Below are 114,397 nucleotides of genomic sequence, written 5' to 3' on the forward strand. Positions count from 1 at the left end.
ATCCCGATCACGCACAGCCGGGTGCACGGCTCCTCGCCCTGCTGGTGCGCCACCCGCTCGGTCGCCGCGCGCAGCGCCGCGTCGATGGTGACCGCCGCGATCGCGGTCAGCGCGTCGCCCACCCCGTCGATCCCGGTCACCCCCAGCAGGTCCGCGGCGGCCGTGCGCAGCAGTTCGCGGCGGCGCAGCGCCCGCACCCCGGCCACCTGGTTCTCCGCCGTGTCGTGCCGGCGCAACGCCGAGTCGGCCTCGGCGGCCAACTCGGCGTTGCGGCGCTGGACCAGGTCCGCGTCGTCGGAGAGGACGGCCACCGCCTCGGGCGCGCGCAGCAGCAGGTCGGTGGTGTACCTGCTGGTACCCAGCAGCCACGCCATCCGCTCGGCCACGCGCACGTCGTCGCGCAGCAGCCGCAGGTACCACGGCGTGGTGCCCAGGGCCTCGCTGACCTGGCGGAATCCGAGAAGCCCGGAGTCGGGGTCGGGCGCGTCGGCGAACCACCCCAGCATCACCGGCATCAGGGTGCGCTGGATGGCCGCGCGCCGGGTCACCCCCGAGGTGAGCGACTCCAGGTGGCGCAGCGCGCCCGCGGGGTCGACGAACCCCAGCGCCTCCAGCCGGGCGCGCGCCTGCTCGGCCGAGAGCCGCGCCTCGTCCCCCGGCAGCCGGGCCACCGCCTTGAGCAGCGGCCGGTAGAACAGCTTCTCGTGCAGGCGCCGGACCTCTCCGGCGCGCCGCCGCCAGGTGGAGACCAGGTCGGTGACGGGGTTCGCGCTGAAGCCCAGAGCGCGGCCCAGGCGGCGCAGCTCCTCCTGCCCGCTGCCGCTCTTCGAGTCGGGAAGCAGGTGGGTCCGGCGCAGCTTGTACAGCTGGAGCAGGTGCTCCACGCGGCGCAGGAAGCGGTAGGAGTCGGCCATCCCGGCGGCGTCGTCGCGACCCACGTAGCCGCCCCGGGACAGCGCCTCCAACGCGGCCAGCGTGCTGCCCGACCGCAGGGACGCGTCGCCGCGCCCGTGCACCAGCTGGAGCAGCTGCACCGCGAACTCGATGTCGCGCAGGCCGCCCCGGCCCAGTTTGAGCTGCCGGTCGGCCTCGGTGTGCGGGATGTGCGCCTCGACCCGGCGGCGCATCGCCTGCACGTCCTCGACGAAGTTCCTGCGCCCGGCCGCCTGCCACACCAGCGGGCTGATGGCCTTGAGGTAGGCCTCGCCGAGCTCGGGGTCCCCGGCGATCGGGCGGGCCTTGAGCAGGGCCTGGAACTCCCACGTCTTGGCCCAGCGCTCGTAGTAGGCCAGGTGCCCCGAGATCGGGCGCACCAGCGGCCCGTTCTTCCCCTCGGGGCGAAGGGCCGCGTCGACCTCCCACAGGGTGCCCTCGGCGTCGGTCTCGCCGGGGACGCGCATCATCGCGGCGGCCAGGCGGGCGCCGGAGCGCAGCGCCGCCTGCTCGTCCTCGCAGCCGTCGGCGGGCTCGGCGACGAAGACCACGTCCACGTCGCTGACGTAGTTCAGCTCCCGGCCCCCGCACTTGCCCATCCCGATCACCGCGATCCGGCACAGCGCGGCGTCGTCGGGGAACCGGGCGCGGGCCACGGCCAGCGACCCCTCCAGGACGGCCGAGGCCAGGTCGGCGAGCTCCGCGGCGACCTCGGTCAGGTCCTGGAGCCCGGTGAGGTCGCGCCCGGCCAGGCGCAGCACGCGGCGCCGGTAGGCCAGGCGCAGGGCGTGCGACACCTCGGAGGCGTCCGCGCCCGAGAGGTCGGCGGCGGGCGCGGGGGAGTGCGGGTCGGCGCCGACCACGTGCAGCAGCCCGGTGCGCAGCTCCTCGGGGCCGGGCGCGCGGGCGGCGTCCGCGCCGCGCAGCTCGCGCCAGTCGCCGGGGTGCCGGACGAGGTGGTCGGCGAGCGCCACGCTCGCGCCCAGGACCCGGACCAGCCGCTCGCGCAGGTCCGGGTCCTGGACCAGGGCGGAGCGGATCTCCTCGGCCTCGGTGGAGCGCTCGACGATCCTGGTGAGTCCCAGGAGGGCGAGATCGGGGTCGGCGGACCTGCCGATGGAGTCGAGCACCGCCCCGTGCTCGGCGGGGTCGAGCCCGGCCTCCGACATCAGCCGCGCCGCGCGCTCCGCGTCGCCGAACCCCCGCCGCGCCAGCGCGCCCGCGGTCATCCCCGCACCGTCCCGAGTCACCACGCCACAACCGTAGCCCGCGGGGGAACGGCCGGGTGGGACCGAGGGGGTGATACGCGGCGCCGGACAGGGGCACAAAGGGAAAAGCCGGGGAAACCGGCAGGATATACAGGTCTCTCCGGGCCCTTCCAGACTTCAGGAGACCGAAATGCCGTGGTTGCTGCTCATCGGAGCCGTCGTCGCTGAGGTCACCGGGACCATCGCGCTGCGCTTCTCCGACGGGTTCACCAAGCTCCTTCCCTCCGCGATCACCATCGTGGGCTACGGGACCGCCTTCTACCTGCTCTCCCAGGTGCTCCGGCAGGGAATGGGCATCGGCGTCGCCTACGGCGTCTGGGCGGCCCTGGGCGTCACCCTGGTGGCCGTCATCGGCGCGCTCTTCCTGGGCGACACCCTCACGTGGGTGCAGGTCGCGGGGATCGTCCTGGTGATCGCCGGAGTCGCCGCCCTGGAACTGGGCGGGGCGCACTGACACCGACGCCCGCGCCGACCTGATCAAACGCCGCACCGCCGCGATCAACCAGCCCAAGGCCCACACCCACACCTGGCTGGAACACACCCCCGGCGACCTGACCACCCGCACCGGCCCCGCCGCGCTGGCCACACTGATCGGATCCGCCCCGCTCAGCGCCACCGTGCGCCACATCCTGACCGACCTGACCGACGAGATCGCCGCGCTCAACGAGCGGGTGCGCGACTAGGGAACCTCCGGCGGGGGGAATCGGGTACCGGTGGTTTTGTTGACGGTCGTGGGCTTTCTGCCCGTTTCGGGGCCGGGAAGGGCGGAAAGCCCACGACCGTCAACGGCCCCCTCACACGACGGACACCGTGGGCGCGGCCCCGGCCCGCACCCGCCGTCGCCGCCCGCCGTCACCTCGCGATCCGCGTGGCGTGAGGCCGAAAGACCCACCCGAAGCACCGGTACAAGAATCATCCCCGCGCCGGCAACTCCCTACGACACGCTGATCGCCCAACAGGTCACCCCCGCTGGCCCCCGCCCTGCTGGCCGTGCCCGGCATCGGCCCCATCGGCGCGGCGACCCTGATCGGCCAGATCGGCGCCCCCACCCGGTTCGCGACCTCGGCCCGACTCGCCCGCCACACCGGCTGCGCGCCCATCCCGGTTTTCTCCAGCGACCAGCAACGCCACCGCCCGCGCCGGGGCGGCAACCGCCGCCTCAACAGCGTGATCCACCAGGCCGCCATCACCCAGGCCCGCTGCCATCCCCCCGCCCGCGCGTTCCTGGCCGCCAAAGAACCCGGCAAAGGCAAACGCGGCGCCTACCGCGCCCTCAAACGCCACCTCGTCGACGTCATCCACCGCGCCATGCTCACCGACCACACCGCCTGGACCCACAACGAAACCACCCACCAACACGCCGCTTGACATAGAAGCGTCATCGACAGCGGTTGTGCGCGCGCCAGGCCGACGGCGGCCGGACCCGGCGCGCCGCTCAGGCGGTACTCGCCGAGATAGAGGTCACTCCAGGCGCTCCTCACCCCTTTAGAGGAAGTCTGAGCACGCGAAAAAGCCCCCCGCTCCACCGTGAAGGTGGCGGGGCGCCTGTAATCTGAAACGCGGGCGCATGGCCGCTTGCGGACAGTCTCAGCATCCACCTGTTGTGTGAGCTAGGTAAAGGCTAGGGTTCCACTCTCGACAGTGGGTACATAATGAGGGAACCTTGGGCGGCACGGTTGGGGTACTGGAAGAGGCATCAGAAGCCGGATGGCCAAAGAGCCCTCGAAACGTTCGAGGCCATGGGGTGGCGAATCGAGGATCCTCCTACTTACTACGCGGTCAAATGTCCGTGTGGTGACCACATGACCCACATCCATCTCACCCCGGCCAACCCCCACCACTTCAAAGAGCGCGTCCGATGGGGCAAGCGCCAAAGCTGCATGAAGGAGGAAGACCAGTGAAGACCCAACCCGCAGTGATGGTTGTCGTCGACATCCACGTCAGCTTCCCGCAGCCGGTCACTAAGGAAGAGTTCCACCAGCGCGCCACACGCCTGATGGATGAGCTGATAGCTCTGAACGAGTGTAACGACGACATCGCAGACCCAGTGGTAAGTAGCGACGCTGGGGAAAGCCTGCTGACGGTGGAGGTCGTTGTAGTAAGTGACGATCCCTTCGAGGCGACGAGCACTGCGCTGACGGTCCTGCGCACGGCCCTGCACGCAGCTGGAGCGGGGACATCCGGGTGGCCCACTGTGAGTCGCATGGAAAACCGGGCTGAGTCGCTTCCCGACCCCCTCTTCACTTGACCCGCATAAACTCAGGCACGACAAGGCGTCCCCGTTACCGTGATGGTGGCGGGGACGGTCCTATGTGGGGCTACACCTCGTCCATGCCGAGGTAGGAGCGTCCCCCTGAGTAGTGGACTCCTTCTTGAGAACCTCCGGCGGGGGGAATCGGGTACCGGTGGTTTTGTTGACGGTCGTGGGCTTTCTGCCCGTTTCGGGGCCGGGAAGGGCGGAAAGCCCACGACCGTCAACGGCCCCCTCACACGACGGACACCGTGGGCGCGGCCCCGGCCCGCACCCGCCGTCGCCGCCCGCCGTCACCTCGCGATCCGCGTGGCGTGAGGCCGAACGACCCAGCCGAAGCACCGGCACGCCGAAACACCCCCGCGCCGGAGCGTCCCTTGTGTTTCCGGTGTCAGAGATGTCCCCTACTCAGGGGGAACGCCCGCGTGCCCTGGTGGCCGGGGGAGTGATCCCCGAGCGGGAGACGGGGAAGCCCTTCAGCTCCTCGCGTGAGTGCGGGTTTCACGCGCCGCGTCACCACTTCGCATCCGTGACCCTGGACTCCGGAGTGTCGATCAAGGCGTTTGCCGAGTACCTGGGCCACACCGACCCGGGATTCACGCTCCGGACGTACGCGCACATGATGCCCGCGAGTGATGAGCGCATGCGTGAGGCCATCGACCGCGCGTGGGCGTCAGTCGATGGCCTCGGGCAGGAGAGTGCACCAGATGTGCACCAGCACCCCGGATAGGGGACTCAAGCGCAGATCAGCGCTTTCCCTGTCTAGATGTCGTAGTAGAGCTCGAACTCGCGCGGGTGCGGGCGCAGACGCAGGGAGTCGATCTCCTCGGTGCGCTTGTAGTCGATGTAGGTCTCGATGAGGTCCTCGGTGAAGACACCGCCCTCGACCAGGTAGTCGTGGTCGGACTCCAGGTTGTCCAGGACCGCGTCCAGGGACGCCGGGACCTTGGCGATCTCCGCGGCCTCCTCCGGGGGAAGCTCGTAGAGGTCCTTGTCCAGCGGCTCCGGCGGCTCGATCTTGTTCTTGATGCCGTCGATGCCCGCCATCAGCATGGCCGAGAAGGCCAGGTACGGGTTGGCCGAGGGGTCCGGGACCCGGAACTCCAGGCGCTTGGCCTTCGGGTTGGAGCCGGTCAGCGGGATGCGCACGCAGGCGGAGCGGTTGCGCTGCGAGTACACCAGGTTGATCGGGGCCTCGTAGCCCGGGACCAGGCGGTGGTAGGAGTTCACCGTCGGGTTGGTGAACGCCAGCAGCGACGAGGCGTGCTTGAGCAGGCCGCCGATGTAGTAGCGCGCGGTGTCGGACAGCTGCGCGTAGCCGCCCTCGTCGAAGAACAGCGGGGAGCCGTCCTTCCACAGGCTCTGGTGGCAGTGCATGCCCGAGCCGTTGTCGCCGAACAGGGGCTTGGGCATGAACGTGACCGTCTTGCCCGCCTCGTTGGCGACGTTCTTCACGATGTACTTGAACAGCTGCACGCGGTCGGCCTGCTGGAGCAGCGTGCCGAACTTGAAGCCGATCTCGGACTGGCCGGCGGTGCCCACCTCGTGGTGCTGGAGCTCCACCGGGATCCCGGCCTCGATCAGGGCGCGGGACATGCGCGAGCGCAGGTCGCTGTAGTGGTCACCGGGCTCGACCGGGAAGTAGCCGCCCTTGTAGCGGGGGCGGTAGCCGAGGTTGCCGCCCTCCCGCTTGGTCCCGGTGTTCCAGGCGCCCTCGACGGAGTCGATCGAGTAGAAGCCGCCGTTGGGCTTGGTCTCGAAGGTGACGTCGTCGAAGATGTAGAACTCGGCCTCGGGGCCGAAGAACGCGGTGTCGGCGATCCCGGTGCTCTTGAGGTACGCCTCCGCCTTGCGGGCGACGTTGCGCGGGTCGCGGCTGTAGGACTCCAGCGTGAACGGGTCGTGCACGAAGAAGGTGATGTTCAGCGTCTTGTACTCGCGGAACGGGTCGATGACCGCGGTGCTCAGGTCCGGCAGCAGCACCATGTCGGACTCGTGGATCGCCTGGAAGCCGCGGATCGACGAACCGTCGAACATCTGGCCATTGGTGAAGAAGTCCGCGTCGATGTTCTCGACCGGGAGCGTCACGTGGTTGACGCCGCCGAACAGGTCGGTGAACCTGACGTCGACGAACTGGACGCCCTCTTCGCGGATATAAGCGAGAACCTCATCGGCACTGCTGAACAAGATTACCTCCGTGCAGGTGTCAGAGGCCGTGCGGGCAGGTCACTCGCTTCGTCGCGAGTATCCAACCCACCACCACCTCCCGGCTACGAATGCGACGCTAGGAGCGGCCGATTTCCGACCCGTGTCCCATATGTTTCACGCATGTTACGGCGGCGGTGGTTTTCCCGCGTGACCTCCGGGATCACCCCTCCGCCGGGTCAAGGGTCGGCAAAGGGTCCCGCGGGCTCCGAGTACGGTGGGGCCATGGGCGAATCGAGAGGTCACGACGGTCGTATCGGGGCCGCGGACGGTGACGGCGGGTCGGAGTTCCACCACCGGGGCAGCCGGCTGGGCCTACCGGTGTCGGGTCCCGGGTCGGTCCCCGGGTTCGGCCGCCGCCTGGCCGCGCTCGTCGTCGACTGGTTCGTCGCCGCCTTCCTGGCGACCCTGCTCTTCGGCGCGCCCTCGGTCTGGAACCCCCGGCCCGAGGAGGCAACCGGCGGAGCCTGGTGGCTGCCCATCGTGGTCTTCGCGCTGCTCACCATAGTGCTGCTGAGCCTGTTCGGCACCACCTTCGGCAAGCGCCTGGTCGGCGTCCGGATCGCCGCGACGGGGGAGCGCCCGCTGCCGTGGCCCGTCGCGATGATGGTGCGCACCGCGCTGCTGTGCCTGGTGATCCCCGCCGTCGTCTACGACCGCGACCAGCGCGGCCTGCACGACCGCGCCGCCGGCACCGTCAGCCGCCGGTTCTAGGGAACCTTCGGCGCGGGGGTGTTTCGGCGTGCCGGTGCTTCGGGTGGGTCTTTCGGCCTCCTGTCACGCGGATCGCGGGGTCACGGCGGGCGGCGACGGCGGGGGCGGGTCGGGGCCGCGCCCACGGTGTCCGTTTCGCGTGGTTTCCGTTGGTGATCTTGCTGTTTCCCCCCGAGAACCTTGACTTCGGGGGGAAACGGCAAGATCGCCGGACATTCGAGGGCCGGTTCCGCCCCCACCCGGAATGATCTTGGGCTTTCCGCCCTTCCAGGCCCCGAAACGGGCAGAAAGCCCACGACCGTCAACAAAACCACCGATGCCCGAATTCATCCCCGCGCCGGAGGTTCCCTAGCGCCCCGCGTCCGGTAGGGGTGCGGTGAAGGCGAGGAGGGGCCCGGTCCACCACCACGGACCGGGCCCCTCCGGGGTTCGTTGTCAGCGTTTCTGCCGGGGGGGCTTGGGCATCTTGACGCCCTTGGGCATCGGGCCGCGCGGGGTCTGCACCGCGGCGGGCAGCGCCTTGAGCCGGTAGCGCAGCTCCGCGACCCGGGGCTTGTCCAGGTTGCGCGGAAGCTTGAGCATGCGCTTCTGCAGCTCCGAGACCTTGACCTGGCCTTCCTCGTTGCCGACCTGCACGTCGTAGATGGGGGTGTCGTAGGCCACCCGCATCACTCGCTTGCGCTCGGCCGCGAGCAGGGACTTCAGGCGGGACGGGTCGCCCTCGCCGACCAGGACCACCCCGGGGCGGCCCACCGCCCGGTGCACGATGTCCATGTTGCGGTTGGCGTTCACGCCCGGTTCGACCGTCCAGTCGCCGCGCATGTTCTGCAGGATCGCCATCCCCGCGCCGAGCTGCCCGTCCAGCATCTTGTACTGGACCTGCTGCGCGCTGCGGGTGAAGACGATGAAGCCCGCCAGGAACGCCACGGGGACGCCCAGGAGCAGCGGGTACAGCCAGGAGCTGGTGAGGAAGGCGATCAGGACGGCCAGCGCCAGTACGCCCACCGCGACTCCGACCGCGATCGGAATGCTCTTGGGGCTCTGCTGGTGCACGACCTTGGCGACCATGCGGATCTGCTTGAGCCTGCCGGGCTGCTTCTCAGCGCCCCCGCCCTTGGCGGCGTCCGCCGGGCCGGTCTTGGTGTCCTTGGGCTTTTTCGCCATGTTCCCAGGATAGGCCGACCGGAAGAGCGAACGTGAAACGGCAGCCCTCGGACTGCCGTTTCAGGTTGGTCACGTTGTGGCGCGCGACGGGTCAGGAGTCGCTCGGGAGTGCCGCCCCGCGCTTCTCGAGGGCCTGCTTGTACAGCCGGCCCGCCCGGTACGACGAGCGCACCAGCGGCCCCGACATCACACCCGCGAAGCCGATCTCCTCGGCCTCCTGCCCCAGCTCCACGAACTCCTGGGGCTTGACCCAGCGGTCGATCGGGTGGTGCAGCTTGGACGGGCGCAGGTACTGCGTGATCGTGAGCAGGTCGCAGCCGGCCTCGTGCAGGTCGCGCATGGCCTGGCTGATCTCCTCGCGCTCCTCGCCCATGCCCAGGATCAGGTTGGACTTGGTGACCAGCCCCTCCTCCCGGGCCCGGGTGATGACCTCAAGGGAACGCTCGTACCGGAAGCCGGGCCGGATCCGCTTGAAGATGCGGGGCACGGTCTCGATGTTGTGGGCCAGCACCTCGGGGCGGGTCCCGAAGACCTCGGCCAGCTGCGCGGGATCGGCGTTGAAGTCCGGGATCAGCAGCTCCACCCCGGTGCCGGGGTTGAGCTCGTGGATCTTGCGGACCGTCTCGGCGTACAGCCACGCGCCGCCGTCGTCCAGGTCGTCGCGGGCCACACCCGTGACGGTCGCGTACTTCAGGCCCATGGTGCGGACCGACTCGGCGACCTTCAGCGGCTCGCGGCGGTCCAGCGCGCTGGGCTTGCCCGTGGCGATCTGGCAGAAGTCGCAGCGCCGGGTGCACTGGTCGCCGCCGATGAGGAAGGTGGCCTCGCGGTCCTCCCAGCACTCGTAGATGTTGGGGCACCCGGCCTCCTGGCACACCGTGTGCAGGCCTTCGCTCTTGACCAGCGAGTGCAGCTCGGTGTACTCCGGGCCCATCTTCGCCTTGATCTTGATCCACGGCGGCTTCTTCTCGATGGGGGTCGCGCTGTTTCGCGCCTCCACCCGAAGCAGCTTGCGTCCCTCAGGAGCGATGCTCAAAGCCGGCCTTCCTTTCCTTTGCACCCTTGCGGGGGTCAGCTCGACGGGGGTTCAGGCGTCCGCGGGCTCGGGGAGCACGGGCACGCCCTCGGCCCGCCGGTAGGCGCTCGCGCCGAGCGCCGCGGCCAGGTGGCGTTCGGTCGACGCCAGGATGTCGGACACCCGGACCCCGCGGCCCAGTTCGGCCGAGAGGGAGGTGACACCGGCGTCCGAGATGCCGCAGGGCACGATCCGGTCGAACCAGGACAGGTCATTGTCGCAGTTCACCGCGAACCCGTGCATCGTCACGCCCTTGGCGACGCGGCAGCCGATCGCGGCGATCTTGCGCTCGACCAGCCCCCGTACGGGGTCCGCGTCGAGCCACACGCCGGTGCGGCCCTCCACCCGTTTGCCGACGAGGCCGAACTCGTCGAGCAGACCGATGACGGCCTCCTCCAGCGTGCGCACGTAGGCGACGACGTCCATCGGGTCGGGCAGCCTGACGATGGGGTAGGCGGTGAGCTGGCCGGGGCCGTGCCAGGTGATCTTTCCGCCGCGGTCGATGTCGAAGACGGGAGCGCCTGGGTCGGTCTGCGGGCGGTCCCAGGGCCCCGTCCGCTTTCCGGCGGTGTAGACGGGCTCGTGCTCGAGGAGCAGTACGGTGTCCGGCAGCCGGTCGGCGACGCGGTGCCGGTGGAGCCGCCGCTGGAGCTCCCAGCCCTCCTCGTAGGGGACCGGTGCCTCGCCCAACCACTGATAAAGGAGCTCACTCACACATCCCACCTTATGCTCTTTCCCCGGCTTCGGGACGGGCGGACGGAGCCGCGCGGACGCCCTGGGGCGCCCGGAACAAACCGGGAGGGAGGGGTGTTCGCCCGCCCGGGCAGTGGCGTGGATCACTTAACGTCCGGCCCGTGGCCACCCAACCACGTTCGGTGATAGCGTGGTCACGTTCGCGTTAAGCGGATGTGTCATCTCCTGATGAGTCCCGTACCCATCCCTGCGATCCGTGTCGGGGGGCCGGAGCGCACGAGGACCTTTGGTGGTGGGGATCACCAGGGGATGATGGTGGGGTAACAACGGTGGGGCGGCACCCGTTCGGGTGCCGCCCCACCGGTCTTCCTAGGCCAGGCCGAGCTCGGCCTCGAAGGCGCCCTCCTCCAGGCGCTCCCTGATGTCCTTCAGGAACCGCGCGGCGTCCGCGCCGTCGACGAGCCGGTGGTCGTAGCTCAGCGACAGGTACGCCATCGAGCGGACCGTGATGACCTCGCCCAGCTGCGGGTCGTCCACCACGACCGGGCGCTTCACCACGGCGCCGGTGCCCAGGATGCCCACCTGCGGCTGGTTGATGATCGGCGTCTCGAACAGCGCGCCGTCGCTGCCGGTGTCGGTCAGCGTGAACGTGCCGCCGCTGAGCTCGTCGGGGTTGAGCCCGCCGGTGTGCGCGCGCTCGCTCAGGTCGGCGACCTTGCGGGCCAGCCCGCCCAGGTTGAGGTCGCCGGCGTCCTTGAGCACCGGGGCCAGCATGCCGCGCTCGGTGTCCACCGTGACGGCGAGGTTCTCGATGCTGTGGTAGGTGACCTCGTTGCCCTCGACGACCGCGTTGAGCTTGGGGTGCGCCTTGAGCGCCTCGACCGTGGCCAGCGCGAAGAACGGGAAGAATCCCAGCTCGACGCCCTCGACGGCGGCGAACTGCTCTCCCGCCAGCGAACGCAGCCGGGCGATCTTGGTGACGTCCACCTCGACCACCTGGGTGAGCTGCGCGGACGTGCTCAGCGACGCCACCATCTGCTCGGCGATGGTCTGGCGCAGCCGGGACATCGTCTCGGTGCGGCCGCGAAGGGTGGTGTCCGTGGTGACGGTGCGGCGCTGGGCGGGAGCGGCCGGGGCGGCGGAGGCGGCGGCGCGCTGCCTGCGGGCGGCCTCCTGGACGTCCTGCTTGCGGATGCGGCCGCCCACACCGGTGCCCTTCACCGCGGCCAGGTCGACGCCCTCCTCGGCGGCGAGCCTGCGCACCAGCGGGGTCACGTAGGCCTCGCCGCCCGCGTCGGTGCCCGAGACCTGGCCGGTTCCGCTGAGGGTCTCCAGGTCCACCGGAGGGGTCTCGTCCTCGCGGCTGCGCCGGGCCTGCGGTGCGGCGGGAGCGGGCTCCGGCTCCGGGGCGGGGGCCGGAACAGGCGCGGGGGCCTCCTGCGCGGCGGGCGCGGGAGCGGGTTCCGGCTCGGGCTCCGGCTCCGGGGCGGGCTCGGGCTCCGGCTCGGCCGCGGGGGCGCTCTCGGCCGCGGGCGCCTCGTCGGCGCCGCCGATGATCGCGATCTGCGCGCCCACCTCGACCGTCTCGTCCTCGGCGACCAGGATCTTGGTCAGCACGCCCGAGACAGGGGAGGGGATCTCGGTGTCGACCTTGTCGGTCGAGACCTCGAGAAGCGGCTCGTCCGCCTCGACGGTGTCGCCTTCCTTCTTGAGCCACTGGGTGACAGTGCCCTCGGAGATGCTTTCGCCCAGCGCGGGCATGGAAACTGGAGTCGACATCGGGTCCTCTTGTGTGAACTGTCGTGGAACGAGAAGAAGGGCAGCGGGCGGGAGCCCGTAGGACCCGCCCGCTGCCCACGGCGGGAGAGGTCAATCAGTCGTGCACGTGCAGCGGCTTGCCCGCCAGCGCCATGTGCGCCTCGCCCAGGGCCTCGGACTGGGTCGGGTGCGGGTGGATCAGCTGCGCGACCTCGGAGGGCAGGGCCTCCCAGTTGTAGATCAGCTGGCTCTCGGTGATCAGTTCGCCGACGCGACTGCCGACCATGTGCACGCCCAGGACGGGGCCGTCCTTGGCCGCGATGACCTTGACCGCGCCCTGCGTCTGCAGGATCTGGCTCTTGCCGTTGCCGCCGAGGTTGTAGACGAACTCGGTGGTCTCGATCCCGCGCTCGGCGGCGATCTTGGAGGTGATGCCGACGGAGGCGACCTCGGGCTCGCTGTAGGTGACGCGGGGGACGCCGTCGTAGTCGATGTTGACCGGGTTGAGCCCGGCGATGTGCTCGGCCACGAAGATGCCCTCGGCGAAGCCGACGTGCGCCAGCTGGAGGGTCGGGATGAGGTCGCCGACGGCGTAGATGTTGCCGACACCGGTGTGCAGGTTCTCGTCCACCTGGACGAAGCCGCGCTCCATCCGGATCCCGGCCTCCTCGAAGCCCAGGCCCTCGGACACCGGGCCGCGGCCCACGGCCACCAGCAGCAGCTCGGCCTCGACGGTCTTGCCGCCCTTGAGGGTCAGGCTGACACCGGAGTCGGTGGTCTTGACGCTCTCGTACGGGGTGCCCAGCTCGTACTTGATGCCGCGCTTGCGGAACGCGCGCTCGAGCAGCTTGGAGCTGGACTCCTCCTCGACCGGGACCAGGTGGGGCAGGGCCTCGACGATGGTGACCTCGGCGCCGAAGGAGCGCCACACGCTCGCGAACTCCACGCCGATGACGCCGCCGCCGAGCACGATCACGGACTCGGGGACGCGGTCGAGACGCAGGGCCTCGTAGCTGGAGATGATCTTCTCGCCGTCCAGCTCCAGGCCGGGGAGGGTCCGCGACTTGGAGCCGGTGGCCAGCAGGATGTTGGCGCCCTTGTAGACGGCGCCGTTCACGGTCACCTCGTCGGTGCCCGTCAGCCTGCCCTCGCCCTCGACGATGGTGATGCCGTGCGACTTGAGCAGACCGGTCAGGCCGCGGTGCAGACCACCGACGACCTTGTCCTTGTACTTGTGCACGCCCTGCATGTCGATGCCCTGGAGGCTGGCCTGGACACCGAACGTCTCGCTCTCGCGGGCGTTGTCGGCGACCTCGCCGGCGTGCAGCAGGGCCTTGGTCGGGATGCATCCGTAGTGCAGGCAGGTGCCGCCGAGCTTGTCTTTCTCGATCAGGGCGACACTCTTGCCCAGCTCGGAGGCGCGGATGGCGGCCGCGTAGCCACCGCTGCCCGCGCCGAGGATGACGAGGTCGAATGTGCCGCCGCTCTCACTCACGGGAAGGACACTCCTTGGTTTGTTTTCTCGGTGTGCGGGTTCACCCACACCGCTGCTGAGGCCGGGCGCGGCTCATGCGCCCGGCCCTGGGGCTATTCAGTTGCCGGCGAAGGACTCGGCCAGACGTACGAGGGTACGTGTCGCGGCGCCGGTCCCTCCCTTGGGGGTGTACCCGTACGGGCCGGCCTGGTTGAAGGCCGGACCGGCGATGTCCAGGTGGGCCCACCTGACGCCTTCGGAGACGAACTCCTTCAGGAAGATCCCGGCGCTGAGCATGCCGCCCCAGCGCTCCCCGGCGACGTTGGCGATGTCGGCCACCGCCGAGTCCAGGCCCTTCCGCAGGTCTTCGGGCAGCGGCATGGGCCAGGCGTTCTCGCCCGCGGCCTCCGCGGCGGCGACGACCTGCTCGCGCACCGCGTCGTCGTTGGCCATCACCGCGAAGACGCGGGTGCCCAGCGCGACCAGCTGCGCGCCGGTCAGCGTCGCCACGTCCACGATCAGGTCCGGCGCGTCCTCGTGCGCCCGCACGAGAGCGTCGGCCATGACCAGGCGGCCCTCGGCGTCGGTGTTGAGCACCTCGACGGTCTTGCCGCCGTAGACGGTCAGCACGTCCGAGGGGCGCTGCGCGGTGCCGCTGGGCATGTTCTCGGCGATCGCGAGGTACCCGACCACGTTCACGACCGGTCCGATCGCGGCGATGGCGCGCATCGCGGCCAGGACCGCGGCGGCGCCGCCCATGTCGGACTTCATCCACTCCATCGACCCGGCGGGCTTCAGGGACAGGCCGCCCGAGTCGAAGGTGATGCCCTTGCCGACGAAGGCGATCGTCCTGGCCGCCTCGGGGTGGCGGTAGGCCAGGCGCACCAGGCGCGGCGGGTTCGCGGACCCCTGGCCGACGCCGACGATGCCGCCGTAGCCGCCTTCGGCGAGGGCCTGCTCGTCCAGGGTCTCCACGTCCAGGCCGCTCTCCCGGGCGACCTGCTCGGCGACTCCGGCGAGGTCCTCGGGGTGCAGGTCGGCGGGCGCGGTGTTCACGAGGTCCCGGGCCAGGTTCACCGAGGACGCCAGGACCTCGGCGCGCTCGACGGCCGCGGCCGCGTCGTCGGCGGCGCTGACCACGAGCAGGGATTCGGCGGGGGCGTCGGTCTCACCGGTGCGGTAGCGGTCGAAGGCGTACCCGCCCAGCAGCGCGCCCAGCGCCGCGGCGGCCGCCTGCTCGCCGGTCCGCGCGGGCAGCGCGAGCGCGATCCGGGACTTGCCGCCCAGGGCGCGCAGCGCGGCGCCGGCGGCGCGGGACACGGTGTCCGGGGCGGTGTCGGCGCCGTCCTCGGGGGCCGGGCCGAGCCCGACCGCGACCACCACCGGTGCCGTGACGGCGCCCAGGGCGGGGACGGTGCGCACCTCCTCGGCGGCCCCGGTCGCACCCAGCAGGGCCAGCGCCCGGCCGAGTCCGCCTGTGAAGGCGGAATCGATGTCGTGAGCGCCCGACGCGGGCTCCGGGCCATCGGCTCCGGAGTGGTAGCCGACGACTACCGCGTCGACGTCGAGCGAACTTGGGGACTCCGTAATGACTGCCAGCGACGTGCTCACGACCTCGATGCTAGCCCTTGCGACGTGCGGCCGGGCACGCGGCTCCCGGGGGCGCGCGCAGATCCGCTCGGGAACGGGCGGGAGCGTCCGGCCGCGCGCGGCCGCGGCCCCGTCCGTCCCGTCGCCTCTCCCATGGGCTTTGGCGCCCGCCCGGCCTGGGAGCGCGAGTGAGTCGGTGTGAAGAAATGTGACGCTGGCTACAGAGCCGCCGCGGCGACCAGGGCCGCGGCCGCGGCGGTCTCGGCCAGCGCGCCCAGCACGTCGCCGGTGACGCCGCCCAGGCGGCGGCGGACGTGCAGCAGCAGGACGGCCGCCGCGGCCAGGCCCACCGCGACCGCGACCGCCCACGCCGCGCCCAGCAGCCCGATCGACAGCGCGGCGCAGGTGGCCGCGGCGGCGGCCCCGTAGGGCACGCTCCGCGCCACGAACGCGCCCAGTCCTTCGGGCCGCGCCGCGCGGACCCAGGGGGTGCACGCCCAGGTGATGGCCAGCCGCCCCGACAGCAGCGCCGCGGCCAGGCCCAGCGCGCCCGCCACCGGACCGCGCTCGGCCAGCGCGCCCAGGGCCAGGACCTGGACCAGGACCGCGAACACCAGGGCGACGACGCCGAACGGGCCGATGTCCGAGCGCTTCATGACCTCCAGAGCCCCTTCGGCGGGGCGCCCGCTGCCCAGGCCGTCGGCGACGTCGGCCAGCCCGTCCAGGTGCAGCCCCCGGGTGAGCAGGGCCAGCGCCCCGACCGCGAGGGCCGCCGCCAGCAGCGGCTCCAGCCCGGCCAGGAGCGCCCCGGCCAGCACCAGCGAACCGAGCCCCGCCAAGAGCACCGCGACGACCGGGGCCAGCGCCATCGCCCAGGCGGCGGTGGTCCTGTCCACCCGGTCCACCCGCACCGGGACGGCCGTCAGCGTCCCCAGCGCCATGCGGAGCCCGGCGGCGCAGTCGCGCAGAACCCCTGCCGCCCCCGCTCCCGCCCCCGAGGAGCCGTCCGAGGAGGTCACGGAAGCCGCACGACGCGTCCGGCGGTGGCCAGCAGGACCTCCTCGGACTCGGCCGACAGCAGCTGGTTGACCCGCCCCAGCCAGTCGCGGAACAGGCCGCCGCTCACCGTCGCGGGAACCACGCCCGAGCCCACCTCGTTGGTCACGGCCACCACGTGGGCCCCGCACTCCCGCCACACCGCGACCAGCTCGTCCACGCGCGCGGCCAGCGCGTCCGCCGCGGAGGCGGGCGCGTCCTCGTCCCACATCCCGCACTCGGCCATGGTCCCGGCCAGCCAGGTGCCCAGGCAGTCGAACAGCACCGCGCCGCGGGCCTCCTTCAGGACCCCGACGGCGTCGAGGGTCTCGGCGGTGCGCCACCACGGCGGGCGGCGCTCCCGGTGCGCGGCGACCCGACGGGCCCAGGCCGGGTCGGCGGCCTCGTCGGGGGCCGGCCCCGCGGCCAGGTAGAGCACGTCGGGCTCGCCCAGCAGCCGCCGCTCGGCCTCGGCGGACTTGCCCGAACGGGCGCCACCGGTGATCAGCACCCGGTACGGGCCGCGCACGCGTGGCGGCGGCCAGGTCGAGGGAGGGCAGGTCAGGTCCTGGCCGTCCGACGGCGCGAGGGCCCCCCACATCCGGGCGCGGCGGGCGAACTCGGCGGGGGAGTGCACCCGGTGGTCGCCGCCCACGGCCACCACGGCGGTGGTGAACCCCACGACCCCGGCCCGCCGCAGCGCGCCGATCGTCTCGGGCGACTCCACCGCGTCCACCACCACCAGGTCGACCTGGTGGGCGGGGGAGGGGTCGTCGGGGCCGGCGTCCTCGGGCGGCGCGCAGGGGGCGCCGGGGCGCGCGTACAGCAGACGCCCCCCGTCGGGGCCGTCCACCCGGACGCCGTACGCGGTGCGGGCCACCGAGTACCCCGCGGGGAGGCGGCGGGGGAGGGGGGAGTCGGAGGAGGAGAGGCTGAAGGCGCCGTCCACGGTCACCCGCACGGGGAGGCGGCGGTGGTGCGACGCCCGGTTGCAGGAGGCGCAGCGGCAGTTGGGGGCGGGCCACCCGGCGGGCCCCGCCGTTCCCGCGAGACGGATACGCACATCGACAGTTAACCGCATCGGTGGAGTCGCGGCCGTTTTCGGGAGGGCGCCGGCGGATAGGCTCCCTCGTGATCCGGGCGGTCCGGTGCGGAGGAGAGGTTGCCGTGGCGTGGAACTGGCGGTACGAGACGGCCGATGGCACGGTGCTGGAGGGCGGGGCCCCCGAGGAGCCGTTCTCCTCGCGGGGCGACGCCGAGAGCTGGCTGGGCGAGAGCTGGCGGGAACTGCGCGCCGCCGGAACCGAGCGGGTGACGCTGCTGGAGGAGGACGCCCCGGTCTACACGATGGCCCTGAACGAAGAGGTCTGACCTCCCGCTGATCGTGGCCTTCTCGGGGTCGCGAAAGCGGTTGAGACCCCGAGAAGGCCGCGATCAGCGGGAGAGTGCCGTCAAGCGGACGTCAGGGGCGCTCCTCGGGGCTCCGGGTCAGGGACGGGTCGCGTCGGACGGAGGCGCCCAGCAGGTCGTCGACGCGGCGCAGCAGTCCGGCGTCCAGCTTCACACCGGAGGCCTTCACGTTGTCGCGCACCTGCTCGGGGCGCGTGGCGCCGATGATCGCCGAGGACACGTTCGGGTTCTGCAGCACCCACGCCACCGCGAGCTGGGCCGGGGTCAGCCCGGCCTCGGCGGCCAGCGGGAGCAGGCCCTGCACGCGCTCCAGCAGCTCCTGGTCGTCCAGGAAGCGCTTCATGAAGTTCGCGCCGGACTTCTCGTCGGTGGCCCGCGAACCCGCCGGGGGCTCCTGTCCCGGCTTGTACTTGCCGGTCAGCAGGCCCTGGGCGATCGGCGACCAGACGACCTGCCCGACGCCCTCGCGCTCGCACACCGGGACGACCTCGGACTCGATCACCCGCCACAGCATGTTGTACTGCGGCTGGTTCGACACGATCCGGTCCAGGCCCATCTCGTCGGCGATCCGCAGGGCGCGCTCGATCTCCTCGGCGCGCCACTCCGAGACGCCGATGTACAGGACCTTGCCCTGGCGGACCAGGTCGTCGAAGGCCCGCAGCGTCTCCTCGAGCGGGGTCGCGTAGTCGAACCGGTGCGCCTGGTAGAGGTCCAGGTAGTCGGTGCCGAGACGGCGCAGGGAGGCCTCGACGCCGCGCACGATGTGCTTGCGGGACAGGCCGCGGTCGTTCCGGCCCGTCCCCATGGGCCAGAAGAGCTTGGAGAAGATCTCCAGGCCGTCCCGTCGCTCGCCCTTGAGGGCGCGCCCCAGGACCTCTTCGGCGCGGCCCTGGGCGTACACGTCCGCGGTGTCGAACGTGGTGACGCCCTCGTCCAGCGCGGCGCGCACGCACGAGACGGCCGCGTCCTCCTCGACCTGGGAGCCGTGCGTGATCCAGTTCCCGTAGGAGATCTCGCTGACGACGAGGCCGCTGTTGCCAAGATGACGGAATTCCATACCGGGCAGACTAGTCAGTACGGAGGGTTCGCGCCCGTAACCGGTCTCAGCGGCGGTGCTTGGAGAGGAACTCCTCGCCCACGTTCACCCGGGGCTTGGGCAGGCGCAGCTTGCGGATCTGCAGCTGGCGCATCACGCCGTACATGCCCGCGCCGCGCACGTTCTCGGTCTCCTTGGGGTAGCGCTCGGCGATCAGCTTCTTGATCCGGCGCGAGGTGAAGAAGCCCTCGACGACCATGGTCGCGATCATCGCGGGCCACACCACGTAGGTGGCGCCCAGCTGAAGCTCGGGGACCGGCAGGAACAGGAGCAGGATGATGACCAGGGAGAAGTACAGGAAGAACTCGCTGATGGAGCGGCGCGAGTCGACGTAGTCCCGGGCGAGAGCCCGCGCGGCGCCGAGGTCCTGGGGACGGACGTAGCGGTCCTCGGGGTTCTTGGACAGCCCGGCGCGCTGGCGCTGCACTCGGCGGCGCTCCCGCTCCCGGTACTGCTTATAGGCTTCTTTGCGGGTCTGGGGCGCGGCCAGCGGCCTGCGGAGATTGTTGGCGGACTCGCTGCGCTTGGGCGTGGGAGCCTGCTTCTTCTCTGAGACGTTCTTGGCGCGGGGCGCCTGGTCGGCCTCGGAACTGGCGGAGCTGCTCATAACCTGCTCTTGGGATGCTGGGGCGGAGCGACGACGGAACACCTCATCAGGGTAACCGCTCCGAGCTTCATGGCGGCCTCTTGCAAGAGCGCGTAGGGTTGGGAGAAGCGCCCGCTGGGAACAGCCGATACGGACCGAGAAGAGGACGGCCACGCCGATGAGCGTGTTTCAGCGACTTTCCATGATCTTCAAGTCCAAGGCCAACAGAGCCTTGGACTCCGTCGAGGACCCGCGTGAGACTCTCGACTACTCGTACCAGAAGCAGTTGGAGCTGCTCCAGAAGGTCCGGCGCGGAGTGGCCGACGTGGCCACCTCCCGCAAGCGTGTGGAGCTGCAGATCCAGCAGCTGGACCAGCAGGCCAACAAGCTGACCAACCAGGGCAAGGCCGCGCTCTCGCAGGGCCGCGAGGACCTCGCCCGCGAAGCCCTCCAGCGCAAGTCGGGACTGCAGACCCAGATCGACGGGCTGCGCCAGCAGCACGAGCAGCTGCAGGGCGAGGAGCAGAAGCTCACCCTCGCCGCGCAGCGCCTGCAGGCCAAGGTCGACTCCTTCCGCACCCGCAAGGAGACGATCAAGGCCACCTACACCGCCGCCCAGGCCCAGACCCAGATCAGCGAGGCGTTCTCCGGCATCTCCGAGGAGATGGGCGACGTCGGCCTGGCGATCCAGCGGGCCGAGGACAAGACCGCCGAGATGCAGGCCCGCGCGGGCGCCGTCGACGAGCTGCTGGCCTCCGGCGCCCTCGACGACGTCTCGGGCGCGCCCCGGGACGACATCCAGGCCGAGCTCGACCGCATGGCCAGCACCGACAACGTCGAACTCGAGCTCGAGCGGATGAGGCGCGAGCTCGGCGGCGGTGACGGCGGCGGCTCGTCGACCCGGCAGATCGAGGGGGGCGGGGCATGATCGTCCGCATCATGGGGGAGGGCCAGCTCGACCTGAGCGAGGCCGACCTGGACGTGCTGAACTCCTTCGACCGCAAGTTGGAGGAGGCCATCGAGTCGGGCGAGGAGGAGGTCTTCCGCGCGGCGCTGCACGACCTGCTGGCCCGCGTCCGCGAGGACGGCAAGCCGCTGCCCGACGACTCCCTGGAGCCTTCGCAGTACATCCTCCCCCCGGCGGACGCCAGCATGGAGGAGGTCCGCGCCATGCTCGGCGACGAGGGGCTGATCCCCGAGGCGATCTAGGGCGCGCTCCTCGGCTGCCCCCGGGCGCCTGTCCGGAGGAGTCCGGAAGGCGTCCCAGGGCATCCCGGTCCGGGTGCGGCCGCCGCGACACCGCGTCGCGGCGGCCGTGCGCTTTCCGGGGAACGGACCGCTCCCCGCGTTCGTTTAACCGGTCGCGGACCCGGTAGCGGTCCCGCCCGCCCCGACCGCGTCGGCGGGTGGTCGCAGCGCAACCGGCGGGAGGCGGTACGCCGTGGCAGGCAGCAGGTTCGTCCCCGATCGGGGGCTCACCACCCGGATGATCCTGACGATGGCCCTGCTGGGTGCCGTGTACGCGGCCTTCGTCGTCGCGCTGGTCCTGGTAGGCATGCCGTGGTGGCTGGTCGCCCTCGTCGTGGGGGGATTCGCGCTCCTCCAGTACTTCACCTCGGGCCGGGCCGCCATGTTCTCGATGGGCGCGCACGAGGTCACCCCGCAGCAGGAGCCGCGGCTGCACGCGGTCGTGGACCGGCTGTGCGCCATGGCCGACATGCCCAAGCCGAGGGTCGCCGTCGCCCGGACCGACGTCCCTAACGCCTTCGCCACCGGGCGCAGCGAGAAGGACGCGGTCGTGTGCGCCACCACCGGCCTGATGCGCCGCCTGGACCCGGTCGAGCTGGAGGCGGTCCTGGCGCACGAGCTCTCGCACGTGGCGCACCGCGACGTGGTGGTGATGACCATCGCCGGGTTCCTCGGCGTCGTCGCGGGCTTCCTCACCCAGGCGGGGCTGCGCTTCGCCGTGTTCGCCCCGGGGCGGCGCGGCGGCAACGACAGCGGCCCGGCCCCCGCGGCGGTCGCGCTGCTGGTGGTCCTGGTGAGCGCGGTCGTGTGGGCGGCCGGTTTCGTGCTGACCCGCATGCTCTCCCGCTACCGGGAGCTGTCGGCGGACCGCGCCGCGGCGTACCTGACCGGGCGCCCGTCGGCGCTGGGCGGAGCGCTCACCAAGATCACGGGGGACATGGCGAGGATCCCCACTGACGACCTGCGCCGGGTCGAGCCCTTCAACGCGTTCTTCTTCACCCCGGCGCTCTCCGGGAAGGGTTTCGGAATCGGCTCGCTCCTCGCCACCCACCCCCCGATCGAGCAGCGCCTCGCCCAGCTCGCCGACATCTCGCGTCGGCTCGGCGGAGGAGGCTGAGGACGCTCCGCGCGGAGTCGGGGCGGGAACCGGGGAAAGGGGACCGGAACATGGGTTTTCTACGCGCGCTGCTGGGCCGCTCCAAGCCCGTCGAACCCGATCTGGACCGGCTGTTCGGGCTGCCGTCCGCGGCCGTGGCGCTGGAGTCGGTGGCGGGGTTCACCCCCACCGGGACCGGCTCGGTGGCGTTCCGCGCCGCCGAGGGGCAGGCGTTCGCCACCCTCCAGCGCGAGGTCACCGACCTGCTCGGCGCCGGGGAGGGGCCCGAGGCCGAGCCGGTGCGGGACGAGTACGGCTACACCTGGCTGGTGCTGCGCGCCGCCCCGGAGACCCCTGGCGACGTCACGGGCCTGGTCGCCGACCTGCACGCGGTCAACTCCACTCTGGAGGGCGCCGGGTTCGGGCCGTCGCTGCTGTGCTCGCTGGTGGCCTTCGCCGACACCGCGGGGCGCCGGGTCGCGCTGGTCTACCTGTACAAGCGGGGGACCTTCTACCCGTTCGCCCCCCGGGGGGCGAACGGGCGCGACAGCGCCCTGGAGCTCCAGATCGAGGCCGCGATCAGCGGGGAACTCGCGATGGAGAAGGACCGCGGCCGCTGGTTCCCGGTCTACGGCGCTCCGGGGCTCCACTGAGCTTCGGGGGAGCGGGAGGGAACGGGGGCCCTGACGAGGCGCGCCGCCCCGTTGCCGCGGTCCCCGGGGCGGGCCGCCGGACGCCCTTCGGGCCCGGGGCTCTCCGGCGGCCGGGGACGACACGGTTGGATAGCGCTTTCCGAAATTTCGCCGGAGACCTGGCCCATCCGCCGTGTACTGGGCAGACTGGGGGGCGTGCGTATCGTTATTGCTCCTGACAAGTTCGCAGGCACCCTCACCGCCGTCGAGGCCGCCAGGGCCGTGGCCGACGGCTGGCGCGCGGTCGACCCCGAGGCCGAGTGCGAGCTCGTGCCGCTCTCCGACGGGGGACCCGGCTTCGTCGAGGTCCTGCACGCCGCGCTCGGCGGCAGGCTCGTGGACGCCCGCGTGAGCGGCCCCCTCGGCGACCCCGTGCCGGCCCGGTACCTCGTGGTCGGGGACACCGCCTACGTGGAGAGCGCGCTGGCGTGCGGTCTGCACCTGGTCCCCGGGGATCGGCGCGACCCCGGCCGCTCCACCACCCACGGGGTCGGCGAACTGGTGGCGCACGCCGTCGACCGGGGCGCCCGCACCGTGGTGGTCGGCATGGGCGGCAGCGGGACCAACGACGGCGGCGCCGGGATGCTCGCGGCGCTGGGAGCCGAACCCGCCTCCCCGCTGCGGAGGGGCGGCGCGGCGCTGGCCGGGATCGGGGGCCCGGTCGACCTGGAGGCGGCCCGCGCCCGCACCGCCGGTGTGAGGCTGGTCGCGGCCACCGACGTGGACAACCCGCTGCTCGGAATCCACGGGGCCAGTGCCGTCTTCGGCCCCCAGAAGGGCGCCGACGCCGACCAGGTGCAGCGCCTGGACGCCGCGCTGACCGCGTTCGCCGAGGCCACCGACCCCTCGGGACGGCTGCGCGGCGAGCCGGGGGCGGGCGCCGCCGGAGGACTCGGGTACGGCCTGCTGCTGCTGGGCGGCACCGTGGAGTCAGGGGTCTCCCGGGTCCTGGACGCGGTCGGCCTCGCCGGGCTCACCGCCTCGGCCGACGTCGTCGTCACGGGGGAGGGGTCCTTCGACTTCCAGTCCCTGCGCGGCAAGCTCCCGCACGGTGTGGCCAGGACCGCGGCCGAGCACGGCGTCCCTTGCCTGGTCCTGGCCGGCCGGGTCGCGGTGGGCCGGGCCGAGGCCGCGGCGGCGGGGGTCACCGAGACCCACTCCCTGGTCGAGTCGGCGGGGTCGGTCGAGGCCGCGCTGGAACGCTCCGCCGAGGAGCTGCGCGTCCTCGCCGGGAAAGTCGCCCGCCGCTGGAAGCGCTGACCGCGCTGCGATCCGGCCCCGGATGGCGGCCGCCGCCGGAACGACCTAACCTGGGGGGTGAGCACCCTCGGGTTTTGAACGCCGGGTGGAATGCCCGAACGAGCCTCGGCGTTGGCACGTCAGAGGAGTAACGGGTCGCCGTGGCGGCGGCCGCCCCATTTTGGAGGAGTTCGCAGATGACGGTTCAGACTGAGGCCACCACGCAGGGGATCAACCTGACGGACGAGGCGGCCGGGAAGGTCAAGGCGCTCCTGGACCAGGAGGGCCGCACGGACCTGCGGCTTCGGGTCGCCGTCCAGCCCGGTGGTTGCTCGGGTCTGCGCTACCAGCTCTTCTTCGACGAGCGCGAGCTCGACGGAGACGTCGTGGCCGACTTCGGCGGTGTGGGGGTCGTCACCGACCGGATGAGCGCGCCGTACCTCATGGGCGCCACCATCGACTTCGTCGACACCATCGAGAAGCAGGGGTTCACGATCGACAACCCGAACGCGACCGGTTCCTGCGCCTGCGGCGACTCCTTCAACTAGGACCGCGTCCGGCAGACCGGGGAAGGCCCGCGCGGAGTCCGCGTGGGCCTTCCCGCGTGCGGGGGCTCCGCTCCTCGCGGCCCCTCCGCTACCGATGGGTAGAGTTGACCAGTCGTGTCCGACTCCCGTCCATGAGGAGCCCTCGCAGTGCGCATCGCGGTTACCGGATCAATCGCCACCGACCACCTGATGACCTTCGAGGGCAGGTTCGCGGACCAGCTCATCGCCGACCAGCTGGCGCAGGTCTCCCTGTCCTTCCTGGTCGACGAGCTGGAGGTGCGTCGTGGCGGTGTCGCGGCGAACATCAGCTTCGCCCTGGGCTGCCTGGGCCTGAACCCCGTCCTGGTCGGCGCGGCGGGCGGGGACTTCGTCGAGTACTCCTCCTGGCTGGAGCGGCACGGTGTGGACGTCTCCGGCGTGCACATCTCCGAGATCAAGCACACCGCGCGGTTCGTGTGCACCACCGACCAGGACCACAACCAGATCGCCTCCTTCTACGCCGGGGCGATGTCCGAGGCCCGCAACATCGAGCTGTGGCCGCTGTCGCAGCGGGTGGGCGGCCTGGACCTGGTGCTGGTCGGCGCCAACGACCCCGAGGCGATGGTCCGGCACAGCGAGGAGTGCCGGGTGCGCGGACTGGCGTTCGCCGCGGATCCCTCCCAGCAGCTGGCCCGGATGGAGGGCCCCGAGGTCCGCGCCCTCGTAGAGGGCGCGCGGTACCTGTTCACCAACGAGTACGAGAAGGCGCTGGCCGAGCAGAAGACCGGTTGGAGCGAGGACGAGGTCCTCGAAAGGGTGGGCACCCGGGTGACCACCCTGGGCGCCAAGGGCGTGCGCGTCGACCGGGCCGGTGAGCCCTCCCTGCACGTGGAGGCCGCGTACGCCGGGGAGCGGGTCGACCCCACCGGTGTGGGCGACGCCTTCCGCGCCGGCTTCCTGGCGGCCGTGGCCTGGGGCCTGGACCTGGAGCGCTGCGCCCAGGTGGGCAACGCCGTGGCCGTGCACAGCCTCGAGGTGGACGGTCCGCAGGAGTACCGGCTGACCATGGACAGCCTCGTCCGGCGGGTGGCGCGCTCCTACGGCGACGACGCCGCGGCCGAGGTCGAGGCGAAGGTCTCCTGAGGCCGCTCCGGCGCTCCGGGCCGGGCGGCGCGGCCGGGTCCTGGTCCGGGCAGGGCCGACGGACGCGTAGAGTAGATGTCCGACCCTCGTGCCCGGGCACTTCAACGCCGACCGTTCGGTTCGCGGCCCGCACGATCGACTGCTCCGCGCGCTGAAACGCGTGCCGGAATCGTCTGCCACCGCTGCCGCGGCGGGGTCGCCGCGGCGGCGAGGGAACGGAGCCGTCCGTCACCGGACGGTCCGGGCCGTCCTGTGACGCCTCCTAGACTTAGGCAAGCCTTACCTGGGATTCCCGTTTTGCAAGAGACCGAAAACGGAGGACTTGAATGCGCTACACCGGACCGAAGGTGCGGTTGTCCCGGCGCGCCGGTACCCCGCTGACCCGTAAGGCGGTCAGCTACTTCGAGAAGCGGCCTTACCCCCCGGGTGAGCACGGCCGCCGCGTCCGTCGCTCCACCAGCGACTACGCCGTCCGCCAGGCCGAGAAGCAGAAGCTTCGCTGGTACTACGACCTCTCGGAGAAGCAGCTCTCCCGCATCTACGAGAACGCGAAGAAGCGCTCCGGCCGTACCGGCGAGGAGATGATCGCCGAGCTGGAGCTCCGTCTCGTGACGGTGGTCCTGCGCGCCGGTTTCGCCGCGTCGATCTACGCCGCCCGCCAGTTCATCAACCACGGTCACGTCACCGTGGACGGCAAGAAGGTCGACATCCCGTCGTACCAGGTCAAGCCGGGCCAGATCATCGGTGTGCGCGAGAAGTCGCGTCAGATGGTCCCGTTCGTCGAGGCCGCCGAGGGCGTGCACGCCGACGACAAGATCGCCGGCTACCTCGCCGTCAGCCACAAGGACCTGCGCATCGCGGTGGTCGACCGCCCCAAGCGCGAGCAGGTGCCGGTCCCCTTCGACGAGCAGCTCGTCGTCGAGTACTACGCCCGCTAGCCCAGGGGTGGTGACGAGGGCCGCACGACCCTTCAGGGGGGCGTGCGGCCCTCGTCCGCGTTCGGGCAACCCCGCCGATCGTGGCTTTTCCGGGGTCTCGACCACGTCTGAGACCCCGGAAAAGCCACGATCGGCGGGGTTTAGTACATGCGCCGGATGTGGAAGGCGCTGCCTCGCCGGAGGGGGACCTCGGTGACGAAGGTGTGCCGCTTCATGCGGCACCACGCGGGGATGTCGGCCTGCGCGGCGGGATCGTCGGCGGTCACCGCGATCACCGAGCCGATCGGCACATCGCGCAGTCGCCCGGCGAGCAGGATGATCGGAATGGGACACTTGCGGCCGATCGCGTCGATGATCAGCAGCGGCTGCTCGGGCACCGCGGGACTCCTTGTTCGTGCTGGTCGTATCCCAATCTTTACCCAGGCCCGCGCCTAAAAGGCACCCGGTTAAGGATGTTGTGAACGCAGCGATACTCTCGCTTCTGGAAGCCGCCAGGCCTGGCCGGCCGCGGCCCCGCTCGGGGTTACGGTCCGGTCCGGACGCCCGCAACGGGCGTTGCACAACACGCTGACCAGTGATCCCCAGGGGCCGGGGAGCCGGGCCGTCCGCGATAATGTTTCCGTTTGACAAGCTTTGGACATACGACCGCCCGCGCCTGACGCGGGCACTCACCGCTGGGAAGGCAATCCGTGAGTCCGACCCGCCATAGGAATCGGCGCCACGCGCTGCGCCGATGGGCACCACGTGGCGCCGCGCTCGCCGCGCTGGCTGTAGCCGCGACCGGCTGCGCGTCAAACGAGTTCACTCGTTTGGGGCTGCCGGAGCCGATCACCGAGCAGGCCGAGCGTGTTCTCACGCTCTGGCAGGGCTCGTGGGTGGCGGCGTTCGCGGTCGGCATTCTCACCTGGGGACTGATCATCTGGGCGATCGTCGCCTACCGCAAGCGCTCCGACCAGCTGCCGCCCCAGGTCCGCTACAACATGCCGATCGAGGCGCTCTACACGGTCCTGCCGATCATCGTGATCTCGGTGTTGTTCTACTTCACCGCGCGCGACCAGGCGTACCTGATGGAGACCGACGAGCCCGCCGACGTCCACGTCGACGTGAACGGGTTCCAGTGGAGCTGGCAGTTCACCTACGAGGACGAGATCGACGTCAACGGCAACCCCGTCTCCGTCGCCGGCGTCCCCTCGACGAGCCGCGACGAGCTGCCCGTGCTCGTGCTGCCGAGCGACAGCGTCGTGCACTTCGACCTGGAGTCCCCCGACGTCATCCACTCGTTCTGGATCCCGGCGTTCGCGTTCAAGATGGACGTCATCCCGGGCCACCCCAACGAGTTCCAGGTCAAGATCAAGCCGGGCACCGAGGGCACCGAGCCCGGCGGCACCGACTACGCGGGCCGCTGCGCCGAGCTGTGCGGTGTCGACCACTCCCGGATGCTGTTCACCCTCCGGGTGGTCAGCCCCGAGGAGTACCAGCAGTGGATCGACGAGCAGAAGGCCAACCCGCCGGAGCTCCCCACCGTTCCGGACCTCGAGGAGGGGACCCCGGCCCCCGACCCCGGGCTGGACACCGCGCAGGACTCCGGGACCGGCTCCGAGCCCGAGGCCGGCGCGGAGGAGGGCTCCGAGCCGGAGTCCCGGCCCGAGGCCACTGAGGAGGAGGGCCAGTAATGAGCACGACGGCTACTTCGACGGCCTCCCCGGGCCCGACGACGAGGACCCCGGGCCGCAAGGGGTCGATCATCGTCAACTGGATGACGTCGACCGACCACAAGGTCATCGGGTACATGTACCTGATCACCTCGTTCGCGTTCTTCATCCTCGGCGGCATCCTGGCGATGCTGATCCGGGCCGAGCTGCTGTTCCCCGGCATGCAGCTGATGACCAACGAGACGTACAACCAGCTGTTCACGATGCACGGCACGATCATGCTGCTGATGTTCGCGACCCCGCTGTTCGTCGGGTTCGCCAACATCATCCTGCCGCTGCACATCGGCGCCCCCGACGTGGCGTTCCCGCGCATCAACCTGTTCGGGTACTACCTGTTCCTGTTCGGCAGCCTCATCGCCATCAGCGGGTTCATCACCCCCGGCGGCGCGGCGAGCTTCGGCTGGTTCGCCTACACCCCGCTGTCCGACGCGGTCCGCTCCCCCGGCATCGGCGGCGACCTGTGGATCATGGGCCTGGCCGTCAGCGGTCTGGGCACCATCCTGGGCGCGGTCAACTTCATCACCACCGCGCTGTGCATGCGCGCGCCCGGCATGACCATGTTCCGGATGTCGATCTTCTCCTGGAACACCGTGCTGACCAGCGTGCTCGTGCTGATCGCGTTCCCGGTGCTGACCGCGGCGCTGATCGCGCTGGGCGCCGACCGCATCGTCGGCACCCAGGTCTACAACCCCGAGCACGGTGGCGCCATCCTGTGGCAGCACCTGTTCTGGTTCTTCGGCCACCCGGAGGTCTACATCATCGCGCTGCCGTTCTTCGGCATCGCGACGGAGATCCTGCCGGTGTTCAGCCGCAAGCCGATCTTCGGCTACAAGAGCCTGGTGGGCGCGACCATCGCCATCACCGGCCTGTCCGTGACGGTGTGGGCGCACCACATGTTCCCCACCGGCGCGGTGCTGCTGCCGTTCTTCTCGTTCATGTCGTTCCTGATCGCGGTGCCCACCGGGGTGAAGTTCTTCAACTGGATCGGCACCATGTGGCGCGGGCAGATCAGCTTCGAGTCGCCGATGCTGTTCGTCATCGGGTTCCTGGTGACGTTCCTGTTCGGCGGCCTGACCGGCGTGCTGCTGGCGTCCCCGCCGATCGACTTCCACGTCACCGACACCTACTTCGTGGTCGCCCACTTCCACTACGTGGTGTTCGGCACGGTGGTGTTCGCGATGTTCGCGGGCTTCTACTTCTGGTGGCCCAAGTTCACCGGGAAGATGCTCGACGAGACGCTCGCCAAGTGGCACTTCTGGCTGCTGTTCTTCGGCTTCCACGGCACCTTCCTGGTCCAGCACTGGCTGGGCGCCGAGGGCATGCCGCGCCGCTACGCCGACTACCTGCCCAGCGACGGCTTCACCGCGCTGAACCAGATCTCGTCCTACGCCTCGTTCGTCCTGGGCGCCTCGACCCTGATCTTCCTCTGGAACATCTGGGTCACCGCGAAGAAGGGCAGGAAGGTCGAGGTGGACGACCCGTGGGGCTACGGCTGCTCGCTGGAGTGGGCGACGTCCTGCCCGCCGCCGCGGCACAACTTCGTCTCGCTGCCGCGCATCCGCTCCGAGCGCCCGGCGTTCGACCTGCACCACCCGTACGCCGCCGCCCCCGGCGCAGTCCCGGCAAGCACGAAGTAGGGCTGGATCACCATGAAGACGCAGGCATACCTGTTTATGGGAGTTTCGACCTTCTTCGGACTGGTCGCCGCTCTCTACGTCTACTGGGCGTGGCTGGTCGAGGGCCAGATCGAGTGGACCGGGACGGTCGCACTGACCGTCGCGATCGGCTTCGGCTGGATGGTCGGCTTCTGGCTCTGGCAGGCGGCCCGGCGCAGTGAGCGCCACCACGGCCTCCCCGCGGAGGAGCGGCTCGACGGCAACGTCGACGAGAACGCCGGCGAGTACGGCTTCTTCAGCCCGCACAGCTGGTGGCCGCTGTTCGTGGCCATGTCGGTGGCCTTCACCGCCGTGGGCGTCGCCATCGGCTGGTGGATGGTCTTCGTCGGCGCCTTCGCGATCATCCTGACCGCGATCGGCTGGGTGTTCGAGTACTACCGCGGCGAGTTCCAGCACTAGGACCCGGCCGCACACTCCGATGGGGTGGCGCCTCCCTTGGGAGGCGCCACCCCATCGGTATTCTTCTACGCAAGGGGCCCGGTACGCGCCGAACCGGCGGGGTACCCACTTTCCGGCCGTTTTTCACTTTTTTTCTGAACCTTTTCGCCCTGCTGCGCGTCCTATCAGGACGACACCCGTTTACTAGCCGAATTTGATGTTGGAGGTCGCACGCGTGAAGGGCAGTGCATTCCCGACGATTCGTCGTCTTGGGGTCGGATTGGCGGCAGCGGGCCTCCTCTTCACCGCGGCGTGCTCCGGCTCCGGTGGGGAAGGGGAAGCTGCCGGGGGCGGCGAGGAGCAGGCTGCGGCCGTGGACCTCGTGATCACCCCGGCCGACGGCGGGGCCGACATCAGTCCCGACAGCCCCGTCACGGTGAGCGCGACCGGCGGCACCATCGACGAGGTCACGGTCACCCAGACCGGCGGCGAGGAGCAGCAGGCCGAGGAGGCCGTCGCCCAGGAGTCGCCCGAGGCCGGAGAGGACGTCGAGGAGGAGTTCGGGACCGTCACCGGAACCCTCAACGAGGACAAGACCGAGTGGACCAGCGACTGGACCCTGACCCCGGGCAGCAAGGTCACCGTCGTGGCCACCGGGACGAACGAGGCCGGTGAGTCCACCGAGGTCACGAGTGAGTTCAGCACGCTGGCGGCGGTTCCCGGCCAGCGGCTGGAGATCCAGTCGAACTTCCCGGTCAGCGGGGACACGGTCGGCATCGGCATGCCGATCATCATCAACTTCGACCTGCCGGTGGAGAACAAGGCCGCGGTCGAGGCGGCGATGGAGGTCGTCTCCGAGGAGCCGACCCAGGGCGCGTGGAACTGGTTCGGCGACCAGATGGCGGTGTTCCGCACCGAGGAGTACTGGGAGCCCAACCAGAAGGTGACGGTCAACATGCACCTGGCGGGCGTCCAGGCGTCCGAGGGCGTCTACGGCGTCAAGAACCACCAGCTGAACTTCGAGGTCGGGCGCTCGCAGACCACCGAGATCGACAACGACACGCACCGCATGGTGGTCACCCGCGACGGCGAGCAGATCCAGGACTTCCCCATCAGCAACGGCGACGGCAGCACGCGGGCCTTCACCACCACCTCGGGCGTCCACCTGACGATGGAGAAGTACCAGCACCTGATCATGGACTCGGCCACGGTCGGCATCCCCAAGGGCAGCCCGGGCTACTACTACCTGGACGTGAACTACGCCGTCCGCGTCTCCAACAGCGGCGAGTTCACCCACGCGGCCCCCTGGAACGGCGACCTGGGCGTGGCCAACCGCAGCCACGGCTGCACCAACATGAGCACCGCGGACGCCCAGTGGTTCTACGAGAACTCCTACATGGGCGACCCGGTGACCATCACCGGCACCGACCGCGAGCTCGAGGTCGACAACGGCTGGGGCTTCTGGCAGCGCTCCTGGGACGAGTGGCTCGCCAACAGCACGGTCGGCGAGGCGGACAAGACCGACGAGGCGGGTTCCCCCGGCTCCCCGCTCGCGGGCGCTGAGGCGGCCGAGGAGTCCCCCGAGGAAGAGGCGGCCGCCAACTAGTCGCAGTACCCCCCCAAGGGCCCCGGAGCGCCGCTCCGGGGCCCTTCCGCATGCCCGCGGCAGGGGCGGGGCCGTCAGAGGGCGCCGGTGATCCCGAGTCGGTGGCGCGCCCACGCCCCGTGGGTCCGCAGGTCCTGTCGCCGGTCCTTCGCCAGCCGGTCAAGCGTCGAGGTGTTCGCCCTCCTCGGCCTCCCGGGAGATGGCATCCCGTGCGGCTTCGAGGGCCGGTCCCGCCTTCACCCGGAATGATCATGGGCTTTCCGCCCTTCCGGGCCCCGGAACGGGCAGAAAGCCCACGACTGTCAACGGAACCCTGACGAACGAGCATAGGGAGCCTCGGGCCCGGGAACCGGGTGCGGCGGCGGCCGCACCCGGCCGCGACAACGACGAGGGGGCGGCGGCCCCGCGGGGCCGCCGCCCCCTCGGGCGGCGCGGGTCCGGAGCGCTCCTCGCGCTCCGGGGCGCTAGTGCTGTCCGACCTTCTCCTTCTCGGCGTGGGTGCCGTGGTGGAGGTGGTGGCCGGTGTGCGGCTCGACGCCGTCGAAGGACACGTTGTCCTTGGTGTACCAGTGCGCGAGCCGGGAGCGGAGCCTGCCCATGGGCTTGCGCGAGGCGGGGGACTCCACGCCGTTGGCGTCCACGGTGGGCTCGGGGGTGTAGTCCTTGCCCTTGGCGCTCTCGAGCACGTGCACGGTCTCCCCCGAGGACTTCTTGTGGACCTCGACGAACTCGCCGCCCGGGAGCTGCGTGATGGTGCCGCTCTCGTAGCCGTGCTCCAGGGTCTCGCGGTCGCGCCGCTGCAGGCCCAGGCAGATCCGCTTGGCGATGATGAACGCCAGAATCGGCCCCAGGATCAGGAAGATCCGGAAGAACCACGTGGTCGCGTACAGGTTGATCTGGAAGACGTGCGACAGGATGTCGTTCGACCCCGCCAGCCAGCAGACCCCGTAGAAGGTGATGCCCGCGACGCCGAAGGCGGTGCGGACCGGGGCGTTGCGCGGCCGGTCGGCCACGTTGTGCACCCGGCGGTCCCCGGTGATCCACGCCTCGACGAACGGCCACGCGGCCAGCCCGCCGAACAGCAGGCCCATGAAGCCCAGGCCCGGCACCAGCACGCCGGTGATGATCGCGTACCCGCCGATGTCGAAGTCGAACCAGTTCGGGAACATCCGGAGCGACCCCTCGAGGAAGCCCATGTACCAGTCGGGCTGGAGGCCCGAGGTGATGGACGTCGGGGTGAAGGGGCCGAACAGGTGGATCGGGTTGATCTGCACGAACCCGGCCAGGCCGGTGATGACGGCGAAGGTGAAGAAGAAGAAGCCGCCCGCCTTGATGGCGAAGGCCGGGAACATCGGCGTGCCGACGACCTTCTTCTCGGTCCGGCCCTTCCCCGGGTACTGGGTGTGCTTCTGGTGCCACAGGATCATGAAGTGCGCCGCGATCAGCGCCAGCAGGATGCCCGGGATCAGCAGGATGTGCAGCATGTACAGCCGCGGGATGATCATCTCGCCCGGGAACTCGCCGCCGAACATGAAGAACGACAGGTACGTCCCGATGAGCGGGATGGACAGCAGCACGCCCTGGAAGATGCGCACGCCCATGCCGGACGGCAGGTCGTCGGGCAGGGAGTAGCCGAACAGGCCCTCGACGATCGCCAGGGTGAAGATGGCGACGCCGATCAGCCAGTTGATCTCGCGCGGCTTGCGGAACGCGCCGGTGAAGAACACCCGCAGCATGTGGATCACCAGCGACGCCACGAAGATCAGCGCGGCCCAGTGGTGGATCTGGCGGATCAGCAGACCGCCGCGCACGTCGAAGGTGATGTGCAGGGTCGAGGCGTACGCCTCGCTCATGCCCACGCCGCGCAGGCGCTCGTACGAGCCGTCGTAGACGGTGTGCGCCATGCTCGGGTTGAACCAGAGCGTGAGGAACACGCCGGTCAGCAGCAGGATGATGAACGAGTACAGCGCGATCTCGCCCAGCATGAACGACCAGTGGTTCGGGAAGACCTTGCGCAGGTTCTTCTCGCCCGTCTTGGCCAGGTGGAAGCGGTCGTCGATGAAGTTGCCGACGCCGCGCAGCGCCTTCGGCGCGGGTGGTGCCTGGTTGTCGCTCATCAGTCCTCCACTCCAGCGTCCCAGAAGGTCGGGCCGACCGGCGCGGAGAAGTCTCCGGCTGCGACGAGGTAGCCCTCGTCGTCGACCCTCACGGGCAGCTGCGGCAGGGGCCGGTGCGCCGGTCCGAAGACGACCTCGGCGCCGTTGGCGGCGTCGAAGGTCGACTGGTGGCACGGGCACAGGATCCTGTGCGTGGTGCGCTCGTACAGGGCGGCGGGGCAGCCTACGTGGGTGCAGATCTTGGAGTAGGCGACGATCCCGTCGTGCGTCCAGTCGAGCTGCTGCTGGGTCATGTCCGGTCCGAAGTCCTGCGGATCCATCTTGATCAACAGGATAACCGTCTTGGCCTGCTCGTTCATGCTGAGGCCGTGCTCGGGGTCGTGCGACTCGGGCAGCGCGGTGACCATGCTGCCGACCTCGTCGAGGTCCGCGGCCGTGATCCGCCGGTCGGTGCCCTCGACGACCATGTGCAGGCCGTCCTCCCACGTGGTGCTCTTGAGCGTGTCCTTGGGCAGCGGCCCGGTGTCACGCAGCAGCACGATGGGGGCCAGGCCCAGCGGGGCCATGGCCAGGAGGAGGGTGCGCCGCATCAGCGGGCGCTTGGTGAAGCCGCTCTCGTTCGCGCCGCGCATGAAGAACTCGCTGAACGAGCCCTTCTCCTCCTTGGAGGAGGGCAGCTCGTCGTACGGCGAGGAGACCTCGTAGTGCGGCAGGACCTGGCGCGCCCACACGGTCATGCCCGCGCCGATGGCGAAGAGCGACAGCGTGAGCGTGCCGCCGAGCAGCACGTTCGCGAGCTGGGCGATCCCCGGGTCCGCGACACTGGGGTCGCCGTCCGCGTTGGGCGGGAACGAGAAGTAGCTGACGAAGAAGCCGACTCCCGCGAGGAACGCGATCAGGAACCACAGCGCGGCGATCCGCTCGCCCTTGCGCTGCGTCTCCTCGGAGCGGGTGTGCGTCTCCTCGGCCGGGTACGGGCCCTCGTGCCTGCGGTGCGGGTCGCCCGTGGCGGTGGCGGCGCCGTCGGCGGCCGACGGGGTGCCGATGACCCGTTCCCGGGGCTCGTCGGCGCCGCTCGCGGCGTCGTGGTGGTTGGTGTTATCAGTCATGAGCTCGCTGCTTCGCGGTGATCCAGATCGCGCACGCCACGATCAGGCTGATGCCGACGGTCCAGCCGATGAAACCCTCGGCGACCTGACCGACACGGTCGAGGGCGAAGGGGCCTCCGGCGTTCGGCTCGGCGTCCAGCTCCTCGACGAACTTGATCAGCGACTGCTTGTTCCCCTCGGTGAGGACGTCGTCGTTGAACACGGGCATCGCGCCGGGGCCGGTGAGCATGGCCTCGTAGATGTCCCGGGGAGTCGCGTCGGTGAGGGCGGGGGCCCAGCGGCCGTCCGTCAGCGCGCCGCCCGCGCCGGACCAGCTGTGGCAGTGCGCGCAGTTGGTCATGTACAGCTTCATGCCGGCCTCGGTGTCGCCGCCGGCGATGTACGACTCGTAGGCCGCCTCGTAGGTCTCCAGGGCCTCCTCGTACTCGGCCTCGGACGCGTAGTCCGCGCGCTCGGGCGCGTCGCCGGGGGCCTGCTCCGGGATGCCCGGGCCGCCGCCGAACTCCGCGTCGACGTAGGCCGCGAGGTCGGCGATCTCCTGGTCGGAGTACACCGGGGTCCTGCGGGGCATCTGGGCGTTCGGGTTCATGGACGGCATGCGGCCGGTGCTCACCTGGAAGTCCACGGCCGCGGCGCCCACGCCGGTCAGGTCGGGGCCCCAGGCGGAGGCGTTGCCCGTCTCCTCCTGGGTGCGGCCGGTGCCGTCCTCGCCGTGGCAGCTCATGCAGCTCTGGGTGAAGATCTGCTTGCCGTTGGCGATGTCGACCTCGGTCGCCTCAGCGTCGGCGGCCAGGGTGTCGGCCCTGGCCTGGTCGGCGGTGGGAGCCACGAAGGCGTATCCCACGCCGAGGAGTGCCAGCGCGATGATGACGACGGCATACCCCGCGAGGGGATGCCGTCGCCGCGCGGTAATCCATTTCACGGTTTCCCCGTTCGGGTTACTGAAGTAGGTAGATGGTTGCGAACAAAGCGATCCAGACCACGTCGACGAAGTGCCAGTAGTAGGACACGACGATCGCACTGGTCGCCTGCTGGTGGGTGAAGCGCTTCGCGGCGTACGTGCGTCCCAGCATGAAGAGGAACGCGATCAGACCACCGATGACGTGGAGACCGTGGAAACCCGTGGTGAGGAAGAACATCGAGCCGTAGGCGCTGGACTGGAGAGTCAGCCCCTCGTGCACGACCAGCTCGTAGTACTCGTACGCCTGGCCCACGATGAAGACCGCGCCCATGGCGAACGAGATGTAGAACCACTTACGGAGCTTCTTGACATCACCGCGCTCCGCGGCCCAGACGCCGGCCTGCGCGGTGAAGCTGGAGGCCACCAGGATGATGGTGATGGTCGTGGACAGCGCGACGTTCAGGTGCGCGTCCGGCCACTGTCCCAGGTCGGGGTTTCCCTTGGTCACCGATCGGATGGTGAAGTACATCGCGAACAGCGCCGCAAAGAACATGAGTTCGTTGGCAAGCCACACGATGGTGCCAACACTCACCAGGTCAGGTCGCTTAGCCGCACCATGCGCTGGTGTCGGTCCTGTTTCTTGGTTCGCGGTTACTGTCGCCACGCCAGCATTATTGCGGTATCTCACGAGGGGCGCTGCACGACCCCCCGTAACGCGGCCGACCGCAAGGGCCGAAAGTGGGCAAGTGCGCTGATCTCGCCGTATTTACCGTGACGATTCCGTGATCACGGGGGTGGTTCGGGACCTTCGCGGTTTCGGCCCGACCCTAACGTCCGGACCACCCGTCCCCTCAGGTCGGAGCGGCTCCGACGCCCTGGTCGTGCGTGAGTCCCCTATAAGGAATAGGCTCCCCATGAGCACCCGGCCAGTGCGGGGGGCGTTTCCGGGAAACCGTTCCGGGCCCGCCCCTCCTCGAGGGCAGGGCCCCCGCCGTGCGAGGCTGCGGAGCTTGCGGAGCAGCGCGCGGCAGGGGCGCTCGCGGCGCCGATGTCGCTCGAACAGCCAGCAGGACGACCTCCGTCGGCCGGCGGCCTCCCACCCGGGGCCCGCCCGCCGGACCGGAGGCGTTGTCCAGACACGCTCTAAGGACGGTAACCATGGCGAACACCGGGACCGACAAGTCGGCTTTGATGCGCGTCCTCGTCTACAGCGACGACGCGTCGGTCCGCGAGCAGGTACGCCTCGCGGTCGGCCGCCGCCCCGCGGCCGACGTGCCCAAGGTCGAGTTCGTGGAGTGCGCGACGGCCCCCGCCGCGCTCCGGCGCATGGCGGACGCCGACATCGACGTGGCCGTCTTCGACGGGGAGGCCAGGCCCGCCGGGGGAATGGGCCTGTGCCGCCAGGTCAAGGACGAGATCTTCGAGTGCCCGCCCGTCCTCCTGCTCATCGGCCGCCGCGACGACGGCTGGCTCGCCACCTGGTCGCGCGCGGACAAGGTGGTCGGCCACCCGATCGACCCCGTCGCCCTGGCCGGGGCCCTCGCCGAGCTGATGCGCGACCGCGCGCACCGGCTCGCCCCCACCCGGTGACCGGGGAATAGCGGGTAGCGGGACCGTGCCGCTCGTTCACACCGCCGCGCCACCGCGCGGCGGCCGTTTTCCCCGGGCCTTCGCCGGCGCCTCGCACCACGGGGCGGACATCGCTCGATGGCGGTCGCGCGCGACCGTCCGAGCGGCGCGTACCCCGTGTGCCGCCGCGTTCTCCTCTTCCCGGTGACAACAAGGAATCCACGTGAGTGAACGAACCTGGTCCGAACTGATCAACGCGCTGCTGGGCGGCGCCTCCCTCCCGGCGGCGGACACCGAGTGGGCGATGAACGAGATCATGTCCGGCTCCGCCACCGACGCGCAGATCGCGGGCTTCGCGGTCGCGCTGCGGGCCAAGGGCGAGACCGTGGCCGAGGTCGACGGCCTGGCCCAGGGCATGATGGACAACGCGGTCCGGATCGCGGTCCCCGGACCGACCCTGGACATCGTGGGCACCGGCGGCGACCGCGCGCACACGGTCAACGTCTCCACGATGGCCGCCGTCGTCGCCGCGGCCGCGGGGGCGCGCGTGGTCAAGCACGGCAACCGGGCGGCCTCCTCGTCGTGCGGCACCGCCGACGTGCTGGAGCGCCTGGGGGTGGTGATCGACCTGAGCCCCGAGGCCACCGTCTCGGTCGCGGAGGAGGCCGGGATCACCTTCTGCTTCGCGCCGCTGTTCCACCCCTCGCTGCGCCACGCGTCCAGGACCCGGCGCGAGCTCGCCGTCCCCACCGTCTTCAACTTCCTGGGGCCGCTCACCAACCCGGCGCAGCCGGACGCCTCGGCCATCGGGGTGTTCGACGAGCGCATGTGCGAGGTCATCGCGGGCGTGTTCGCGGACCGGGGCGTGCGCGCGCTGGTGTTCCGCGGCGACGACGGACTGGACGAGCTGACCACCAGCACCACCTCGTCGGTGTGGGTGGTCGCGGACGGCGCCGCCCGGCACGAGCGGTTGGACCCCGCGGACCTGGGCATCGGGCGGTCCGCGCCCGACGCGCTGCGCGGCGGCGACGTCGAGTTCAACGCGCAGGCCGTGCGCGACTTCCTGGACGGTCGCACCGGTCCGGTGCGCGACGCGGTCCTGCTGAACGCCGCGGGCGCGCTGGCCGCGGCGGAGGGCGTCACCGGCTCCCTCGTGGAGATGCTGCGCGGCCAGTACGCGCGCGCCGCCGAGACCGTCGACAGCGGCGCGGCCAAGGCGAAGCTGGACGCCTGGGTCGAGACCAGCCGGTCCCACGCCGGGCGCTCCTGACGGGAGGCTCGCGGGAGTCCCGTTGACGACCGCGACGCCGGCGTTCCACCGTGCCCGTTTCGAGGAACGCCGGCGTCGCGGTCGCCGCGGTGCCGGCCGACGCCCGCCTGACGACTCCGGGGACGCCCCGGCCTTCGGGCGGGGAGGACGTCAGAGGCCCAGTGAGAAGGCCGCCTCCAGGTCGTGCTGGGAGTAGGTGTGGAAGGCGATGTGGGTGTCCGACGAGACCACGCCCGGCACCTTGTTGACCCGGCCGGGGATCACCTCGGCCAGGTCCTGGTGCTCGCGCACGCGCACCAGCGCGATCAGGTCGATTCCGCCGGTGACGGAGTAGACCTCGCTGACTCCCTCCAGGGCGGCGATCGCCTCGGCGACCTCCGGGATGCGGCCGACGTCGGCCTTGATCATGACGATCGCGGTGATCACGGTTTTTCCTCCTAGGAAACGGTGGTCCGGCGGCCTCAGTGCACGTCGGACAGGCGCGCGCCCGCCCGCCAGCGGACGCGGTACACGAGCAGCCCCGCGAGCAGTCCGGCGACGAAGCCGTAGACGTGCGCGGCGTACGCGACCGGGTTCTGCCCGTCGGGGGAGAGCGAGAGGCTGAGGTACAGGAAGTAGTCGAGTGCGAAGTAGGTGGCCACCAGCATCCACCCGGGGAGCCGGACCGGTAGGAAGCCCAGCAGCAGTGTGATCACCCTGCTGCGGAACTGGACGATCAGGTAGGCGCCGAGCACCCCCGAGATCGCCCCCGACGCGCCCACCAGGGGCACCTCCACGGGGCCCTCGCTGAGCGCGAAGCCGTAGGAGGCCACGACCCCGGTGAGCAGGTAGATGGCCAGGAAGCGGAACCGCCCCAGGCGGTCCTCCACGCACGGGCCGAAGACGAACAGGTACACCATGTTCCCCGCCAGGTGCAGGGAGTCGCCGTGCAGGAACATCGAGGTGACCGAGGACAGCCACGGCCACTTGGCGACCTCGCCCGAGCAGTCGGTGAAGGCGCCCGCCTCCGCGCCCAGCGGCTGCCCGGTGAGCAGCTCGGCCGGGACCGCCGCCCAGCGCAGCAGGTAGAGGTCGACGGCGCACAGCCGCGCGCCGGGGTCCGCGCCGTACCAGGTGGCCAGCATCGACATCGGCGACAGCAGGTACACCAGGACGTTCACGGCGACCAGCGAATAGGTGACCACCGGCACACGGCGCACGAGGTAGTCGTCACTGAGTGGAATGCCCGCCATCGCACCCGCGTCCTGTTCTAGGGATCAAGCCATGGGCCAGTCTGTCAGAGATCCCGCGTCGGGCCCGGCGTGTGCCGGTGGACCAGGCGCAGGTACTTCTCCGCGCCGTTGGCCGGGCTGACCCAGTCGCGGTCGAGTTCCAGCAGGCGCGTCCCCGCCGAGCCGAGCCAGCGGAGCACGCACTCGGTCTCGTTGGCGTCGGCGCGGGGGACGGGGCCGCTGCCCGGGGGGACCGTCTCGGCGGAGGCCACCAGCGCGCCCAGGTACGCGTGGGGGTCCGCGCCGGGGCGCATCCGCCCGCTCGCGGCGAGGCGGCCGTGCCGGACCACGCACAGCTCCCAGGTGTCCCCGACGGGGCGGGCCGCCACCAGGTGCGGCACGTCGGCGAGTCCCTGGAGCCGCTGGGTGCGCACCGCCGCGGCGAGGAACGCGGACAGCCTGTCCCGGTGGAGCGCGGCCTCCTCGTAGCGCAGTTGCCGCGACAGCGCGCCGATGTGCGCGGTGAGCGCCTCGACGACGGGGGAGACGTCCGACGACATCGCGCGCGCGACGGCGTCGGCGTGCGCGGCGTACTCCTCGGGCGACTCGGCCCCCTCGCACGGCGCCCCGCAGAGCCCCATGCCGGCCAGGGCGCAGGCCGCGCCCCGGCGCGCCGGGGTGATCCGGTGCGCGCACCGGCGGATCGGGAAGGTCTGGTGCAGCGCGTCGCGGGCCAGCTCGGCGACCCGGACGCTGGGGAACGGCCCCAGGTACCGGGCGCCGCCGTCGCGCACCCGCCGGACCACGGACAGCCTCGGGAACGCCTCGGTGGTCAGTTCGAGCCAGGGCGCGCGCTCGGGGTTGCGCGAGCGCCGGTTGTAGGGCGGTTTGCGTTCGGCGATCAACCGGAGCTCGCGGACCTCGGCCTCCAGCGCGGTGCCGCACACGATCGGGGTGACGCGCTCGGCCAGGCCGACCATCTCGCGGATCCGGGAGCGGGTCTCCGAGGCGGTGAAGTAGGACCGCACCCGTGTGCGCAGGTCGCCGCTCTTGCCGACGTACAGGGCGGCGCCCGAGGCGTCCTCGAAGACGTACACGCCCGGCTCGGCCGGAACGCCGTCGGCGAGGTGGCGCTTGCCGCGCTGGACGGGCGTGGGCGCGCTGCGGAAGGACCGCAGCTCCTCCCAGGTGCCGACGCCGCGGGCCCCGAGCCGTCCGAGAAGCCCGCGCAGGACGCCCACGGTGGCGCGGGCGTCGTCGAGCGCGCGGTGCGTGGGCTCGTCGGCGACGCCGAAGAACCCGGCGAGCGTGCCGAGCTTGTGGTTGGCGGTCTCCTGGCGGGACACCAGGCGGCGCGCCAGTGGCAGCGTGTCGAGGACCGCGGGGTTGGGCCAGCGCAGCGTGTGCGCCGCGCAGGCGGCCTTGAGGAAGCCGACGTCGAACGGAGCGTTGTGCGCGACCAGGACGGAGCCCGAGTCGAACCCGGCGAACTCCAGGAACGCGGGGAGCGCCTCCTCGGCCGGCGGGGCGGCGTCCACCATGGCCTGGGTGATCCCGGTGAGCAGGGTGACGAACGGCGGGACGGGCGCGCGCGGGTCCACGAGCGAGCCGAATTCGCCCAGGACCTCTCCGCCGCGGATCTTCACCGCGCCGATCTCGGTGATCCCGGCGCCGTCGGGACGCGAACCGGTGGTCTCCAGGTCGACGACCACGAAGGTGGTGAGCGCGAGCGGGGTCCCCAGCTCGTCGAGGGTTCCCTGGAGCGGGTGACTGGGTTGTGCCACCAGGCCAGCGTACGTGTGTTCGGCGGGACGTCGGATGGGAGGGCTCCCGCGTCCGCAGGACAGGCCCTCCGCCGCTTCACAGCCCCCTCCCAGGGCATTCATGGAAAGATGGCCCAGACCACTCGATATCCACTTCGGGGATTCGCGGTGGTGGCCGTGTCTCCCCGGCCGCTTCCGCGCGCCCGCGAAATAGGGTCGGGACCGATGGAGGAGGACAGGGTTGTGAGAGTTTCGGTGACGTTCCCGAGGGGCGGCGGGGCGCGTCCATGACGGCGGACCCAGGCGGCGCGGGCGACGACCGCGCCACGCAGGACGGAGAGCCGAAGGGGGAGTCGCTGGAGCGTCCGCTCCCCGAGGCGGTGCGTGCCCGCGTCGTCGAGTACGGGGCCGAGATCCTCGGTTCCATGACCGCCGCCGAGATCCCGTCGGCGCTGCGCCGGTTCGCCAAGTTCGAGCCGCGCCGCCGGGCCCGGCTGGCCGGACCGGACATCGCCTCCCGCCTGGAGTCCGACGACGAGTTCCGCGGCCGGGTCGCCGACCGGATGCGCAAGGCCTGGCCCACCCTCGCCGACGGGCTCGGCAACGGGGAGATCCCCCCCGCCGCGGACCCGGTCACGGTCGGGGCGGTCGCCTACCTGCTGCGGCCGGACGGCTGGCCCTCGGTCATCGAGCACGTCCACGCCGAACTGGAGCGCCAGGCCAAGGCGAAGGAGGCCGACGCCACCGCCGACGCCATCGCGGAGCTGCGCGGCAAGCTGGACGAGGCCAGGGCCGGGCACAAGGAGGAGGTCGTCAGGCTCCGTGCGGAGCTGCGCGGGCACAAGGCCGAGATCGCCGAACTGCGCCGCAAGCTCCACACCGAGCGGCAGCAGGCCAGGAAGGCGGTGCGGCGCGCGGAGGAGGCGACGGCCGAGGCGGGGGACCGCACCGGGACCGCGGCCGCGCGGGTCAGCTCCCTGGAGGCCGAGAACCGGCGGCTGCGCGGAAAGCTCGCGGCGGCCGAGGCCCAGATCGAGAACGTCCGCCGGGCCGCCCGGACCGGGCGCAGCGCCGACGAGGCTCGGCTGCGGGTGCTGCTGGACGTCCTCCAGGACGCCGCGCACGGGCTGCGCCGCGAACTCGCGCTGCCCACGTCGATCACCCTGCCCGCCGACCTGGTGGCCGCGGAGGCGCGGGCGGGGGCGAGCGGGGTCCCCGGCCGGGGCCTGCCCGACGACGACCCCGGACTCGTCGACCAGCTCCTGGTCATGCCGCGCATCCACCTGCTCGTGGACGGCTACAACGTCACCAAGACCGGGTACGGGACGCTGCCGCTGGCCGACCAGCGCACCAGGCTCCTGGCGGGTCTGGAGGGCCTGGCGACCCGGACCAAGGCGGAGATCACCTGCGTGTTCGACGGCGCCGAGGTCGACGCCCCGCTGACGCTGTCGGCGGCCCGCCGGGTGCGGCTGCTCTTCAGCGACCCGGGGGAGACCGCGGACGAGCTGATCATCCGGCTGGTCCGGGCCGAGCCGGAGGGGCGCCCCCTGGCCGTGGTCACCTCGGACAAGGAGATCATCGCGGCGGTCCGGCGCGAAGGGGCGCGCACGGTGGCGTCGAGGCTGCTGCTCAGGCGGTTGGACTGACCGGCCGGAGGCCGGTTCGCGGCCGGTGCGCGTACCTGTGCGGAAGGTTACATTCCGCCCGCGCGGTTGAGTGCCCGGGAGCGGTCCGCTAGGTTCTATCCGGAGCCGTAGCCGAGCGCGTTCGGATTCGCGCCGCCGGTTCCACGCGTCCAGTTCGCGGACGCACCCCTCCATCAACCCCCTCGAAGCGGACTTTTCTCAAAGGAGCGTGTACCGCCCATGGCTGACAAAGGTGGACGGCGCGCGGCCCGTCGGATCGCGACCGGACTCGGGTTCGTGGCAGCCGGCAGTCTGATCCTTCCCAGCGGTATCGCGCACGCCGAGCCGACCCAGGAAGAGGTCGAGAACAAGCTCGACGAACTCAACGAGGAGGCCGGGGCCCTCGTCGAGGAGTACAACGCGGCCAAGGAAGAGTACGACGCCCTCAAGAAGAAGGCGGACGAACTCGAGAAGCAGGTCGGGGACGAGGAGGACCGCTACGAGGAGCTGCGGGACAAGGTCTCGTCCTTCGCCAGCGCCGCGTACATGTCCCCCGACCTCGAGGCCGGGACCACGATCCTCTCCGTGGAGAACCCCGAGGACCTCCTGGACCAGTCCGCGGACCTCGGCTACCTCTCCGAGAGCCAGCGGGCCGAACTGGAGGAGTTCGAGGGTTCCACCGAGCGGCTGATCAAGCTCAAGCAGGAGAACGAGGAGATCCTCGAAGAGGCGGAGAACAAGAAGGACGAGATCGAGGACAAGCAGAGCGACGTCGAGGACAAGATCGCCGAGCAGGAGGAGCTGCTCTCGCAGTTCCCCAGCGCCGACCCGGCGGGCGGCGGTTCGGACGTCGGCGGCAGCTACACCGGCTCGGCCTCGGGCAGCGCCGGCTCGGCCCTGGACTTCGCCTACGCCCAGCTCGGCAAGCCGTACGTCTACGGCGCCGCCGGCCCCGACAACTACGACTGCTCCGGCCTCACCATGCGTGCCTGGGCCAACGCGGGCGTCAGCCTGCCCCGCACCACCTACGGCCAGGCCGAGGCCGGGCAGCGGGTCGGCTACGACGCCATGCAGCCCGGCGACCTGATCTTCTTCTACGGCGGTCTGACCCACGTGGGCATGTACGTGGGCGGCGGCCAGATGATCCACGCCCCGCGCACCGGCAAGAACGTCGAGGTGGTCTCGCTGTCCGGGTACTGGGACGGCGAGTTCCAGTTCGCGGTCCGGCCGTAGGGGCCGGGGGTCGAAGGGGGTCGTCCCCCTGGGTGGTGCCGCGGTTCGCGGTCCGGCCGTAGGGGCCGGGGGTCGAAGGGGGTCGTCCCCCTGGGTGGTGCCGCGGTTCGCGGTCAGGCCCGGGAATCCCGGGAGCCGCCGTCCAGGCGGCTCCGGCACCCCTCTCAACTGCGGAGACACTTCTCACTCGGCAGCCCGTCGTCCGTCGCCGCCCCGGTCCGCACCGGGGCGGCGACGTCGTTCCCGGCCCCTTCCCGCGCGGGAAAGGCGATTCGGTCCCGCCCGGTATCCGTTTTGCGACATTCATGAATCTCGCGGCAAACGTAACGAATTGGTTGAGACGGGTGCCCTGGATGCACTATGTTCGTCGCCGAGTGGATTCGTGACCCTCGCCATCGCCCGATGGCAGCGACCGCTCCCGCCGAACTCCGCGAAGCACCCTCAGTGATCCCAGTTCGCGGAGGCCGGGGAACCTCCCTCCCACGCACGCCGTCCCCCATCGGACCGAGCCGAGTCGAGGGGTGCTTCCTTCACCGCCGGGGCTTCTCTTCCAGCCCCGGCTCGTACGCACTGTTCCGGTAGGCGGACATGGGAGAAAGGTGTGCCACAGCGTGGATGAACGCCATGATCGTGGCTCTCGCCGCCGCCTGGCGGCCGTAGGCGTCATCGCCTCGGGCCTCCTGGTCCTCTCGCAGGGGGTGGCCTTCGCCGACCCGAGCGCCGACGAGGTCCGGGAGGAGATCGAGCGGCTCGAACGCGAGTTCTCCGAACTCAACGAGACCTACAACCAGGCCGAAGAGGACCACGAAGCGGCCGAGAAGAAGCTCGAGGACGTCAACGAGGACCTGGAGGCGGCGCAGGCCGACTTCGACGAGCTCCGCGGTTCCATCAAGGTCCTGGCCAGCACGACCTACACCGGGAGCGACTACAGCTCCCCCGCCTACCTGCTGGGCTCCTCCGGTCCGGAGGAGGTCCTGGCGCAGGCGGCGGACCTGGGCTACCTGTCGGCGAGCCAGCAGAGCAGCCTGGACCGCTACTCGGAGCAGCGGGAGAAGCTGGAGAGCCTCCAGAGCGAGGCCGAGGAGACCGAGAAGGAGGCCCAGGACAAGCTCGACGAGGCCGAGGACGCCCGCGAGGCGGGCGAGGAGAAGATCGCCGAGCAGGAGGAGCTGCTCGAAGAGCTGACGGCGGAGGAGCAGACCGCGGCGACGGCCGGGGTCAACACCGTCAGCAACTCCTCCTCCTCTTCTTCCTCCTCCGGGGGCGGCGCCACCTACGACGGCCCGGCCACCGGAAACGCCAAGACCGCCCTGGACTTCGCCTTCAACCAGGTCGGCAAGCCCTACATCTGGGGCGGCACGGGTCCGAACGGCTACGACTGCTCGGGGCTGACCCAGGCCGCGTGGGCCCAGGCGGGCGTGAGCCTGCCGCGCGTCTCACAGGACCAGTTCTACGCCGGTCAGCGCGTCTCCTGGGACAACCTCCAGGCGGGCGACCTGCTGTTCTTCTACGACAGCTCCGCGCCGACCCACGTGGGCATGGCCACCGGTGACGGCCGGATGGTGCACGCCTCCACCTCCTCCAAGCCGATCGGGGTGGTGGACCTGACCTCCTACTACAGGGACAGCTTCGTCGGCGGCGTCCGCCCGTAGCGGCGGTCCCGCCAACGGGGAACGCCCCGCCCCCTCGACCGAGGGGGCGGGGCGTTCCCCGTTGGCGGGACCGGGTCAGGCGCTGTAGATCTTCTCGATCTCGTCGCCGAACCGCTTGGTCACGATGTGCCGCTTGACCTTCAGAGAGGCGGTCAGGTAGCCGTTGTCCTCGGTGAAGTCGACGGGCAGGATGGTGAACTTGCGGACCGACTCGGCCTTGGAGACGGCCTTGTTGCCGTCGTCCACGGCGTCCTGGACGGCGGCCCTGAGGTCCGGGTCGTCGATCAGCTCGGCGAGCCCGCCGGTCTTGCCGTTCTGCTGCTTCCAGAACTCCAGGGCCTCGGTGTCGATGGTGACGAGCGCGGAGATGAAGTTGCGGTTGTCGCCGACGACCAGGCACTGGCTGATGATCGCGTGGCCGCGGATCCGGTCCTCGATCACCGCGGGGGCGACGTTCTTGCCGCCGGCGGTCACGATGATCTCCTTCTTGCGGCCGGTGATGCGCAGGAAGCCGTCCTCGTCGAGTTCGCCGATGTCGCCGGTGCGGTACCAGTGGTCCTCGGTGAACGCCTCCTCCGTGGCCTTGGGGTTCTTCCAGTAGCCCCGCATCACGTGGTCGCCCTTGACCAGGATCTCGCCGTCCTCGTCGATCCGGACGCCGGTTCCGGGGATGGGGCGTCCGACGGTGCCGATCCGGGTGTCCTCGGGGCTGTTCGCGGCGGTGGGCGCGGAGGTCTCGGTCAGGCCGTACCCCTCGATGATGGTCAGCCCGATGCCGCGGAAGAAGTGGCCGAGCCGGGTGCCCAGGGCCGAGCCGCCGGAGACGGCGTACTTGGCCTCGCCGCCGACGGCCGCCAGGATCTTGCTGTAGACGAGCCTGGCGAACACCGCGTGCCTGATCCGCAGGCCGATCCCGGGGCCGCCCGCGTCCAGCGCCCGGCTGTAGGCGATGGCGGTGTCGGCGGCGGCGCGGAAGATCCGGCCCTTGCCCTCGGCGGCGGCCTTCTGCTCGGCCTTGTTGTAGACCTTCTCGAACACGCGCGGGACGGCGAGCAGGAAGGTCGGCTTGAAGGAGCCCAGGGCGTCGACGAGGTCGGGGCCGGTGCTGGGGAAGTGGCCCATCACCGTTCGGGACTCCACGCAGCCGATCTGGATGATCCGGGCGAAGGAGTGCGCCAGCGGCAGGAACAGCAGATTGGAGCGGCCGGGGAGGCTGAACACCGTCTTCACGGGGCCGTGGATGACGTTCTCGACGTCGAACAGCAGGTTCCGGTGGGTCAGCTCGCAGCCCTTGGGGCGGCCGGTGGTTCCGGAGGTGTAGATGAGGGTGGCCAGGTCGTCCGGGGTCCCGGTGGTGCGGCGCTCCTCGATGACCTGGTCCGCGACGCCGGTGCCGCTCGCGGCGAGCTCCTTGAGGCCGCCGTCCTCGATCAGCCAGGTGTGCTCGAGGTCCGCCAGGTCGCCGGCCGCCGCGACCCGCTCGGCGTGCTGGGGCCCCTCGACGAAGACGGCCCGGCTGCCGGAGTCGCCGAGGATCCACCGGATCTGCTCCTCGGAGGAGGTCTCGTAGATCGGGACGACCACCCCGCCGACGGACCAGACGGCGTAGTCGACGACGGTCCACTCGTATCGGGTGCGCGACATCAGACCCACGCGGTCGCCGTGCTCGATTCCGGCCGCGACCAGCGCCTTCGCCACGGCCACGACGTCGTCGTGGAACTCCTTGCAGGTCACGTCCCGCCACTGGCCCGACTCCTGCCGCTTGAACATCACGGCGGTGGGCTCCTCGGCGGCGCGTTTGAAGACGATGTCGGTCAGGCGCGCGTCAGGGGGTAGTTCGGTGTTCGCCGGACGGATGTACTCGCGCACTGTTCAACTCCTGGACTTGCGGGCTGACGAGGGATGTGACGACGGTAACAACTTCTGCTACTCGCGGGTAGAACAAGTTCTCAGTCGGTACCCGATGGATATCCGACCTGGTATCCCGTCGCCCCTCGGTGGGGGATCCGGTCCTGTGCCGCTGCCGTCGGGCAGAAAGTCCATTATGCCGTTTTTAGGGTGATGGGGGGAGGGGGCGGCCGACGGCCTTCGGACGGCCGCCCTCCGGTGCGCGCCCCGGCCCGGGCGGCGGCGCGGGTCCGGAGGCGGGGCGGGCCCCTGAACTTCATCCGGGATCGCCCTGGTTTCGGCGGAGGCGGAACTCCGCGGCCCCGTCGTCCGGTTAACGTGATGACGAGGAGACCGACGAACAGGTAGGTGACCATGGCACAGCCCAATCGCGACCAGGGGGGTTCCTCCGAGGTGATCGACGACGCGCTGCGGCTGGTGGACGCGCTCCAGCGCAAGCTGATCATCGCCGGGGTGCGCAGGGGGGTGGCCAGTGTGACCTCCCCGCCGCCCCGGAAGGGCGACGTGTGGGAGCAGGCGGTCAAGGAGGAGCCGCGTCCGGACGGGCCGGTGCTCGACCAGGTCATCGGGATCGCGCGCGATACGCTTCCCGAGCTCGGGCGCCACCTGGGGGCGGCGGGCTCACTGGTGTTCGGTGCGATGGGACGGACCCTGACCGCGGTCGAGCGCTCCCTGCAGCAGAAGCCCGCCACCGGCGCCTCCTCGGGGAAGGCGGACGGCGACGTCGCGCCGGCGGCCCGGGCCGACTGAACGCGCGGGCCGTCGACACTGGTTTAATCCAATGGTTTACTCCAATCGGCGAGTCCAGCGGCGCTCGGACGTGAGCTCGGGCACTGAGGTGAAAAGGAGCCGTCCATGCGGTTGACGATCGGCGTGGACATCGGCGGCACGAAGGTGGCCGCCGGCGTTGTCGATGGTGATGGCCGGATCCTGGAGAAGGTCAAGTACCCCACCCCCGCCAACAGCGACGCCCTCGCGGACGTGGTCTGCGACGCCGTCGAGGAGCTCCTGGCGCACCACCCCGCCGGGGCCGTCGAGGGGGTCGGCGTGGGGATGGCGGGCTTCGTGGACGAGACCCGGTCCACCGTCGTCTTCGCCCCCAACCTGGCCTGGCGCGGGGAGCCGCTCCGCGATCGCATGCGCCGCAGGATCGACCTGCCGATCGTCATCGAGAACGACGCCAACGCGGCGGCCTGGGGCGAGGCCCGCTTCGGCGCGGGGCGCGGCGTGGGGCACGTGGTCTGCGTGACCCTGGGAACCGGGATCGGCGGCGGTGTCATCATCGACAACCAGCTGTTCCGGGGCCGCTACGGCATCGGCGCGGAGATCGGGCACTACCGCATCGTCGCCAACGGCCGCCGCTGCGGGTGCGGCAACAGCGGCTGCTGGGAGCAGTACGCCAGCGGCCGCGCGCTGGTCGCCGAGGCCCGGGATCTGGCCCGGACGGCGCCCGGGCGCGCCGAGCGCCTGCTCAAGCCCGCCGAGGGGAACCCCGACCGCATCCAGGGCCACGACATCACCGAGGCGGCGCTGGAGGGCGACGGCGCGGCGCTGGAGTGCTTCGCCGTCGTCGGCGACTGGGTGGGCCAGGGGCTGGCCGACCTCGCCGCGATCCTGGACCCCGAGCGCTTCGTCATCGGCGGCGGCGTCTGCGAGGCGGGCGACATCCTGCTGGACCCCATCCGCAGGTCTTTCGCGCGCCACGTCACCGGCCGGGTCGTGCGCACCCTCGCCGACATCCGCATCGCGGAGCTCGGCTCCCAGGCGGGCATCGTCGGAGCGGGCGACCTCGTGCGGGTCTGAGGAAGGGGCTCACGCGCCGGCGCGCAGGGACTCCAACAGCCGGGACAGCGCCTCGACGGTGTCGGCCAGGTCGGCCTCGGGGGACTCGGAGCGGGCCAGCCACAGGGCGGCCTCGTTCATCGCGCCCGACAGCAGGCGGGCCAGCGGCTCGACGGGCTGCGGGGCGACCACGCCGGAGCCGACCAGGTCCGCCAGCGCCTCCACGAGGTGCCTGGCGGACGCCGCCTCGTCCATTCGGCGCCACTCGGCCCAGCCCAGCACGGCAGGGCCGTCGACGAGCATGATCCGCTGCACCTCCGGATCCGAGGCCGCGGCGAGGAACTCCCCGCACCCGGCCGTCAGCCGGGACCAGGGGTCCGCCTCCTTCTCCGCGGCGGCGGCGACCCGCTCCCCGACATCCTGCTGGACCTGCTCGACCACGGCCCGGAACAGCCCGGCCTTGCTGCCGAAGTGGTGGTAGAGGGCCCCCTTGGTGACCCCGGCCTCCTCCGCGACCTCGGCCAGCCCCACCCCGGCGTAGCCCCGGCGCGCGAACAGGAGCCGCGCCCCGGACACGAGCGCCCCGGTGGTCCTCCTGGTGCGTTCGGTGTTGCTCCGACGTTCCGTGCTCACCGGCGTTTCCCTCCTCGCTGATTGACGCGACCAGCGTACGCGTCTATGGTCAAGAAACATACCGTCGGTTGGTTTGTTTTTCGAACGGAGCGCACCCATGAGCCTGACGAGTTTCTACCCGGTCGTCTGCACGGACCGGATCGCCGAGTCCCACGCCTTCTACACGAAGCACCTGGGGTTCGAGACGGTGTTCACCGCGGACTGGTACGTGAGCCTGAGGAGGACCGACGCGCCCGGCTACGAGCTCGCGCTCCTGGACGGCGCGCATCCCACGATCCCCGAGGGGTACCGCTCCACCGCGCGGGGCCTGCTCCTGAACTTCGAGGTGGACGACGTGGACGCGGAGTACGAGCGGCTGGTGGTCGGAGCGGGCCTGGCGCCGGTGCTCGACCTGCGCAGCGAGGACTTCGGGCAGCGCCACTTCATCGTCGCCGACCCCAACGGCGTCCTCATCGACGTCATCACCCCGATCCCGCCGTCCCCGGAGTTCGCCGGGAGCTACGCGTCCGGGGAGCCGGGAGCCTTCTGAGCGGTGTCGCCGCGCGCGGACCGGGTACCCGGAGGGCGTGCCCGTCCTCCGCGTCCTGTCGTACAACGTCCGGTCACTGCGTGACGACCCCGCGGCCGTCGCGCGGGTGGTCAGGGCCTGCCGTCCCGACGTCCTCTGCCTCCAGGAGGCGCCCCGGCTGCTGCTGTGGCGCACCCGCAGGAGGCGGCTCGCCAGGAGGTGCGGACTGCGGACGGCGGTGAGCAGGCGGGCCGGGGGGCTGGCGATCCTGGTGCGGCCCGGCATCGGGGTCGGGCGCCGCGCTCACCGGAGGCTGAGCCGCCGCCGCGGCCTGCACCCGCGGGCCCTCTCGGTGGCGGTCCTGGCGGTCGACGGCCACCAGCTCACCGCGGCGGTCAGCCACCTGGACCTGGAACCCGGTGCGCGCCTCGAGCACGCCGCGGAGATCCTCGCGCTGCTGAGCGTGTACGACGCCCCCGTGGTCCTGGCCGCCGACGTCAACGAGGAACCCGTCGGCCCGGCCTGGCGGCTGCTGGCGGCCCGGCTCCCCGACACCGGGGGGACCGGGCCGACCTTCCCCGCCCGTCGGCCGCGGAAGCGCATCGACGGGATCTTCGCCGACCCGCGCCTGGGCGTCCTGGCCTCGGGCGTCCCGAGGGCCCCGCTCCCCGCGGACCTGGCGTCGGCCACCGACCACCACCCGGTCCTGGCCGAGATCGCCCTGCGGTGAGGGCCGCGAACGGCCGGGGCCTGCTAGATGATCGCGCCGTCGTCGGGGCCGGAGTCGCGGGGCGGGCGGTCGCCCATCCGGATCAGCAGGACCACGAACCCCGCCACGAAGGCGCAGAGCACGGCCAGCACCAGCCAGCCCGGGACGCTGAACCCCAGGATGGTGGACACCAGCAGCACGGCGGGACCGCCGAGAAGACCCGCCCAGGCCGCCCGGCTGGTGAGGTCGCCGCGCGGGAGCGGCGGCGGGGGCGGGGGGACGAAGTGCTCGCCGTCGTCGAGGCCGTGGGCGGACCTCTCCTCGGGCGGGCGGGGCCGGATCGGCCGAAGGCGGGGAGCGGGGGGCTCGTCGGGTTCGGGCGTGTCGAGCAGGTCGCCTCCGGCGTGCCCGGACACGTTCTCGGCGTCGGGCCACTCCCGCCCGCCCTCGTCGGTGTCGTAGAACCGCGCCACCAGGTCGGCCCACACCTCGTCGTCCTCGTCGTCGGAGGAGGAGCGACCCTGCTCCGACGACGCGGGGTCGTCCGGGGGCGCGGCGGCCCCGGCGCCGGGAGGGTCGACGAGTTCGGGCAGCTCCGCGCGCAGGACCTCCTCGGCGGCCCGCCGCTCGTTGGCGTCCACGTAGAGGTGGTCGGTGGACGACTGCTCGCCGGGCGCCCGGTCCGGGTCGAGCACGTCCTCGTCGAGCGGGACCGCGTACGCCGCGATGCCCGCGCGCCCGAGCGCTTCCAGCATGGTGTCGGCCAGCAAGGGCGTGAGTAGGATCAACGGGACGTAGGCGTCGGCGAGCAGGCCGTTGCCGCGGCGGTCCGTCATTTCTCTAGTCCTTCCCCGCTCCTGCTGTGTTCGCGTACGAAGGCGAGGCTGCCGTCGAAGACGGTCTCCGCGTCGTTGTCCAGCGTGGCGACGTGGTAGCTGTCGTCGAGCGAGTGGACCGTGACCGTGGAGTTGACCGCCCTGCTTGTGAGGATACGCAGACTTTCGGGGCCGATGACATGATCATCGGGACTTCTGTAGGCGAGGACCGGCGCGGTGATCGAGGGCAGGTCCCGGCGGGTGGCCCGCCACAGCCGGGGCAGCGTCGCGGCCGCGGCGATCGGCACCCGGTCGTAGCCCACCTCGCGTGTTTCCGGTTTTTTGATGTCGCCGGCCAGACCCTTGACCGAGGGCAGCAGCAGCTTCACCACGTGTCCGATGTGCAGCAGCCGGTCCTCGACCGCGATGGACGGGTTCACCACCACGACGCCCGCCACCTCGTCGCCGTGGCGCTGCGCCAGGCGCAGGGCCAGGCAGCCGCCCATGGAGAGGCCCATCACGAAGACGTCGTCGCACACCGCGCGGACCCTGGCGAACGCGTCCTCCGCGGCGCCGAGCCAGTCGTCGGACGTGGTCGGGCGCATGTCCTGCCACGTGGTGCCGTGCCCCGGCAGCAGCGGAAGGTCCACCGTGAGCCCGGCCGCGGCCAGGTGCTCCGCCCACGGCCGCATCGACTGCGGGCATCCGGTGAACCCGTGGCACAGTACGGCGCCGACGCGTCCACCGGCGTGCCGGAAAGGCTCGGCTCCCGGTAGTAACGTCATTTCGGGCCCTTCCTGGTCGTGGTCGGCGCGAGCGCGGAGACAGCGCCGGGACCTATGAAACTAGTCGAGCGCCTCCTCCGCCGGTACCCCCGCCCCGCCGCGTGGCGCGGGACTGCGTTGGTAGTGCTGCACGGGGGATGGGAAGATGGCGACGATTGTCAGCGGTGGCGGGAAGGTGAACGTGGCCAATCGGGTCGAGCGCTCCCCGCACGTGCGGGGGTGAGCCGTGTTCTACTGGGTGGTCAAGGCGATTCTCGGGCCGGTGCTCGCGGTGCTGTGGCAGCCGCGCGCCTACGGGGTGGAGAACGTGCCCAGACAGGGTCCCGCGATCATGGTGAGCAACCACCTGTCGTTCTCGGACCACTTCTTCGGGCCGCTGCCGCTGCCGCGCAAGATCACGTTCCTGGCCAAGGCCGAGTACTTCACCGGCAGGGGGGTCAAGGGCCTGCTCAGCCGGCTGTTCTTCACCGGGGTCGGGCAGATCCCGATCGACCGCTCCGGCGGGAAGGCCAGCGAGGCGGCCCTGCGCACCGGCCTGCGCGTGCTCAAGCAGGGCAAGCTGCTGGGCATCTACCCCGAGGGCACCCGCTCCCCGGACGGCAGGCTCTACCGAGGCCGCACCGGCGTGGCCCGCCTGGCCCTGGAGGCCAGGGTCCCGGTGGTCCCCATGGCGATGATCAACGTCGACAAGATCATGCCGCCCGGGCGCACCCTCCCCAAGCTCGGCATCCGGCCCAAGGTCAGGTTCGGCAAGCCGCTGGACTTCTCCCGCTACCACGGCATGGAGAAGGACCCGCGCGTGCTGCGCGCCATCACCGACGAGATCATGTACGCGCTGATGGAGCTGTCCGGCCAGGAGTACGTGGACCGCTACGCCCAGTCGGTCAAGGCCGAGTTGGAGGCGGCGGCCAAGGAGGAGAAGAAGGAGCAGAGCGCCTCCGAGAAGGACCGGCGCCGCGCCGGGCGCGAGGAGGCCAAGGCCGAGCGCGCCGCGCGCAGGGCCGAGAGGAAGGCCGCGAAGAAGTCCGGAACCGGCCAGACGGAGTGACCGCGCCGCGCCGGGCCCCCGCCCGGCGCGGCCGACGACCGCGACCACGGGACGGGGTGCACGCCGATGGGCTTCGAGGTGCCGCTCTGGCGGGGGATCGCGGTGTTCCGGATCGCCTCGCTGGTGTACGCCGCGGCGCTGGTCATGCAGAACTTCGCGCTGCTGGCCCGTCCCGCCGGGGCGTGGACGGTCGTCGCGGTCATGGCGGTCTGGACGGTGACGGCCACCTACTCCTACGCCGAGCCGTCCCGCCGCTCCTGGGGGATGGTCGCCGCCGACCTCGGGGTGGCCTTCGCCTGCATGCTCAGCACCGGGTTCTTCGGCGGGGACGCCTACCTGGCGGTGGCGCCGCCGCTCACCGCGACCTGGTTCGGGGCCGCGCCCCTGGCCGCCGCGGTCATGGGAGGGCGGCGCTGGGCGGTCGGCGCGGCGCTCGGGTACGGGGTGTGCGACACCCTCCTGCGCGGTGAGGTCACCCCGGCCGTGATCAGCGGGGTCGTGCTGCTCCTGCTGGCCGGGTACGCCGTCGGGTACATGACGCACATCGCGGCCGAGGCCGAGCAGAGGTTCGCCCAGGCGGTCGAGCTGGAGGCGCGCACCCGCGAACGCGAGCGGCTGGCCCGGTCCATCCACGACTCGGTGCTCCAGGTGCTGGCGATGGTGCAGCGCAGGGGCGCCGAGATCGGCGGCGAGGCCGCCGAGCTGGGCCGCCTGGCGGGGGAGCAGGAGGCCGCGCTGCGCGCCCTCGTCGGCGTGGAGCAGCGTCCCGCGAAGCTCACCGGGGCCGAGACCGATATCGGGGCGCTGCTGAGCGCGCACGCCTCGGCGCGGGTCACCGTGTCCACGCCCGCCACCGAGGTGCCGCTCCCGTCGGAGACCGCGGCCGAGGTGGACGCGGCGGTGCGCGCGGCCCTGGCCAACGTGGACCGCCACTGCCCGCCGGGGACCCGGGTGTGGCTGCTGGTGGAGGACGAGGGCGACGCGGTGGTGGTGACCGTGCGCGACGACGGCCCCGGCATGTGCGCCGGGCGGGTCGAGGAGGCCGAGGCGGACGGGCGGCTGGGGCTGGCCCAGTCCATCCGGGGGCGCGTCCGGGACGTCGGCGGCGAGACCGTGATCACCACGGCCCCGGGCGAGGGCGTGGAGATCGAGATCCGGGTCCCCTCGAAGCCGTGAGGCGCCGGCCCCGCGAGGATCCGAGAGAGCGCTCCGGCACGCTAACGTCACCCCCATGACGAACGACATCCGGGTCATGGTGGTCGACGACCACCCCATGTGGCGCGACGCGGTCGCGCGGGACCTCGCCGAGGCGGGGTACGAGGTCGTGGCCACCGCCGGCGACGGGGGCAAGGCGGTGCGGATCGCCCCGGCGGCGCGGGCCACCGTGGCGGTGGTCGACCTCCAGCTCCCCGACATGTCGGGGGTGCGGGTGACCTCGGAGCTGCTCGCGCTGGAGTCCCCGCCCCGGATCCTCATCCTGTCCGCCAGCGGGGAGCACCAGGACGTCCTGGACGCGGTCAAGGCCGGGGCCACCGGCTACCTGCTCAAGTCGGCCAGCAAGGACGAGCTGATCGACGCGGTCACCCGGGTGCACCAGGGCGACGCCGTGTTCACGCCGGGACTGGCCGGGCTCGTGCTGGGGGAGTACCGCCGCCTGGCCGCCGCCCCCGAGCCCGCCGGAAGCCCGGACACCCCCCGGTTGACCGACCGCGAGACCGAGGTCCTGCGCCTGGTCGCCAAGGGGCTGACCTACAAGCAGATCGCCGCGCGGCTCACCCTCTCGCACCGCACCGTGCAGAACCACGTGCAGAACACGCTCAACAAGCTCCAGCTGCACAACCGCGTGGAGCTGGTGCGCTACGCGATCGACCAGGGCCTGGACGACTAGGGAGTCTCCGTCGCGGGGGTGTTTCGGCGTGCCGGTGCTTCGGGTGGGTCTTTCGGCCTCCTGTCACGCGGAGCACGGGGTTGCAGCGGGCGGCGACGGCGGGTGCGGGCCGGGGCCGCGCCCACGGTGTCCGTTTCGCGTGGTTTCCGGTGGTGATCTTGCTGTTTCCCCCCGAGAACCTTGATTTCGGGGGGAAACAGCAAGATCACCGGACATTCGAGGGCGGTTCCGCCCCCACCCGGAATGATCATGGGCTTTCCGCCCTTCCGGCCCCCGAAACGGGCAGAAAGCCCAAGACCGTCAACAAAACCACCGGTGCCCGAATCGCCCCCGCAACGGAGGTTCCCTAGCGGACCGGTCAGGACCGCCGCGGAGATTTCCGCAGGGGAGGGCCGCCGCGGGTTGGTCTCCGGTACCGCGGGCGATATGGTCTAGACCATAGGATGGTCGCGGCGTGTGGACGGAGTCCCGCGGTGCGCGTCCGGCGTGGGGCGTACCCGTGGTGCGACAGCTCGGCCCGGGGCTGCTTCGTTTTCGCAATGCCCGTGTCGTACGGGATTCCAGACGAGTTCAAGGAGTACACCACATGCGAGTCGGGGTGCTGACCGGTGGCGGCGACTGCCCGGGTCTGAACGCGGTCATCCGCGCGGTTGTCCGCAAGGGCATCAAGGACTACGGATACGAGTTCGTCGGCTTCCGCGACGGCTGGCGCGGCCCCCTCGAGGGCGACACCATGCCGCTGGACATCTCCGCGGTCCGCGGGATCCTCCCGCGCGGCGGAACCATCCTGGGTTCCTCGCGCACCAACCTGATGAAGATCGACGGCGGCGTCGAGCGGGTCAAGGACAACCTCGCGGGCCTGGGCGTGGACGCCCTCGTGGCCATCGGCGGCGAGGACACCCTCGGCGTGGCGCGCCAGCTCTTCGACCGCGACGTCAAGGTCGTGGGCGTGCCCAAGACCATCGACAACGACCTGAACGCCACCGACTACACCTTCGGCTTCGACACCGCGGTGAACATCGCCACCGAGGCGATCGACCGGCTGCACACCACCGCCGAGTCGCACCACCGCGCCCTGATCGTCGAGGTCATGGGCCGCCACGCGGGCTGGATCGCGCTGCACTCGGGCATGGCCGCGGGCGCCAACGTCATCCTGATCCCCGAGCGGCCCTTCGACATCGGCGAGGTCGTCGCGCACGTGGAGAGCCGCTTCAAGACCAACTACGCGCCGATCATCGTGGTCGCCGAGGGGGCCCACCCCAAGGACGGCCAGATGGAGCTCAGCACCGGCGAGAAGGACTCCTTCGGGCACGTGCGCCTGGGCGGCATCGGCCAGCGCCTGGCCGAGGAGATCGAGTCCCGCACCGGCAAGGAGGCCCGGTCGGTGGTCCTCGGCCACGTGCAGCGCGGCGGCACCCCGTCGGCGTTCGACCGCGTCCTGGCCACCCGTCTCGGCTCCAACGCCATCGCCGCGGTCAACGACAAGGAGTTCGGCAAGATGGTCGCCCTCCAGGGCACCGAGATCGTCCGTGTCGACCTGGCCGAGGCCACCGAGACCCTCAAGACGGTCCCGACCGAGCGCTACGAGGAGGCCGAGGTCTTCTTCGGCTAGACCGGGGCCCGGAACCGCCGGGGCCCCGCCGCGTCGCGCGGTGGGGCCCCGGCGTCGTCCGCCGCGCGGCCGGGGGCGACGCGGGAGCGGACGAACCGGTTGCGGCGGTCGCCGATACTGGAGTGAGCGGCCTCAGTGCGGCCGCTCCCATCAGGCTGACACACCGGAGGTACCGTCATGTCCGCGTCGCTCGACTCCGCGGCCGTCGAAGTGAGTGCGGACGGCGTGGACGGGACCGGTCCCGAGGGACTGGGTGAACTGTGCGTGCTCATGAAGCTCGGTGAGATCGTGCTCAAGGGCAGCAACCGGCACCTGTTCGAACGCCGTCTGCAGAACAACATCCGCGCCGCCGCCAAGGGCCTGGCCGACATCAGGATCTCCCAGCGCAGGGGCGTCATCATGCTGCGCATGCCCGACGCCTCCGACATCGAGGTCGCCGAGCTGGGCGAGCGCATGTGCAACGTGATGGGCGTCGTCTGGGTGCACCTGGTGCGCCGGGTGGAGAAGGACCTCGACGTGGTCACCGGCGTGGCGGTGCGGTCCATGGCCGACCGCTCCGGCACCTTCGCGGTGCGGGCGCGCCGCCGGGACAAGCGCTTCCCGCTGCTCTCCTCCGAGCTGGCCGCGCACGTGGGCGCCGCCGTCAGGGAGGCGAACCCGCGGCTGTCCGTCGACCTCAAGAAGCCCGACAACGTGGTGCACGTCGAGGTCGACAAGGACGAGGTGTTCGTCTTCACCGACGGGATGCCCGGCCAGGGCGGTCTGCCCGTGGGGATGAGCGGCCGCGCGCTGGTGCTCATGTCGGGCGGCATCGACTCGCCCGTCGCCGCGCACCGGATGATGCGACGCGGCCTCAAGGTCGACTTCCTGCACTTCTCCGGCATGCCGTTCACCGGCCCCGAGTCCATCTACAAGGCCTACAGCCTGGTCCGCCAGCTCGACCGCTTCCAGAGCGGCTCGCGGCTGTACGTGGTGCCCTTCGGCAAGGCCCAGCAGCAGATCAAGAACTCGGGGGTGGAGCGGCTGCAGATCGTCGCCCAGCGCCGCCTCATGCTCAAGACCGCCGAGGCGCTCGCCGACCGGCTCGGCGGCGCGGCCCTGGTCACCGGGGACGCGCTCGGGCAGGTCTCCAGCCAGACCCTGACCAACATCACCGCCCTGGACGACGCCGTCGACCTGCCGATCCTGCGCCCGCTGATCGGCATGGACAAGAGCGAGATCATGGACCAGGCCCGCAGGATCGGCACGCTCGCCATCTCCGAGCTGCCCGACGAGGACTGCTGCACCATGCTGACCCCGCGCCAGGTGGAGACCGCCGCCAAGATCCCCGACCTGCGCCAGATCGAGAAGCGGCTCGACGCCGAGGAGCTCGCCGAGCACCTGGCGAACACCGCCCAGCTGCACCGCCCCAGCTTCCTGGGCGCGGAGACCGCCGAGGTGGGGTAGCCCCGCCGGCCTGCTCCGCCCCGAGGCCGCGTCGTCCGCCGGACGACGCGGCCTCGGGGCCCCGCCGGGCTCACACCCCGGTCGCCACCCGCTCGGGCGCGGCGGCCAGGGTCCGGCCCAGCATCGCCGGGAGCGTGGCCACGACCCGGGCCAGCTCGTCCAGGTCCGCGCCGACCAGCGCCTGGGGGCCGTCGCACAGCGCGGTCTCGGGCTCGGGGTGCACGTCCACGATGATGCCGTCGGCGCCCACCGCGATCGCCGCGCGTGACAGGGGAAGTACCAGGTCGCGCTTGCCGCCCGAGTGCGACGGGTCCACGATCACCGGCAGATGCGACAGCCTCTGGGCCACCGGGACCGCGCTGATGTCCAGGGTGTTGCGGGTGGCCTTCTCGAAGGTGCGGATGCCGCGCTCGCACAGGACGATGTCCAGGTTGCCGCGCTGGGCGATGTACTCCGCCGCCATCAGCCACTCCTCGATGGTGGAGCTCATGCCGCGCTTGAGCATGACCGGTCGGCCCGCCTCGCCGGCGGCCTGCAGCAGCGCGAAGTTCTGCATGTTGCGGGTGCCGATCTGCAGCATGTCCGCGTAGGAGGCGACCAGCTCCACGTCGGCGGCGTCCACGACCTCGGTCACGATCGGCAGACCGGTCTCGGCGCGCACGTCGGACAGGATCTTCAGGCCGGTCTCGCCCAGCCCCTGGAAGGCGTAGGGGGAGGTGCGCGGCTTGTACGCGCCGCCGCGCAGCAGCGAGGCCCCCGCGGCCTTGGCCATCAGGGCCGCGGCCAGGGTCTGCTCGGGCGTCTCCACCGCGCACGGCCCGGCGATCAGCGTCATGTGGTCGCCGCCGATGGGAACCCCGGCCACGCTCACGACCGAGCGGCTCACGTGGTTCTCCCGGCTGACCAGCTTGTAGGGGGCGGAGATGCGCAGCACGTCCGCCACTCCGGGGAGGGCGTTCAGGTCGAGGGTCTCGAACTGCTGGACATCGCCGACGAGCCCGATGATGGTCCGGCTCACGCCCCGGGTCACGTAGGCCTCGCCGCCCGCGGTGGCGACGAGGTCCACGATCGAGTCGATGTTGTCGGAAGTGGCTTCGGGTGTCATGACGATGACCATGAGAGTTGTCCTTAACGAGTCGTGCGGAGGGCCTGGAGGTGTCCGGACAGACGAAAAAGCCCCGGGCCAGAGGGCCCGGGGCTTTCGAAGTCGTCCGTGTCAGCGCAGCACTGGCGGGGCGACCGTTCCCGTGGGCCGGTAGCCATAAAAGCGCCAGAAGTTCTGCTGCATGCCAGCGACTATAGCGCACCGGACCGGCGGCGCCGGGTACAGGGGGCCGGGGGAGCGGATGTGAAAGCCTGACAGGATGGCGGTGGACCGACTTCCGGGGGAGAGCGATTGTCCGAGCAGCGACTGCCGCCGGGGCAGTATGTGCCAAGCGAGTGGCCGACGATGCACTACGGTCCGGTGCCGCGGTTCCGCCCGCAGCGCTGGGATCTACGGGTCTACGGGGCCACGGCGGGGGACGAGCGGTACCGGTGGGACTGGGGGGGCTTCGAGGCGCTGCCGCGTGTCGACGTCGTCGCGGACTTCCACTGCGTGACCAGGTTCACGGTCCAGAACGTGGCGTGGCGCGGCGTGTCCGCCCTCACGCTGGTCGAGGCCGCGCCGCCGGAGGGGGCGGCCACGCACGTCATGGTCTGGGCCGAGTACGGCTACAGCGCCAACCTGCGCATGGACGACTTCCTGCGCCCCGACGTGCTCCTGGCGACCCACCGGGACGGCGAGCCGATCGAGCCCGGGCACGGGGCCCCGGTCCGCCTGGTGGTGCCGCACCTGTACGGCTGGAAGAGCGTGAAGTGGGTGCGCGCCATCGAGTACCTGACCGCCGACCGGCGCGGGTTCTGGGAGGAGCGCGGCTACCACAACATCGCCGACCCCTGGTCCGAGCAGAGGTACTCCTACCAGGAGGAGCCCGGCCAGGGCCCGCCGCTGGGCTGACCGGCCGCGGCCGGTGTCGCCGATTCCCGCCCCGCGCGCCGGAGCGATCCCCTAGCTTGGCCGCATGGTCTATGTCGCCGCCGTCTCCTCCGTGGTCGCGGTGCTGTGCGCGGGCGAGCTGGTCCGGCGCTCCTGGCGCCTCCGGCGTGTCCGGTGCGCCGAGCACGCGTTCACGGCCGACGCCACGCGCTCCATCCTGCACACCGCCTCGCTGGCGGCCCCCGCGCTGCGCCAGGGGCTGCGCCGCGAACCGGCCCGGCGCGCGGTGCGGCACGTGCGGGCGCTGCTGGGCACCCCGGCCGTCGCGATCGCGGACACCACGCGGACCCTCGCCTGGCACGGCTGCGGGCCGGGGCACGAGTCCCAGGCCGCGCGCCTGGCGGTGCGGGCGGTCGCCGACGCGCGGACGCACGTCGAGGACCGCCTGGTCTGCGGCGACCCCGGCTGCGGGCTGCGCTCGGTGGTGACCGCGCCCATCACCGTGGACGGGCGGCCCGTCGGCGCGCTCATGGCGTTCGACTCCGAGGCGACCCCGGTGCTGGTCAAGGCCACCACCGAGGTCGCCCGCTGGATCTCCGGACAACTGGAGCTGGGCGAGCTGGACAGCTCCCGCGCCCGCCTTGCCGACGCCGAACTCAAGGCGCTGCGCCTGCAGATCTCCCCGCACTTCGTCTACAACTGCCTCACCACCATCGCGTCCTTCGTGCGCACCGACCCCGACCGGGCCCGCGCGCTCCTGCTGGACTTCGCCGACTTCGCCCGGTACTCCTTCCGCGGGTCGCGCAACCTCACCACGCTGGACGAGGAGCTGCGCGCGATCGACAAGTACCTGGCGCTGGAGCGGGCCAGGTTCGGCCCGCGGCTGCGGCTGAGCGTGCGGGTCGCGCCCGAGGTGCTCGCCGTCGAGGTTCCGTTCCTGAGCCTGCAGCCGCTGGTGGAGAACGCGATCCGGCACGGGCTGGAGGGGAAGTCGGGGCTGCGGCACGTCAGCCTCATCGCGCGCGACGCCGGCGCCGAGGCGCACATCAGCGTGGAGGACGACGGCGTCGGCATGGATCCCGACCGGGCCCGCGCGATCCTGGCCGGGGACTCGGCGGACTCGGCCGGGATCGGGCTGGCCAACGTGGACGAGCGGCTCCGCGGCATGTTCGGGGACGTCTACGGCCTGGTCATCGAGACCGCCCCGAACGCGGGCACGAAGGTGAACCTGCGCATCCCCAAGTTCCGGGTGGGATCCGGGTACTGACTCGTCCCGCGCGTGCCAGCCGTGGGAACGGCGGTTCCCGGAGCCCACACCGACGCAAAGACCGGAAGCAGGCGACAGATCCCCGTGGTCCGGTCGCTTCGCCCTCCGTTCCCCTCGTATCCAGACGAATCGGTTGCGAGGGGGGTGGGGCTCGGCCATTCTCGGTGGCATGCTTCGGGTCCTGGTAGTGGACGATGAGGTCCCCGCCCGAGAGGAGATGGCCTACCTGCTCAAAAGGGACTCCAGGGTCGGGGAAGTGGCGACGGCGGACGACGCCACCGCGGCGATGCGGCTGATCGGCCAGCGCGCCCCCAGCGCGGGCCGGCCCGACGTGCTGTTCCTCGACGTGCACATGCCCGGCCCCAGCGGGATCGACCTGGCGCGCTTCCTCTCGGCCATGCCGAAGGCGCCCCGGGTCGTGTTCGTCACCGCCCACGAGGACTACGCGGTGGCGGCCTTCGACCTGCGGGCCGTGGACTACCTGCTCAAACCGATCCGGCAGGAGCGGCTCGCCGAGACCCTGGACCGCCTGACGGTGCCCGACCCCGGCGCGGAGGACCCCCGGGTCCCGGTCGAGCTGGCCGGCCGGCTCCGGCTCATCCCGCGCTCGGACATCTGGTTCGCCGAGGCCCAGGGCGACTACGTGCGGTTGCGCACCGCCGACGGGGCCTACCTGATCCGCAGCACCCTGGGAGCGCTGGAGCGCGAGTGGGAGGGCGCGGGGTTCGTGCGCATCCACCGCAGCATGCTGGTGGCCACCCGGCACGTCTCCGAACTCCGCTTCGAGGGCCCCCGCGTCAAGGTCCAGGTGGGGGACGAGCTGCTGCTGGTCAGCCGCCGCCAGACCAGGGAGGTGCGGGAGCAGTTCGTCCGCGGGGGTGGACACACCGGTTGAAGCCGCCGAGTCCGTCCCCCCCGCCGGCCGTGCCGCCCGCGCCCCGCCAGGGCACTCCCCGACGGGACACGGTCACGGCCCCCGCCACGCAGCGGGCCCTGCGGGCCGCGTCCGCGTCCGCGGCCCGTCCCGGCGACGGCCCCGATGTCGCCGCCGTCATGCGCGGCCAGCTGCGGTCGGGCCTCCGGGCGGCGCTGGGCGGAGCGGGCGTGCTCATCGTGCTCCCCGCCCTCTTCACGCTGGTGGGGCAGCTCAACGCGGCCCACTTCTCGGGGATGCGGCCGGGGTGGCTCGTGGTCGGCGCGCTCCTGCCGCCGCTGCTGGTGCTGGTGATGACGGTTCACATCCGGTTCCTGGAGCGGCTGGACGCGGAGGCCGAACGGAAAGGGCCGACGCGCCGGTGATCGAACTCGTCGTCGGCGGACTGCTGGTCATCGTGGTCATGCTCGGCGTCCTCGGGGTGGTGGGCTTCCTCGGCGGCCGCGGCGCCACGACCGACTTCACACTGGCCACCCGCCGGCCGCGGACGCTGTTCCTGGGGGCGGCGGTCACCGGCGAGTACGTCTCGGCCATGACGGTGCTCGGGCTGGCCTCCCTGGTCTTCGCCGAGGGGTTCGGGACCGCCTGGGTCTTCACCGCCAGCACCCTGGGGTACCTCCTCGTGGCGGCCTTCGTGGTGGCCCCGCTGCGGCGCGCGGGCGTCTACAGCCACGCGGACTTCGCCGAATGGCGGCTGGGCTCGCGCGGCATCCGCAGGACGGTCAGCCTCTGCGTGGTGGTCATCGGCTGGATCCTCCTGGTCTCGCAGTACATCGCCGCGGGGCTGCTGGTCCGCGTGTTCACCGGACTGCCCGAGTGGCTGGGCTGGATCGCGGCGGCCGTGGTCACCCTGCCCCCGGCGCTGTTGGCCGCGGGAGGCTCCAGCAGCCGGTTCCAGGCCATGAGCCTGTGGTTCAAGCTCGTGGCGGTCGGGGTGCCGGCCGTGGTCCTGCTGGTGCTGTGGCAGTCGCACGGCGGGAAGAAGGTGGACGCGGACACGACCCCCGTCCTCCACGCCGACACGGTGGTCCGCGTCGACCGGGACCAGCCGCTGCGGGTGGCCGAACCCACCCGGGTGGCGATCGTCGGGGACGGGGAGGGCGGGCGGGAGCACGTCTGGACGGTGCTGGAGCCGGGCGTGCACCAGATCCGGGCGGGGACCGTCATGCTGTTCGAGGCGGGAGCGGCCGTGCCGCACCACGGCGGCCTCACGCCGCTGCACGGCGGCGACTGGGCGGACCTGGGCGTCACCTGCGGTCTGACGCACGGGGAGGAGTGGGAGGACAAGGGGGTCGTCGACGGGCTGCTGCACGGCTACTCGGTCTACCTCACGCTGGCGCTGGGCATTATCGGGATGCCGCAGTTCGTCGCGCGCTTCCACAGCACGCCGAGTCCGCGCACGGCGCGCCGCCTGGTGGTCCTGATGGCGGCGCTGTCGGCGGTCTTCGCGCTCCTGGCGCTGGTCTACGCGGGCCTGGGCCGGGTGTACGCGGGCGCGCTGCTGATCACCGGCGAGACCGACCTGCTGGTGCTGGAACTCCCGCGCCTGATGGCGCCGGGGCCGCTCGGCACGGGGCTGGGCCTCCTGCTGGGGGCGGGGGTGGCGTCGGCGGTGGTCACCGTCTCCATCGGGTTCGTCAGCGCGATGGGCGGGACCATCTCCCAGTGCGTGCCGGGTCGCGGTGTCTGGGCGTACCGCGTGGGCACGGTGGTGTCGGCGGTGGTGCCGCTCGCCCTCCTCGCGGCGGTGCCGGGACTCTCCCGGGAGGGCCTGGTCGAGGTCGTGCTCGCGGCACTGGAGCTGGGAGCGGTCACCATCGCCCCGCTGCTGTTGCTCGGCATCTGGTGGGGCGGGCTCACCGGAGCCGGTGCCGCGGCGGGGCTGGCGACGGGCATCGCCGGCATCGCGGCCGCCAGGGCGGGTGAGATCTCGGGGCCGCTGGGCGTGCCGGTGGCCGACACGCTGATGTACCACCCGGCCCTGGGGCTCGTACCGCTGGTGTTCGGGGTGATGGTCGGCGTCTCGCTGCTGACCAGAGGGCGGCTGCGGGGGGACGCCGCGGCGGTTCTGGCCCGCATGCACCTCCCCGGGTCCGTGACCGGACGCCGACTCTGAGTACCGGCGCCGTTCGTCGTGCAAGAGGAGCCGCTCACCGACGGGTCCGGCCCGCGCGGCGACGCCTTGGCGCCGTCCGCCGATCGACCCGGTTCAACCCGGCCCGGCCGCCCCGCTACGGCCTAGTGTGATTCCCACAGCGACCGGTTGGCCACAGGATCGACGGATCCGCCGGCCCGGGGGCCGGTCGCGATCGTCGGGGGAGTCCGGCGCCGATCGGAGGGGAACGGCGCCGGGATGTGTCGCCCGGTGGCTGCCGGGGGAGGCCGCCGCCGGGCGTTCGCATTCACCCGGAATGATCTTGGGCTTTCTGCCCGTTTCGGGGCCGGGAAGGGCAGAAAGCCCAAGACCGTCAACGGAACCCTCACGCAACGGACGTCGTGACCTCGCGATCCGCGTGGCGCAAGGCCGAAAGGCCCCCGAAACACCGATGCCCGAATCACCCCCGCGCCCGAGACTCCCTAGTCGTCGTCCCTGCGGTCGCCGCCGTTGCCGAAAGGAGAGGTCCAGATCTCGATCTCGGCGCCCTTCTCCGCGCGGCCCTTGGGGTTGTACTCGCCGACGCGGTCGCCGATGACCTCGTGCACCGTGACCGTGAAGCCCAGCTCCTCGAGCTTCTTCTTCGCGTCGTCGACCTTCCAGCCGCGGATGTCCGGGATGTCGACCTCCTCGGGGCCGGACGAGACGGTGAGGGTCACGGTCTGCCCCGCGCCCACGGTGGTCTCGGCCTCCGGGCTCTGGGAGATGACCTGCCCTTCGGGCACGTCCGCGCTGGTCTCCTCGACGACCTCCACGGTGAGGTCGCTGGCTTCCAGGGCCTGCCTGGCGTCGTCCACGTTGCGGCCCACCACGTCGGGGGCGGGGAAGCCCGCGCTGACGGTGAGCGTCACGGACTCCTCGCGGTCGGCCATCGCGCCGGGGGCGGGGTCGGAGGTGATCACGGTCCCGGGCGGGTTGTCGTAGGAGGTGATCTCGTCCTCCTCGATGGCCGTGACGCCCAGGTCCTCCAGCATCGTGCGGGCCTCGCCCACCGGCAGGCCCTCGATGCCGGGCACCTCGACGTGCTGCGGGCCGTCGGACAGGGTGACGGTGATGATCTCACCGGGCAGGATGTTCTCGCCGACCTCGGGGTCGGTGACGGCGATGGTGCCGGGCGGCGCGTCGTCGCTGTACGCCGTGTCGTCGGCGACCGTGATCTTCAGACCGAGGGGGCCGAGCTCCTCCCGCGCCTCGTCGCGCTCCATCCCGACCAGGTCGGGCACGCTCTCGTAGCGGCCCGAGAGCATCCACCAGCCGAACCCGACGGCCGCCACCAGCAGCACCGCGCCCAGCAGCAGCAGCGGGTAGGTCATGCTGGGCCGCGGGGGCCGGGTGTCCTCGTAGTCGTCGTACTCCACCGCCGGGAGCTCACCCGTGGGCAGGTCGACGATCAGCGTCTGGTTGGAGCCGTCCGCGCCCCCGCCCGCCGCGCCGCTGTCCGCCGCGCTGTCCGTGGCGGCCGCAGAGAGGGACGCGGCGGCGGGGTCGGCCGCCCCCTGGCTGTCGCGCCCCAGGGACTTCTCCACCTCGAACAGCGCCGCGAGGAACTGCCCCGCGTTGGCCGGCCGGTAGCGGGGGTCGCGCTCGGTGGCGCGCACCACCAGCGAGTCGACCTCGGCGGGGATGCCCGGAACGACCCTGGAGGGGCGGGGGACGTCCTCGTTGACGTGCTGGTAGGCGATCGAGATGGGGGTGTCGCCGGTGTGCGGCTGCCGGCCGGTGAGAAGCTCGTACAGCATGATCCCGCACGCGTAGACATCGGTCCGGGCGTCCGCGGTGCTCTGCGAGATCTGCTCGGGGGACAGGTACGCGGCGGTGCCCATCAGCGTGCCGGTCTTGGTCAGGCCCTGCTGGGTGGCCTCCACCGCGCGGGCCAGCCCGAAGTCCACGACCTTGATCCGGCCGTCCTGGGTGATCAGGACGTTCTCGGGCTTGATGTCCCGGTGCACCATGCCCGCCTGGTGCGCGGCGCCCAGCCCGGCCAGCACCGGGACCATGGCCTGGAGGGCCTCGGCCGGGCCGAACCGGGTGCGTTCCTTGAGCAGTTCGCGCAGGGTGCGCCCGGGCACGTACTCCATCGCCAGGTACACGTGCCCCTGGTCGCTGCCCTGGTCGTAGACCTGGACCACGTTGGGGTGGGAGAGCTTGGCGACGGCGTGGGCCTCGTTGATGAACCGCTGCACGAACTCCGGGTCCCGGGCGAGGCTCGGGTGCATGACCTTCAACGCGACGCGACGGTCCAGTCGCAGGTCGTGAGCGACGAAGACCGTCGCCATGCCTCCGCCGGCGACCCTCGACTCGACCTGGTAACGGCCGGCGAGGGTCGTCCCAACAAGCGCATCCGCAGTCGTCATGTCCACGAGGGGCAGTTTACGGGCGTTCGGGACACGAGGCGGTGTCAAGACGGTTTCATCGGCGGGGAAAAGGGGTATTTCGCCGCCTCGCACCAGTTCGGGCGGGTCGGGGTCACTTCTCCGCGGAGGGGGACGACGCGTGCGCGTAGCGCCGGACGGGGATGCGCCCCGCCCGGCGGGCCAGCCGCCCGGCCGACACCGCGTCGCGCATGGCCCGCGCCATCAGCACCGGCTCCTGCGCCCGGGTGACGGCGGTGGCCAGCAGCACCGCGTCGCAGCCCAGCTCCATCGCCAGCGCGGCCTCGCTGGCGGTGCCGATCCCGGCGTCCAGGATGACGGGCACGCCCGCCTCCTCCACGATCAGCTCGATGTTGTGCGGGTTGCGGATGCCCAGCCCCGAACCGATCGGCGCGCCCAGCGGCATCACGGCGGCGCAGCCCACCTGCTCCAGGCGGCGGGCCAGGACCGGGTCGTCGTTGGTGTAGGCGAGCACGGTGAAGCCGTCGTCGACCAGCCGCTCGGCGGCGTCCAGCAGCTCCACCGGGTCCGGCAGCAGGGTGCGCTCGTCGGCGACCACCTCGAGCTTGACCCAGTCGGTCTCCAGCGCCTCGCGGCCCAGCCGGGCGGTGCGCAGGGCGTCCACGGCGGTGAAGCAGCCCGCGGTGTTGGGCAGCGCCCGGATCCCGTTCTCGCGAAGCACGTCCCAGACCGATCCCCGGGCGCCCGGGTCGACCCTGCGCATCGCCACGGTGGTCATCTCGGTGCCCGAAGCGCGCAGCGCCTCGGCGAGGACGTGGAGGGAGGGCGCGCCGCCGGTGCCCATGATGAGCCGGGAGTCGAACTCCTGGCCGGCGATCACCAGCGGGTCGGGGCCGGCTCCCGTCGCGGGCCTCCCCGCGGCGGTGGCGGTGTCGGTCATCGTCAGCCTCCCTGCACGGCGGTGAGCACGTCCACGCGGTCGTCGGCCGCGACCGCGGTCCGCGCCCACTCGGCCCTGGGCACGACCTCGTCGTTGAGCGCGACCGCCACGCCCCTCTCGGCGCGCGTCAGCGAGCGCACCACCTCGGTCACGGTGGTGCCGGGGGCGACCTGGCGCCGCTCCCCGTTGATGGTCACGTCCACTGTTCCTCCACTCCCTCAGATCCTGCCGGGACGCGAAGCTCCCGGTCCGCCGCGAAGCGGCGCGCGTGCTCCGGGAGCCTCCCGGTGGTCAGCGCCTCGGCCATGGCATCCCCGGTGGCCGGGGCGAACAGCACCCCGTGCCGGAAGTGCCCGGTCGCCAGGTGCAGGCCGGGCAGCCGGGTGGGGCCCAGCAGCGGCTCGTTGTCCGGCGCCCCCGGGCGCAGCCCCACGCAGCTCTCCGCGATCTCCAGCTCGGTGATCCCGGGCACGAGCTCGCGGGCGTCCCGCAGGATCTCCCAGACCCCTCCGACGGTCAGCCGCGCGTCGAACCCCATCTCCTCCTGGGTGGCGCCCAGGACGACCTCGCCGTCGGCGCGCGGGACCAGGTACACGGGGGCGCCCCTGACGAGGCCGCGAACGGTGCGGGTCACGACCGGCTCCGCGCCGCGCGGGGCGCGCAGCCGCAGCAGCTGGCCCTTGACCGGGCGCAGCGCGGGGACCGTCCCGGCGGGGGGCCCCGCGATCAGGGAGGTCCAGGCGCCCGCGGCGAGCACGACCTGCCCGGCGGAGAGCGTGCCGCCGCCGCCCAGGCGCACACCGCGCGCGGCGCCGCCTGCCGTGACCACCCGCTCGACCCGGTCGGCCACGAAGACCGCGCCGCGCTCGGCGGCGGCCGCGCGCAGCGCCGCGGCCAGGCGGCGGGGGTCCACCGAGTGGTCGTCGGGGGCCAGGACGCCGCCGCGCACCGAAGGCGCCAGCATCGGTTCGAGCCGGCGGCACTCGCGCGAGGTGAGCCGCTCGGTCTTGGCGCCGAGCCGGTCCCGCAGCTCCATCAGTTCGGTGAGCACGGCCAGGTCGTCGGGGTCGAAGGCGACCTGGAGGGTGCCCTCCGCGCGGTACCCCGGATCGATCGCGGTGTCCTCGGCGAGCTCGGAGAGGAAGCCCGGGTAGCGCTCCTGGGAGCGCAGCCCGAACCGCGTCAGCGGCTCCTCGCCGAAGGCCGCCTCGGTGGCCGGGGTGAGCATGCCCGCCGCCACCCCCGAGGCGGCGCCGGGCTCGTCGGGCGCCACCACGGTCACGCGCAGGCCGAGGCGGGCGGCCCGCCAGGCGGTGACCAGGCCGATGAGCCCGGCCCCGGCGACGATCACGTCGGGGGACGCGGACGGGGCGCCGTCCGGGGGGACGACCTGATGGGACGACCGCGTGCTCACGGCACTCCACTCCCTTCGCCGGCATGATCCGGATCAGGTTCGTGCGGTCGGAGGCTCGCAGCCTCCCTCTCAGCCGGGTCCCACCCGGCTCCCGCGGGGATCTCACGTTCCCGCACAGTCTAGGACCCGTGGCCGGGGGGCCCGGAGGGGGCCCGGGAGGGAGCCCCGGAAGTACGCCAAGAGCGATAACCGACCGGTACGGGGCGCGCCGGTCGGTCCCGTGTGGGAGATTGGGGGCGTGACACAGATCGATCGTGACACCGACGAGCTCGTCGGAGAGTGGCTCACCATCAAAGAGGCGGCCAAGGCCCTCAACGTCAGTCCCAACCGCATCAAGCAGCTGATCCGGGAGCACAGGCTCCTGGGCGTCGTCCGCTCGGGCGAGCTGTCGGTGCCCGCCGCGTTCCTCGTCGACGGCGACACCCCGAAGGGGCTCCAGGGCACCCTCACGGTCCTGTCGGACTGCGGCTTCACCGAGAACGAGGCGTTGCGCTGGATGTTCACCGGCGACGACAGCCTGCCCGGCTCGCCCATCGAGGCGATCCTGGCCAACCGCGGCACCGAGGTGCGCCGCCGCGCCCAGGCACTGCTGCTGTAGTGCGCCGCCGCGAGCGCGCGGCCTCGGGAAACCTCAGTAGGGTGAGTGGCGTGACTGCGAGTTTGCGAGAACGCCTGGCCTCGGCCCGCCTGTACCTGTGCACGGACGCCCGCACCGAACGGGGCGACCTGGCCGGCTTCCTGGACGAGGCGCTGGCCGGGGGCGTGGACGTCGTCCAGCTGCGGGACAAGACGCTGGAGGCCCGCCAGGAGCTGGCGGTGCTGGAGACCATGCGCGAGGTGTGCGAGCGCCACGGCGCGCTGCTGGCGGTCAACGACCGCGCCGACATCGCGCGCGCCGTCCGCGCCGACGTCCTGCACCTGGGCCAGGGCGACCTCCCGGTGCGCCACGCCCGGGACGTCATCGGGGACGGGCCTCTGATCGGCCGCTCCAACAGCACGGTGGAACTCGCCTCCGCCGCCGACGGCGAGGACGGCGTCGACTACTTCTGCGTCGGCCCGGTGTGGGCCACCCCCACCAAGCCCGGCCGCGCGGCGGCGGGCCTGCCGGTGGTCGAAGGCGTCGCGGCCCTGAGGCCCGCGCGTCCCTGGTTCGCCATCGGCGGAATCGACCTGGGCAACCTCGACGAGGTCCTGGCGGCGGGCGCCCGCCGCGTCGTCGTCGTCCGGGCCCTCACGGAGGCCGAGGACCCCAGGGCGGCCGCGGCGGAGTTCGGGCGGAGGCTCGCCGAGGCGGGGTAGCGCGGCGGCGGTTTCCCCGCAGGCGGTTCCCTCCCCACCGGTTCCGGCGGGAGGGCTCAGCCGTGCACGTGGGACAGCGCGCTGGGGTGCTTGCGCAGGTAGCCCTCGATGGACTGGGCCGGGTGGCCGGTCAGGTCGGGGACGGTCTCGCTGACGGTGGCGAGCTCGCCCGCGGCGATGGCCGCGTAGGAGCTCACCCAGCCCTCGACCGCCCAGTCGGGGGCGTCCAGACGGCTGCGGGAGGCCACGGCCTCCAGCCAGGTCTCGGGGACGTACCGGATGCTCCTGCCGGTGAGCGCCGACAGGCGGTCCACGGTCTGGGACAGGGTCACCGCCTCGGAGCCGGTCACGTCGTAGGCCCTGCCCTCGTGCTGGGCCGGATCGCTCAGCACGGCGGTCGCCACGTCGGCGACGTCGTCCCGCGACACCCACGCCACCCGGCCGTCCCCCGCCGGTCCGCGGATCGCGCCGTCCTCGCCCGCCCAGTGGGGGAGCAGGTCCAGGTACAGGCCGGACCGCAGGAAGGTGTGCGCCACCCCGGTGGAGCGGATGTGCGCCTCGGTGTAGAAGTGGTCGCGCGCGAACGTGAACGTCGACGACGGGCCCGCGTTCAGGAACGACAGGTAGACGATGTGCCGGACCCCGGCGGCGATCGCGGCGTCCACGGCGCCGATGTGCAGGGACACCCGGTCGGGGGACTCCGAGGCCGGGACCAGGAACAGCACGTCCGCGCCGCGCACCGCGCGCTGGAAGGCCGCGGGGTCCTCGTAGGCCGCCATCGCCGCGCTGGAGCCGGGGGCCTCGGGGGCGCGGTTGAGGTCCCGTACGATCAGGCGCTGGGCGATGCCGCGCCGGGACAGCCGCGCGGCCACTCTGCCGCCGACCGCCCCGGTGACGCCGGTCGTGCCGATGGTGCGCGCTGCTGCCAGGTCCTCACCCATGACTCCATATCTTCGGCGAATGACCCGTTACGCGCACCTACCGCCGCGCCGGAGATCGCGTCGGGTTCCGGTAGGCGAGACCGCGCAGCAGCGTCTCGGCGGGCCCGCGCCGCCCCGCCCGCTCCTGGAGGTAGGCCGCCGCCACCGTGGCCAGCCACACGCCGAGCGCGAACAGCGCCATCGTGGCGCTCCCCAGGTGCGCGCCCAGTCCCAGGCCCCAGGCGGCCAGGACCGGGGCGCAGACCACCGACTGGGCGAGGTAGCAGGACAGCGAGCGCTTGCCGACGGCGGTGATCGCCACGACGGGCAGGCTCCCCCGGGCGCGCTCGCCCAGTCGGTGCGCGATGAGGCCGAAGAGGGCGACGTAGCCGATTCCGGCGGCCAGACCCGTCGAGGAGGAGACGGAGGAGAACACCCAGCTCGCGCTCTCGGGGAACGGGAACGCGCCCAGGTGGTGCAGGGCGTGCGGCAGCCCGCCCAGCCAGCCCACGGCGATCCCCGCGGCGGCGGTGGTCCGCAGCAGCGGGAGGTGGCGCCCGGGCTCCTCCAGGATCCGGTGCCGCGCGGCCCAGAAGGCCAGCAGCATCGCGGCCGGGATCGCGAGGGTCAGCAGGCCCTGGGCGAAGACCAGGACGACCCAGAACGCGGTGCGCGTCAGCATCGAGGTGAGGTAGTCCGCCTCGCCGGTGAGCCCCGTCGACAGCCCCATGAAGTCGAAGGCCTCGGGGACCTCCGTGACGGGGGCCCGCGCGGCGAAGTAGGCGCCCACGACGGAGAACAGTGTCGACAGCGCCAGGAGGCCGACGACGACTCCCGACCACACCAGCAGGGTGCGGTTCGCGCGCCGCAGGAACAGCCAGCCCATCAGCAGCCCCATGAACCCGTACGCGCCGAGGATGTCGCCCATCCACAGCAGCGAGGCGTGCACGAAGCCGAAGGCCAGCAGCCACAGGTTGCGCCTGCGCAGCAGCGCCCGCACGCTCTTCTCGTCGGCCCCGGCGGCGCGCTGGCGGTTCCACAGCTGCACCATCCCGTAGCCGAACAGGAAGGCGAACATCGGGTACGTCCGCCCGTCCACCACGGTGATCATGACGCCCTGCACGGCGCGGTCCAGGACGGTCCCGCCGTCGGGATGCGCGGTCGTCATGCCGGGGTCGGCCGCCCACAGGTACCAGACGGTGTTGGCGAGCGCGATCAGGAGCAGCATGAAGCCGCGGGCGAGGTCGGGCGCGAGCGCTCGCTCGCCCTGGCTGACCGGCCCGCGCACTCGGCTGGCGGTCCCGGGGTCCGTCATCGGGGAGACTCCTCGTCCGGTGGCGGCCCGGCCCGGCCGCCGTCGACTCCCAGAATCCCCCTTCCGGGGAAGGCGCGGCAATCCTTCTTTGGAATGACCCGGACTCGTCCGCGCGACCGGCGGGACCCTGCCGCCCTCCTCAGGGAAGCCCCCTAGGAGTGTCCGGTGGTCCCGACGTCGGGACCGTCGACCGGACCCTTGCGGCGGCCGGGAACCGGACACTTCTCCGCCGCCTCGGGTCCGATCGGCCTCCGACCGCCTAGGGTGGCGGTGTGGAGACCGAGATCGAGCTGTGGGAGCTCGCCGGACAGGCCTTCGTCAACGCGGTCCCCGCGTTGATGGAGATCTATTCGGCCGCCATGTCGCCGCCGAGGGAGCAGGTGTTCGGCAGACAGGCCATCATGCGCCAGCACGCCGCCTACCCGCTGTTCCACTCGGTGACCGCCGTGACCCCCGAGGGGGACGCGGTCGGGTTCGCCTACGGCTTCCACGGCCGCGCCGGGCAGTGGTGGCACGACGTGGTCACCCGCGAGCTGGAGCGCGGGGACCCGTCGGCGGCGCGCCGCTGGTTCGCCGACTCCTTCGAGATCGCCGAGGTGCACGTACTGCCCGCCTGGCAGGGGCGCGGGATCGGGCGGGCCGTCCTGCACCGGCTCACCGCGGCGCGCGCGGAGCGCGCCGCGGTCCTGTCCACGCACACCGGCCGGACCCCGGCGCGCTCCCTCTACGGCTCGCTCGGGTTCGTCGACGTGCTCACCGACTTCTACTTCCCCGGCAGCCCGGAGCAGGCGTTCGCCATCATGGCCGCGCCCCTGCCGCTGCGGCGGCGCGGGGGGCCCCGGCGAGCCGCTGGTAGATCTCACGGGTCGCGGTGGACTGGTTGAACGTGATGAAGTGGATGCCGGGCACGCCCTCGTCCAGGAGCCGCTCGCACAGCTTCGTGGCGTGCTCGACGCCCAGCTCGCGCACTGCCGCGGGGTCGTCGGCGACCCGGTCGAACTCCGCCGCCAGGTGGGCGGGGAAGGGCGCGCCGGACAGCTGCTCGGAGCGGGCGATGGTCGCGTACCTGGTGACGGGCATGATCTCGGGGATGACGGGCACGTCGCAGCCCTTGGCCGCCACCCGGTCGCGCAGCCGCAGGTACTCGTCGGCCTCGAAGAACATCTGGGTGATCGCGTAGTCGGCGCCCGCCCGGCACTTGCGGACGAAGAAGTCCACGTCGGAGTCGATGTCCGCCGAGCGCGGGTGCTTGTACGGGAACGCGGCCACGCCCACGCAGAAGTCGCCGCTCTCCTTGATCAGGCGCACCAGCTCCTCGGCGTAGGTCAGCCCCTCGGGGTGCTTGACCCACTCGCCCAGCGGGTCGCCGGGCGGGTCGCCGCGCAGCGCGAGCATGTTGGACACCCCCGCGCCCGCGAAGCGGCCGATGAGGTGCCGCAGCTCGCGCACCGAGTGGTTGACGGCGGTCATGTGCGCCACGGGCAGCAGCGTGGTGTCGGTGGCCATGCGCTCGGTGATGTCGACGGTGCGGTCGCGGGTGCCGCCGCCCGCGCCGTAGGTCACCGAGACGAAGGCGGGCCGCAGCGACTCCAGTTCGCGGATCACCCGCCAGAGCTTGCGCTCGCCTTCGGGGGTCTTGGGAGGGAAGAACTCGAAGGAGAAGGTGGGTTCACCGGCCGCGAGCAGCTCGTGGATGTGGCGGGGACGGGGGTTGACGCCGTGGGAGGCGGAGCGCGTGGGTGAGGCGAGCATGGCCTCCACTGTAGTCCACCGTGCCGGTGGGGTTTAGGGCGAGAGGCCCGGGGGCGGCCGGCGGGAACAGCCGATAGCCTGCCGACATGACCTCGTCGCACTTCTCCCCAGTCTCCTTCGTGCGTCCGGCTGTCGACGCCGAACTCACGGCGTTCGTCGGGCGCCGCCGCGCGTCGATACTGGAGATCGGAGCGGAGCTGGAACCGGTGCTGGACGCGCTGGACGCCATGATCGGCGGCGGCAAGCGGCTGCGCCCGGCGTTCTGCTACTGGGGCTGGCGCGGCGCGGGCGGCGGCGACGAGCCGGGGGTGTACACGGCCGCGGCCTCGCTGGAGCTGCTCCAGGCGTGCGCGCTGATCCACGACGACGTGATCGACAACAGCGACACCCGGCGCGGGCTGCCCGCCACCCACCGGCGGCTGGCGGCCCTGCACGAGCGGTCGGGCTGGAGCGGGGACGCCGCCGCCTTCGGGCGGGGCAGCGCGATCCTGCTGGGGGACCTGTGCCTTTCCTGGTGCGAGGACATGTACCAGTCGAGCGCGCTTCCTGCCGGTTCGCTGGCCGCGGGACGGGAGCCCTTCGACATGATGCGCACCGAGGTCATGGCGGGCCAGTACCTGGACCTGGTGGAGCAGACCCGCGGGGCGGACACCGTCGAGGCGGCGCTCCGGGTGATGCGCTTCAAGTCCGCCAAGTACACCGTCGAGCGGCCGCTGCACCTGGGGGCGGCGCTGGCCGGGCGCCACGCCGGGCTCGCCCCGGTGTACACCGCCTACGGCATCCCGCTCGGCATCGCCTTCCAGCTGCGCGACGACGTGCTCGGCGTCTTCGGCGACCCGGAGGAGACCGGCAAGCCCGCGGGTGACGACCTGCGCGAGGGCAAGCGCACCGTGATCGTGGCCGAGACGCTGCGCATGGCGGGGGCGGCCGACGCCGAGCGCTTCCGGAGACTGCTGGGGGACCCGGGCCTGGACGCGGAGGCGGTGGAGTGGATGCGCTCGGTGATCTCCGGCAGCGGGGCGCTGGACGCCTGCGAGGAGCGCATCGCGGGCTACGTGGCCGACGCCGCCAAGGCCCTGGAGAGCGACGAGATCGCCGACGGCGCGCGCTCCGCCCTCGCCGACCTGATCGTGGCGGCCACCACCCGCAGGCACTAGGGAAGCTCCGGCGCGGGGGTGGTTCGGCGTGCCGGTGCTTCGGGTGGGTCGTTCGGCCTCACGCCACGCGGATCGCGGGGTCACGGCGGGCGGCGACGGAGGGTGTCGGTCGGGGCCGCGCCCACGACGTCCGTTTCGCGTGGTTTCCGTTGATGATCTTGCTATTTCCCCCGAGAACCTTGACTCCGGGGGGAAACAGCAAGATCACCGGACATTAGAGGGCCGATTCCGCCCCCACCCGGAATGATCGTGGGCTTTCCGCCCGTTTCGGGGCCGGGAAGGGCGGAAAGCCCAAGACCGTCAACGGAACCCTCACGCGACGGACATCATGGGCGCGGCCCCGGCCCCCGCCCGCCATCGCCGCCCGCCGTGACCTCGCGATCCGCGTGGCGCGGGGCGCCCCGGTGGCGTACAACGCCCCGGAAAGGGCAGGGGCAGTCGTGTAAAGGCGCGGTGGCGGGTTGTTTCCGCTGCTCCGACGCTCTTGACGAACACGTGTTCGAGGGGTTTACTGGGTGTCAGCTCGAGCCTGCTGTTCGGCCGTGACGGTCGTGGAGTCCCCCTCGAATCGGGCTCGTTCCGGGTTGTCACCCCGTGGCGATCCGGAGCGTGTGCGGCCGGGCGGGTGGAGGGGAAGCCTCTCGCCCGGCCGCGTCCACTACGGCGCTCAGCCTGGAGGTGACGGCCTCGTGATTTCCCAACCGGCGATCTTCTCCGTCTCCGACGTCACGCGACGCCCGCGCAGGACGATCGCGCCTTCGGTTCCCTCGGCGCTGGAGTCGGCGCGCTCCTACCTCTCCGAGGCGCAGGCGACGGATTCTCCGCCCACGCGCTACGTCAACGCCCATCTGGCGGCCCTGCGGGTGGCGGCGGCGGTCCTCGCCCAGCGCGCCGACCCGGGGGCGCGGCCGGTGCGCGGCAGGCGGCCGCGCAGCGCCTGGGAGCTGCTGCCCAAGGCGGCCCCCGAGCTCGCCGAGTGGGCGGCCTTCTTCGACGCCGGGGCGCCCCGGCGGGCCGCCGCCGAGGCGGGGCTGAGCAACACGGTGACCCCGGCCGAGGCCGACGCGCTCCTGAAGGAGGCCCGCGCCTTCCTGTCGGTGGCCGAGTCCCTGCTCGGCCTGCGGCCCCCGCACGGCACGGACTGATCGCACGGGCGGGGACTCCCGAACGGCGCGAGGAGCGGTGGCCGCCCGGTCGGGCGGCCACCGCTCCTCGTCGTTGTTCTCCGCCCGGCCCCGGGAGCAAGGGGAGGCGGGACGTCCTCAGCGGTCGGACGTCCTTGGCGGGAAGGGCCCCGCCACCCCGCGGTCGGGGCGTGCGGGCCTTCGCGGCCCGCCGCGGACCCGCCCGGCCGGAGGGTTAGAAGGCGTCCACCGCGCGGCGCGCCTCGGGGTCCAGGACGCCCCAGTTGATGAGCTCCTCGGTCAGGTCGCCGGGCGAGCGGTCGTAGATGACCGCCAGCGAGCGCAGGTCCTCCTGGCGGATGGACAGCACCCGGCCGTTGTAGTCGCCGCGCTGGCTCTGGATGGTGGCCACGTAGCGGGCCAGCGGCCCGGCCTTGTCCTGGGGCAGCTGCTGCATGCGCTCCAGGTTGATGACCAGCTTGGGTGTGGGGCCCAGCGGGGTCGGCGCGGCGCCTCCCGGCAGGAGTTCCGACATGGGCACGCCGTAGAAGTCGGCGAGCTCGGCCAGCTTCTGCACGGTCACGGCGCGGTCACCGCGCTCGTAGGAGCCGACGACGACCGCCTTCCAGCGGCCGTGGGACTTCTCCTCGACACCGTGCAGGGACAGGCCCTGCTGGGTGCGAATGGCGCGCAGCCGCGCGCCCAGGGACTTTGCGTATTCCGATGGCATCTTCTTCATGCTCCCCGGCCGTGAAGGTTGCTGCTGGTGCGGGTGGCGGACTCGGGACGAGTTCGTGCGGTCGGCGCGACCGCGCCGGGAAACGTCGTGTGTGCGGTTTCGTCGGCGGGTCGCGGGGCCGTGCCCCCAGAATTGGTTACGGACAGTGACGGTAAGGCGGGGTGGGTCATCAGGTCAAGCCGTTGGGTGAAAACGCGACGAATCAGTGGCCAAACTGTGCGTAAGTGAGGCGGCTCTCATACCCCGACCAAATAGGACACACCGGGGTGGCTCCTGAGGTGGGAAGTCCTGTCATACAAGGCTTTTCGTGCGGTGGAGCCGTCCACTTCCACGGCTCGACGCGCTTCCCGGACCCTTTCGTCCGCGAAAAGTCAATCCTTTCTCGTGTGATCAGTGTCATATCCATGTGGCCTTCGAGGTCCTGTTCTGTCACCCAGGGGTAACAGCGCTGGTAGCGTGAGTTTCGTCCGACGTCCTTTAACGACCTGTCCCGTGAGACAGGGAAGGAGGTCATCTCATGCATGCCCGAAAACATGCGGATGATGGCAGTCAGTCGAGAGCAGTTCTCGAAGGCCCCGAGATCGACCGGGCGCTGACCCGGATCGCACACGAGGTGCTGGAACGCACCAAGGGCGGGGCCGACATCACCCTGCTGGGCATCCGCACCGGCGGCGTCCCCCTCGCCCGCCGCCTCGCCGAGCGCATCGAGCAGGTCGAGAACCGCTCGATCCCGTGGGGCGCGCTCGACATCACCATGTACCGCGACGACCTCCGCCTGGCCCCGGCCCGCGCGGTCGGCCGGACCGAGATCCCCGCCGAAGGCGTCGACGGCCGCGTCGTGGTCCTGGTCGACGACGTGCTCTTCTCCGGGCGCACCGTCCGCGCCGCCCTCGACGCGCTCAACGACCTGGGCCGCCCCCGAGCCGTGCAGCTGGCCGTCCTGGTCGACCGGGGCCACCGCGAGCTGCCGATCCGCGCCGACTACGTCGGCAAGAACCTCCCCACCTCGGTGCGCGAGAACGTCACCGTCCGGCTCCAGGAGCTGGACGGGCACGACGCCGTCCTGATCGGCCCGGCCAGGCCGCGCGCCGGACGGGCCCCCGAGGAGACCGCGACCGGCGGCACCGGGACGGAGGCCGACCGGTGATGAGGCACCTCCTCTCGGCCGGGGACCTCACCCTGGACGAGGCCACCCTGGTACTGGACACCGCCAAGGAGCTCGCCCAGGTCGGCGGCCGCTCGGTCAAGAAGCTCCCGACCCTGCGCGGGCGCACCGTGGTCAACCTCTTCTACGAGGACTCCACCCGCACCCGGATCTCCTTCGAGGCCGCCGCCAAGCGCATGTCGGCGGACGTCATCAACTTCTCCGCCAAGGGCTCCAGCGTCTCCAAGGGCGAGAGCCTCAAGGACACCGCGCTCACCCTGCAGGCCATGGGCGCCGACGGCGTGGTCATCCGGCACAGCGCCTCGGGCGCCGCCCACCGGCTGGCCGAGTGGGTGGACGGCGCGGTCGTCAACGCGGGCGACGGCACCCACGAGCACCCCACCCAGGCGCTGCTCGACGCCTACACGATCCGCGAGCGCATGGGCCGCCTGGACGGCCTGCGCGTGGCCGTCGTCGGCGACATCCGGCACAGCCGCGTGGCCCGCTCCAACGTGCTGCTGCTGAACACCCTCGGCGCGGAGGTCACCCTGGTGGCCCCGCCGACCCTGCTGCCCGTCTCGGTGCGGACCTGGCCGTGCTCGGTCTCCTACGACCTGGACGAGGTCCTGCCCAAGAGCGACGTCGTGATGATGCTGAGGGTCCAGGCCGAGCGCATGAACGCCGCGTTCTTCCCGACCGCGCGCGAGTACAGCCGCCGCTACGGACTGGACGGCGACCGCTTCGCGCGGATGCCCGACCACGCCATCGTCATGCACCCGGGACCGATGATCCGCGGCATGGAGATCTCCGCCGAGGTCGCCGACTCGCCCCGCTCCACCATCGTGGAGCAGGTGGCGAACGGCGTCAGCGTGCGCATGGCCGTGCTGTACCTGCTGCTGAGCGGGTCCGGCTCCGGGACCGGGAACTAGAGGAAGCCGAAGATGACCAACACGACCCACCTGATCCGCGACGCCCGGATCCTCGGCGGCGAGCGCGCCGACATCCTGCTGCGCGGGGGCCGGATCGAGGCGATCGGCCCCGGCCTCGCCGCGGACGGCGCCCAGGTCGTCGACGCCGCCGGCGCCGTCGCGCTGCCCGGCCTGGTGGACCTGCACACCCACCTGCGCGAGCCCGGCCGGGAGGACGCCGAGACCGTCGCCACCGGTTCGCGCTCGGCCGCCATGGGCGGCTACACCGCGGTGTTCGCGATGGCCAACACCGACCCCGTCGCCGACACCGCCGGGGTCGTCGAGCAGGTCTGGCGGCTGGGCCGCGAGGCGGGCCACTGCGACGTGCACCCCGTGGGCGCGGTCACCCGCGGCCTGGGCGGCGAGCACCTGGCCGAGCTCGGCGCGATGGCGGACTCCGCCGCCGGGGTGCGGGTGTTCTCCGACGACGGCATGTGCGTCTCCGACGCGCTGCTCATGCGCCGCGCGCTGGAGTACGTCAAGGCGTTCGACGGCGTCGTCGCCCAGCACGCCCAGGAGCCGCGCCTGACCGAAGGCGCCCAGATGAACGAGGGCGTGGTCTCGGACCGGCTGGGCCTGGCGGGCTGGCCCGCGGTGGCCGAGGAGGCGGTCATCGCCCGCGACTGCCTGCTCGCCGAGCACGTCGGCTCGCGCCTGCACATCTGCCACGTCTCCACCAAGGGGTCGGTGCAGATCATCCGCTGGGCCAAGAGCCGCGGCTGCGACGTCACCGCCGAGGTGACCCCCCACCACCTGCTGCTCACCGACGACCTCGCCGAGAGCTACGACCCGATCTACAAGGTCAACCCGCCGCTGCGCACCGCCGAGGACGTCGAGGCGCTGCGCGAGGGGCTGGCCGACGGCACCATCGACGTCGTGGCCACCGACCACGCCCCGCACCCGAGCGAGGCCAAGGAGACCGAGTGGTGCCACGCCGCCATGGGCATGCTCGGCCTGGAGACGGCGCTGTCGGTCGTGCAGCACACGATGGTCGACACCGGCCTCCTCGACTGGGCCGGGGTGGCCCGGCGCATGTCCGAGACGCCCGCGCGGATCGGCAGACTCACTGGTCAGGGCCGCCCGCTCGCGGTCGGCGAGCCCGCCAACGTTACGCTCTACGACACGAGCGCCGAACGGGTGGTCGACGCAGCTGCCATGGCCTCCAAGAGCATGAACTCGCCTTTCAACGGGATGACGCTGCCGGGCCGCGTCGCCGCCACCTTCCTGCGCGGCGTTCCGACGGTCCTCGATGGGAAGATCCAGTGACGACAAGCAACCACCAGTCCGCCCAGGTCCCCGCGATCCTGGTGCTCGAAGACGGCCGCGTGTTCCACGGCGTCTCCTTCGGCGCCGAGGGGGAGACCTTCGGCGAGATCGTGTTCAACACCGGGATGACCGGCTACCAGGAGACGCTCACCGACCCCTCGTACCACCGCCAGATCGTGGCCATGACCGCGCCGCACATCGGCAACACCGGGGTCAACGACGACGACCCCGAGTCCGGCCGGATCTGGGTCGCCGGGTACGTCGTGCGCGAGCCCGCCCGCATCCCGTCGAACTGGCGCGCCAAGCGGACCCTGGACGAGGAGCTGCGCCAGCAGGGAGTCGTGGGCATCGCGATGCCCGGCACCCGCGCGCTCACCCGCCACCTGCGCGACAAGGGCGCGATGCGCGCCGCCGTCAGCACCGTCGAGACCGACCCCGAGCGGCTCCTGGAGCGCGTGCTGGCCAGCCCCCGGATGGCGGGAGCCGACCTGGCGGGCGAGGTCACCACCGGCGCCCCGTACACGGTCGCCCCGCCCGAGGGCGTGCCCACCCGGTTCACCGTCGCGGCGGTCGACCTGGGCATCAAGGCGATGACCCCGCAGCGCCTCGCCGAGCGCGGCTGCGAGGTCCGGGTGCTGCCCGCGGGCAGCACCGCCGAGGAGATCCTCGCCCTCGGCACCGACGGCGTGTTCTTCAGCAACGGCCCCGGCGACCCCGCCGCCGCGGACGCGGCCGTGGCCGCGATGCGCGGGGTGCTGGACGCGGGCAAGCCGCTGTTCGGCATCTGCTTCGGCAACCAGATCCTGGGCCGGGCGCTCGGCCTGGGCACCTACAAGCTGCCTTTCGGCCACCGCGGCGTCAACCAGCCGGTCCGCGACACCCGAACCGGGCGCGTCTACATCACCAGCCAGAACCACGGCTTCGCGGTGCGGGCCGACACCGACGGGCCGTTCGACACCCGGTACGGCCGCGCCGAGGTCAGCTACATCGGGCTCAACGACAACGTGGTCGAGGGGCTCCGGCTGCTGGACCGCCCGGCGTTCAGCGCCCAGTTCCACCCCGAGGCCGCCGCGGGTCCGCACGACGCCGCCGAGCTGTTCGACGCCTTCGTCGACCTGATGGCCGACCACAAGGGCGCGCAGGCCTCCGCGGGCGTCTGACCGGGGAGACCGCCAACGCCGCCCCGTCCCCCCGTTCCGTCCGCCCCGGACGGGGCAGGGGACGCGGCGGGACACCCTCCGCGGACCGGCCGCGCCGGTGCCCGCGCCTCCACAGCCTCGCTTCGACACTGAGGAATACAAGCAATGCCGCGCCGTACTGATCTGTCATCCGTGCTCGTGATCGGCTCCGGGCCGATCGTCATCGGCCAGGCGTGCGAGTTCGACTACTCCGGCACCCAGGCGTGCCGGGTGCTCAAGGCCGAGGGCCTGCGGGTCATCCTGGTCAACTCCAACCCGGCCACGATCATGACCGACCCGGAGTTCGCCGACGCCACCTACGTCGAGCCGATCACGCCGGAGATGGTCGAGAAGATCATCGCCAAGGAGCGCCCCGACGCGCTGCTGCCCACGCTGGGCGGCCAGACCGCGCTGAACACCGCTGTGGCGCTGCACGAGGCCGGGGTCCTGGCCAAGTACAACGTCGAGCTGATCGGCGCGAACATCGACGCCATCCAGTCCGGGGAGGACCGCGACGTCTTCAAGGGCATCGTGGCCCGGATCGGCGGGGAGTCCGCCCGCTCGGTGATCTGCCACACCATCGAGGAGTGCCTGGACGCCGCCGCGGCGCTGAGCTACCCGGTCGTGGTGCGCCCGTCCTTCACCATGGGCGGCGCCGGCTCGGGCTTCGCGCACGACGAGGCCGAACTGCGCCGCATCGCGGGCCAGGGCCTGGCGCTGTCGCCCACCACCGAGGTGCTCCTGGAGGAGTCCATCCTCGGCTGGAAGGAGTACGAGCTGGAGCTGATGCGCGACGTCCACGACAACGTGGTGGTCGTGTGCTCCATCGAGAACCTCGACCCGATGGGCGTGCACACCGGCGACTCCATCACGGTGGCGCCCGCCATGACGCTCACCGACCGCGAGTACCAGCGGCTGCGCGACATCGGCATCGCCGTCATCCGCGAGGTCGGCGTGGACACCGGCGGCTGCAACATCCAGTTCGCCGTGCAGCCCGAGACCGGCCGGATCATCGTCATCGAGATGAACCCGCGCGTCTCGCGCTCCTCGGCGCTGGCCTCCAAGGCCACCGGCTTCCCGATCGCCAAGATCGCCGCCAAGCTCGCCATCGGCTACACCCTGGACGAGATCCCCAACGACATCACCGCCGAGACCCCGGCCAGCTTCGAGCCGGCCCTGGACTACGTGGTCGTCAAGGTGCCCCGCTTCGCGTTCGAGAAGTTCCCCGGCGCGGACCCCGGCCTGACCACCACCATGAAGTCCGTGGGCGAGGCCATGGCCATCGGCCGCTCCTTCCCCGAGGCGCTGCAGAAGGCCATGCGCTCGCTGGAGAAGAAGGGCGTCGGCCTGTCCTGGGCCGGCGAGCCCGGGGACCGGGCCGAGCTGCTGCGCGCGGCCGCCGTGCCCACCGAGCACCGCCTCCACCAGGTCCAGCAGGCGCTGCGCGCGGGCGCGACGGTGGCGGAGCTGTACGAGGCGACCAGGATCGACCCGTGGTTCCTGGACCAGATGATGCTGCTGGAGGAGAAGGCCCGGGAGCTGGCCGCGGCCCCCAAGCTGGAGGCCGGGCTGCTGCGCTCGGCCAAGCGGCTGGGCTTCTCCGACGCGCAGATCGGCGAGGTCACCGGCAGGAACGAGGAGGTCGTCCGCGAGCTGCGCGGCGCCCTCGGCGTGCACCCGGTCTACCTGACCGTGGACACCTGCGCGGCCGAGTTCGCCGCCCGGACCCCGTACCTGTACTCCAGCTACGACGAGGAGACCGAGGTCCCCCAGGGCACCCGGCCCAAGGTGATCATCCTGGGCTCGGGCCCCAACCGCATCGGCCAGGGCGTGGAGTTCGACTACAGCTGCGTGCACGCCTCCTTCGCACTGTCCGACGCGGGCTACGAGACCGTCATGGTCAACTGCAACCCCGAGACGGTCTCCACCGACTACGACACCAGCGACCGGCTCTACTTCGAGCCGCTGACGCTGGAGGACGTCCTGGAGGTCGTGCGCGCCGAGCAGCTGACCGGCGAGGTCGCGGGCGTGATCGTGCAGCTGGGCGGCCAGACCCCGCTGGGGCTGGCGCGCGAGCTCAAGGCGGCGGGGGTGCCCATCGTCGGCACCAGCCCCGAGGCCATCGACCTGGCGGAGGACCGCGGCGAGTTCGGCCGGGTCCTGGCCGAGGCCGGGCTGCCCGCGCCCAAGCACGGGATGGCCCACTCCTTCGACGAGGCCAGGGCCATCGCCGACGAGATCGGCTACCCGGTGCTGGTGCGCCCCTCCTACGTGCTGGGCGGCCGGGGCATGGAGATCGTCTACGACGAGGCCATGCTCGCCGGGTACATCGAGCGCAACGCCGAGGTCAGCCCCGAGCACCCGGTGCTGGTCGACCGCTTCCTCGACGACGCCATCGAGATCGACGTGGACGCCCTCTACGACGGCTCCGAGCTGTACCTGGGCGGCATCATGGAGCACATCGAGGAGGCCGGGATCCACTCGGGCGACTCCGCGTGCGCCCTGCCCTCCATCACGCTGGGCCAGGAGGACATCGAGCGCATCCGCTACTCCACCGAGGGCATCGCCGCCGGGACGGGGGTGCGCGGCCTGCTCAACGTGCAGTACGCGCTCGCCTCGGGCGTGCTGTACGTCCTGGAGGCCAACCCGCGCGCCTCGCGCACCGTGCCGTTCGTGTCCAAGGCCACGGCGGTCCCGCTGGCCAAGGCCGCCGCGCGGGTGATGATGGGCACCACCATCCGGGAGCTGCGCGCCGAGGGGATGCTGCCCGCCGAGGGCGACGGCGGAACCCTGCCCCCGGACGCCCCGGTCGCGGTCAAGGAGGCGGTGCTGCCCTTCAACCGCTTCATCGACCGCCAGGGACAGGGCGTGGACACCGTGCTGGGCCCGGAGATGCGCTCCACCGGCGAGGTCATGGGCCTGGACGTGGACTTCGGCACCGCCTACGCCAAGTCCCAGCTGGCCGCCTACGGCTCGCTGCCGACGTCGGGGACGGTGTTCGTCTCGGTCGCCAACCGGGACAAGCGCACCATGATCTTCCCGGTCAAGCGCCTGGCCGACCTGGGCTTCGAGATCCTGGCGACCGAGGGCACCGCGCTGGCGCTGCGCAGGCACGGCGTCCGGGCCGGCGTGGTGCGCAAGCACAGCTCGGGGACGGGCCCCGACGGCGAGCCGACGATCGTGCAGCTCATCCACGACGGCGCGGTGGACCTGATCGTCAACACCCCGTTCGGGAGCGCGGGCCAGTCCGGGCCCCGCCTGGACGGCTACGAGATCCGCACGGCCGCCGTCGTGCGCGGTGTGCCCAGCGTTACCACCGTGCAGGGGCTGGCCGCCGCCGTGCAGGGCATCGAGGCGCTGGTCGACGGCGGTGTCGGGGTGCGCTCCCTCCAGGAGCACACCCGGGCGCTGCGCGCCGCCGCCGGGTAGCGGTCGGCCCGGGGCGGCCCGTGAGAACGGGCCGCCCCGTCGCCGCGGGCCGGTTTTACGGGACAATGGGGCCGGTGAGCGTCCGGGACGCGAACGGGTTCCCCCGCGGGGCCCTCCGCGGCCCGCTGTGAGACCGCCCGACGCGCTCCCGAGGAGGCGGCGAGGATCGAGGGGACCCCAGGGGTGAATGACTTCCGGCCTGTGCAGATGAGCAGCCCGGTGCTGACGGTGCGGCAGGTGGACGCCTACCACGCCATCACGGTGGTCGCCCCGGGCATCGCCGAGAGGTTCCGCTCGGGGCAGTTCATCGCGGTGGCGGTCGGCGGTGAGCAGTCCAGCATGCTGCTGCGCCGGGCTTTCGCCATCCACGACGTCAAACCGGACTACGGCGGCACCGTGGAGTTCCTGTTCGCGGTGCGCGGCAGGGGCACCGCCTGGCTGGCCGAGCGGCGCTCGCGTGACCTGCTGGACATCATCGGCCCCCTCGGAAAGCCGTTCCCGCTCCCGCGCGACCCGGTCAACTGCGTCCTGGTCGGAGGAGGGTACGGCAGCGCGCCGTTGTTCCCGCTCGCGCACGCGCTGCGCAGGCGCGGCTGCCGGGTGGACCTGGTGCTGGGCGCGGCCTCGGCGGGGCAGGTGTTCGGCGCGATCACCGCGCGCCGGGTCGCCGAAACCGCGACCTTCACCACCGACGACGGCTCGTTCGGCGTGCGGGGCCGGGTCACCGACGCGCTCGGGCAGGTGATCGAGGACGCGCGCTCGGACGTGGTGTACGCGTGCGGGCCGATGCCGATGCTGCGCGAGGTCACCGCGCTGGCGGCGCGGCACGACATCCCGGTCCAGGTGTCGGTCGAGGAGACCATGGCCTGCGGCACCGGGGTCTGCATGTCCTGCGTGGTCCCGGTGGTGGGCGGGGACGGCATCACCCGGATGGCGCGCTCCTGCGTGGACGGCCCGGTGTTCCGGGGCGAGCGGGTGCGCTTCGACGACGTCGGGACGATCCCCTTCGACGCCCTGGGCGCGCCGGGCTGGAAGGCGCGCGGAGACGAGGAGAGCCCGGTCCGCGAGGCGGGCTGAGCCGGACCCTGTCCGGAGCGTCCCGGTGGGCGCGGCACGACGAGGAAGAGGACGGCGATGATCCCCGATCTGCGGGTCCGGCTGGGCGAACTGGAACTGGTGAACCCCGTGATGACGGCGGCCGGGTGCGCCGGGTCCGGCCGCGAGCTGGCGCAGTTCTTCGACATCGCCCGGATCGGCGCGGTCGTCACCAAGTCGGTGATGCTGGAGCCGCGGGCCGGGCGTCCGGCGCCCCGGATCGCCGAGACGCCCAGCGGGATGCTCAGCGCGGTCGGTCTGCAGGGGCCGGGGATCGAGGTGTTCCTCCAGCGCGACCTGCCGTGGCTGCTCTCGCGAGGGGCCCGCGCGGCGGTGTCGGTGGCGGGCGGCGGGCCCGGGGAGTACGCCGAGCTCGCCCGGCGGCTGTCCGAGGCTCCGGGCGTGGCCATGATCGAGGTGAACCTGTCCAGCCCCGACCTGGCCCGCAGGGGGCGGCACTTCGCGCACGACCCCGAGGCCGCGGCCCGGGTGGTGCGCGCCGTGCGCGCGGAGGCCCGGCCCGACATCCCGGTGTTCGCCAAGCTCTCCCCGGACGTGCCCGACCTGGTGGGCCTGGCCCGGGTCTGCGTCGAGGCCGGAGCCGACGGCCTGGCCATGATCAACACCGTGCGCGGGATGGCCATCGACGTCGACACGATGCGCCCGGCGGTGGCCGGGGGACCGGGCGGCCTCTCCGGCCCGGCCATCCGCCCGATCGCCCTGGCGTGCGTGTACGAGGTGCACGCGGCGCTGCCGGAGGTGCCCGTCATCGGGATGGGCGGGGTGCGCACCGGGGCCGACGCCCTGGAGTTCCTGCTGGCCGGGGCCGGCGCCGTGGCCGTGGGCACCGCGATCTTCCACGACCCCTCGGCGTGCGTGCGCGTCCTGCGCGAGCTGGAGCAGGCGCTGGTCGAGCGCGGCGTGGAGCGGGTCGCCTCGCTGGTCGGCGCGGCGCACCGCGCCCCGGGCGCGGCGGTGCGCGGATGAGCGCGGGCCTGCGCGCGCCGGCGCGCCGCCGCACCGCCGGGGCCGCGCCCGGGGCGTCGGGGAGGCGCGCTGAGGCGGCCTGTGCCGAATTGGAGCCGTCGGGTGACCTGTCCGTTATGGGTGGAGGTCATCTGGGCCGCTTGCGGCCATTTGGGGGCTTTGTGCGACCCTGTCGCGCCCGCCGGGGCACTCCGGTGGCCGCGGCGGGGGATGCCCGCCCGTTTCCCGGGCATGATCGGCCCGTAGGGGGGAACCCACGGGAACGGCGGGTGCGCCGCGAACAGCGGCGGACTGTCCCCACACGGCTCCCGCCCGCCGGGCGGGAGCACGCGATCCGTCCAACAGTGACACGAAGGAGAAGCATCGTGGCCGCACCCATCGCCGTCGCCATCGACGCGCCCGACATCGAGACCGCCGCCCGCTGGGCCTCGGCGGTCGCACCGCACGTCAGCACGCTCAAGGTGGGGCTGGAGCTGTACCTGAGGTACGGCCCCGAGGTCATCGCGACCATGCGCGGGGCCAGCAGGGTCTCGCTCTTCCTCGACCTGAAGCTGCACGACATCCCCGCCACGGTCGCGGGCGCGGCCCGCGCGGTGGCCAGGCTCAAGCCGGGCATCCTGACCGTGCACGCCGCCGGCGGCACCGACATGATCCGCGCCGCCGTGGAGGCCGCCCCCGACACCAGGATCGCGGCCGTCACCGTTCTGACCTCGCTCGACGAGCAGGCGCTGGAGGCGGTGGGCATGCGCGGACCCGCGTCGGACGCGGCGCGCAGGCTCGCCGCGCTCTCGGTGGCGGCGGGCGCGCGGGCGCTGGTCTGCTCGCCGCACGAGGTGGCCTCGCTGCGGGCCGAGGTGGGGCCGGACATCACGATGATCACCCCCGGGGTCCGTCCCGCGGGCTCCGCGAAGGGGGACCAGGCGCGGGTCGCCACACCGGAGGAGGCGCTCGCGGCGGGCGCGGACCTGCTGGTGATCGGTCGCCCGATCACCGGCGCCGCGGACCCGGGCGCGGCGGCCGCCTCCATCGCCGCCGCGCTGCGCCGGGCCGAGGCGACGACGGCCTGAGTGGCGGACTCGTCCGACAAGCGCTATTTATGGGCTTTGGCCGGTTGAGAAATTGTTCGTCCGAAACAGCGGAAAGAGCAGAAGGTGTGTCGAAGCTCACTGCTCCGGCGCTTGTGTGACTCCGTCGCTGTTCGGGCTGCTGGCCGGAAACAAAGTCCTGAATTTCGCGCCTCTCTGTGGTCAAGTGGAGACGGTGCGTAATTCCTTGGATGAAATAGCGCTTGAAAAGCCACTTTGCGTTGCCGAAGAGGCCGGAACCTACTAACTTGCGCAGGCGTCCGCCCTCCAAAAACTAGAGAAAACCGAGGTGACCCGGCGTGGCCCTTCCTCCCCTCACTCCTGAACAGCGCGCCGCAGCTCTTGAGAAGGCCGCAAAGGCCAGAAAAGAGCGTGCGGAGGTCAAGAACCGCCTGAAGCACGGCGGCATCTCGCTGACCGACGTCCTCAAAGACGGACAGACCGATGACGTCATCGGCAAGATGAAGGTCTCCGCTCTGCTGGAGTCGCTCCCCGGCGTCGGCAAGGTCCGCGCCAAGCAGATCATGGAGCGCCTCAACATCGCTGAGTCGCGGCGCGTCCGCGGCCTGGGCAACAACCAGCGCGCGGCGCTGGAAAGCGAGTTCGGCGGCGGTGCCAAGTAGTTCAGGTGCGGCCCGGCGCGCGGTGCGCGCGCCAACGTCGTCCCGGAGTGTGACCGTCGGGTAGAGCCCCCCGGGGGGCGCGGAGGGGTCCCAGGATCCCCGCGCGGCCCCACTGGGAGCGCTTTCCCGGCGGAGTTTCGACGAACCGGCCCGTCGGTGCCCCGAGCACCGGCGGGCCGGTCCGCGTTGAGCTGGTATAAAAAGATTCATCCCACGGGCCCGCGACGCGGCCGTGGACCATCGTCCAACCCGCCGGGGGCGGGGTCTGGGAGTCTGAGAGCCAGTGCCTGTCGAGTCCGGAGCCGGCGAGAGCCGATCCAGCCAGCCGAAGCGGCTCACGGTCCTTTCGGGGCCGTCCGGAGTGGGCAAGAGCACCGTCGTCAAGGAGCTGCGCCGCCGCTACCCCGAGGTGTGGCTGTCGGTCTCGGCCACCACGCGCCGGCCCAGACCGGGGGAGACCGACGGGGTCGAGTACCACTTCGTCGACGACGCCGAGTTCGACCGCCTCGTCGCCGGGAACGAGCTGCTGGAGTGGGCCGAGTTCGCGGGGAACCGCTACGGCACCCCGCGCGCGCCGGTCGTCCGGCGGCTGGACGCGGGAAAGCCCGTGCTGCTGGAGATCGAACTCCAGGGCGCGCGCCAGGTGCGCGCCAACATGCCCGAGGCGTGCCTGGTCTTCCTCGCCCCGCCGTCCTGGGAGGAGCTGGTGCGCAGGCTCACCGGACGCGGCACCGAGTCGCCCGAGGTCGTGCAGCGCCGCCTGGACACCGCCCGCGTCGAGCTGGCGGCGGAGAAGGAGTTCGACACCACGCTCGTCAACACGTCGGTGCGCGAAGTCTGCGATGAGCTGCTAGGTTTGATAGTCGCGCCGTCCCTGTAGGGACCTGGCGCGAGGGGCGTGACCGCCCGCACGGCGCTCCGGCGCCGGTTCTTCCCGCGGCGGCGGCCTTCGCCCCACCCGTTCTCATCCCACGGCCCCGCGTCCACCGCGGAGCCGACTGACCACCTAGGGGTACGCACCTTGGCCGGTACACCGCCCGTCGCCGAAGGCATCACCAACCCGCCGATCGACGAACTCCTGCAGGTCGTCGACAGCAAGTACAGCCTCGTCACCATGGCGTCCAAGCGCGCCAGGCAGATCAACGCCTACTACGCCCAGCTGGGCGAGGGCCTGCTGGAGTACGTGGGCCCGCTCGTGGAGACCCAGGTCCAGGAGAAGTCCCTGTCCATCGCCCTGCGCGAGGTCCGGGAGCGCCTGCTGACCGCCGAACCGGTCGACAACCCGAACGACCGCTAGGCAGCCGACGGGAAGCCGCGTCCCACGGGGCGGTGCGGGGTGCTCCGGAACCGCTTCGCTACCGTCGGGACGGGGCCGCGACGGGGCGGCCCCGCAGGAGTAAGGGGCACGCCGCCGATGACAGCCGAACACACACCCGAGGTCGTCCTCGGCGTTGGCGGGGGGATCGCCGCCTACAAGGTCTGCGAGCTCCTGCGCCGCCTCACCGAGTCGGGGCACCGGGTCCGGGTGGTCCCCACCGCCGACGCCCTGCGCTTCGTGGGCGAGCCCACCTGGGCCGCGCTGTCCGGGCAGCCCGTCGCCGCGGGCGTCTGGGACTCCGTGCACGAGGTCCCGCACGTCCGCATCGGCCAGCACGCCGACCTGGTGTTCGTGGCCCCGGCCACCGCCGACCTGCTGGCCAGGGCCGCCCACGGACTGGCCGACGACCTGCTCACCAACACCCTGCTCACCGCGCGGTGCCCGGTGGTGTTCGCCCCCGCCATGCACACCGAGATGTGGGAGCACCCCGCCACCCGGGCCAACGTCGCCACGCTGCGCTCGCGCGGCGCGATCGTGCTGGAGCCCGCCTCCGGCCGGCTCACCGGCGCCGACACCGGCAAGGGGCGGCTGCCCGACCCCGCCGAGCTGTTCGCCGCCGCGCGCCGGGTGCTGGCGCGCGGCGGCCTCCACGCCGACCTGGCGGGGCGGCGCGTGGTGGTCTCCGCGGGGGGCACCCGCGAGGCCCTGGACCCGGTCCGCTTCCTGGGCAACCGCTCGTCGGGGCTGCAGGGGTACGCGCTGGCGGCCACCGCCGTGGCCCGGGGCGCCCGGGTCACCCTCGTCTCGGCGAACGTGGCGCTGCCCGCTCCGGCGGGCGCCGACGTGCGCCCGGTCACCTCCGCGCTGGAGCTGCGCGAGGCGGTGCTCGGCGCCGCGGCGGAGGCCGACGCGGTGGTCATGGCCGCCGCCGTCGCGGACTTCCGCCCCGACACCGTGGCGGCGGGCAAGATCAAGAAGACCGGGGCCGGGCCCGCGCCGATCACGCTCGTGGAGAACCCCGACATCCTGGCCGAGATCAGCGGGAAGCGCGCGCGTCCCGGACAGATCGTCGCGGGCTTCGCCGCCGAGACCGACAACGTGCTGGAGAACGGCCGGGACAAGCTCCGCCGCAAGGGCTGCGACCTGCTCGTGGTCAACCAGGTCGGGGACGGCAGGGCGTTCGGGACGGCCGACAACCAGGCGGTCGTGCTCGGCGCGGACGGCTCCGCGACGGAGATCCCGTACGGACCCAAGGAGGGCCTGGCCGACCGGGTGTGGGACCTGGTGGCCGAGCGTCTCGGCGCCGGCGCCGGAGCCGCCGGTACCGACCGGTAGCCGCGGTGCCCGGGGCCGCGCCCCGAACCAGTAGGCTACGTAGATCCTGCCCAGGTCGGCCGTGCCGTACCGGGGCCGGTACCGAAACGCGGATGACCGGCCCGCGCCCTCCGACGCCCGCCGGCTTCCCACTACAGTTGAACCCGATAACCAACCACGCCGGTCGAGAACCAGTGGGGCCTCCTGCAGCGCCCTCCTGAGCACGAACGGCACGACAACTGTCAGCCAGCAGCCGCTGCGAGGAGTCCCTCAACGTGTCCCGTCGCCTTTTCACTTCCGAGTCGGTCACCGAAGGCCATCCCGACAAGATCGCGGACCAGATCAGTGACGCGATCCTTGACTCGATGCTCAAGGAGGACCCCCAGAGCCGGGTCGCCGTGGAGACCCTCATCACGACCGGCCAGGTGCACGTCGCCGGTGAGGTGACCACCTCCACCTACGTCGACATCCCCAGCATCATCCGCGAGAAGATCCTGGAGATCGGCTACGACTCCTCGGCCAAGGGCTTCGACGGAGCGTCCTGCGGCGTCTCGGTCTCCATCGGCGCGCAGTCGCCCGACATCGCCCAGGGAGTGGACACCGCGTACGAGACGCGGGAGAACGAGGGCACCGACGACCTCGACCGCCAGGGCGCGGGCGACCAGGGGCTGATGTTCGGCTACGCCAACAACGAGACGCCCGAGCTGATGCCGCTGCCGATCAAGCTCGCGCACGCGCTGTCCCAGCGGCTGTCCGCGGTGCGCCGCGACGGCACCGTGCCGTACCTGCGCCCCGACGGCAAGACCCAGGTCACCGTCGAGTACGACGGCCACACCCCGGTCCGCCTGGACACCGTGGTGGTCTCCAGCCAGCACGCGCCAGACATCGACCTGCGCGAACTGCTGACGCCCGACATCAAGGAGCACGTGATCGCTCCCGTCGTGGCCAGCTACGGCCTGGAGACCGACGACTACCGGCTGCTGGTGAACCCGACCGGCCGCTTCGAGATCGGCGGCCCGATGGGCGACGCCGGCCTGACCGGCCGCAAGATCATCGTCGACACCTACGGCGGCTACGCCCGCCACGGCGGCGGCGCCTTCTCCGGCAAGGACCCGTCCAAGGTCGACCGCTCCGCCGCCTACGCCACCCGCTGGGTCGCCAAGAACATCGTCGCCGCCGGCCTGGCCGAGCGCGTCGAGGTCCAGGTCGCCTACGCGATCGGCAAGGCCCAGCCGGTCGGCGTCTTCCTGGAGACCTTCGGCACCGAGCAGGTCGCCCCCGACGTGATCGAGAAGGCCGTCCAGGAGGTATTCGACCTGCGTCCGGCCGCGATCATCCGCGACCTCGACCTGCTGCGCCCGATCTACTCCCGGACCGCCGCCTACGGCCACTTCGGCCGCGAGCTCCCGGAGTTCACCTGGGAGCGGACCGACCGCGCCGAGGCCCTGAAGTCCGCCGTGGGAGCCTGACCCGCGACGCGCGAACGGCGGTGGCCCCGGTCTGGAACAGACCGGGGCCACCGCCGTCCGGTCACCTCCGGCGGCCGCCCGTGGCGTCCAGCACCGACTTCTGCAACCACTCCAGCGGGCCGTAGGGGAAGTATCGCAGCCACAGCGACGCCGCGGCCAGCAGGAACAGGCAGACCCCCGCCCACAGGCCCAGCACCCACCACGGCCCCGACCCGGCGAGCCGGGACGCCAGCCCCAGGCCGAACCCGTAGCAGAGCAGCGAGCAGAGCACGTTCTGCGCGACGTAGCCGGTCATGGCGGTGCGGCCCAGCGCGGACACCGCTCCGGTGACCGGACCGGTCCGCGGCAGCCGGTCCAGCACCAGGCCGATCAGGCCGATGTAGCCCACCGCCACCACAGGGGCGAGGACGTAGCGTTCGAGGAGCACCAGCTCGGCGCCGCCCAGCGACGCGGCCAGGCTCAGCGGCAGCCCCAGGCCCAGCCCCCACGCGGCCATGCGGGCGCGCAGGCGCCGCGCGGCCTCCCCGGGACCGAACGCCCCGGCCCGCATCAGCCGCGCCCCCAGCAGGAACAGGAACAGCAGCAGGCCGAAGGAGAGCACCGGCTCCATACGCAGCACCAGGAGGTTGTCCAGCCGGAGTCCCACCTGCTCCAGGTATCCGCCGTCGCCGTACACGGCCGCGACGTCGGCCACGTCACCCGGATCGGACGCGCCCTGCGGTGCGACGGCCAGCGCCCAGGTGGCCAGGGACATCAGCGTGACGTGCGCGGCGGCCGCCAGCCCCATCACGGCGCCCTGGACGGCGCGGGAGCGGGTGAGCAGCCAGGCGGTGAGCAGCCCGGTCACGGCGTACCCCATCAGCACGTCCCAGGCGAAGACGAGCGTGAAGTGCACGGCGCCCTCGACGAGCAGGAACAGCGACCGCCCCGCGTACGCGCGGGGCCAGCGCAGCCCCCGCTTCGCGGCGGAGCGGTACTGGATGGCGACCCCCGCGCCGAACAGGACCGCCAGCAGGGACAGGAACTTGCCGTTGGCCAGGAAGCGGAAGACGCCCTCGACCGCGTTCGCGGCGGAGGGGTCGGCGACCAGGACGTCCAGCGACGCCATCGCGTCGGAGCCCAGGAGCGGGCCGACCTCGGCCGTCGGCGACGCGAAGAGCCACACGTTGGTCGCGAGGGTCCCCAGGATCGCGGCTCCGCGCAGCACGTCCAGCAGTGGAAGCCGGGCGGAGGGGGACGGCGTGCCCGTCGGCTCGCGTCCCGGGCGGCCGCTGAGGGCGGTGTCCATGGAAAGGGGCCTTTCGGTCGATCGACTGGTGCCAGTCGATCGTCGCGTCCGCGCCGCCGTCCGCGCGTCCGCGAAAGGGGGGACCCGGGGTCATGCTTTCGAAGGACACGCGGCCACGCCGCCTGCCGTGGCACCCGGTCGAAGGGTGAGGGGAGGACAGCGTCCCGGGACCACCGGGAGGTTCGGCGCGGAACCCGACGAGCGGGCCGGGGCGCCCCCGGCCAGGGGACGCCCCGGCCACCGAGGACCACGGAGACGGGGAAGGGTCAGATCCGGACCGTGGTGCTGCGCATGATCTCGAACACCGGATGGGCGGCGGCCTCGGCCTCGAAGTCCTCGACGGAGGACTCGGGGCCGGACCTGAAGTACGGGCCGACCACGACCGCGCGGGGATGGTCGAGGTACTCGCGCAGGACCGGGGCCGCGCGCTCGGGACCCACCTCGACGACGCTGACCAGCTCGATCCAACCGCCCCGGCGCAGGGTCGCGAAGCCCTCCTTGCGGATGTTGCGCACCCAGCCGACCTCGCCGTAGGGGGCGACCAGGAAGCGGCCGTCGGTGTTCTCCACCAGGCTCACCGGGGTGGTCCGCAGGAAGCCGGACTTGGCGCCGCGGGTGGTGAGCAGACGCAGCTCCCGCGGCCCGAAGCCGTACTTGGCGAACCCCCCGACGACGGCGTTGGCGGTGCGCCGCAACCGGGTCGTCTCAAAGCGCTTCGTGCCCTTTTCCATCGCATCTCTCCCTTTCACGCTCCCTCCATTGTGGGGCGTGCGCGGACTCCCGGGGCGCGGCCCCCGAACGCTTCGGGGGCCGCGCCCCGGGAGTCCGCGCACCCGGGCGGGCGTCAGCGGAACGCGGAGACGCCCGTCACCGCCTGGCCGACGCTGAGCATGTGGATCTCCTCGGTCCCCTCGTAGGTGGCGACCGTCTCCAGGTTGAGCATGTGCCGCAGCACCGGGTACTCCAGGGTGATGCCGTTGGCCCCGTGCAGCGAGCGGGCCTTGGCGGCCACCCGCTGGGCGGCCGCCACGTTGGAGAACTTGCCGAAGCTCACCTGGTTGTGGTGGCAGGCCCCCGCGTCCTTGAGGCGCCCCAGGTGCAGGGCGGTGAGCGAGGCGTGGTTGACGTCCACCACCATCTCGGCGAGCTTGCGCTGGGTGAGCTGGAACGCCGCGATGGGGCGGCCGAACTGCTCGCGGGTCGCGGCGTACGACAGCGCCGCCTCGTAGCAGGCGCGGGCCGCGCCCACCGCGCCCCACAGGATCCCGTAGCGGGCCTCGTTCAGGCAGGACAGCGGGGCGCCCAGCCCTTCGGCCAGCGGCAGCCGCGCGGACTCGGGCAGGCGGACCCCGTCCAGCACCAGCTCGGAGGTGACCGAGGCGCGCAGCGACAGCTTGCGGTGGATCACGTTGGCGGTGAACCCCGGCGTGCCGGCGGGCACCACGAAGCCCCGGACGCCGTCGTCGGTGGCGGCCCACACCACGGCCGCGTCGGCGATGGAGCCGTTGGTGATCCACGTCTTGGTGCCGTCCAGCACCCAGTCCGGGCCGTCGCGGCGGGCCCGGGTGCGCATCGAGCCGGGGTCGCTGCCGGAGTCCGGCTCGGTGAGTCCGAAGCAGCCGATGAGCTCGCCGGCGGCCATCGGGGGCAGCCACCGGGTCTTCTGCTCCTCGGAGCCGTACATGTGGATCGCGGCCATCGCCAGCGAGCCCTGCACGGAGACGAAGCTGCGCAGTCCCGAGTCGACCGCCTCCAACTCCCGGCACGCCAGCCCGTAGGCGACCGCGCTGGTCCCGGCGCACCCGTAGCCCTCCAGGTGCATGCCGAACAGGCCCAGGCCGCCCACGGCCCGGGCCAGGCCGCGCGGGTCGGGGATGGTCCCGGCCTCGAACCAGTCGGCGATGTCCGGCAGCAGCTCGCGGCGGCAGAACGCGCGCACGGTGTCGCGGACGTCGGTCTCCTCGGGGCTGAGCGAGGAGTCCACGGAGAGGAAGTCCAGGGGGTCGGGGGCGGGCGGCCTGCGTCGGGTGCTCATCGGACGGCTCCTGTTCGGTTCGGGTGGCTACGAGACGTCGTGCTGGGCGACCACGCCGCGCTCCACGAGCCCGGCGATCTGCTCGGGGCTCAGGCCCAGGCCCTCCAGCACCGCGACGGAGTGCTGCCCCAGCAGCGGGGGAGCGGGCACGGCCGCGTCGGCCTCGGGCGTGGGCGCGGCGAACCGGAACCCGGCCCGGACCAGCTCCAGCTCGCCCAGGGTGGGGTGCGACACGGTCATGGTCGCGGAGTCCCCGGAGGCGTCCGCGGCGCGGATCGCCTCCAGGATCCCGCGCACCCTGCCCACCGGGACGCCCGCCTCGGTCAGGATCGGGGCCCAGTCGGCGGCGCTCCTGGCCGACAGCGCGGAGGTGATCTCGGCGACCAGCTCCCCCCGGTGGGCCACCCGGTCGGGGTTGGTGCCGAAGCGCGGGTCCTCGGCGAGGTCGGGGCGGTCGAGCGCGGAGCACAGCCTCCGGTACAGCGAGTCGTTCCCCGCGGCGACGATGATCTCCCCGTCGCCGGTGGGGAAGGTCTGGTAGGGCACGATGGTGGAGTGGGCCCGGCCGTACCGCTCGGGTTCGCTGCCGGTGGCCAGAGCCCGCTGCGCGACGTTGACCAGGCTGGACAGCGCCGAGTTGAGCAGCGAGACCTCGACATGCGAGCCCTGCCCGGTCTCCCTGCTCCGCACCAGCCCGCCGCAGATCGCCGCGGCGGCGTTCAGGGCGGTGAGCACGTCGGTGATCGGGACGCCGATCTTGGTGGGCGCTCCGCCCGGCTCGCCCGTGGCGCTCATCAGGCCGCTCTCGCCCTGCACGATCACGTCGAATCCGGGGCGCCCCGGCTGCGCGTGGCCGGAGCTGAACCCGCTGATGGAGCAGTAGACGACCCTCGGGTTGAGCTTCGAGACGTCGGCGTGGCCGAGACCCAGCCGGTCGGCCACGCCGGGGCGGAAGTTCTGCACCACCACGTCGGCGTCCGCGCACAGCGCGCGCACCGCGGCCAGGCCGTCGGGGTCCTTGAGGTCCACGGCCAGGCTGCGCTTGCCCCGGTTCAGCGCCAGGTAGTAGGCGGCCTGGTCGCCGGTCCACGGCGGCCCCCAGGAGCGGGTGTCGTCGCCGTGCCCGGGGTGCTCCACCTTGACCACGTCCGCGCCCATGTCGGCCAGCAGCATCGTGGCGTAGGGCCCGGCCAGGACCCGGGACAGGTCCACGACGGTGACTCCGGCGAGCGGTCTGTCCGCGGGGTCTCTCGGGAGCGGTGTGTCCACCGGTCCGCCTCCTCGGTCTCGTGGGGGCGCGCGACTGCGGGCACGCCGCCCGGCGTGCGGTCCCGGCGGTGTCGTCGTAGACCGACGACCCCTCGGAGCCACCACCCGGAGGACTCCCTGCCAGGAGGTGGAGCGGGACGTCCGCGGTGGGAGGGGCCGCCTTCCGGACAGTATCGCCACCCTTCACGAGGGTGTGTCAACCGGGGGCGGAGGGTGACCGTTTCGGTGCGTTCCTCCCGGTGATCCAGGTCTTTCCGGGGAGCGGGGCCGCGGCTCCGGCCCCGGGGAGGACGGGGCGGACGGGAAGGGGCGGTCGGGACGAAAGTCCCGTGACGGAAGGCGGCGGGCTGTCAATAACCTGAGAAATACCCGACACATGAATTTCTACGGAAGCGGTACCATCGGGCGCTAGTGACAGAGGTCACGGTGAACGAGCGCCGACGGATCCGTCCGGGCCCGCTGGCCGTGCCCTGCCGGGCCGACGGTTGGGAGAGCGCGATCAAGACCGAACGGTGGCGGGCACCGCACGTCGACGGCGGGCCCCGCCCTCCGGACCCGCCCGGGCCGAGGGTCGTCCGGCTCGACGGCTACCGCGACGGCGTGCCGCGCGGCCCCGGGGACGAGGCGGCCGCCCGGACGGCCCGGATCGCGGAGGCCGAGCGCGGGTTCCTGCGCCGGTGCGTGGGCTACCTCGCCACCGACCTGGGGATAAGGCAGTTCGTCGACTTCGGCTCCCGGGTGCCGCCGCCCGACGGGGTCCACGCCGTCGCCCGGGAGCACCACGCCGACGCCCGCGTCGTGCGGATCGACACCGGGGGAGCGGTGCCGCTGCACGGCCGGGCGTCGCCGTTCCGGCCCGCGGTCGTCCGGGTCGAACGCCCCGACACCGACGAACTCGCCGCCCGGCTGAGACTGCGCGGCCTCCTCGACCCGGCCGAACCCGCGGTGGCGCTGCTGGACACCGACCTGCTGCCCCGCGGCGTCGTCGCCCACGACGTGGTGCGCGTCCTGCACTCGGTGCTCGCCCCCGGCAGCCACCTCGTCATCCGCCAGCAGCCCCTGAACCGGGCCGACCCGTACGCCCGCGAACTCGCGTCCCCGCTCTTCGAGCCGTTCGAGCTGCTGGAACCGGGCCTGGCCGACCTCGCCTGGTGGCCCTACCCGGACGACGAGGTCTCCGCCACCGGGGTGGGCGTGCTGGCGGGGGTGGCCCGCCGGAGGTGAACCCGGCGGCCCCCCGGGGCCGCGGATCAGTCCCCGGCGTCCTCGGCGTCCCAGCGGCGCCAGGTGTCCTGGTACGCCCGGACCAGCCACGCGTTGGCCCAGTCGTGGTCGGCGTGCGGGGGCAGGTCGGCGTCCTCGGCCAGTACGACCAGGCGCTTCTCCTGCTCCTCGGCGGCGGCCAGCGCCTCCTCCATGCTGTACCGGCCCTGGCGAAGGTCGCGGATCCACGCCCCCCACGGCTCGGGCATCGGCAGCGTGACGCGGCCGGTCTCCATCAGCTCCACGCCCTGCACGCCCAGGCGGATCATGTGGCCCGCGAACTTCACGTCGAACCCGTACTCGTCGACGAGTTCGGGGCGGTTGGTGTGCCGCCCGCCGCGCAGGCCCAGCATGCTGTCGCGCTGGGCGCGCAGGTAGCCCAGGAAGCGCTGCCCGGCCTCCCGGGAGACGAACCGGTCCGCGTTGGCGCGCAGCTCCCGGCCCAGGTCGTCGATGCGCGTGACCTCCGCGTCGGGCACGAACAGGGGCAGCAGCACGGTGGGGTTGCCCGACAGCGCCAGCCGGGTCCATTTGCGCAGGGAGTAGACGGTCAGGTCCAGGTCCCCCGGACCCGAGCGAACCCCCTCGGGCCGGGTGCGGAAGACGTACTGCTCGAACGAGCGGAGCCCGACCACGTACTCCGGCGGTTCGACGCAGATCCCCATCTCGTCCCGGTCGCCCTGCCCGGCGACGGCGGTACCGTGCACGCCCGAACCGGCCTGGCAGCGCAGGATCGTCCCACGCTCGGCGAGGCGCGCGAACTCGGGGCTGGAGTGTTTCATCTGCGGCTCTTCTCGTCTTGTCAGGGGCGGTGCCGACCCCGGGGCGTGTCCCTTGAATCATTTCGGATCCGCGTCCGGGAGGCGTCCCGAACCGTTGACGGGAGGAACGCGCCCGCCCGGGAGCGAGCGGCAGCCCGGGCGGTGCTTCCCCGAGCGCTCCGGCCCCGGCGTCACACGACCTGGAGCGGGTCCATCCGGACCTGGGCCAGCCGCTCGTCCCGGCGCGCGCTGCGGGCCGCGCCCGCGGCCTTGAGAGCGGCGGACAGCTCGCGGGCCGCGTCCCGGGGGACCCGCAGCAGGGCGCGCTCGGCGCGCTCGGAGCCGGGGCCCGAGCCGACGGGCACGGGGCCGAGGAGTTCGGCGCCCGGCGGCAGGGCGATCTGGTCCAGCAGCTCGCGCACGTTCGCGGCCTCCCCGGTGACCGAGGCCATCGCCACGGCGGGCGGGAAGCCCAGCTCGCGGCGCTCGGCCAGTTCGCGCCCGGCGAACCCGGCGGGGTCCCAGCGGACGAACGCCTGGACCACCGGCAGCGCGGCGTCGGCCAGCACCACCACCTGGCCGCCCCGCTCGGCCGGGCGGACCAGCGCGGCGGCGTTGCACCAGCGGCGCAGCGTCTCCTCCGAGGCGCGCAGGTCCGCCCGGCCCAGCAGCGCCCAGCCGTCCAGGAGCAGCGCCGCGGTGTAACCGCCCTCGGCGGCCGGTTCGGCGCCCGGGGTCGCCACCACCAGGGCCGGACGCGCCGGGACCTCCGCCAGGACCTCCTCGCGGCCCGACGTGCGCACCGGGACCGAGGGGAAGGCCCGGCCCAGCTCCTCGGCGGTCCGGCGCGCGCCGACCACGGTGGCGCGCATCCGGGCGTGCTCGCAGTCGGGGCACTTCCAGTCGCCGGCGATGTGCCCGCACCAGCGGCAGTACGGCATGGCGTGCGCGCTGCGCAGCGCCAGCGGCCCCTGGCAGGACGGGCAGCGGGCGGGCGCGCGGCACCGCGCGCAGGCCAGCGCGTTCAGGTAGCCGCGCCGGGGGACCTGGATCAGCACCGGCCCCTCGCGGGCGGCCTCCCGGGCGACGCGCAGCGCCATGCCGGGCAGCCGGGCCGAGCGGGCCGCCTCGTCGCGGGCGAGTTCGGAGTCGTCCCCGGCGACGCGGATCCGGGGCGCGCGCCGCCGCACCAGGTCGCGGTCGGCGGCCAGCGGGTGCGCCCACCCCGACTCGACCAGCTGGGCGCCCTCGGTGGTCCGGGTGAACCCGCCGATCAGCGCGGCCGACCGGGCCCGGTGGGCGCGCAGCGACAGCACGGTGCGGGCGTGCGGGTAGGGCGCGTGCGGGTCGCAGTGCACGTCGTCGCCGTCGTCCCAGAGCACCACCAGGCCCAGGTCCGCCACCGGCGCGAACATCGCGGCGCGGGTGCCGACCACGACCCGGACGCGGCCGCGCAGGACCGACAGCCAGCGCCGGTAGCGTTCGGCGGGGCCGAGTTCGGCCGTCAGCGCCGTGTGCCGGTCCGCGCCCAGCCGCGCGGTGAGGGCGGCGTCCACGGCGGCGACGTCCCGGCCGTCGGGGACCACGACGAGCACCCCGCGCCCGGAGGCGAGGGCGGCGTCCGCGGCCGCCGCGACCGGCGCGCACCAGTCCGATCCCGGGATCGCGCCCCACACCGCGCGCGGGGCCTTGCCCTCCCGCAGCGCGGCCAGGAACGCGGGCCCCGCCGGGTAGTCGGCCCACGGCCCCGGGCCGGACCGCGTCGCGTCGCCGGAGTCCGCGGCCGCGCCGCCCCCGGTCCCGGGGGCGGCCGGTTCGGCGGTCGGCTCCGCGTCCGCGCTCCCGGGCGGGGGCTCCTTCTCGACGCGGGCGTGCCGCGGCGGTACGGCCAGGCGCAGCACGTCGTTGAGCGTGCCCGCGTAGCGGTCGGCGACGGCGCGGGCCAGCGCGGCGATCTCGGGGGTGAGCACGGGCTCGGGGGAGACCACCTGGTGCAGGTAGGAAAGACGGCCCTGGAACCCGGACTCGGCGACCCGTTCGAGGAGGAAACCGTCCAGGGTCTGGCCGTTGAACCGGACCCGGACCCGGCACCCCGGCACGGCGGCCTCGTCCATGGTGTCGGGGACCTGGTAGTCGAACGGCCGGTCCAGATGCGGCAGCGGGGTGTCCACGACGACGCGCGCCACGGGCAGCGTCGCGGCGGGCCTGCGCGGCCGGGGGGCCTTCCCGCGCGCGGCCTCCTTGGCGCGTGGCACGTCGAAAAGGGCTTCCTCACCGGAGCCCGCGTGATCGGTCATAGGTGGCTCCAGTCTTACCAGAGGCCGCCGACAGGGACGGCCGGGCGGACGGCGGACACCACGGGCGCCGGACGAGCCGCGCCGCGGTTCCCGGCAAGCCGGGAAAAGGCGGAAAGCCCGGCCCCGGCGCCGGGACGCGTGCCACGCTGGTGGCGTGACCGGACACACGGACGACGCCGCGTTCAGTCGGCAGGCGCTGACCGCCATGGCCGGCCATGGCGTGGACACGCGCGACGCCGGAGCGGTCCGCGCGTGGCTGCGGCGCGCCCACCGGCAACGGGCGGCCCGCCCCGGGCCCGCGAGGGAGGCCGCCCGGGAACCGCTCCCGCACCGGTGGGACGAATCGCCGGTGCGGCCGGTCCGGCTGGAGCCCGAGTCCGAACTCGCCGCGCTCGCCCGAGGCACGGAGACGCTGGCCGGACTGTACGAACTCGCCGACTGGGCCGAGCGGCACCGCCCGGCCTGGACCGGCGGCCGCCCCGAGCCGGACGCGGCCCGGGCCGCGGCGCGCGGGCTCGCGGTGTTCGGTGGCGCGGGGCACGGCGACGGACTCGGCCCCGAGGCGCTGAGGTTCTGGCGCGCCGCCTTCGACGCGGGTCTGGTCACCCTCGTGTCCGGTCGGGTCCGGCGCGCTCCCGGCGGCGCGTCCCCCGCGACCGACCCCGATCCGCTCGTGCTGCGCCGCTGGCTCGCGGTGGGCACCGCCGTCACCGCGGTGGCCGGGACCGGGGAGGACCGCGCCCGCGCCGACCACGACGGCCGCCGCGTCGCCCAGCGGGTCCTGGACGAGCTGGTGTTCGAGCTCTACCAGTGCGGGCGCGGGGTGCACGGCCGCAGCGAGGTCGCCCGGCTGGCCGCCGAGGCGATCAGCGACGCCGTGGTGGACGGCGTCGTCCCCGAGGGGCGGGCGCCGGGGCTGCGCGCGGCCGCCGAGGCCGCCGCGCACGCGGCCCTCGCCCGGCTGGTCCGGCACGGCGCCGTCGTCGCGTGCCCCGGGGGTGACGTGGAGATCGGCCCGCTGGGCCGGTGGGGCGTGAACCGGCTGGTCAACGAGGCGGGCCTGCGCGCCCCCGTCCTCGGCGGCTACGCGCGCGCCGACGCCGGGGAGCTGGTCGCGGTCCTGTCCGGCTACTCGGAGTCCGAGCGCGCGGTGGAGCTCCTGGGGTGGCTGGGCGCGCGCACCCCGGAGGAGGCCGCGGCGGACCTGCTGGCGGTCGCGGCGAAGGCGGACACCGGCCGGCGCGGGATGGCGGTGGCGGTCCTCCGCCGGATCGGCCCCGCGGCCGAGCGGGCGGTGCGCGCGGGCCTGGACGACCCCCTGACGTGGCGGCACTGCGAGCGGTGGCTGGGTGAGCGCGGGTTCGACACGGGCCGGGACCTGACCGACCCGGACCGGGCGTGGCTCCTGGTCGAGTCGGTGGTCGGTCTCAGCCACCAGCGAGGCCCGCAGGACTACGTCCGCCTGATCGGCCGGCTCGTCGGCGAGAGGGAGATCCCGCTCGTGGCGCTCCTGGCGGACCTGGACCACCCCGACCGCGCCCGCGCCCTGGAGCTGCTCTTCGAGCTCCATCCCGACCCGCGCGTCTCGGTCGCGGCCCGTTACGCCTGCTCCTCCCGGTGATCCGCCGGGGCCTTCCGCGCCTGCCCCGGGGCTCCGGTGTCAGGGCCGGGGGAGGGCCGCGCCCTTGCCCGGCGGTGCGGGTGGGCGGCGGGGCGCCGTTGGCGGAACCCTTCCCGGCCGCGAAGCCGAAGCCGGTGGACGCGCCCGGTCCGAGGTCCCCGTCGCGGCCCGCGTCGGTCGCGGTCACGGTCGGCCCGCTGCCGGCGACCGCCGCGTTCCACGCCTGGGTGACACGCCGGCCGCCGCAGGGGGCTCGCGAGGGGAGCGCGGGATCCCGGCCCGGCGCCACGCGGCGCGGCCGTCCGCCGGGCCCGAATGCCAATACGCTTGGGGCACGCCGGACGTCGGGGATTTGGGGGGCGCACATGAGACTGGTCTTCGCGGGCACGCCGGAGGCGGCGGTGCCGTCGCTGGAGGCGCTGCTCGCCTCCGAGCACGAGGTGGCCGCGGTGGTGACGCGGCCCGACGCCGTCGCGGGCCGGGGCCGCCGGGTCTCGGTCAGCCCCGTGGCGCAGCGGGCGGCCGACGCCGGGATCGAGGTGCTCAAGCCGGCCAAGGCCGACGACCCCGGGTTCCTGGACCGCCTGCGCGGACTGGAGCCGGACTGCTGCCCGGTCGTGGCCTACGGCGCGCTGCTGCGCCAGGAGGCCCTCGACATCCCCCGGCACGGCTGGATCAACCTGCACTTCTCGCTGCTCCCGGCGTGGCGCGGCGCCGCCCCCGTCCAGCACGCGATCCTGCACGGCGACGACATCACCGGCGCGGCCACCTTCCGGATCGAGCCCGCGCTGGACTCCGGCCCCGTCTACGGCGTGGTCACCGAACCCATCGGCCCCACCGACACCAGCGGCGACCTGCTGGGCCGCCTTGCGGCCTCGGGCGCGGGGCTGCTCGTGCGCACGCTGGACGGCATCGCCAAGGGCGACCTCGACCCCCGTCCGCAGAGCCCCGACGGCCTCTCCTACGCGGCCAAGCTCAACCCGGAGGACGCGCGGGTGGACTTCTCCGCCCCGGCCATGCGCGTCGATCGCCTCGTGCGGGCCTGCACGCCCGCCCCCGGAGCGTGGACGGTCTTCCGCGGCGCCCGCCTCAAGCTCGGCCCGGTCCGGCCCGTCAGCGACGCCCCCGCGCTGCCGCCCGGCCGCCTGGAGGTCGGGAAGAAGCACGTCCTGGTCGGCACCGCCACCCACCCGGTGCGCCTCGGCGACGTCCAGCCGCAGGGCAAGCGGCCCATGCCCGCCGTCGACTGGGCCCGCGGCGTCCGCCCGGCCCCCGACGAGTCCCTCGGCCGGGAGGACTAGTTCGTCTTCCCCGCTGATCTTGACCTTTTCGGGGTCTCAACCGTCCCCGAGACCCCGAAAAGGTCAAGATCAGCGGGGAAACCCCCGTACCCTCGTTGGGTGGCCCGCGTCGAGGCGGGGAGCACAGGCAGACCCAGGTGTGAGGCGGCTCAACCGTGACCGACAGTTCCCGTTCCCCGTACCGCCCGACCCGCCGCGGAGGCAGGCGGCCCGCGGTCCAGCAGGGGCCCAAGGACCCCGCGCGGCGGGCGGCCTACGACGTGCTGCGCGCGGTGGAGACCAGGGACGCCTACTCCAATCTGCTGCTCCCCCCCACGCTGCGCGAGCGCGGGCTCTCCGGGCGCGACGCCGCGCTGGCCACCGAGCTGACCTACGGGACGCTGCGCCGCCAGGGCACCTACGACGCCATCCTGGACGCCTGCGTGGACCGCTCGATCCGCTCCGTGGACGCCGAGGTCCTGCCGGTGCTGCGGCTGGGAGCGCACCAGCTGCTGTCCACCAGCATCCCGCCGCACGCGGCCGTCAGCGCCACGATCGACCTGGCGCGCAAGGTCATCGGCCACCACCGCTCCCGGTTCGCCAACGCCGTCCTGCGCAAGGTCAGCGCGCGCGGCCTGGACGAGTGGCTGGCCGTCGTCGCCCCCGACCGGGGCGACGACGTCGTCGGAAACCTCGCCGTCATGCACAGCCACCCGCGCTGGGTGGTCCAGGCGCTCGCCGAGGCGCTGGGGGAGGACCCCGCGGACGGGCTCGCCGAGACCGAGCGGCTGCTCGCCGCGCACAACGAGCGCCCGCTGGTGACACTGGTCGCCAAGCCCGGCCGGGCCGCCGTGGCGGACCTGGTCGAGGAGGGCGCGTCCCCCGCCCGCTACTCGCCGTACGCCGCCTACCTGCCCGAGGGCGACCCCGGCCTGCTGCGCCCGGTCCGCCAGGGCCGCGCGGGGGTGCAGGACGAGGCCAGCCAGCTCGTCGCGCTGGCCCTGACCCGGGTCCCGGTGGAAGGGCCGGACACGCGCTGGCTGGACATGTGCGCGGGCCCCGGCGGCAAGGCCGCCCTGCTGGGCGGGCTCGCCGGGCAGCGCGGGGGGCGGCTGCTGGCCGCCGAGGTGCAGCCCGCCCGCGCGGGGCTGGTCGCCAACGCCGTGCAGCGCTCGGTCCGCGACGCCGCGCGCGTGGTCGTGGCCGACTCCACCGCCCCGGCCTGGCGGGACGGGGCCTTCGACCGGGTCCTGGTCGACGTGCCGTGCACCGGCCTGGGCGCGCTGCGCCGGCGCCCCGAGTCGCGCTGGCGCCGCACCGCCGGGACCGCGGCCGAACTCGGCCCGCTGCAGCGCTCCCTCATGGGACGGGCCCTGGACGCGGCGCGCCCCGGCGGGGTGGTCGCCTACGTGACCTGCTCGCCGCACCTGGCGGAGACCCGCGGCGTCGTCACCGCCGTGCTGGCCGGCCGCGACGACGCCGAACTCGTCGACGCGGCCCCCCACCTGCCCGAGGTCCCCGATTCGGGGAGCGGCCCCTTCGCCCAGTTCTGGCCGCACCGCCACGGCACCGACGCGATGTTCCTGGCCCTGGTCCGAAAGCGCTGACGCGGTCCCGGCCGTCTCACCGGGGCCAATACACTCGGACCCGTGGCCATCCAGATCTCTCCCAGCATCCTGTCCGCCGACTTCGCGCACCTGGCGGACGAAGCCGCGGCGGTCGCCGACACGGCCGACTGGCTGCACGTCGACGTCATGGACAATCACTTCGTGCCCAACCTGACGCTGGGCCTGCCGATCGTGGAGTCCCTGCGCAAGGCGGCGTCGCTCCCGCTGGACTGCCACCTGATGATCGAGGACCCCGACCGGTGGGCGCCCGCGTACGCCGAGGCGGGCGCGGGCAGCGTCACGGTCCACGCCGAGGCCGCCAGGTCGCCGGTCCGCACGCTGCGCGAGATCCGCCGCCTGGGCGCGCGGGCGGGGCTGGCGCTGAACCCGGCCACGCCGGTCGAGCCGTACGCCGACCTGCTCGGCGAACTGGACATGCTGCTGGTGATGTCGGTCGAGCCGGGGTTCGGCGGGCAGAGGTTCCTGGACGTGGTGCTGCCCAAGATCCGCCGCGCGCGCGAGCTCATCCGCAGCACCGACGCCTCGGTGTGGCTCCAGGTGGACGGCGGGGTGAGCGCCGAGACGATCGAGCGCTGCGCCGAGGCCGGGGCGGACGTCTTCGTGGCGGGCTCGGCCGTGTACGGCGCGAAGGACCCGGCGGCGGCGGTCGAGGCACTGCGGGCCCAGGCGGCGCGGGCCGCCGGGTAGCGCCCCGGGCGGCCCGGCCGGAAGGGTCCGGCCCGGGGGCGGAATACCTCCGTGTGGCACACTTGTTGACCAAGACGTACGAAAACGCGTGCTCCGGGGTCGGTGAAAGTCCGAACCGGCGGTGATAGTCCGCGACCCGGCCGAAGCCATCGGCCGGTTGAACCGGTGGAATTCCGGTACCGACGGTTAAAGTCCGGATGGGAGGCAGCGCGTGTCGGGCCGGTGCGGTCGACCCCGTGAAGGGGCGTCGCGGCCGTCCCGTGGTGGCCGACGCCGCCTTTGAGCACCCCGGAGCCGGACCAGGCAAAGGGGATGGCTCTCTCGTGTTCACCGGAATCGTCGAAGAGCTCGGCACCGTCGTCGCGATCACGCCTGTCGGCGGGGCTCCGGGCGACTCGGCGCGGCTCACCATCCACGGTCCCACCGTCACCTCGGACGCCGCGCACGGCGACTCCATCTCGGTCAACGGCGTGTGCCTGACCGTCACCGAGACCGGTGACGGCCGGTTCGGCGCCGACGTCATGAAGGAGACCCTGGACCGCTCCGGCCTCGGCTCCCTGTCCCCCGGCTCTCCCGTCAACCTGGAACGCGCGGCGAAGGTCTCGGACCGCCTCGGCGGCCACATCGTGCAGGGCCACGTGGACGGCACCGGCGTCATCACCGAGCGCGTCCCCGGCACCGGGTGGGAGACCGTCCGCGTCTCGGTTCCCCCGGGCCTGAGCCGCTACGTCGTGGAGAAGGGGTCCGTCACCGTCGACGGCGTCAGCCTCACCGTCGTCGAGGCCGGTCCCGACTTCCTCACCGTCAGCCTGATCCCCACCACCATGGAGCTGACCACACTGGGCGCCAAGGGCGTGGGCGCGGTGGTCAACCTGGAGGTCGACATCGTGGCCAAGTACGTCGAACGGCTCCTGGGCGACCGGACCGGCGGCGCCCGGTGAACGGCTCGGGTGTGTGGTGGCTGGAGTGGGCCTACGCCGGGTTCACCCTGTTCGGCGAGCACGTGCGCTGGGCCGACCTGCTGGGCAACGCCGCGGCCCTGGCCACCGTCGCGCTGGCGATCCGGCGCACCATCTGGACCTGGCCGGTCCAGCTCACCGGCACCGCCCTGCTGTTCGCGGTCTCGGTGGACGCCTCCCTGGTCGGCAACGCGCTCAAGCAGGTGATCGTCGCGGCGCTGGCAGGGTACGGCTGGTACCGCTGGTCGCGCGGCATGCGCGGGGGGACCGACCTGCCGGTGCGCCCGGCCACCCTGGCCGAGCGCGGCATGCTGGCCGCCGCCATGGTCGTCGGCACCACCGCCGTCGCGCTGTTCTTCACCCACACCGGCTGGTCGTGGGCGCCCTGGCTGGACGCCTTCATCTTCGTCGGCAGCGCGGTGGCGATGTTCGCCCAGAGCCGCGGCCTCGTCGACTTCTGGGTGGTGTGGATCATCGTCGACCTGGTCGGCATCCCGGTCACCCTGATGTCGGGCCTGTGGGTCAGCGGCATCGTCTACGGCTTCTTCTTCGTGCTCGCGGTCACGGGGTTCCGCAACTGGATGCGCCACTACCGGTCCCACCGCGACGGCGACGCCCGAAGGGAACCGCTGCCCGCGTGAGCCCCTCCGCCGACCGCCACCACAACGCCGAACGCCCGGACCGAGGAGTACTTGTGAGCACCGCCCAGGAGACCGGCCCCGTCGAACTCGACGACATCGAGGCCGCCGTCAAGGAGATCGCCGCCGGACACCCGGTCGTCGTGGTCGACGACGCCGACCGGGAGAACGAGGGCGACCTCGTCTTCGCCGCCGAGGCGGCCACCCCCGAACTGCTGGCCTTCACGATCCGGTACAGCTCCGGGGTGGTCTGCGTGCCGATGCTCGGCGAGGACCTGGACCGGCTCAACCTGCCGCCGATGACCGCGATCAACGAGGACAGCAAGAGCACCGCCTACACCGTCACCGTGGACGCGCGCGCCGGCGTGGGCACCGGGATCTCCGCGGCCGACCGCGCCCACACCATCCGGCTGCTCGCCGCGACCGGGAGCGCGGCCGGCGACTTCACCCGGCCCGGCCACGTCCTGCCGCTGCGCTACCGTCCCGGAGGCGTGCTGGCGCGGCGCGGCCACACCGAGGCGGCCGTGGACCTGGCCCGGCTGGCGGGGCTGCGCCCGGCCGGGGTGATCGCCGAGATCGTCAACGACGACGGGACCATGGCCCGGCTGCCCCGGCTGCGCGCGTTCGCCGACGAGCACGGCCTCAGGCTGGTCTCCGTCGAGCAGCTGGCGGAGTACCGGCGCCGCACCGAGACCCTCGTCGAGCGCGTCGTGGAGACCCGCATCCCCAACCGGTACGGCGAGTGGAAGGCGATCGGCTACCGTTCGGGCGTCGACGGGACCGAGCACGTCGCGCTGGTCCACGGCGACCTCGGCGACGGACGGGACGTGCTGGTCCGGCTGCACTCCGAGTGCCTCACCGGCGACGCCTTCGGCTCGTACCGCTGCGACTGCGGCGACCAGCTGGACGCGGCCATGGCGCGGATCGCCGAGGCCGGCAGCGGTGTCATCGTCTACCAGCGCGGCCACGAGGGGCGCGGCATCGGGCTGCTGCACAAGCTGGAGGCGTACCGGCTCCAGGACGACGGCGCGGACACCGTGGACGCCAACCTCAGGCTCGGCCTGCCCGCGGACGCCCGCGAGTTCGACAGCGGCGCGCAGATCCTCACCGACCTCGGGGTCGGGTCGGTCCGGCTGCTCAGCAACAACCCCCTCAAGGCCGAAGGGCTCGCCGCCCACGGCATCGTGATCGGCGAGCGCATCCAGATGCCGACCGTCATCACCCCCGACAACCTCCGCTACCTGCAGACCAAGCGCGACCGGATGGGCCACGACCTGCCCGGCCTCGCCTCCTGACCGCCTTCCAGAAGGAGACCCGACATGAGCGGATCCGGACGCCCCGAGTTCACGGTCGACGCCCGGGGGCTGACCCTCGGCGTCGTCGCCACCCGCTGGAACGCCGACATCGTCGGCCCGATGCTGGAGCGGGCCCTGGCCGCGGCGGGGGAATGCGGTGTCGCCGGACCCACGGTCGTGCACGTGGCCGGGGCCGTCGAGATCCCGGTGGTCGCCCAGGAGCTGGCCCGAGGCCACGACGCCGTCGTGGCGCTGGGCGCCGTCATCCGCGGCGGCACCCCCCACTTCGAGTACGTGTGCCAGTCCCTCACCCAGGGCCTGACCGAGGTGGCGCTGCGCGAAGCCGCCCCCGTTGCCAACGGCGTGCTGACCTGTGACACCCTGGAACAGGCGCTCGACCGCGCGGGCCTGCCCGACAGCCGCGAGGACAAGGGCTGGGAGGCCGCGGTCGCCGCCCTGGACACCGCGCTCGTCCTGCGCGGACTGCGCGCGGCCCGCGGCGGACGGGGACCCGTGCGGACGGGGAGCGGCCATCGGACCGGGTGACGAAGGGTGATGCGGGCGTGCCGACGAACGGCGTCAGAGACGAGGACACGGTGAACGGATCGGGGGCGGGGGCGCCCGCCGCGCTGCCGGTGACCTTCCGGCCGCGCAACATCCGCCTCGTCGCCTACGGGATGGCCGTCCTGGTCATGGCGACCCTGATAACGCTCGCGGTGATCCTGCCCGAAGGGTGGGGGACCGCGGACCGCGTGGCCATGGTCCTGCTGGGTCTGGTGATCACGGGCGGGTTGCGGCTGCTGGCCCGCCCCCGCCTGGACCTGACCGAGGAGCGCGTCACGGTGGTCAACTCCATCCGCACCCACGTGCTCGCGTGGCCCGAGATCATCGACGTGCGCATGCCCGTGGGCGAGCCCTGGCCCAGCGTCGACCTGGCCGACGGCTCCACCCTGGCGGTGATGGGCATCCAGAGCAGCGACGGCCCCCTCGCCCAGGACAACCTCGACCGCTTCCGGCAGCACCTGCGCGAACGCGGAGAGGCCGCCGAGCCGGACCGGGACCGGTAGGGCCCGGCCGGGCCCCACCGGTCCCGGTCCGGGTGGTCCTCCCCGTCGCGGAGCCGTCACTTTCGGTGGGAGGGACCGAACCGGGAGCGCGGTTCCCGCGTCTCAGGGGTATGGACGTCAAGGACCGGAACAGGAAGTATCACCGCCGGCGCCGAACCGACCGAGCCGTGGCCGCGCTGATCTGGTTCGCCGTGGTCGGCCTGGCCGTACTCTCGCTCCTCGTCGACTGACACCGATCCGCGCACGGCACCCGGGGCGCCCGCCGAACGGCGGGCGCCCCGGGTCTTTCCGGGGTATGCGCCGAACTACGACCGCGGACCCGAGGTTTTGGAGGATCGTGATCATTACTCCGCGGCCCGGCACCGCATAGCCTGGCCGGAACCAGAGGGGGAGAGGGACTGATGAGCGGCACGAACCCGACCACCGGCGAGATCGGCGGCCCCGCGCGCCTGGCCGAGCTGCTCGACGCCCACGACTACCTCGCGGACGAGGGCGCGGCCACGGCCTGTTTCCTCGCCCTGAGGATGGGCCGCCCCCTCTTCCTCGAGGGCGACGCCGGGGTCGGCAAGACCGAGCTCGCGAAGGCCCTGGCCCGGGTGCTGGGCACCGAGCTGATCCGGTTGCAGTGCTACGAGGGGATCGACGCCGCCCAGGCCCTCTACGACTGGGACTACCCGCGCCAGCTGCTGCACCTGCGCGCCGCGCAGGCCGCCGGGGTGGCCGAGGTCGCCGCGCTCGAATCGGGCCTGTACGACCGCCGCTTCCTGCTGGCGCGCCCGCTGCTGCGGGCCCTGGAGAGCGGCGACGCGCACGCCCCGGCCGTACTGCTGGTGGACGAGGTCGACCGCGCCGACGACGAGTTCGAGGCGTTCCTGCTGGAGTTCCTGTCGGACTTCCAGATCTCCGTCCCCGAACTCGGGACGGTCCGCGCCGCCACCCCGCCCGTGGTGGTGCTCACCTCCAACCGCACCCGCGAGGTGCACGACGCGCTCAAACGCCGCTGCCTCTACCACTGGACGCCGCACCCGGACTTCGAGCGCGAGGTGGCCATCATCCGGCGCCGCCTGCCCGGCGCGGGCGAGCGGCTCAGCGGCCAGGTGGCCCGCGCCGTGCAGGCGCTGCGGGACCCCGCGAACGGGGTCGACCTGATCAAGCCGCCCGGTGTCGCCGAGAGCATCGACTTCACCGCGGCCCTGCTCGCCCTGGGCGTCCGCGAGCTCGACCGGGACTCCGCCGCGCGCGCCCTGGGCGCGCTGGTCAAGCACCGCGAGGACGACGAGAGGGTCCGGGCCCGGCTCGCGGCGCTGCTCGACGGCGGCGCCACGGAGACGGCGGGGTAGGCGGCCATGGCGGCGAACGCTCCGGATGTCATGGGCGCCATGGTGGGTTTCGTGCGGGCGCTGCGCGCCGCCGGGGTCCCCGCCGGGACGGCCAGGGCCCAGGCCTTCCTCGGCGCGCTGGAGGAGCTCGGCGTCGCGGACGCCTCGGCGGTGTACTGGGCCGGCCGGCTCACCCTGTGCGCGGGAGTGGCCGACCTGCCCGCCTACGACGCCTGCTTCGCCTACTACTTCTCCGCGGCGCCGCCGCGCGCGTCCCGCGCGGCCCCGGTCACCGTGGTGCGCGCCCCCATGTGGCAGCCCGAGTCCGGCCCGTCGCGGACGGGTCCGGACGAGGAGGAGCAGCACGCCGCCGCGGCCAGCGCCACCGAGGTCCTGCGTTCGCGCGACATCGCCACGCTGGACGACGGGGAGCGGGCCGAGGTCGCGCGGCTGCTGGGCCTGCTGTCGACGCGCAGGATCGTGCGCCGCACCCACCGGACCGCGCCGGCCGCGCGCGGCCGCCTCGACCACGCCCGCACCATCCGGGCAGCCCTGCGCAGCGGCGGCGAGCCGCTGCGGCTGCTGCGGCGGGCCCGCACCACCCGGCCGCGCCGCGTCGTGCTCGTCGTCGACGTGAGCGGCTCGATGTCGCCCTACGCCGACGCGCTGCTGCGCCTGGCGCACGCCCTGACGCGC

Annotated in this window: 105 protein-coding genes, 1 pseudogene and 2 riboswitches (2 of these 108 cut by a window edge); of the genes and pseudogenes, 66 read left to right on the forward strand and 40 right to left on the reverse strand. The window is 72.5% G+C overall.

From position 1 onward, the window contains the following. On the reverse strand, nt 1-2,162 hold the 5' portion of the coding sequence (locus EV190_RS10780; RefSeq protein ID WP_133741516.1) for a bifunctional [glutamine synthetase] adenylyltransferase/[glutamine synthetase]-adenylyl-L-tyrosine phosphorylase. It extends 853 nt beyond the left edge of the window; only the first 2,162 of its 3,015 coding nucleotides appear in the window; the start codon lies at nt 2,160-2,162; the stop codon falls past the left edge of the window. 169 nt (nt 2,163-2,331) lie between these two features. Here EV190_RS10780 and EV190_RS10785 point away from each other — a divergent pair, with 169 nt between their 5' ends. The 3 genes from EV190_RS10785 (at nt 2,332) to EV190_RS10800 (ending at nt 4,449) form a co-directional block, all read left to right on the forward strand. Next, nucleotides 2,332-2,655, forward strand: coding sequence for a DMT family transporter (locus tag EV190_RS10785; protein WP_133741362.1), 324 nt, complete (start codon nt 2,332-2,334; stop codon nt 2,653-2,655). Between the two features lie 536 nt (nt 2,656-3,191). Continuing rightward, nucleotides 3,192-3,569 (forward strand): transposase, encoded by a 378-nt coding sequence (locus tag EV190_RS10790; RefSeq protein WP_166655438.1) that lies wholly within the window; start codon nt 3,192-3,194, stop codon nt 3,567-3,569. Nucleotides 3,570-4,098: 529 nt separating this feature from the next. Further along, the gene (locus EV190_RS10800; protein ID WP_133741365.1) at nt 4,099-4,449 is read left to right on the forward strand and encodes a hypothetical protein; all 351 of its coding nucleotides are present in this window, start codon (nt 4,099-4,101) and stop codon (nt 4,447-4,449) included. 765 nt (nt 4,450-5,214) lie between these two features. Here EV190_RS10800 and glnA read toward each other — a convergent pair. Continuing rightward, nucleotides 5,215-6,639 (reverse strand): type I glutamate--ammonia ligase, encoded by a 1,425-nt coding sequence (gene glnA, locus EV190_RS10810; protein WP_133741367.1) that lies wholly within the window; start codon nt 6,637-6,639, stop codon nt 5,215-5,217. 243 nt (nt 6,640-6,882) lie between these two features. Between glnA and EV190_RS10815 the strand changes: the two genes are divergently transcribed. Beyond that, entirely contained in the window at nt 6,883-7,371 is a 489-nt protein-coding gene (locus EV190_RS10815) for an RDD family protein (RefSeq protein WP_133741368.1), read from the forward strand. 435 nt (nt 7,372-7,806) lie between these two features. On the opposite strand, the gene EV190_RS10820 is transcribed toward EV190_RS10815, so the two are convergent. The 8 genes from EV190_RS10820 to EV190_RS10855 form a co-directional block, all read right to left on the reverse strand. Continuing rightward, nucleotides 7,807-8,535, reverse strand: a complete 729-nt coding sequence (locus EV190_RS10820; protein WP_133741369.1) for a DUF4191 domain-containing protein — start codon at nt 8,533-8,535, stop codon at nt 7,807-7,809. Between the two features lie 91 nt (nt 8,536-8,626). After that, nucleotides 8,627-9,571, reverse strand: coding sequence for a lipoyl synthase (gene lipA / locus EV190_RS10825; protein WP_133741370.1), 945 nt, complete (start codon nt 9,569-9,571; stop codon nt 8,627-8,629). Between the two features lie 51 nt (nt 9,572-9,622). After that, entirely contained in the window at nt 9,623-10,324 is a 702-nt protein-coding gene (gene lipB / locus EV190_RS10830; RefSeq protein WP_133741371.1) for a lipoyl(octanoyl) transferase LipB, read from the reverse strand. A 348-nt stretch (nt 10,325-10,672) separates the two neighbouring features. Next, on the reverse strand, nt 10,673-12,082 hold the full coding sequence (sucB, locus tag EV190_RS10835) for a 2-oxoglutarate dehydrogenase, E2 component, dihydrolipoamide succinyltransferase (protein ID WP_243742499.1): 1,410 nt from the start codon (nt 12,080-12,082) through the stop codon (nt 10,673-10,675). A 94-nt stretch (nt 12,083-12,176) separates the two neighbouring features. After that, nucleotides 12,177-13,556, reverse strand: a complete 1,380-nt coding sequence (gene lpdA, locus EV190_RS10840) for a dihydrolipoyl dehydrogenase (RefSeq protein ID WP_133741372.1) — start codon at nt 13,554-13,556, stop codon at nt 12,177-12,179. Between the two features lie 96 nt (nt 13,557-13,652). Beyond that, complete coding sequence (locus EV190_RS10845) at nt 13,653-15,146, reverse strand: leucyl aminopeptidase (protein ID WP_133741373.1); 1,494 nt, start codon at nt 15,144-15,146, stop codon at nt 13,653-13,655. A gap of 197 nt (nt 15,147-15,343) precedes the next feature. Beyond that, entirely contained in the window at nt 15,344-16,066 is a 723-nt protein-coding gene (locus EV190_RS10850; RefSeq protein WP_133741518.1) for an adenosylcobinamide-GDP ribazoletransferase, read from the reverse strand. A gap of 74 nt (nt 16,067-16,140) precedes the next feature. Further along, entirely contained in the window at nt 16,141-17,115 is a 975-nt protein-coding gene (locus EV190_RS10855; protein ID WP_394345520.1) for a bifunctional adenosylcobinamide kinase/adenosylcobinamide-phosphate guanylyltransferase, read from the reverse strand. Nucleotides 17,116-17,327: 212 nt separating this feature from the next. Between EV190_RS10855 and EV190_RS10860 the strand changes: the two genes are divergently transcribed. Beyond that, a complete protein-coding gene (locus EV190_RS10860) occupies nt 17,328-17,531 on the forward strand; it encodes a hypothetical protein (RefSeq protein ID WP_133741375.1) in 204 nt (67 codons plus the stop codon). A gap of 91 nt (nt 17,532-17,622) precedes the next feature. Here EV190_RS10860 and EV190_RS10865 read toward each other — a convergent pair whose 3' ends face one another. Together EV190_RS10865 and EV190_RS10870 are read right to left on the reverse strand one after the other, a co-directional pair. Continuing rightward, nucleotides 17,623-18,627, reverse strand: a complete 1,005-nt coding sequence (locus tag EV190_RS10865; protein WP_133741376.1) for an aldo/keto reductase family protein — start codon at nt 18,625-18,627, stop codon at nt 17,623-17,625. A 46-nt stretch (nt 18,628-18,673) separates the two neighbouring features. Further along, a complete protein-coding gene (locus EV190_RS10870) occupies nt 18,674-19,273 on the reverse strand; it encodes a DUF3043 domain-containing protein (RefSeq protein WP_133741377.1) in 600 nt (199 codons plus the stop codon). 157 nt (nt 19,274-19,430) lie between these two features. Between EV190_RS10870 and EV190_RS10875 the strand changes: the two genes are divergently transcribed. The 8 genes from EV190_RS10875 (at nt 19,431) to rpsD (ending at nt 26,135) form a co-directional block, all read left to right on the forward strand. Beyond that, complete coding sequence (locus EV190_RS10875; protein ID WP_133741378.1) at nt 19,431-20,180, forward strand: PspA/IM30 family protein; 750 nt, start codon at nt 19,431-19,433, stop codon at nt 20,178-20,180. Then, nucleotides 20,177-20,461, forward strand: coding sequence for a PspA-associated protein PspAA (pspAA, locus tag EV190_RS10880; protein ID WP_133741379.1), 285 nt, complete (start codon nt 20,177-20,179; stop codon nt 20,459-20,461). Before EV190_RS10875 ends, pspAA begins: the two co-directional genes overlap by 4 nt. Before the next feature lie 232 nt (nt 20,462-20,693). Continuing rightward, the gene (htpX, locus tag EV190_RS10885) at nt 20,694-21,617 is read left to right on the forward strand and encodes a zinc metalloprotease HtpX (protein ID WP_133741380.1); all 924 of its coding nucleotides are present in this window, start codon (nt 20,694-20,696) and stop codon (nt 21,615-21,617) included. 50 nt (nt 21,618-21,667) lie between these two features. Beyond that, nucleotides 21,668-22,249, forward strand: coding sequence for a PspA-associated protein PspAB (pspAB, locus tag EV190_RS10890; RefSeq protein ID WP_133741381.1), 582 nt, complete (start codon nt 21,668-21,670; stop codon nt 22,247-22,249). Between the two features lie 195 nt (nt 22,250-22,444). Beyond that, a complete protein-coding gene (locus EV190_RS10895; protein ID WP_133741382.1) occupies nt 22,445-23,548 on the forward strand; it encodes a glycerate kinase family protein in 1,104 nt (367 codons plus the stop codon). A 176-nt stretch (nt 23,549-23,724) separates the two neighbouring features. Next, nucleotides 23,725-24,075, forward strand: a complete 351-nt coding sequence (gene erpA, locus EV190_RS10900) for an iron-sulfur cluster insertion protein ErpA (protein WP_133741383.1) — start codon at nt 23,725-23,727, stop codon at nt 24,073-24,075. Between the two features lie 147 nt (nt 24,076-24,222). Beyond that, complete coding sequence (locus tag EV190_RS10905; RefSeq protein WP_133741384.1) at nt 24,223-25,197, forward strand: carbohydrate kinase family protein; 975 nt, start codon at nt 24,223-24,225, stop codon at nt 25,195-25,197. Nucleotides 25,198-25,523: 326 nt separating this feature from the next. Next, complete coding sequence (gene rpsD / locus EV190_RS10910) at nt 25,524-26,135, forward strand: 30S ribosomal protein S4 (RefSeq protein ID WP_133741385.1); 612 nt, start codon at nt 25,524-25,526, stop codon at nt 26,133-26,135. A 140-nt stretch (nt 26,136-26,275) separates the two neighbouring features. On the opposite strand, the gene EV190_RS10915 is transcribed toward rpsD, so the two are convergent. Continuing rightward, complete coding sequence (locus EV190_RS10915; RefSeq protein WP_133741386.1) at nt 26,276-26,512, reverse strand: sulfurtransferase TusA family protein; 237 nt, start codon at nt 26,510-26,512, stop codon at nt 26,276-26,278. A 312-nt stretch (nt 26,513-26,824) separates the two neighbouring features. On the opposite strand from EV190_RS10915, the gene ctaC reads away from it, so the two are divergent. The 4 genes from ctaC to EV190_RS10935 all read left to right on the forward strand — a co-directional run bounded on the left by ctaC (nt 26,825) and on the right by EV190_RS10935 (nt 31,507). Further along, nucleotides 26,825-27,808 (forward strand): aa3-type cytochrome oxidase subunit II, encoded by a 984-nt coding sequence (ctaC, locus tag EV190_RS10920; protein WP_449182083.1) that lies wholly within the window; start codon nt 26,825-26,827, stop codon nt 27,806-27,808. After that, on the forward strand, nt 27,808-29,484 hold the full coding sequence (ctaD, locus tag EV190_RS10925) for an aa3-type cytochrome oxidase subunit I (protein ID WP_133741387.1): 1,677 nt from the start codon (nt 27,808-27,810) through the stop codon (nt 29,482-29,484). Before ctaC ends, ctaD begins: the two co-directional genes overlap by 1 nt. 12 nt (nt 29,485-29,496) lie before the next feature. Beyond that, nucleotides 29,497-29,922, forward strand: coding sequence for a cytochrome c oxidase subunit 4 (locus EV190_RS10930; RefSeq protein ID WP_133741388.1), 426 nt, complete (start codon nt 29,497-29,499; stop codon nt 29,920-29,922). A gap of 214 nt (nt 29,923-30,136) precedes the next feature. Then, nucleotides 30,137-31,507 carry a L,D-transpeptidase gene (locus tag EV190_RS10935; protein ID WP_133741389.1) on the forward strand — a complete coding sequence of 457 codons (1,371 nt, stop codon included), beginning with the start codon at nt 30,137-30,139 and terminating at the stop codon, nt 31,505-31,507. Between the two features lie 464 nt (nt 31,508-31,971). Here the strand turns inward: EV190_RS10935 and qcrB are convergent, their stop codons facing one another. The 4 genes from qcrB to ctaE are packed head-to-tail and all read right to left on the reverse strand — an operon-like array spanning nt 31,972 to nt 36,322. After that, entirely contained in the window at nt 31,972-33,624 is a 1,653-nt protein-coding gene (gene qcrB, locus EV190_RS10940) for a cytochrome bc1 complex cytochrome b subunit (protein ID WP_133741390.1), read from the reverse strand. Further along, entirely contained in the window at nt 33,624-34,733 is a 1,110-nt protein-coding gene (gene qcrA, locus EV190_RS10945) for a cytochrome bc1 complex Rieske iron-sulfur subunit (RefSeq protein ID WP_133741391.1), read from the reverse strand. Before qcrA ends, qcrB begins: the two co-directional genes overlap by 1 nt. Continuing rightward, complete coding sequence (gene qcrC, locus EV190_RS10950) at nt 34,726-35,655, reverse strand: cytochrome bc1 complex diheme cytochrome c subunit (protein ID WP_133741392.1); 930 nt, start codon at nt 35,653-35,655, stop codon at nt 34,726-34,728. Before qcrC ends, qcrA begins: the two co-directional genes overlap by 8 nt. Nucleotides 35,656-35,671: 16 nt before the next feature. Beyond that, nucleotides 35,672-36,322 carry an aa3-type cytochrome oxidase subunit III gene (gene ctaE, locus EV190_RS10955; protein ID WP_449182087.1) on the reverse strand — a complete coding sequence of 217 codons (651 nt, stop codon included), beginning with the start codon at nt 36,320-36,322 and terminating at the stop codon, nt 35,672-35,674. Nucleotides 36,323-36,792: 470 nt separating this feature from the next. Here ctaE and EV190_RS10960 point away from each other — a divergent pair, with 470 nt between their 5' ends. Both EV190_RS10960 and trpD read left to right on the forward strand, forming a co-directional pair. Further along, nucleotides 36,793-37,224, forward strand: coding sequence for a response regulator transcription factor (locus EV190_RS10960; protein WP_133741394.1), 432 nt, complete (start codon nt 36,793-36,795; stop codon nt 37,222-37,224). A gap of 202 nt (nt 37,225-37,426) precedes the next feature. Next, nucleotides 37,427-38,473, forward strand: coding sequence for an anthranilate phosphoribosyltransferase (gene trpD / locus EV190_RS10965; protein ID WP_133741395.1), 1,047 nt, complete (start codon nt 37,427-37,429; stop codon nt 38,471-38,473). 150 nt (nt 38,474-38,623) lie between these two features. Here the strand turns inward: trpD and EV190_RS10970 are convergent, their stop codons facing one another. Genes EV190_RS10970 through EV190_RS10980 form a run of 3 tightly spaced genes read right to left on the reverse strand, consistent with a single transcriptional unit; the run spans nt 38,624 to nt 41,570 of the window. Then, entirely contained in the window at nt 38,624-38,899 is a 276-nt protein-coding gene (locus EV190_RS10970; RefSeq protein WP_133741396.1) for an Lrp/AsnC family transcriptional regulator, read from the reverse strand. 35 nt (nt 38,900-38,934) lie between these two features. Continuing rightward, nucleotides 38,935-39,705: a rhomboid family intramembrane serine protease gene (locus tag EV190_RS10975; RefSeq protein ID WP_133741397.1), complete on the reverse strand. Its 771-nt coding sequence runs from the start codon at nt 39,703-39,705 to the stop codon at nt 38,935-38,937. Between the two features lie 44 nt (nt 39,706-39,749). Then, nucleotides 39,750-41,570, reverse strand: coding sequence for a DEDD exonuclease domain-containing protein (locus EV190_RS10980; protein ID WP_133741398.1), 1,821 nt, complete (start codon nt 41,568-41,570; stop codon nt 39,750-39,752). A gap of 164 nt (nt 41,571-41,734) precedes the next feature. Here EV190_RS10980 and EV190_RS10985 point away from each other — a divergent pair, with 164 nt between their 5' ends. From EV190_RS10985 to EV190_RS10995, 3 genes are all read left to right on the forward strand, one after another. Next, nucleotides 41,735-43,093, forward strand: a complete 1,359-nt coding sequence (locus tag EV190_RS10985; protein ID WP_133741399.1) for an NYN domain-containing protein — start codon at nt 41,735-41,737, stop codon at nt 43,091-43,093. A 219-nt stretch (nt 43,094-43,312) separates the two neighbouring features. Beyond that, nucleotides 43,313-44,305, forward strand: a complete 993-nt coding sequence (locus EV190_RS10990; RefSeq protein ID WP_133741400.1) for a C40 family peptidase — start codon at nt 43,313-43,315, stop codon at nt 44,303-44,305. 611 nt (nt 44,306-44,916) lie between these two features. Next, entirely contained in the window at nt 44,917-45,957 is a 1,041-nt protein-coding gene (locus tag EV190_RS10995) for a C40 family peptidase (protein ID WP_133741401.1), read from the forward strand. A 75-nt stretch (nt 45,958-46,032) separates the two neighbouring features. On the opposite strand, the gene EV190_RS11000 is transcribed toward EV190_RS10995, so the two are convergent. After that, nucleotides 46,033-47,826 carry an AMP-dependent synthetase/ligase gene (locus EV190_RS11000; RefSeq protein WP_133741402.1) on the reverse strand — a complete coding sequence of 598 codons (1,794 nt, stop codon included), beginning with the start codon at nt 47,824-47,826 and terminating at the stop codon, nt 46,033-46,035. Between the two features lie 393 nt (nt 47,827-48,219). Between EV190_RS11000 and EV190_RS11005 the strand changes: the two genes are divergently transcribed. Beyond that, nucleotides 48,220-48,615, forward strand: a complete 396-nt coding sequence (locus EV190_RS11005) for a hypothetical protein (RefSeq protein WP_243742502.1) — start codon at nt 48,220-48,222, stop codon at nt 48,613-48,615. 105 nt (nt 48,616-48,720) lie between these two features. After that, a complete protein-coding gene (locus tag EV190_RS11010; protein WP_133741404.1) occupies nt 48,721-49,668 on the forward strand; it encodes an ROK family glucokinase in 948 nt (315 codons plus the stop codon). A 9-nt stretch (nt 49,669-49,677) separates the two neighbouring features. Here the strand turns inward: EV190_RS11010 and EV190_RS11015 are convergent, their stop codons facing one another. After that, nucleotides 49,678-50,280: a TetR/AcrR family transcriptional regulator gene (locus EV190_RS11015; protein ID WP_243742503.1), complete on the reverse strand. Its 603-nt coding sequence runs from the start codon at nt 50,278-50,280 to the stop codon at nt 49,678-49,680. A 97-nt stretch (nt 50,281-50,377) separates the two neighbouring features. Here EV190_RS11015 and EV190_RS11020 point away from each other — a divergent pair, with 97 nt between their 5' ends. Both EV190_RS11020 and EV190_RS11025 read left to right on the forward strand, forming a co-directional pair. After that, nucleotides 50,378-50,809 (forward strand): VOC family protein, encoded by a 432-nt coding sequence (locus tag EV190_RS11020; RefSeq protein ID WP_133741406.1) that lies wholly within the window; start codon nt 50,378-50,380, stop codon nt 50,807-50,809. 37 nt (nt 50,810-50,846) lie between these two features. Continuing rightward, nucleotides 50,847-51,518, forward strand: coding sequence for an endonuclease/exonuclease/phosphatase family protein (locus EV190_RS11025; RefSeq protein ID WP_133741407.1), 672 nt, complete (start codon nt 50,847-50,849; stop codon nt 51,516-51,518). A 23-nt stretch (nt 51,519-51,541) separates the two neighbouring features. On the opposite strand, the gene EV190_RS11030 is transcribed toward EV190_RS11025, so the two are convergent. Further along, nucleotides 51,542-52,333 carry a hypothetical protein gene (locus EV190_RS11030; protein WP_133741408.1) on the reverse strand — a complete coding sequence of 264 codons (792 nt, stop codon included), beginning with the start codon at nt 52,331-52,333 and terminating at the stop codon, nt 51,542-51,544. Beyond that, complete coding sequence (locus tag EV190_RS11035) at nt 52,330-53,097, reverse strand: alpha/beta hydrolase (RefSeq protein WP_133741409.1); 768 nt, start codon at nt 53,095-53,097, stop codon at nt 52,330-52,332. Before EV190_RS11035 ends, EV190_RS11030 begins: the two co-directional genes overlap by 4 nt. Nucleotides 53,098-53,323: 226 nt before the next feature. On the opposite strand from EV190_RS11035, the gene EV190_RS11040 reads away from it, so the two are divergent. The 5 genes from EV190_RS11040 to thiI all read left to right on the forward strand — a co-directional run bounded on the left by EV190_RS11040 (nt 53,324) and on the right by thiI (nt 59,091). Next, nucleotides 53,324-54,145: a lysophospholipid acyltransferase family protein gene (locus tag EV190_RS11040; RefSeq protein WP_133741410.1), complete on the forward strand. Its 822-nt coding sequence runs from the start codon at nt 53,324-53,326 to the stop codon at nt 54,143-54,145. A 66-nt stretch (nt 54,146-54,211) separates the two neighbouring features. After that, nucleotides 54,212-55,321: a MacS family sensor histidine kinase gene (gene macS, locus EV190_RS11045; RefSeq protein ID WP_133741411.1), complete on the forward strand. Its 1,110-nt coding sequence runs from the start codon at nt 54,212-54,214 to the stop codon at nt 55,319-55,321. 55 nt (nt 55,322-55,376) lie between these two features. Continuing rightward, entirely contained in the window at nt 55,377-56,033 is a 657-nt protein-coding gene (locus EV190_RS11050; protein WP_133741412.1) for a response regulator, read from the forward strand. 586 nt (nt 56,034-56,619) lie between these two features. Then, nucleotides 56,620-57,645 (forward strand): 6-phosphofructokinase, encoded by a 1,026-nt coding sequence (locus EV190_RS11055; RefSeq protein WP_133741413.1) that lies wholly within the window; start codon nt 56,620-56,622, stop codon nt 57,643-57,645. A 177-nt stretch (nt 57,646-57,822) separates the two neighbouring features. After that, nucleotides 57,823-59,091, forward strand: a complete 1,269-nt coding sequence (gene thiI, locus EV190_RS11060; protein ID WP_133741414.1) for a tRNA uracil 4-sulfurtransferase ThiI — start codon at nt 57,823-57,825, stop codon at nt 59,089-59,091. Between the two features lie 70 nt (nt 59,092-59,161). Here the strand turns inward: thiI and aroF are convergent, their stop codons facing one another. After that, the gene (gene aroF / locus EV190_RS11065) at nt 59,162-60,208 is read right to left on the reverse strand and encodes a 3-deoxy-7-phosphoheptulonate synthase (RefSeq protein ID WP_133741415.1); all 1,047 of its coding nucleotides are present in this window, start codon (nt 60,206-60,208) and stop codon (nt 59,162-59,164) included. A gap of 279 nt (nt 60,209-60,487) precedes the next feature. On the opposite strand from aroF, the gene EV190_RS11070 reads away from it, so the two are divergent. From EV190_RS11070 to EV190_RS11090, 5 genes are all read left to right on the forward strand, one after another. Continuing rightward, nucleotides 60,488-61,090, forward strand: coding sequence for a molybdopterin-dependent oxidoreductase (locus EV190_RS11070; RefSeq protein WP_133741416.1), 603 nt, complete (start codon nt 60,488-60,490; stop codon nt 61,088-61,090). A 64-nt stretch (nt 61,091-61,154) separates the two neighbouring features. Continuing rightward, nucleotides 61,155-62,336, forward strand: a complete 1,182-nt coding sequence (locus EV190_RS11075; RefSeq protein WP_133741417.1) for a sensor histidine kinase — start codon at nt 61,155-61,157, stop codon at nt 62,334-62,336. A 187-nt stretch (nt 62,337-62,523) separates the two neighbouring features. Then, entirely contained in the window at nt 62,524-63,231 is a 708-nt protein-coding gene (locus tag EV190_RS11080; RefSeq protein WP_341770545.1) for a LytR/AlgR family response regulator transcription factor, read from the forward strand. A 29-nt stretch (nt 63,232-63,260) separates the two neighbouring features. Further along, a complete protein-coding gene (locus tag EV190_RS11085) occupies nt 63,261-63,635 on the forward strand; it encodes a hypothetical protein (RefSeq protein WP_133741419.1) in 375 nt (124 codons plus the stop codon). After that, nucleotides 63,632-65,386, forward strand: a complete 1,755-nt coding sequence (locus EV190_RS11090) for a sodium:solute symporter family transporter (RefSeq protein ID WP_133741420.1) — start codon at nt 63,632-63,634, stop codon at nt 65,384-65,386. Before EV190_RS11085 ends, EV190_RS11090 begins: the two co-directional genes overlap by 4 nt. Nucleotides 65,387-65,847: 461 nt before the next feature. Here the strand turns inward: EV190_RS11090 and pknB are convergent, their stop codons facing one another. The 4 genes from pknB to thiO form a co-directional block, all read right to left on the reverse strand. Next, a complete protein-coding gene (gene pknB / locus EV190_RS11095) occupies nt 65,848-67,785 on the reverse strand; it encodes a Stk1 family PASTA domain-containing Ser/Thr kinase (RefSeq protein WP_133741421.1) in 1,938 nt (645 codons plus the stop codon). A gap of 106 nt (nt 67,786-67,891) precedes the next feature. Beyond that, the gene (locus tag EV190_RS11100) at nt 67,892-68,698 is read right to left on the reverse strand and encodes a thiazole synthase (protein WP_133741422.1); all 807 of its coding nucleotides are present in this window, start codon (nt 68,696-68,698) and stop codon (nt 67,892-67,894) included. Nucleotides 68,699-68,700: 2 nt separating this feature from the next. Beyond that, nucleotides 68,701-68,901 (reverse strand): sulfur carrier protein ThiS, encoded by a 201-nt coding sequence (thiS, locus tag EV190_RS11105; protein WP_133741423.1) that lies wholly within the window; start codon nt 68,899-68,901, stop codon nt 68,701-68,703. Next, a complete protein-coding gene (gene thiO, locus EV190_RS11110; protein ID WP_133741424.1) occupies nt 68,892-70,112 on the reverse strand; it encodes a glycine oxidase ThiO in 1,221 nt (406 codons plus the stop codon). The genes thiS and thiO overlap by 10 nt, the downstream gene beginning before the upstream one ends. Continuing rightward, nucleotides 70,106-70,217: riboswitch (TPP riboswitch) on the reverse strand. Its footprint overlaps the gene before it by 7 nt. A gap of 133 nt (nt 70,218-70,350) precedes the next feature. Between thiO and EV190_RS11115 the strand changes: the two genes are divergently transcribed. After that, on the forward strand, nt 70,351-70,710 hold the full coding sequence (locus EV190_RS11115) for an Rv2175c family DNA-binding protein (RefSeq protein WP_133741425.1): 360 nt from the start codon (nt 70,351-70,353) through the stop codon (nt 70,708-70,710). Between the two features lie 50 nt (nt 70,711-70,760). After that, nucleotides 70,761-71,411, forward strand: a complete 651-nt coding sequence (gene thiE / locus EV190_RS11120) for a thiamine phosphate synthase (protein WP_133741426.1) — start codon at nt 70,761-70,763, stop codon at nt 71,409-71,411. Nucleotides 71,412-71,467: 56 nt separating this feature from the next. Here thiE and EV190_RS11125 read toward each other — a convergent pair whose 3' ends face one another. Both EV190_RS11125 and EV190_RS11130 read right to left on the reverse strand, forming a co-directional pair. Continuing rightward, on the reverse strand, nt 71,468-72,352 hold the full coding sequence (locus tag EV190_RS11125; protein WP_133741427.1) for an SDR family oxidoreductase: 885 nt from the start codon (nt 72,350-72,352) through the stop codon (nt 71,468-71,470). A 37-nt stretch (nt 72,353-72,389) separates the two neighbouring features. After that, nucleotides 72,390-73,646, reverse strand: a complete 1,257-nt coding sequence (locus tag EV190_RS11130; protein ID WP_133741428.1) for a DUF418 domain-containing protein — start codon at nt 73,644-73,646, stop codon at nt 72,390-72,392. 272 nt (nt 73,647-73,918) lie between these two features. Between EV190_RS11130 and EV190_RS11135 the strand changes: the two genes are divergently transcribed. After that, a complete protein-coding gene (locus EV190_RS11135; RefSeq protein WP_133741429.1) occupies nt 73,919-74,530 on the forward strand; it encodes a GNAT family N-acetyltransferase in 612 nt (203 codons plus the stop codon). On the opposite strand, the gene metF is transcribed toward EV190_RS11135, so the two are convergent. Then, nucleotides 74,445-75,398 carry a methylenetetrahydrofolate reductase [NAD(P)H] gene (metF, locus tag EV190_RS11140; RefSeq protein WP_133741430.1) on the reverse strand — a complete coding sequence of 318 codons (954 nt, stop codon included), beginning with the start codon at nt 75,396-75,398 and terminating at the stop codon, nt 74,445-74,447. The two genes, EV190_RS11135 and metF, sit on opposite strands and share 86 nt — an antisense overlap. An 86-nt stretch (nt 75,399-75,484) precedes the next feature. Here metF and EV190_RS11145 point away from each other — a divergent pair, with 86 nt between their 5' ends. Continuing rightward, nucleotides 75,485-76,555 carry a polyprenyl synthetase family protein gene (locus EV190_RS11145; RefSeq protein ID WP_133741431.1) on the forward strand — a complete coding sequence of 357 codons (1,071 nt, stop codon included), beginning with the start codon at nt 75,485-75,487 and terminating at the stop codon, nt 76,553-76,555. Nucleotides 76,556-77,244: 689 nt separating this feature from the next. Then, on the forward strand, nt 77,245-77,700 hold the full coding sequence (locus EV190_RS11150) for an SAV_6107 family HEPN domain-containing protein (protein ID WP_133741432.1): 456 nt from the start codon (nt 77,245-77,247) through the stop codon (nt 77,698-77,700). Between the two features lie 214 nt (nt 77,701-77,914). Here EV190_RS11150 and bldD read toward each other — a convergent pair whose 3' ends face one another. Further along, the gene (bldD, locus tag EV190_RS11155; protein ID WP_133741433.1) at nt 77,915-78,409 is read right to left on the reverse strand and encodes a transcriptional regulator BldD; all 495 of its coding nucleotides are present in this window, start codon (nt 78,407-78,409) and stop codon (nt 77,915-77,917) included. Nucleotides 78,410-78,935: 526 nt separating this feature from the next. Between bldD and pyrR the strand changes: the two genes are divergently transcribed. The 13 genes from pyrR (at nt 78,936) to metK (ending at nt 94,294) form a co-directional block, all read left to right on the forward strand. Continuing rightward, complete coding sequence (gene pyrR, locus EV190_RS11160) at nt 78,936-79,565, forward strand: bifunctional pyr operon transcriptional regulator/uracil phosphoribosyltransferase PyrR (protein WP_133741434.1); 630 nt, start codon at nt 78,936-78,938, stop codon at nt 79,563-79,565. Further along, entirely contained in the window at nt 79,565-80,491 is a 927-nt protein-coding gene (locus EV190_RS11165; protein WP_133741435.1) for an aspartate carbamoyltransferase catalytic subunit, read from the forward strand. The genes pyrR and EV190_RS11165 overlap by 1 nt, the downstream gene beginning before the upstream one ends. Before the next feature lie 12 nt (nt 80,492-80,503). Next, the gene (locus EV190_RS11170) at nt 80,504-81,796 is read left to right on the forward strand and encodes a dihydroorotase (RefSeq protein WP_133741436.1); all 1,293 of its coding nucleotides are present in this window, start codon (nt 80,504-80,506) and stop codon (nt 81,794-81,796) included. Beyond that, a complete protein-coding gene (gene carA, locus EV190_RS11175) occupies nt 81,793-82,956 on the forward strand; it encodes a glutamine-hydrolyzing carbamoyl-phosphate synthase small subunit (RefSeq protein ID WP_133741437.1) in 1,164 nt (387 codons plus the stop codon). The genes EV190_RS11170 and carA overlap by 4 nt, the downstream gene beginning before the upstream one ends. 144 nt (nt 82,957-83,100) lie before the next feature. Continuing rightward, nucleotides 83,101-86,403, forward strand: coding sequence for a carbamoyl-phosphate synthase large subunit (gene carB, locus EV190_RS11180; protein ID WP_133741438.1), 3,303 nt, complete (start codon nt 83,101-83,103; stop codon nt 86,401-86,403). Nucleotides 86,404-86,586: 183 nt separating this feature from the next. Continuing rightward, nucleotides 86,587-87,480, forward strand: coding sequence for a dihydroorotate dehydrogenase electron transfer subunit (locus tag EV190_RS11185; protein WP_133741439.1), 894 nt, complete (start codon nt 86,587-86,589; stop codon nt 87,478-87,480). A gap of 57 nt (nt 87,481-87,537) precedes the next feature. Continuing rightward, nucleotides 87,538-88,485 carry a dihydroorotate dehydrogenase gene (locus EV190_RS11190; protein ID WP_133741440.1) on the forward strand — a complete coding sequence of 316 codons (948 nt, stop codon included), beginning with the start codon at nt 87,538-87,540 and terminating at the stop codon, nt 88,483-88,485. Nucleotides 88,486-88,850: 365 nt separating this feature from the next. Further along, entirely contained in the window at nt 88,851-89,552 is a 702-nt protein-coding gene (gene pyrF, locus EV190_RS11195) for an orotidine-5'-phosphate decarboxylase (RefSeq protein ID WP_133741441.1), read from the forward strand. 317 nt (nt 89,553-89,869) lie between these two features. Next, nucleotides 89,870-90,193 carry an integration host factor, actinobacterial type gene (mihF, locus tag EV190_RS11200; protein WP_133741442.1) on the forward strand — a complete coding sequence of 108 codons (324 nt, stop codon included), beginning with the start codon at nt 89,870-89,872 and terminating at the stop codon, nt 90,191-90,193. Between the two features lie 283 nt (nt 90,194-90,476). Further along, the gene (gene gmk, locus EV190_RS11205) at nt 90,477-91,073 is read left to right on the forward strand and encodes a guanylate kinase (protein ID WP_133741443.1); all 597 of its coding nucleotides are present in this window, start codon (nt 90,477-90,479) and stop codon (nt 91,071-91,073) included. Nucleotides 91,074-91,214: 141 nt separating this feature from the next. Beyond that, nucleotides 91,215-91,490 (forward strand): DNA-directed RNA polymerase subunit omega, encoded by a 276-nt coding sequence (gene rpoZ / locus EV190_RS11210; RefSeq protein WP_133741444.1) that lies wholly within the window; start codon nt 91,215-91,217, stop codon nt 91,488-91,490. 117 nt (nt 91,491-91,607) lie between these two features. Continuing rightward, nucleotides 91,608-92,846 (forward strand): bifunctional phosphopantothenoylcysteine decarboxylase/phosphopantothenate--cysteine ligase CoaBC, encoded by a 1,239-nt coding sequence (gene coaBC, locus EV190_RS11215; protein WP_133741445.1) that lies wholly within the window; start codon nt 91,608-91,610, stop codon nt 92,844-92,846. A 254-nt stretch (nt 92,847-93,100) separates the two neighbouring features. Next, nucleotides 93,101-94,294, forward strand: coding sequence for a methionine adenosyltransferase (gene metK / locus EV190_RS11220; RefSeq protein ID WP_133741446.1), 1,194 nt, complete (start codon nt 93,101-93,103; stop codon nt 94,292-94,294). Between the two features lie 61 nt (nt 94,295-94,355). On the opposite strand, the gene EV190_RS11225 is transcribed toward metK, so the two are convergent. The 4 genes from EV190_RS11225 to EV190_RS11240 form a co-directional block, all read right to left on the reverse strand. Then, nucleotides 94,356-95,582: a DUF418 domain-containing protein gene (locus EV190_RS11225; RefSeq protein WP_133741447.1), complete on the reverse strand. Its 1,227-nt coding sequence runs from the start codon at nt 95,580-95,582 to the stop codon at nt 94,356-94,358. A gap of 266 nt (nt 95,583-95,848) precedes the next feature. After that, nucleotides 95,849-96,313, reverse strand: a complete 465-nt coding sequence (locus EV190_RS11230; protein WP_133741448.1) for a nitroreductase/quinone reductase family protein — start codon at nt 96,311-96,313, stop codon at nt 95,849-95,851. Nucleotides 96,314-96,426: 113 nt separating this feature from the next. Then, nucleotides 96,427-97,617: an acyl-CoA dehydrogenase family protein gene (locus EV190_RS11235; protein ID WP_133741449.1), complete on the reverse strand. Its 1,191-nt coding sequence runs from the start codon at nt 97,615-97,617 to the stop codon at nt 96,427-96,429. A 27-nt stretch (nt 97,618-97,644) separates the two neighbouring features. Then, nucleotides 97,645-98,886, reverse strand: a complete 1,242-nt coding sequence (locus EV190_RS11240) for a CaiB/BaiF CoA transferase family protein (protein WP_133741450.1) — start codon at nt 98,884-98,886, stop codon at nt 97,645-97,647. Between the two features lie 426 nt (nt 98,887-99,312). Between EV190_RS11240 and EV190_RS11245 the strand changes: the two genes are divergently transcribed. After that, a complete protein-coding gene (locus tag EV190_RS11245; protein ID WP_208113146.1) occupies nt 99,313-100,110 on the forward strand; it encodes an SAM-dependent methyltransferase in 798 nt (265 codons plus the stop codon). A 26-nt stretch (nt 100,111-100,136) separates the two neighbouring features. On the opposite strand, the gene EV190_RS11250 is transcribed toward EV190_RS11245, so the two are convergent. Beyond that, a complete protein-coding gene (locus EV190_RS11250) occupies nt 100,137-100,931 on the reverse strand; it encodes a nucleotidyltransferase domain-containing protein (protein WP_133741452.1) in 795 nt (264 codons plus the stop codon). A 170-nt stretch (nt 100,932-101,101) separates the two neighbouring features. After that, nucleotides 101,102-103,207, reverse strand: a complete 2,106-nt coding sequence (locus EV190_RS11255) for a primosomal protein N' (protein ID WP_133741453.1) — start codon at nt 103,205-103,207, stop codon at nt 101,102-101,104. Between the two features lie 154 nt (nt 103,208-103,361). On the opposite strand from EV190_RS11255, the gene EV190_RS24310 reads away from it, so the two are divergent. Beyond that, nucleotides 103,362-104,828 (forward strand): hypothetical protein, encoded by a 1,467-nt coding sequence (locus EV190_RS24310; protein WP_208113147.1) that lies wholly within the window; start codon nt 103,362-103,364, stop codon nt 104,826-104,828. A 94-nt stretch (nt 104,829-104,922) separates the two neighbouring features. Here the strand turns inward: EV190_RS24310 and EV190_RS24315 are convergent. Next, nucleotides 104,923-105,195: pseudogene (locus EV190_RS24315) on the reverse strand (cellulose binding domain-containing protein); the annotation flags it as partial. Here EV190_RS24315 and fmt point away from each other — a divergent pair. The 10 genes from fmt to EV190_RS11310 all read left to right on the forward strand — a co-directional run. Beyond that, a complete protein-coding gene (gene fmt, locus EV190_RS11265) occupies nt 105,194-106,129 on the forward strand; it encodes a methionyl-tRNA formyltransferase (RefSeq protein ID WP_133741454.1) in 936 nt (311 codons plus the stop codon). The pseudogene EV190_RS24315 and the gene fmt sit on opposite strands and share 2 nt — an antisense overlap. Before the next feature lie 155 nt (nt 106,130-106,284). Further along, nucleotides 106,285-107,715: an RsmB/NOP family class I SAM-dependent RNA methyltransferase gene (locus tag EV190_RS11270; protein WP_133741455.1), complete on the forward strand. Its 1,431-nt coding sequence runs from the start codon at nt 106,285-106,287 to the stop codon at nt 107,713-107,715. Between the two features lie 42 nt (nt 107,716-107,757). Continuing rightward, entirely contained in the window at nt 107,758-108,423 is a 666-nt protein-coding gene (rpe, locus tag EV190_RS11275; protein WP_133741456.1) for a ribulose-phosphate 3-epimerase, read from the forward strand. Between the two features lie 84 nt (nt 108,424-108,507). Then, nucleotides 108,508-108,636, forward strand: a riboswitch (FMN riboswitch). A 110-nt stretch (nt 108,637-108,746) separates the two neighbouring features. Continuing rightward, nucleotides 108,747-109,364, forward strand: a complete 618-nt coding sequence (locus EV190_RS11280; RefSeq protein WP_133741457.1) for a riboflavin synthase — start codon at nt 108,747-108,749, stop codon at nt 109,362-109,364. Further along, on the forward strand, nt 109,361-110,023 hold the full coding sequence (gene pnuC, locus EV190_RS11285; RefSeq protein ID WP_133741458.1) for a nicotinamide riboside transporter PnuC: 663 nt from the start codon (nt 109,361-109,363) through the stop codon (nt 110,021-110,023). Before EV190_RS11280 ends, pnuC begins: the two co-directional genes overlap by 4 nt. Before the next feature lie 53 nt (nt 110,024-110,076). Next, nucleotides 110,077-111,315 (forward strand): bifunctional 3,4-dihydroxy-2-butanone-4-phosphate synthase/GTP cyclohydrolase II, encoded by a 1,239-nt coding sequence (locus EV190_RS11290; protein ID WP_133741459.1) that lies wholly within the window; start codon nt 110,077-110,079, stop codon nt 111,313-111,315. A gap of 24 nt (nt 111,316-111,339) precedes the next feature. Then, complete coding sequence (gene ribH / locus EV190_RS11295; RefSeq protein ID WP_133741460.1) at nt 111,340-111,861, forward strand: 6,7-dimethyl-8-ribityllumazine synthase; 522 nt, start codon at nt 111,340-111,342, stop codon at nt 111,859-111,861. Between the two features lie 131 nt (nt 111,862-111,992). Next, entirely contained in the window at nt 111,993-112,382 is a 390-nt protein-coding gene (locus EV190_RS11300) for a PH domain-containing protein (RefSeq protein ID WP_133741521.1), read from the forward strand. A 401-nt stretch (nt 112,383-112,783) separates the two neighbouring features. Next, nucleotides 112,784-113,722 carry an AAA family ATPase gene (locus tag EV190_RS11305; protein WP_133741461.1) on the forward strand — a complete coding sequence of 313 codons (939 nt, stop codon included), beginning with the start codon at nt 112,784-112,786 and terminating at the stop codon, nt 113,720-113,722. A 6-nt stretch (nt 113,723-113,728) separates the two neighbouring features. Beyond that, on the forward strand, nt 113,729-114,397 hold the 5' portion of the coding sequence (locus EV190_RS11310; protein ID WP_243742505.1) for a vWA domain-containing protein. Its footprint extends 468 nt past the window's final position; 669 of the gene's 1,137 nt are visible here — the first part of the coding sequence; it begins with the start codon at nt 113,729-113,731; the stop codon falls past the right edge of the window.

This window comes from Actinorugispora endophytica, from assembly GCF_004363075.1.
Lineage (GTDB): Bacteria > Actinomycetota > Actinomycetes > Streptosporangiales > Streptosporangiaceae > Actinorugispora > Actinorugispora endophytica.

Coding starts and splice junctions, on each gene's coding strand:
- EV190_RS11125 (WP_133741427.1), bottom strand. CDS start 72,352: ATGGGTGAGGACCTGGCAGCAGCGCGCACCATCGGCACGACCGGCGTC.
- fmt (WP_133741454.1), top strand. CDS start 105,194: ATGAGACTGGTCTTCGCGGGCACGCCGGAGGCGGCGGTGCCGTCGCTG.
- EV190_RS11005 (WP_243742502.1), top strand. CDS start 48,220: ATGGCACAGCCCAATCGCGACCAGGGGGGTTCCTCCGAGGTGATCGAC.
- EV190_RS11305 (WP_133741461.1), top strand. CDS start 112,784: ATGAGCGGCACGAACCCGACCACCGGCGAGATCGGCGGCCCCGCGCGC.
- EV190_RS11100 (WP_133741422.1), bottom strand. CDS start 68,698: ATGACCGACACCGCCACCGCCGCGGGGAGGCCCGCGACGGGAGCCGGC.
- ctaD (WP_133741387.1), top strand. CDS start 27,808: ATGAGCACGACGGCTACTTCGACGGCCTCCCCGGGCCCGACGACGAGG.
- EV190_RS11145 (WP_133741431.1), top strand. CDS start 75,485: ATGACCTCGTCGCACTTCTCCCCAGTCTCCTTCGTGCGTCCGGCTGTC.
- pspAB (WP_133741381.1), top strand. CDS start 21,668: ATGGGTTTTCTACGCGCGCTGCTGGGCCGCTCCAAGCCCGTCGAACCC.
- bldD (WP_133741433.1), bottom strand. CDS start 78,409: ATGCCATCGGAATACGCAAAGTCCCTGGGCGCGCGGCTGCGCGCCATT.
- coaBC (WP_133741445.1), top strand. CDS start 91,608: ATGACAGCCGAACACACACCCGAGGTCGTCCTCGGCGTTGGCGGGGGG.
- sucB (WP_243742499.1), bottom strand. CDS start 12,082: ATGTCGACTCCAGTTTCCATGCCCGCGCTGGGCGAAAGCATCTCCGAG.
- EV190_RS10930 (WP_133741388.1), top strand. CDS start 29,497: ATGAAGACGCAGGCATACCTGTTTATGGGAGTTTCGACCTTCTTCGGA.
- qcrA (WP_133741391.1), bottom strand. CDS start 34,733: ATGACTGATAACACCAACCACCACGACGCCGCGAGCGGCGCCGACGAG.
- EV190_RS10850 (WP_133741518.1), bottom strand. CDS start 16,066: ATGGCGCTGGGGACGCTGACGGCCGTCCCGGTGCGGGTGGACCGGGTG.
- EV190_RS11130 (WP_133741428.1), bottom strand. CDS start 73,646: ATGACGGACCCCGGGACCGCCAGCCGAGTGCGCGGGCCGGTCAGCCAG.
- EV190_RS11050 (WP_133741412.1), top strand. CDS start 55,377: ATGACGAACGACATCCGGGTCATGGTGGTCGACGACCACCCCATGTGG.
- ribH (WP_133741460.1), top strand. CDS start 111,340: ATGAGCGGATCCGGACGCCCCGAGTTCACGGTCGACGCCCGGGGGCTG.
- EV190_RS10785 (WP_133741362.1), top strand. CDS start 2,332: ATGCCGTGGTTGCTGCTCATCGGAGCCGTCGTCGCTGAGGTCACCGGG.
- EV190_RS11010 (WP_133741404.1), top strand. CDS start 48,721: ATGCGGTTGACGATCGGCGTGGACATCGGCGGCACGAAGGTGGCCGCC.
- EV190_RS11165 (WP_133741435.1), top strand. CDS start 79,565: ATGAGGCACCTCCTCTCGGCCGGGGACCTCACCCTGGACGAGGCCACC.
- EV190_RS10865 (WP_133741376.1), bottom strand. CDS start 18,627: ATGGAATTCCGTCATCTTGGCAACAGCGGCCTCGTCGTCAGCGAGATC.
- EV190_RS11190 (WP_133741440.1), top strand. CDS start 87,538: ATGATCCCCGATCTGCGGGTCCGGCTGGGCGAACTGGAACTGGTGAAC.
- EV190_RS11255 (WP_133741453.1), bottom strand. CDS start 103,207: ATGACCGATCACGCGGGCTCCGGTGAGGAAGCCCTTTTCGACGTGCCA.
- EV190_RS10990 (WP_133741400.1), top strand. CDS start 43,313: ATGGCTGACAAAGGTGGACGGCGCGCGGCCCGTCGGATCGCGACCGGA.
- EV190_RS10815 (WP_133741368.1), top strand. CDS start 6,883: ATGGGCGAATCGAGAGGTCACGACGGTCGTATCGGGGCCGCGGACGGT.
- EV190_RS11300 (WP_133741521.1), top strand. CDS start 111,993: ATGGCCGTCCTGGTCATGGCGACCCTGATAACGCTCGCGGTGATCCTG.
- EV190_RS11225 (WP_133741447.1), bottom strand. CDS start 95,582: ATGGACACCGCCCTCAGCGGCCGCCCGGGACGCGAGCCGACGGGCACG.
- EV190_RS10820 (WP_133741369.1), bottom strand. CDS start 8,535: ATGGCGAAAAAGCCCAAGGACACCAAGACCGGCCCGGCGGACGCCGCC.
- EV190_RS11055 (WP_133741413.1), top strand. CDS start 56,620: ATGCGAGTCGGGGTGCTGACCGGTGGCGGCGACTGCCCGGGTCTGAAC.
- qcrB (WP_133741390.1), bottom strand. CDS start 33,624: ATGAGCGACAACCAGGCACCACCCGCGCCGAAGGCGCTGCGCGGCGTC.
- rpsD (WP_133741385.1), top strand. CDS start 25,524: ATGCGCTACACCGGACCGAAGGTGCGGTTGTCCCGGCGCGCCGGTACC.
- EV190_RS11230 (WP_133741448.1), bottom strand. CDS start 96,313: ATGGAAAAGGGCACGAAGCGCTTTGAGACGACCCGGTTGCGGCGCACC.
- EV190_RS11075 (WP_133741417.1), top strand. CDS start 61,155: ATGGTCTATGTCGCCGCCGTCTCCTCCGTGGTCGCGGTGCTGTGCGCG.
- EV190_RS11030 (WP_133741408.1), bottom strand. CDS start 52,333: ATGACGGACCGCCGCGGCAACGGCCTGCTCGCCGACGCCTACGTCCCG.
- EV190_RS10875 (WP_133741378.1), top strand. CDS start 19,431: ATGAGCGTGTTTCAGCGACTTTCCATGATCTTCAAGTCCAAGGCCAAC.
- pspAA (WP_133741379.1), top strand. CDS start 20,177: ATGATCGTCCGCATCATGGGGGAGGGCCAGCTCGACCTGAGCGAGGCC.
- EV190_RS11035 (WP_133741409.1), bottom strand. CDS start 53,097: ATGACGTTACTACCGGGAGCCGAGCCTTTCCGGCACGCCGGTGGACGC.
- EV190_RS11250 (WP_133741452.1), bottom strand. CDS start 100,931: ATGAAACACTCCAGCCCCGAGTTCGCGCGCCTCGCCGAGCGTGGGACG.
- EV190_RS10960 (WP_133741394.1), top strand. CDS start 36,793: ATGGCGAACACCGGGACCGACAAGTCGGCTTTGATGCGCGTCCTCGTC.
- EV190_RS10870 (WP_133741377.1), bottom strand. CDS start 19,273: ATGAGCAGCTCCGCCAGTTCCGAGGCCGACCAGGCGCCCCGCGCCAAG.
- macS (WP_133741411.1), top strand. CDS start 54,212: ATGGGCTTCGAGGTGCCGCTCTGGCGGGGGATCGCGGTGTTCCGGATC.
- erpA (WP_133741383.1), top strand. CDS start 23,725: ATGACGGTTCAGACTGAGGCCACCACGCAGGGGATCAACCTGACGGAC.
- EV190_RS11235 (WP_133741449.1), bottom strand. CDS start 97,617: ATGAGCACCCGACGCAGGCCGCCCGCCCCCGACCCCCTGGACTTCCTC.
- carB (WP_133741438.1), top strand. CDS start 83,101: ATGCCGCGCCGTACTGATCTGTCATCCGTGCTCGTGATCGGCTCCGGG.
- metF (WP_133741430.1), bottom strand. CDS start 75,398: ATGCTCGCCTCACCCACGCGCTCCGCCTCCCACGGCGTCAACCCCCGT.
- EV190_RS11020 (WP_133741406.1), top strand. CDS start 50,378: ATGAGCCTGACGAGTTTCTACCCGGTCGTCTGCACGGACCGGATCGCC.
- EV190_RS10975 (WP_133741397.1), bottom strand. CDS start 39,705: ATGGCGGGCATTCCACTCAGTGACGACTACCTCGTGCGCCGTGTGCCG.
- thiI (WP_133741414.1), top strand. CDS start 57,823: ATGTCCGCGTCGCTCGACTCCGCGGCCGTCGAAGTGAGTGCGGACGGC.
- pyrR (WP_133741434.1), top strand. CDS start 78,936: ATGCATGCCCGAAAACATGCGGATGATGGCAGTCAGTCGAGAGCAGTT.
- EV190_RS10985 (WP_133741399.1), top strand. CDS start 41,735: ATGACGGCGGACCCAGGCGGCGCGGGCGACGACCGCGCCACGCAGGAC.
- EV190_RS11170 (WP_133741436.1), top strand. CDS start 80,504: ATGACCAACACGACCCACCTGATCCGCGACGCCCGGATCCTCGGCGGC.
- EV190_RS10980 (WP_133741398.1), bottom strand. CDS start 41,570: ATGAATGCCCTGGGAGGGGGCTGTGAAGCGGCGGAGGGCCTGTCCTGC.
- aroF (WP_133741415.1), bottom strand. CDS start 60,208: ATGGTCATCGTCATGACACCCGAAGCCACTTCCGACAACATCGACTCG.